The sequence below is a fragment of the Natronobacterium haloterrestre genome, assembly GCF_900112205.1.
In the GTDB taxonomy this organism is placed as follows: Archaea; Halobacteriota; Halobacteria; order Halobacteriales; family Natrialbaceae; genus Natronobacterium; species Natronobacterium haloterrestre.
On the sequence record NZ_FOKW01000010.1, the window covers coordinates 1 to 111,506 of the forward strand.

Annotated in this window: 111 protein-coding genes, 1 tRNA gene and 1 pseudogene (1 of these 113 running past the window's edge); 51 read left to right on the top strand and 62 right to left on the bottom strand. The window is 65.4% G+C overall.

Going from position 1 to position 111,506, the window contains the following annotated elements:
- Window positions 1-72 precede the first annotated feature (72 nt).
- The 9 genes from BM113_RS17315 to BM113_RS17355 form a co-directional block, all read right to left on the bottom strand.
- Window positions 73-1,458: a S8 family serine peptidase gene (locus BM113_RS17315; protein ID WP_245758095.1), complete on the bottom strand. Its 1,386-nt coding sequence runs from the start codon at window positions 1,456-1,458 to the stop codon at window positions 73-75.
- 138 nt (window positions 1,459-1,596) lie between these two features.
- Entirely contained in the window at window positions 1,597-2,250 is a 654-nt protein-coding gene (gene leuD, locus BM113_RS17320) for a 3-isopropylmalate dehydratase small subunit (RefSeq protein WP_089789290.1), read from the bottom strand.
- Complete coding sequence (leuC, locus tag BM113_RS17325) at window positions 2,250-3,674, bottom strand: 3-isopropylmalate dehydratase large subunit (RefSeq protein ID WP_089789291.1); 1,425 nt, start codon at window positions 3,672-3,674, stop codon at window positions 2,250-2,252. Before leuC ends, leuD begins: the two co-directional genes overlap by 1 nt.
- The gene (locus BM113_RS17330; RefSeq protein ID WP_089789292.1) at window positions 3,671-4,021 is read right to left on the bottom strand and encodes a DUF7989 family protein; all 351 of its coding nucleotides are present in this window, start codon (window positions 4,019-4,021) and stop codon (window positions 3,671-3,673) included. Before BM113_RS17330 ends, leuC begins: the two co-directional genes overlap by 4 nt.
- Window positions 4,022-4,066: 45 nt before the next feature.
- Entirely contained in the window at window positions 4,067-5,137 is a 1,071-nt protein-coding gene (gene ilvC, locus BM113_RS17335) for a ketol-acid reductoisomerase (RefSeq protein WP_089789293.1), read from the bottom strand.
- A gap of 1 nt (window position 5,138) precedes the next feature.
- Window positions 5,139-5,804: an acetolactate synthase small subunit gene (gene ilvN, locus BM113_RS17340; protein WP_089789294.1), complete on the bottom strand. Its 666-nt coding sequence runs from the start codon at window positions 5,802-5,804 to the stop codon at window positions 5,139-5,141.
- Window positions 5,801-7,600: a biosynthetic-type acetolactate synthase large subunit gene (gene ilvB / locus BM113_RS17345; RefSeq protein ID WP_089789295.1), complete on the bottom strand. Its 1,800-nt coding sequence runs from the start codon at window positions 7,598-7,600 to the stop codon at window positions 5,801-5,803. Before ilvB ends, ilvN begins: the two co-directional genes overlap by 4 nt.
- 422 nt (window positions 7,601-8,022) lie before the next feature.
- A complete protein-coding gene (locus tag BM113_RS17350) occupies window positions 8,023-9,285 on the bottom strand; it encodes a LeuA family protein (RefSeq protein WP_177209211.1) in 1,263 nt (420 codons plus the stop codon).
- Window positions 9,286-9,609: 324 nt separating this feature from the next.
- Window positions 9,610-10,203 carry a winged helix-turn-helix transcriptional regulator gene (locus BM113_RS17355; protein ID WP_089789296.1) on the bottom strand — a complete coding sequence of 198 codons (594 nt, stop codon included), beginning with the start codon at window positions 10,201-10,203 and terminating at the stop codon, window positions 9,610-9,612.
- Between the two features lie 141 nt (window positions 10,204-10,344).
- On the opposite strand from BM113_RS17355, the gene BM113_RS17360 reads away from it, so the two are divergent.
- The gene (locus BM113_RS17360) at window positions 10,345-10,800 is read left to right on the top strand and encodes a ferritin-like domain-containing protein (protein ID WP_089789297.1); all 456 of its coding nucleotides are present in this window, start codon (window positions 10,345-10,347) and stop codon (window positions 10,798-10,800) included.
- 69 nt (window positions 10,801-10,869) lie between these two features.
- A complete protein-coding gene (locus BM113_RS17365) occupies window positions 10,870-11,160 on the top strand; it encodes a DUF5779 family protein (protein WP_089789298.1) in 291 nt (96 codons plus the stop codon).
- 19 nt (window positions 11,161-11,179) lie between these two features.
- Here the strand turns inward: BM113_RS17365 and BM113_RS17370 are convergent, their stop codons facing one another.
- Together BM113_RS17370 and BM113_RS17375 are read right to left on the bottom strand one after the other, a co-directional pair.
- Window positions 11,180-11,677: a YciE/YciF ferroxidase family protein gene (locus BM113_RS17370; protein ID WP_089789299.1), complete on the bottom strand. Its 498-nt coding sequence runs from the start codon at window positions 11,675-11,677 to the stop codon at window positions 11,180-11,182.
- Between the two features lie 94 nt (window positions 11,678-11,771).
- Window positions 11,772-12,470 carry a VOC family protein gene (locus tag BM113_RS17375; protein WP_089789300.1) on the bottom strand — a complete coding sequence of 233 codons (699 nt, stop codon included), beginning with the start codon at window positions 12,468-12,470 and terminating at the stop codon, window positions 11,772-11,774.
- Between the two features lie 131 nt (window positions 12,471-12,601).
- Here BM113_RS17375 and BM113_RS17380 point away from each other — a divergent pair, with 131 nt between their 5' ends.
- The gene (locus tag BM113_RS17380) at window positions 12,602-13,291 is read left to right on the top strand and encodes a hypothetical protein (protein ID WP_089789301.1); all 690 of its coding nucleotides are present in this window, start codon (window positions 12,602-12,604) and stop codon (window positions 13,289-13,291) included.
- 67 nt (window positions 13,292-13,358) lie between these two features.
- Window positions 13,359-13,787 carry a JAB/MPN domain protein-containing protein gene (locus tag BM113_RS17385; RefSeq protein ID WP_089789302.1) on the top strand — a complete coding sequence of 143 codons (429 nt, stop codon included), beginning with the start codon at window positions 13,359-13,361 and terminating at the stop codon, window positions 13,785-13,787.
- Window positions 13,788-13,828: 41 nt separating this feature from the next.
- Here the strand turns inward: BM113_RS17385 and fdhF are convergent, their stop codons facing one another.
- Window positions 13,829-15,949, bottom strand: a complete 2,121-nt coding sequence (gene fdhF / locus BM113_RS17390) for a formate dehydrogenase subunit alpha (protein WP_089789303.1) — start codon at window positions 15,947-15,949, stop codon at window positions 13,829-13,831.
- A gap of 192 nt (window positions 15,950-16,141) precedes the next feature.
- Between fdhF and BM113_RS17395 the strand changes: the two genes are divergently transcribed.
- Window positions 16,142-16,735, top strand: a complete 594-nt coding sequence (locus BM113_RS17395; protein WP_089789304.1) for a hypothetical protein — start codon at window positions 16,142-16,144, stop codon at window positions 16,733-16,735.
- Between the two features lie 424 nt (window positions 16,736-17,159).
- Here the strand turns inward: BM113_RS17395 and BM113_RS17405 are convergent, their stop codons facing one another.
- Window positions 17,160-17,369 (bottom strand): ribbon-helix-helix domain-containing protein, encoded by a 210-nt coding sequence (locus BM113_RS17405; protein ID WP_007143200.1) that lies wholly within the window; start codon window positions 17,367-17,369, stop codon window positions 17,160-17,162.
- Between the two features lie 133 nt (window positions 17,370-17,502).
- On the opposite strand from BM113_RS17405, the gene BM113_RS17410 reads away from it, so the two are divergent.
- Window positions 17,503-17,832, top strand: coding sequence for a DUF5789 family protein (locus BM113_RS17410; protein ID WP_089789306.1), 330 nt, complete (start codon window positions 17,503-17,505; stop codon window positions 17,830-17,832).
- A 1-nt stretch (window position 17,833) separates the two neighbouring features.
- On the opposite strand, the gene aglJ is transcribed toward BM113_RS17410, so the two are convergent.
- Window positions 17,834-18,934 (bottom strand): S-layer glycoprotein N-glycosyltransferase AglJ, encoded by a 1,101-nt coding sequence (aglJ, locus tag BM113_RS17415; RefSeq protein ID WP_089789307.1) that lies wholly within the window; start codon window positions 18,932-18,934, stop codon window positions 17,834-17,836.
- Window positions 18,935-19,039: 105 nt separating this feature from the next.
- Here aglJ and BM113_RS17420 point away from each other — a divergent pair, with 105 nt between their 5' ends.
- Both BM113_RS17420 and BM113_RS17425 read left to right on the top strand, forming a co-directional pair.
- Entirely contained in the window at window positions 19,040-19,255 is a 216-nt protein-coding gene (locus BM113_RS17420; protein ID WP_089789308.1) for an antitoxin VapB family protein, read from the top strand.
- Between the two features lie 141 nt (window positions 19,256-19,396).
- A complete protein-coding gene (locus BM113_RS17425) occupies window positions 19,397-19,621 on the top strand; it encodes an antitoxin VapB family protein (protein WP_089789414.1) in 225 nt (74 codons plus the stop codon).
- Between the two features lie 16 nt (window positions 19,622-19,637).
- On the opposite strand, the gene aglM is transcribed toward BM113_RS17425, so the two are convergent.
- A complete protein-coding gene (gene aglM / locus BM113_RS17430) occupies window positions 19,638-20,939 on the bottom strand; it encodes a UDP-glucose 6-dehydrogenase AglM (protein ID WP_089789309.1) in 1,302 nt (433 codons plus the stop codon).
- Window positions 20,936-21,686: pseudogene (locus BM113_RS17435) on the bottom strand (sugar phosphate nucleotidyltransferase); the annotation flags it as partial. The gene aglM and the pseudogene BM113_RS17435, both read right to left, overlap by 4 nt.
- 165 nt (window positions 21,687-21,851) lie before the next feature.
- Here BM113_RS17435 and BM113_RS22415 point away from each other — a divergent pair.
- Window positions 21,852-22,856 carry a hypothetical protein gene (locus BM113_RS22415; RefSeq protein WP_177209205.1) on the top strand — a complete coding sequence of 335 codons (1,005 nt, stop codon included), beginning with the start codon at window positions 21,852-21,854 and terminating at the stop codon, window positions 22,854-22,856.
- A gap of 134 nt (window positions 22,857-22,990) precedes the next feature.
- Window positions 22,991-24,454 (top strand): sulfatase-like hydrolase/transferase, encoded by a 1,464-nt coding sequence (locus BM113_RS17445; protein WP_089789311.1) that lies wholly within the window; start codon window positions 22,991-22,993, stop codon window positions 24,452-24,454.
- Between the two features lie 150 nt (window positions 24,455-24,604).
- On the opposite strand, the gene BM113_RS17450 is transcribed toward BM113_RS17445, so the two are convergent.
- Window positions 24,605-26,095, bottom strand: coding sequence for a sulfatase family protein (locus BM113_RS17450; protein ID WP_089789312.1), 1,491 nt, complete (start codon window positions 26,093-26,095; stop codon window positions 24,605-24,607).
- 380 nt (window positions 26,096-26,475) lie between these two features.
- Here BM113_RS17450 and BM113_RS17455 point away from each other — a divergent pair, with 380 nt between their 5' ends.
- Complete coding sequence (locus tag BM113_RS17455) at window positions 26,476-27,483, top strand: glycosyltransferase family 61 protein (protein ID WP_143095856.1); 1,008 nt, start codon at window positions 26,476-26,478, stop codon at window positions 27,481-27,483.
- A gap of 23 nt (window positions 27,484-27,506) precedes the next feature.
- Here the strand turns inward: BM113_RS17455 and BM113_RS17460 are convergent, their stop codons facing one another.
- Window positions 27,507-28,274, bottom strand: a complete 768-nt coding sequence (locus BM113_RS17460; protein ID WP_238593381.1) for a hypothetical protein — start codon at window positions 28,272-28,274, stop codon at window positions 27,507-27,509.
- A gap of 180 nt (window positions 28,275-28,454) precedes the next feature.
- On the opposite strand from BM113_RS17460, the gene BM113_RS17465 reads away from it, so the two are divergent.
- Window positions 28,455-29,900 carry a lipopolysaccharide biosynthesis protein gene (locus tag BM113_RS17465; protein WP_007143209.1) on the top strand — a complete coding sequence of 482 codons (1,446 nt, stop codon included), beginning with the start codon at window positions 28,455-28,457 and terminating at the stop codon, window positions 29,898-29,900.
- Window position 29,901: 1 nt separating this feature from the next.
- Here BM113_RS17465 and BM113_RS17470 read toward each other — a convergent pair whose 3' ends face one another.
- Window positions 29,902-30,885 carry a glycosyltransferase gene (locus tag BM113_RS17470; protein WP_089789313.1) on the bottom strand — a complete coding sequence of 328 codons (984 nt, stop codon included), beginning with the start codon at window positions 30,883-30,885 and terminating at the stop codon, window positions 29,902-29,904.
- A gap of 43 nt (window positions 30,886-30,928) precedes the next feature.
- Window positions 30,929-31,960, bottom strand: coding sequence for a glucosyl-dolichyl phosphate glucuronosyltransferase (aglG, locus tag BM113_RS17475; RefSeq protein WP_089789314.1), 1,032 nt, complete (start codon window positions 31,958-31,960; stop codon window positions 30,929-30,931).
- 149 nt (window positions 31,961-32,109) lie between these two features.
- Between aglG and BM113_RS17480 the strand changes: the two genes are divergently transcribed.
- Together BM113_RS17480 and BM113_RS22905 are read left to right on the top strand one after the other, a co-directional pair.
- Window positions 32,110-35,007 (top strand): oligosaccharyl transferase, archaeosortase A system-associated, encoded by a 2,898-nt coding sequence (locus BM113_RS17480; RefSeq protein WP_089789315.1) that lies wholly within the window; start codon window positions 32,110-32,112, stop codon window positions 35,005-35,007.
- Window positions 35,008-35,513: 506 nt separating this feature from the next.
- Complete coding sequence (locus BM113_RS22905) at window positions 35,514-35,648, top strand: DUF7503 family protein (RefSeq protein ID WP_007143213.1); 135 nt, start codon at window positions 35,514-35,516, stop codon at window positions 35,646-35,648.
- A 13-nt stretch (window positions 35,649-35,661) separates the two neighbouring features.
- On the opposite strand, the gene BM113_RS17485 is transcribed toward BM113_RS22905, so the two are convergent.
- The 5 genes from BM113_RS17485 to glpA form a co-directional block, all read right to left on the bottom strand.
- Window positions 35,662-37,794 (bottom strand): hypothetical protein, encoded by a 2,133-nt coding sequence (locus BM113_RS17485; protein ID WP_089789316.1) that lies wholly within the window; start codon window positions 37,792-37,794, stop codon window positions 35,662-35,664.
- Between the two features lie 117 nt (window positions 37,795-37,911).
- Window positions 37,912-39,150, bottom strand: coding sequence for an AAA family ATPase (locus BM113_RS17490; protein ID WP_089789317.1), 1,239 nt, complete (start codon window positions 39,148-39,150; stop codon window positions 37,912-37,914).
- Window positions 39,147-40,595, bottom strand: coding sequence for an anaerobic glycerol-3-phosphate dehydrogenase subunit C (locus BM113_RS17495; protein ID WP_089789318.1), 1,449 nt, complete (start codon window positions 40,593-40,595; stop codon window positions 39,147-39,149). The genes BM113_RS17490 and BM113_RS17495 overlap by 4 nt, the downstream gene beginning before the upstream one ends.
- Entirely contained in the window at window positions 40,592-41,932 is a 1,341-nt protein-coding gene (gene glpB / locus BM113_RS17500) for a glycerol-3-phosphate dehydrogenase subunit GlpB (protein ID WP_089789319.1), read from the bottom strand. Before glpB ends, BM113_RS17495 begins: the two co-directional genes overlap by 4 nt.
- A 1-nt stretch (window position 41,933) precedes the next feature.
- A complete protein-coding gene (gene glpA, locus BM113_RS17505; RefSeq protein ID WP_089789320.1) occupies window positions 41,934-43,682 on the bottom strand; it encodes an anaerobic glycerol-3-phosphate dehydrogenase subunit GlpA in 1,749 nt (582 codons plus the stop codon).
- A 277-nt stretch (window positions 43,683-43,959) separates the two neighbouring features.
- Between glpA and glpK the strand changes: the two genes are divergently transcribed.
- The 6 genes from glpK (at window position 43,960) to BM113_RS17535 (ending at window position 48,352) form a co-directional block, all read left to right on the top strand.
- Window positions 43,960-45,501 carry a glycerol kinase GlpK gene (glpK, locus tag BM113_RS17510; RefSeq protein ID WP_089789321.1) on the top strand — a complete coding sequence of 514 codons (1,542 nt, stop codon included), beginning with the start codon at window positions 43,960-43,962 and terminating at the stop codon, window positions 45,499-45,501.
- A 2-nt stretch (window positions 45,502-45,503) separates the two neighbouring features.
- Window positions 45,504-46,625 carry a DUF7973 family transport facilitator gene (locus tag BM113_RS17515; RefSeq protein WP_089789322.1) on the top strand — a complete coding sequence of 374 codons (1,122 nt, stop codon included), beginning with the start codon at window positions 45,504-45,506 and terminating at the stop codon, window positions 46,623-46,625.
- A gap of 113 nt (window positions 46,626-46,738) precedes the next feature.
- Window positions 46,739-46,924, top strand: coding sequence for a hypothetical protein (locus BM113_RS17520; protein WP_010546577.1), 186 nt, complete (start codon window positions 46,739-46,741; stop codon window positions 46,922-46,924).
- Between the two features lie 146 nt (window positions 46,925-47,070).
- Window positions 47,071-47,586 carry a universal stress protein gene (locus BM113_RS17525; RefSeq protein WP_089789323.1) on the top strand — a complete coding sequence of 172 codons (516 nt, stop codon included), beginning with the start codon at window positions 47,071-47,073 and terminating at the stop codon, window positions 47,584-47,586.
- 120 nt (window positions 47,587-47,706) lie between these two features.
- The gene (locus BM113_RS17530) at window positions 47,707-48,105 is read left to right on the top strand and encodes a hypothetical protein (RefSeq protein WP_089789324.1); all 399 of its coding nucleotides are present in this window, start codon (window positions 47,707-47,709) and stop codon (window positions 48,103-48,105) included.
- A 46-nt stretch (window positions 48,106-48,151) separates the two neighbouring features.
- Complete coding sequence (locus BM113_RS17535; protein WP_089789325.1) at window positions 48,152-48,352, top strand: hypothetical protein; 201 nt, start codon at window positions 48,152-48,154, stop codon at window positions 48,350-48,352.
- 303 nt (window positions 48,353-48,655) lie between these two features.
- Here the strand turns inward: BM113_RS17535 and BM113_RS17540 are convergent, their stop codons facing one another.
- From BM113_RS17540 to BM113_RS17560, 5 genes are read right to left on the bottom strand one after another with little or no spacing between them, the layout of a single operon-like run.
- Entirely contained in the window at window positions 48,656-49,387 is a 732-nt protein-coding gene (locus tag BM113_RS17540; protein WP_089789326.1) for a glycerophosphodiester phosphodiesterase, read from the bottom strand.
- Window positions 49,388-49,422: 35 nt separating this feature from the next.
- Window positions 49,423-50,613 (bottom strand): ABC transporter ATP-binding protein, encoded by a 1,191-nt coding sequence (locus BM113_RS17545; RefSeq protein WP_089789327.1) that lies wholly within the window; start codon window positions 50,611-50,613, stop codon window positions 49,423-49,425.
- A gap of 2 nt (window positions 50,614-50,615) precedes the next feature.
- Entirely contained in the window at window positions 50,616-51,536 is a 921-nt protein-coding gene (locus tag BM113_RS17550) for a carbohydrate ABC transporter permease (RefSeq protein ID WP_089789328.1), read from the bottom strand.
- 2 nt (window positions 51,537-51,538) lie between these two features.
- Window positions 51,539-52,573, bottom strand: a complete 1,035-nt coding sequence (locus BM113_RS17555) for a carbohydrate ABC transporter permease (RefSeq protein WP_089789329.1) — start codon at window positions 52,571-52,573, stop codon at window positions 51,539-51,541.
- Between the two features lie 2 nt (window positions 52,574-52,575).
- Entirely contained in the window at window positions 52,576-53,781 is a 1,206-nt protein-coding gene (locus BM113_RS17560; protein ID WP_394327725.1) for an ABC transporter substrate-binding protein, read from the bottom strand.
- Window positions 53,782-54,141: 360 nt separating this feature from the next.
- Between BM113_RS17560 and BM113_RS17565 the strand changes: the two genes are divergently transcribed.
- The 6 genes from BM113_RS17565 (at window position 54,142) to ribB (ending at window position 58,852) form a co-directional block, all read left to right on the top strand.
- On the top strand, window positions 54,142-54,822 hold the full coding sequence (locus BM113_RS17565) for an HAD-IIB family hydrolase (RefSeq protein WP_089789331.1): 681 nt from the start codon (window positions 54,142-54,144) through the stop codon (window positions 54,820-54,822).
- 52 nt (window positions 54,823-54,874) lie between these two features.
- Window positions 54,875-55,156, top strand: a complete 282-nt coding sequence (locus tag BM113_RS17570; RefSeq protein ID WP_089789332.1) for a hypothetical protein — start codon at window positions 54,875-54,877, stop codon at window positions 55,154-55,156.
- Window positions 55,157-55,252: 96 nt separating this feature from the next.
- Window positions 55,253-56,317 carry a 4-demethylwyosine synthase TYW1 gene (gene twy1, locus BM113_RS17575; protein WP_089789333.1) on the top strand — a complete coding sequence of 355 codons (1,065 nt, stop codon included), beginning with the start codon at window positions 55,253-55,255 and terminating at the stop codon, window positions 56,315-56,317.
- Window positions 56,318-56,515: 198 nt separating this feature from the next.
- A complete protein-coding gene (locus BM113_RS17580; protein ID WP_089789334.1) occupies window positions 56,516-57,304 on the top strand; it encodes a histidine kinase in 789 nt (262 codons plus the stop codon).
- A 142-nt stretch (window positions 57,305-57,446) separates the two neighbouring features.
- Window positions 57,447-58,154, top strand: a complete 708-nt coding sequence (locus BM113_RS17585) for a DUF120 domain-containing protein (protein WP_089789335.1) — start codon at window positions 57,447-57,449, stop codon at window positions 58,152-58,154.
- Window positions 58,151-58,852: a 3,4-dihydroxy-2-butanone-4-phosphate synthase gene (ribB, locus tag BM113_RS17590; RefSeq protein ID WP_089789336.1), complete on the top strand. Its 702-nt coding sequence runs from the start codon at window positions 58,151-58,153 to the stop codon at window positions 58,850-58,852. The genes BM113_RS17585 and ribB overlap by 4 nt, the downstream gene beginning before the upstream one ends.
- An 18-nt stretch (window positions 58,853-58,870) precedes the next feature.
- Here ribB and BM113_RS17595 read toward each other — a convergent pair whose 3' ends face one another.
- On the bottom strand, window positions 58,871-59,245 hold the full coding sequence (locus tag BM113_RS17595) for a DUF7471 family protein (RefSeq protein WP_089789337.1): 375 nt from the start codon (window positions 59,243-59,245) through the stop codon (window positions 58,871-58,873).
- A 221-nt stretch (window positions 59,246-59,466) separates the two neighbouring features.
- A complete protein-coding gene (locus BM113_RS17600; protein ID WP_089789338.1) occupies window positions 59,467-60,900 on the bottom strand; it encodes an aldehyde dehydrogenase family protein in 1,434 nt (477 codons plus the stop codon).
- A 369-nt stretch (window positions 60,901-61,269) separates the two neighbouring features.
- On the opposite strand from BM113_RS17600, the gene BM113_RS17605 reads away from it, so the two are divergent.
- The 3 genes from BM113_RS17605 to BM113_RS22420 all read left to right on the top strand — a co-directional run bounded on the left by BM113_RS17605 (window position 61,270) and on the right by BM113_RS22420 (window position 63,129).
- Window positions 61,270-61,797: a winged helix-turn-helix transcriptional regulator gene (locus BM113_RS17605; RefSeq protein WP_089789339.1), complete on the top strand. Its 528-nt coding sequence runs from the start codon at window positions 61,270-61,272 to the stop codon at window positions 61,795-61,797.
- 176 nt (window positions 61,798-61,973) lie between these two features.
- Window positions 61,974-62,903, top strand: a complete 930-nt coding sequence (locus BM113_RS17610) for a branched-chain amino acid transaminase (protein WP_089789340.1) — start codon at window positions 61,974-61,976, stop codon at window positions 62,901-62,903.
- Window positions 62,904-62,964: 61 nt separating this feature from the next.
- The gene (locus tag BM113_RS22420; protein WP_177209206.1) at window positions 62,965-63,129 is read left to right on the top strand and encodes a hypothetical protein; all 165 of its coding nucleotides are present in this window, start codon (window positions 62,965-62,967) and stop codon (window positions 63,127-63,129) included.
- A 13-nt stretch (window positions 63,130-63,142) separates the two neighbouring features.
- On the opposite strand, the gene BM113_RS17615 is transcribed toward BM113_RS22420, so the two are convergent.
- The 3 genes from BM113_RS17615 to BM113_RS17625 form a co-directional block, all read right to left on the bottom strand.
- Window positions 63,143-64,441 carry a DUF418 domain-containing protein gene (locus BM113_RS17615; protein WP_089789341.1) on the bottom strand — a complete coding sequence of 433 codons (1,299 nt, stop codon included), beginning with the start codon at window positions 64,439-64,441 and terminating at the stop codon, window positions 63,143-63,145.
- 70 nt (window positions 64,442-64,511) lie between these two features.
- Window positions 64,512-65,189: a DUF502 domain-containing protein gene (locus BM113_RS17620; protein ID WP_089789342.1), complete on the bottom strand. Its 678-nt coding sequence runs from the start codon at window positions 65,187-65,189 to the stop codon at window positions 64,512-64,514.
- A 45-nt stretch (window positions 65,190-65,234) separates the two neighbouring features.
- Window positions 65,235-66,071: a proline dehydrogenase family protein gene (locus BM113_RS17625; RefSeq protein ID WP_089789343.1), complete on the bottom strand. Its 837-nt coding sequence runs from the start codon at window positions 66,069-66,071 to the stop codon at window positions 65,235-65,237.
- Between the two features lie 220 nt (window positions 66,072-66,291).
- Between BM113_RS17625 and BM113_RS17630 the strand changes: the two genes are divergently transcribed.
- The gene (locus BM113_RS17630; protein ID WP_089789344.1) at window positions 66,292-67,272 is read left to right on the top strand and encodes a D-2-hydroxyacid dehydrogenase; all 981 of its coding nucleotides are present in this window, start codon (window positions 66,292-66,294) and stop codon (window positions 67,270-67,272) included.
- 67 nt (window positions 67,273-67,339) lie between these two features.
- Window positions 67,340-67,885: a CDP-2,3-bis-(O-geranylgeranyl)-sn-glycerol synthase gene (locus BM113_RS17635; protein WP_089789345.1), complete on the top strand. Its 546-nt coding sequence runs from the start codon at window positions 67,340-67,342 to the stop codon at window positions 67,883-67,885.
- A 45-nt stretch (window positions 67,886-67,930) separates the two neighbouring features.
- On the opposite strand, the gene BM113_RS17640 is transcribed toward BM113_RS17635, so the two are convergent.
- Window positions 67,931-68,890: an alpha/beta hydrolase gene (locus tag BM113_RS17640; RefSeq protein ID WP_089789346.1), complete on the bottom strand. Its 960-nt coding sequence runs from the start codon at window positions 68,888-68,890 to the stop codon at window positions 67,931-67,933.
- A 103-nt stretch (window positions 68,891-68,993) separates the two neighbouring features.
- On the opposite strand from BM113_RS17640, the gene pyrE reads away from it, so the two are divergent.
- Window positions 68,994-69,539: an orotate phosphoribosyltransferase gene (pyrE, locus tag BM113_RS17645; RefSeq protein WP_089789347.1), complete on the top strand. Its 546-nt coding sequence runs from the start codon at window positions 68,994-68,996 to the stop codon at window positions 69,537-69,539.
- Window positions 69,540-69,552: 13 nt separating this feature from the next.
- Here pyrE and BM113_RS17650 read toward each other — a convergent pair whose 3' ends face one another.
- Window positions 69,553-69,891 carry a DUF7322 domain-containing protein gene (locus BM113_RS17650; RefSeq protein ID WP_089789348.1) on the bottom strand — a complete coding sequence of 113 codons (339 nt, stop codon included), beginning with the start codon at window positions 69,889-69,891 and terminating at the stop codon, window positions 69,553-69,555.
- A 263-nt stretch (window positions 69,892-70,154) separates the two neighbouring features.
- On the opposite strand from BM113_RS17650, the gene thrS reads away from it, so the two are divergent.
- Window positions 70,155-72,119 carry a threonine--tRNA ligase gene (thrS, locus tag BM113_RS17655; protein WP_089789349.1) on the top strand — a complete coding sequence of 655 codons (1,965 nt, stop codon included), beginning with the start codon at window positions 70,155-70,157 and terminating at the stop codon, window positions 72,117-72,119.
- A gap of 99 nt (window positions 72,120-72,218) precedes the next feature.
- Window positions 72,219-72,929, top strand: coding sequence for a phosphoribosyltransferase family protein (locus BM113_RS17660; RefSeq protein WP_089789350.1), 711 nt, complete (start codon window positions 72,219-72,221; stop codon window positions 72,927-72,929).
- 72 nt (window positions 72,930-73,001) lie between these two features.
- Here the strand turns inward: BM113_RS17660 and BM113_RS17665 are convergent, their stop codons facing one another.
- From BM113_RS17665 to BM113_RS17695, 6 genes are all read right to left on the bottom strand, one after another.
- Window positions 73,002-73,454, bottom strand: a complete 453-nt coding sequence (locus BM113_RS17665) for an arsenate-mycothiol transferase ArsC (protein ID WP_089789351.1) — start codon at window positions 73,452-73,454, stop codon at window positions 73,002-73,004.
- Between the two features lie 136 nt (window positions 73,455-73,590).
- Window positions 73,591-74,025 (bottom strand): universal stress protein, encoded by a 435-nt coding sequence (locus BM113_RS17670; protein ID WP_089789352.1) that lies wholly within the window; start codon window positions 74,023-74,025, stop codon window positions 73,591-73,593.
- A 101-nt stretch (window positions 74,026-74,126) separates the two neighbouring features.
- Window positions 74,127-74,717 (bottom strand): 50S ribosomal protein L15e, encoded by a 591-nt coding sequence (locus BM113_RS17675; RefSeq protein ID WP_089789353.1) that lies wholly within the window; start codon window positions 74,715-74,717, stop codon window positions 74,127-74,129.
- Between the two features lie 488 nt (window positions 74,718-75,205).
- Window positions 75,206-75,691 carry a DUF302 domain-containing protein gene (locus BM113_RS17685; protein ID WP_089789415.1) on the bottom strand — a complete coding sequence of 162 codons (486 nt, stop codon included), beginning with the start codon at window positions 75,689-75,691 and terminating at the stop codon, window positions 75,206-75,208.
- 102 nt (window positions 75,692-75,793) lie between these two features.
- Complete coding sequence (locus BM113_RS17690) at window positions 75,794-76,708, bottom strand: serine/threonine-protein kinase RIO2 (RefSeq protein ID WP_089789354.1); 915 nt, start codon at window positions 76,706-76,708, stop codon at window positions 75,794-75,796.
- An 87-nt stretch (window positions 76,709-76,795) separates the two neighbouring features.
- Window positions 76,796-78,022, bottom strand: a complete 1,227-nt coding sequence (locus BM113_RS17695; protein WP_177209207.1) for a tyrosine-type recombinase/integrase — start codon at window positions 78,020-78,022, stop codon at window positions 76,796-76,798.
- A gap of 2,091 nt (window positions 78,023-80,113) precedes the next feature.
- Here BM113_RS17695 and BM113_RS17710 point away from each other — a divergent pair.
- Window positions 80,114-80,971, top strand: a complete 858-nt coding sequence (locus BM113_RS17710) for a lipoate--protein ligase family protein (RefSeq protein WP_177209208.1) — start codon at window positions 80,114-80,116, stop codon at window positions 80,969-80,971.
- A gap of 17 nt (window positions 80,972-80,988) precedes the next feature.
- Here BM113_RS17710 and BM113_RS17715 read toward each other — a convergent pair whose 3' ends face one another.
- On the bottom strand, window positions 80,989-82,149 hold the full coding sequence (locus BM113_RS17715; protein ID WP_089789359.1) for a S1C family serine protease: 1,161 nt from the start codon (window positions 82,147-82,149) through the stop codon (window positions 80,989-80,991).
- Window positions 82,150-82,318: 169 nt separating this feature from the next.
- On the opposite strand from BM113_RS17715, the gene BM113_RS17720 reads away from it, so the two are divergent.
- A complete protein-coding gene (locus BM113_RS17720; protein WP_089789360.1) occupies window positions 82,319-83,191 on the top strand; it encodes a deoxyribonuclease IV in 873 nt (290 codons plus the stop codon).
- Between the two features lie 15 nt (window positions 83,192-83,206).
- Here BM113_RS17720 and BM113_RS17725 read toward each other — a convergent pair whose 3' ends face one another.
- Entirely contained in the window at window positions 83,207-84,097 is an 891-nt protein-coding gene (locus tag BM113_RS17725; protein ID WP_245758097.1) for a class I SAM-dependent methyltransferase, read from the bottom strand.
- 50 nt (window positions 84,098-84,147) lie between these two features.
- Between BM113_RS17725 and BM113_RS17730 the strand changes: the two genes are divergently transcribed.
- The gene (locus BM113_RS17730) at window positions 84,148-84,948 is read left to right on the top strand and encodes a class I SAM-dependent methyltransferase (RefSeq protein ID WP_089789361.1); all 801 of its coding nucleotides are present in this window, start codon (window positions 84,148-84,150) and stop codon (window positions 84,946-84,948) included.
- Here BM113_RS17730 and BM113_RS17735 read toward each other — a convergent pair.
- Together BM113_RS17735 and BM113_RS17740 are read right to left on the bottom strand one after the other, a co-directional pair.
- Window positions 84,945-85,214: an MFS transporter gene (locus BM113_RS17735; protein ID WP_089789362.1), complete on the bottom strand. Its 270-nt coding sequence runs from the start codon at window positions 85,212-85,214 to the stop codon at window positions 84,945-84,947. The two genes, BM113_RS17730 and BM113_RS17735, sit on opposite strands and share 4 nt — an antisense overlap.
- Before the next feature lie 85 nt (window positions 85,215-85,299).
- Window positions 85,300-85,947 (bottom strand): helix-turn-helix domain-containing protein, encoded by a 648-nt coding sequence (locus BM113_RS17740; RefSeq protein WP_089789363.1) that lies wholly within the window; start codon window positions 85,945-85,947, stop codon window positions 85,300-85,302.
- A 124-nt stretch (window positions 85,948-86,071) separates the two neighbouring features.
- Here BM113_RS17740 and BM113_RS17745 point away from each other — a divergent pair, with 124 nt between their 5' ends.
- The gene (locus BM113_RS17745) at window positions 86,072-86,518 is read left to right on the top strand and encodes a DUF7344 domain-containing protein (RefSeq protein ID WP_089789364.1); all 447 of its coding nucleotides are present in this window, start codon (window positions 86,072-86,074) and stop codon (window positions 86,516-86,518) included.
- An 8-nt stretch (window positions 86,519-86,526) separates the two neighbouring features.
- On the opposite strand, the gene BM113_RS17750 is transcribed toward BM113_RS17745, so the two are convergent.
- Complete coding sequence (locus tag BM113_RS17750) at window positions 86,527-87,228, bottom strand: DUF7095 family protein (protein ID WP_089789365.1); 702 nt, start codon at window positions 87,226-87,228, stop codon at window positions 86,527-86,529.
- A gap of 92 nt (window positions 87,229-87,320) precedes the next feature.
- A complete protein-coding gene (locus BM113_RS17755; RefSeq protein ID WP_089789366.1) occupies window positions 87,321-87,794 on the bottom strand; it encodes a DUF4442 domain-containing protein in 474 nt (157 codons plus the stop codon).
- A gap of 137 nt (window positions 87,795-87,931) precedes the next feature.
- Between BM113_RS17755 and BM113_RS17760 the strand changes: the two genes are divergently transcribed.
- On the top strand, window positions 87,932-88,651 hold the full coding sequence (locus BM113_RS17760) for an alpha/beta fold hydrolase (RefSeq protein ID WP_089789367.1): 720 nt from the start codon (window positions 87,932-87,934) through the stop codon (window positions 88,649-88,651).
- Between the two features lie 58 nt (window positions 88,652-88,709).
- Entirely contained in the window at window positions 88,710-89,669 is a 960-nt protein-coding gene (gene ncsA, locus BM113_RS17765; RefSeq protein WP_089789417.1) for a tRNA 2-thiolation protein NcsA, read from the top strand.
- A gap of 89 nt (window positions 89,670-89,758) precedes the next feature.
- Here ncsA and BM113_RS17770 read toward each other — a convergent pair whose 3' ends face one another.
- From BM113_RS17770 to BM113_RS17785, 4 genes are all read right to left on the bottom strand, one after another.
- On the bottom strand, window positions 89,759-90,571 hold the full coding sequence (locus BM113_RS17770; RefSeq protein ID WP_089789368.1) for a nucleotidyltransferase family protein: 813 nt from the start codon (window positions 90,569-90,571) through the stop codon (window positions 89,759-89,761).
- Window positions 90,572-90,680: 109 nt separating this feature from the next.
- Window positions 90,681-91,949 carry a cell division protein FtsZ gene (gene ftsZ / locus BM113_RS17775; RefSeq protein ID WP_089789369.1) on the bottom strand — a complete coding sequence of 423 codons (1,269 nt, stop codon included), beginning with the start codon at window positions 91,947-91,949 and terminating at the stop codon, window positions 90,681-90,683.
- A 2-nt stretch (window positions 91,950-91,951) separates the two neighbouring features.
- A complete protein-coding gene (locus BM113_RS17780) occupies window positions 91,952-92,131 on the bottom strand; it encodes a ribbon-helix-helix domain-containing protein (protein ID WP_007143276.1) in 180 nt (59 codons plus the stop codon).
- Window positions 92,132-92,339: 208 nt separating this feature from the next.
- On the bottom strand, window positions 92,340-93,071 hold the full coding sequence (locus BM113_RS17785; RefSeq protein ID WP_089789370.1) for a zinc ribbon domain-containing protein: 732 nt from the start codon (window positions 93,069-93,071) through the stop codon (window positions 92,340-92,342).
- Between the two features lie 126 nt (window positions 93,072-93,197).
- Here BM113_RS17785 and BM113_RS17790 point away from each other — a divergent pair.
- Window positions 93,198-93,271 (top strand) — tRNA-Tyr (locus BM113_RS17790).
- A gap of 261 nt (window positions 93,272-93,532) precedes the next feature.
- Here the strand turns inward: BM113_RS17790 and BM113_RS17795 are convergent.
- The 3 genes from BM113_RS17795 to tenA form a co-directional block, all read right to left on the bottom strand.
- On the bottom strand, window positions 93,533-93,898 hold the full coding sequence (locus BM113_RS17795; RefSeq protein WP_089789371.1) for a hypothetical protein: 366 nt from the start codon (window positions 93,896-93,898) through the stop codon (window positions 93,533-93,535).
- 96 nt (window positions 93,899-93,994) lie between these two features.
- Window positions 93,995-94,795: a TenA family protein gene (locus tag BM113_RS17800; protein ID WP_089789372.1), complete on the bottom strand. Its 801-nt coding sequence runs from the start codon at window positions 94,793-94,795 to the stop codon at window positions 93,995-93,997.
- Window positions 94,792-95,457: a thiaminase II gene (gene tenA / locus BM113_RS17805; RefSeq protein WP_089789373.1), complete on the bottom strand. Its 666-nt coding sequence runs from the start codon at window positions 95,455-95,457 to the stop codon at window positions 94,792-94,794. The genes BM113_RS17800 and tenA overlap by 4 nt, the downstream gene beginning before the upstream one ends.
- A 118-nt stretch (window positions 95,458-95,575) precedes the next feature.
- Here tenA and BM113_RS17810 point away from each other — a divergent pair, with 118 nt between their 5' ends.
- Together BM113_RS17810 and BM113_RS17815 are read left to right on the top strand one after the other, a co-directional pair.
- Window positions 95,576-96,394 (top strand): ZIP family metal transporter, encoded by an 819-nt coding sequence (locus tag BM113_RS17810; RefSeq protein ID WP_089789374.1) that lies wholly within the window; start codon window positions 95,576-95,578, stop codon window positions 96,392-96,394.
- A gap of 78 nt (window positions 96,395-96,472) precedes the next feature.
- Window positions 96,473-97,243 (top strand): HpcH/HpaI aldolase family protein, encoded by a 771-nt coding sequence (locus BM113_RS17815; protein ID WP_089789375.1) that lies wholly within the window; start codon window positions 96,473-96,475, stop codon window positions 97,241-97,243.
- On the opposite strand, the gene BM113_RS17820 is transcribed toward BM113_RS17815, so the two are convergent.
- The 3 genes from BM113_RS17820 to BM113_RS17830 form a co-directional block, all read right to left on the bottom strand.
- The gene (locus BM113_RS17820) at window positions 97,244-98,533 is read right to left on the bottom strand and encodes a S8 family peptidase (protein WP_089789376.1); all 1,290 of its coding nucleotides are present in this window, start codon (window positions 98,531-98,533) and stop codon (window positions 97,244-97,246) included.
- A gap of 188 nt (window positions 98,534-98,721) precedes the next feature.
- Entirely contained in the window at window positions 98,722-100,398 is a 1,677-nt protein-coding gene (locus BM113_RS17825) for a tRNA uridine(34) 5-carboxymethylaminomethyl modification radical SAM/GNAT enzyme Elp3 (RefSeq protein ID WP_089789377.1), read from the bottom strand.
- A 106-nt stretch (window positions 100,399-100,504) separates the two neighbouring features.
- Window positions 100,505-101,062 carry a DUF411 domain-containing protein gene (locus BM113_RS17830; protein WP_089789378.1) on the bottom strand — a complete coding sequence of 186 codons (558 nt, stop codon included), beginning with the start codon at window positions 101,060-101,062 and terminating at the stop codon, window positions 100,505-100,507.
- Window positions 101,063-101,209: 147 nt separating this feature from the next.
- On the opposite strand from BM113_RS17830, the gene mbhE reads away from it, so the two are divergent.
- From mbhE to mnhG, 7 genes are all read left to right on the top strand, one after another.
- The gene (gene mbhE, locus BM113_RS17835) at window positions 101,210-103,612 is read left to right on the top strand and encodes a hydrogen gas-evolving membrane-bound hydrogenase subunit E (protein WP_089789379.1); all 2,403 of its coding nucleotides are present in this window, start codon (window positions 101,210-101,212) and stop codon (window positions 103,610-103,612) included.
- Window positions 103,613-103,739: 127 nt separating this feature from the next.
- Complete coding sequence (locus tag BM113_RS17840) at window positions 103,740-104,204, top strand: MnhB domain-containing protein (RefSeq protein ID WP_089789380.1); 465 nt, start codon at window positions 103,740-103,742, stop codon at window positions 104,202-104,204.
- Window positions 104,201-104,563, top strand: a complete 363-nt coding sequence (locus BM113_RS17845; RefSeq protein WP_089789381.1) for a sodium:proton antiporter — start codon at window positions 104,201-104,203, stop codon at window positions 104,561-104,563. The genes BM113_RS17840 and BM113_RS17845 overlap by 4 nt, the downstream gene beginning before the upstream one ends.
- Window positions 104,560-106,260 (top strand): complex I subunit 5 family protein, encoded by a 1,701-nt coding sequence (locus BM113_RS17850; protein ID WP_089789382.1) that lies wholly within the window; start codon window positions 104,560-104,562, stop codon window positions 106,258-106,260. The genes BM113_RS17845 and BM113_RS17850 overlap by 4 nt, the downstream gene beginning before the upstream one ends.
- Window positions 106,257-106,859 carry a Na+/H+ antiporter subunit E gene (locus BM113_RS17855; RefSeq protein ID WP_089789383.1) on the top strand — a complete coding sequence of 201 codons (603 nt, stop codon included), beginning with the start codon at window positions 106,257-106,259 and terminating at the stop codon, window positions 106,857-106,859. Before BM113_RS17850 ends, BM113_RS17855 begins: the two co-directional genes overlap by 4 nt.
- Window positions 106,852-107,145, top strand: a complete 294-nt coding sequence (locus tag BM113_RS17860) for an MrpF/PhaF family protein (protein WP_089789384.1) — start codon at window positions 106,852-106,854, stop codon at window positions 107,143-107,145. Before BM113_RS17855 ends, BM113_RS17860 begins: the two co-directional genes overlap by 8 nt.
- A complete protein-coding gene (gene mnhG / locus BM113_RS17865; protein ID WP_089789385.1) occupies window positions 107,142-107,570 on the top strand; it encodes a monovalent cation/H(+) antiporter subunit G in 429 nt (142 codons plus the stop codon). Before BM113_RS17860 ends, mnhG begins: the two co-directional genes overlap by 4 nt.
- A 49-nt stretch (window positions 107,571-107,619) precedes the next feature.
- On the opposite strand, the gene BM113_RS17870 is transcribed toward mnhG, so the two are convergent.
- From BM113_RS17870 to BM113_RS17880, 3 genes are all read right to left on the bottom strand, one after another.
- Window positions 107,620-108,150 carry an SHOCT domain-containing protein gene (locus tag BM113_RS17870; protein WP_089789386.1) on the bottom strand — a complete coding sequence of 177 codons (531 nt, stop codon included), beginning with the start codon at window positions 108,148-108,150 and terminating at the stop codon, window positions 107,620-107,622.
- A 130-nt stretch (window positions 108,151-108,280) separates the two neighbouring features.
- A complete protein-coding gene (locus BM113_RS17875; protein WP_089789387.1) occupies window positions 108,281-110,494 on the bottom strand; it encodes a DHH family phosphoesterase in 2,214 nt (737 codons plus the stop codon).
- An 81-nt stretch (window positions 110,495-110,575) separates the two neighbouring features.
- Window positions 110,576-110,839 carry a hypothetical protein gene (locus tag BM113_RS17880; protein ID WP_089789388.1) on the bottom strand — a complete coding sequence of 88 codons (264 nt, stop codon included), beginning with the start codon at window positions 110,837-110,839 and terminating at the stop codon, window positions 110,576-110,578.
- A gap of 407 nt (window positions 110,840-111,246) precedes the next feature.
- Between BM113_RS17880 and BM113_RS17885 the strand changes: the two genes are divergently transcribed.
- On the top strand, window positions 111,247-111,506 hold the 5' portion of the coding sequence (locus tag BM113_RS17885; protein WP_089789389.1) for a metal-dependent hydrolase. 454 nt of this gene lie beyond the right edge of the window; the window shows 260 of its 714 coding nt (coding positions 1-260); it begins with the start codon at window positions 111,247-111,249; its stop codon lies beyond the right edge, outside the window.

Genomic DNA, 111,506 nt, shown 5'->3' on the forward strand with positions numbered 1-111,506 from the left:
AGTTCCGTGAAATTGTCCTCATGTTCGCCATCATCAACATAGAAAAGCTCTGTGAGCCTCTCTAACTACCATTCAGAAGCTATTCAACAAAGCAGTTTCGTCCGGTTCGTCGTCCGGTTTCCGGGCGGTCCCCTCGAGCACGGCCTCGAGTTCCGCGGGCGCGAGGTGGTCGTCGGTCGCGGACTGGATCAGTGCGACCGTGCCCGCGACGTGGGGTGCAGCCTTGCTGGTTCCGCTGCGGGAATCGTACTCGCCGCCGGGGGCCGTGCTCTCGATCCCGACGCCGGGCGCGACGACGTCCGGGACGACGTAGGAGTCGGGCCACCGCGGTGGCGCGTGATACCCCCAGGCGTCGTCGGTGTCGATCTCCTCGCCCGCCGAAAAGCCGGCGACACGGTCGGGGGTCGCGCTCGCCCCGACGGCGATCGAGTCGTAGACGTTCGCCGGCGAAATCGACGTCCCGTCGCCGCCGTTTCCGGCACCCGCGACGACGACCGTTCCCGCGTCGTTGGCGTTCTCGACGGCCCGGATCACGCTCGGACGGTACTCCGACCAGCCGAAGCTCATGGTCACGACGTCGGCGTCCTCCTCGATGGCCCACTCGATCCCGGCGAGAACCGTCGACTCTTTGCCGACACAGCGTTCCTCGCAGTCGGTGATGACAGCGCCGTGGAGCAGTTCGACGTCGGGGGCGACACCCAGGTTGGTGCCGCTCCCGTTCCCCGCGCCGACGATACCCGTGACGTGAGTCCCGTGACCGTCGTAATCGACGGGTTCCGCGGATGGGTCCTCGGCGAAGTCCTTCCAGCCGTCGATCTCGAGGTCCGGGTGGTCGGCGTCGACCCCCGAGTCGAGGACGGCGACCGTCGCGCCCTCGCCGCGAGTGTCGAACTCGTCCCAGAGCCGCGGGACCCGCATGTCGTCGAGGCCGTCCGCGTACGCGTCCCCGTCGGTCGTTACGGTCTCCGCGCCGCCGTCGCTCGAGTCGGCGTTCGGACGCACGGCCGTGGCGACCGCGTCATCGGTCCGGACGGCGGTCACGTTCTCGAGCGCCGCCACGTCCTCGAGGGAGGTCCGGTCCGTGTCGACGGTCGCGACCGCGACGTTCGCGATCCAGAACCCATGCTCGAGGTCGACCCCGTCGGTCGCGGCTGCGTACCTCTCGAGCGAGGCCTGCGTCGCCGTCGCGTGGGCCTTCCGTGCCGCGACGACGTCGCCGTCGGTACCGACGGGATCGAACGGTTCGAATGCGACGACGACTCGCACCGTTCCGTCGGCATCCTCCAGGGCGGGATCGATCGGCGCAACTGGATCCTCGGCGGACGCGACCGGGGACCCCGACCCGGCGTCGACCGCCGCTCCGGGGCCGACGGCGGCCGCAAGGAGGAAGACGAGTAGGAGGACGATCGTCGTCGGCCGTCGTCCGGCCGCGCGCGGACCGGTCGGCACGCGTGACATTATCCGACTCGAGACAGTCGGGCTGGTTAAGCGTGACTGTCGATCCCGGTCGGTGACGTTTCAGGAAATTGACTGCCGCTCGCAACCGTCGGAACCGCTCGAAAACTCGAGGCGACGACGCTGGCGTCGGATCCGGGCCTACTCGGCTTCCGGGATCGCCGCGTCCTCGACGTACGGCAGTTCAGCGGCCGTCTCGCGAACCGCGTTCGCGTTGGATTTCATCAGCGCGGTCGTGTCCCAGACGCCCTCGACGAGCGCCTTGCGCTGAGCGTCGTCGACGGTGACATCGACGGTTCGCTCACCGAAGGTGACCGTCTCGGCTTCGACGTCGATCTCGATCTCGCCGTCCGGGTTCTCGTCGACCCACGCCTGGAGTTCCTCGATCGTCTCGGCGTCCGCCGTGACCGTCGGGATGCCGAGCGCGAGGCAGTTGCCCGCGAAGATCTCGGCGAAGCTCTCGCCGATCAGGGCGTCGATCCCCCAGCGCATCAGCGCCTGGGGCGCGTGCTCGCGCGAGGAGCCACAGCCGAAGTTGCTGTTGACCACCATCACCGAGGAGTCCTGGAACCGGTCCTCGTTCATCGGGTGGTCCTTGGGGTCGTCGTTCTCGTCGAACCGCTGGTCGAAGAAGGCGAACTCGCCGAGGCCGTCGAAGGTGACGACCTTCATGAACCGCGCGGGGATGATCTGGTCCGTGTCGATGTCGTTGCCACGGATCGGGACGCCCGACCCCGAGACGTAGTCGACTGCGGGAATCTCGACCTCGTCGCCGCCGTCGGTTTCGTGGCTCATTATGCAGTCACCTCCGTCTCCGGCAGTTCGCGAACGTCCGTCACTTCGCCCTCGAGCGCCGCCGCGGCGACCATCCGCGGGTTCATCAGGACGGTGCGGCCGTCTTTCGACCCCTGGCGGCCGACGAAGTTCCGGTTCGAGGAGGAGGCACAGGCCTCGTCGCCCTCGAGCTGGTCCTCGTTCATGCCGAGACACATCGAGCAGCCGGCGTTGCGCCACTCGAAGCCGGCCGCTTCGAAGACGTCCTTGAGCCCTTCCTCCTCGGCGGCCCGCTGGACGCGCTGGCTGCCGGGGACGACCATCGCGCGGACGTCGTCGGCGACCTCCCGTCCCTCGACGACCCGCGCCGCGCGGCGCAGGTCCGGCAGCCGGGCGTTCGTACACGACCCTAAGAAGGCGACGTCGACGGGATAGCCCGCCATCGTCTCGCCGGGTTCGACGCGCATGTGTTCCTGGGCGCGTCGGGCGGTGTCCTGTTTGTCCGCGGGCAGGTCCTCCGGGGACGGAATCTCCTCGGTGATGCCGATGCCCTGGCCGGGCGTGGTTCCCCAGGTGACGACCGGCTCGAGGTCGTCCGCGTCGATGTGGACGACGTCGTCGTACTCGGCGTCGCCGTCGCTCGCGATCGACTCCCAGTAGGGTTTGAGTTCGTCGAACTTCTCCGGGTTCTCCTGGAAGTAGTCGGTCTCCTCGAGCCACTCGTAGGTGGTCTCGTCGGGGTTGACGTAGCCCGCGCGGGCCCCACCCTCGATGGACATGTTGCAGATCGACATCCGCCCTTCCATGCCCAGCGACTCGATCGCGGAGCCGGCGTACTCGTAGACGTAGCCGACGCCGCCCTCGGTGCCCAGGCGACGGATGATCTCGAGGATGACGTCTTTCGCCTCGACGCCCTCGCCGAGTTCGCCGTCGACCTGGATCTTCCGGACCTTCTGTTTCTCCATGGCGACGGTGCCCGTCGCGAGCACGTCCCGGATCTGGCTGGTGCCGATCCCGAACGCGAGCGCGCCGAACGCGCCGTGGGTCGAGGTGTGGGAGTCGCCACAGACGATCGTCTTGCCCGGCTGGGTGAGCCCCTGCTCCGGGCCGATGACGTGGACGATCCCCTGATCGCCCGAGTTCGGGTCCGAGAACTCGATGCCCGCCTCGCGGACGTTCGCCTCGAGTTCGGCCATCATCTCCTCGGCCGCGTCCTCCTCGTAGGGTCGGGACTGGTCGGCCGTCGGGACGATGTGGTCGACCGTCGCGTGGGTCAGTTCCGGATAGGCGACCTCGAGGTCGCGCTCCCGCAGCATGCCGAAGGCCTGAGGGCTGGTCACCTCGTGGATGAGGTGGAGGCCGACGAACAGCTGGTCCTGTCCGGTCGGCAGCGTCGTGACCTTGTGCCGGTCCCAGACCTTGTCGTACAGGGTCCCCTCGCTCATTCCTCGGCCTCTACGTCGGGATACTCGTACTCGTGCTCGTGCTCGTGCTCGTGTTCGCCGCCGCGCTCGAAGACGTCGTTGGCGTCGTCGGCGTCGTGTGGCGGTGTGTGTTCGACGTCTTTCATCGTCTTCGACGTCGGTTCGGCGTCAGTCCGCTTGCCGTTCCCGTTCGGGTCAGTGGCGGCGGGTTCGCCGCCGTCCGTCGCGACGATCGGCCCGCGACTGAACAGGTGGCCGGTGGTCTCGCCGGTGTAGGGGTTGGTGTGGCTGACGCCCGCCATGGTGTCGTTCGTGTTCCGGTCTCGGTTCCGCGTCGCGTTCGATCGGTCGGAGTCGTGTTCGCTCATTGTCGGTGTCTGGTGTGGTGTCGTGGTTGCGCGTCGATACCGTGCTCAGTCGTCTGCCCGGACCTTCTGCTCCTCTTCGTCCTCCGAGTCCTCGGTCTCCGCTTCGGCCTCGGCTTCCTCCCACGCGAACAGTTCGCGCAGGCGCTCGCCGACTTCCTCGATCTCGTGGCTCTTCTCGGCTTCGCGGAGCTGGTTGTAGCTCGGGCGGCCCGCCTGGTTCTCGAGCACCCACTCGCGGGTGAACTCGCCGTTCTGGACCTCCTCGAGGACTTCCTCCATGTTCTCGCGGACGGCCTCGTCGACGACGTCGTCGCCGCGGGTCAGCCCGCCGTACTCGGCCGTGTCGGAGACGGAGTCCCACATCGCGCCGAGCCCGCCTTCGTACATGAGATCGACGATGAGTTTCATCTCGTTCATACACTCGAAGTAGGCCATCTCGGGGCTGTAGCCGGCGTCGACCAGCGTCTCGTACCCCGTCTTGATCAGCGAGGCGATGCCGCCACAGAGGACGGCCTGCTCGCCGAACAGGTCGGTCTCGGTCTCCTCGCGGAACGTCGTCTCGACGACGCCCGCGCGGGTACAGCCGATCGCCTTCCCGTAGGCGAGGGCCCGTTCGTGGGCGTCGCCAGTCGTGTCCTGGTAGACCGCCAGCAGGCCGGGCGTCCCCTCGTCGTTCTCGTAGTTCCGGCGGACGAGGTGACCCGGGCTCTTGGGCGCGATCATCGTCACGTCGACGTCCTCGGGCGGGGTGATCTGGTTGTAGTGGATGTTCAGCCCGTGTGCGAACTGCAGCGTGTCGCCCGCCTCGAGGTTCGGCGCGATGGCGTTCTCGTAGACGGCCGGCTGGACCGTGTCGGGCACGAGCACGGAGACGTAGGTCGCTTGCGCGACGGCCTCCGCCGGGGTCGTCACCTCGAGGCCGTCGGCCTCGGCCGCCGACCGCGACGAGGAGTCCTCGCGCAGGCCGACGACCACGTCCACGCCGCTGTCGTCTAAGTTGAGGGCGTGGGCGTGGCCCTGGCTGCCGTAGCCCAGCACGGCAACGGTGTCGTCTTCGAGCGTCGATACGTCCGCGTCGTCGTCGTAGTAGATCTCGGTAGTGAACTCGTCAGTCATGTTAATCGTCGTCCGCAGTGTATTTCGTCTGCTTCGCTTCTTCGGCGGCCGAGACGCTCGCCTCCGCGGGCGTCGGCCCGGTCGTTTCGTCCGTGCCGCGGGCCAGCGCGGTCGTCCCGGTGCGATCGACCTCCCGGATGCCGAACTGGCCGAACGTCTCGATCGCGGCCTCGATCTTCTGGCGCGAGCCCGTGACCTCGTAGGTCGCCGTCTCCGGGCTCGAGTCGACGGCCGTGGCGTCGTACATGTCGGCGACGGCCGCCACCTGCGCCGGGTCCTCGGCGTCGACTTTCACCAGCGCCAGCTCCCGCTGCATGGCGTCGGGCTCGAGTTCCCGCACCGAGGCGACGGGCACCAGCTTCCGCAGCTGTTTCTTGATCTGGTCGATCCCCGGGTCGGGTTCCTCGACGACGAGGGTGATCCGCGCGCGGTCCTCGTCGGTCGTCGGGCCGACGGTCAGGCTCTCGATGTTGAACTGCCGTCTCGAGAACAGGCCCGAGACCTCCGCCAGGACGCCAGGCTCGTGTTTGACCAGCGCGGAGATGACGGTTCGGCGGGGTTCGTGGGTCACCTCGACTTCGGGGTCGATGCGGATGCCCTGCTCGTTGCGCCGGCCGGCCGGCGTCGGTCGCTCCTCGGGGGCCGGGCCGTCCAGTCCGCCGCTCATAGTTGATCCTCCGTCAGGGCGAACTGGCCGTTGTCGCCGCCGCTTGGCACCATCGGATAGACGTTCGCCTCGGGGTCGATGTGGACGTCGATCACCGAGGGGCCGTCGTAGGCGACGGCCTCGGCGATGGTGTCTGCGACCTCGTCGTAGTCGTCGATCCGGAACCCGCGTGCGCCGAAGGCCTCGGCGAGCTTGTCGAACTCCGGCATCCAGTTGTAGTCCGAGGCGGCGTGACGGCCCTCGAAGAAGGCGTCCTGCCACTGCCGGACCATGCCGATGTACTCGTTGTTGAGCACGGCGACCGTGATATCGAGGTCCTCGCGGACCGCGACGGACAGCCCCTGCATCGTCATCAGGAAGGAGCCGTCGCCGTCGACGCAGACGACCTCCTGGTCGTCGTCGGCCGCCAGGCGCGCGCCGATCGCCGCCGGCAGACCGTAGCCCATCGTCCCCAGGCCGTGGCTCGAGACCCACGTCCGGGGCTCGGTGAACGTCCAGTACTGGCAGGCCCACATCTGGTGTTGGCCGACGCCGGTGGTGACGATCGCGCTGTCGCCCGTGGCCTCGTCTAACGCCTCGACGACGAACTCCGGCCGGACCGGCTCGTCCTCGGGCGCGTCGTAGGCCATCGAGTAGTCGGACTTCCACTGCTGGCACTGGGCGCGCCACTTCGTCGCCTCGGGCGAGGACTCGACGGCCTCGGCCAGCTGGGAGACGACGGTGTCGGCGTCCCCGATCAGCGGGTAGTCCGCGTGGATGTTCTTCGAGATTTCGGCGGGGTCGATGTCGACGTGGATGACCTCCGCGTCGGGCGCGAAGGTCTCGATGCCGCCGGTCAGGCGGTCGTCGAACCGGGTGCCGACGGCGAGCAGCGTGTCACAGTGGGTGATCGCCATGTTGGCGTAGCCGGTGCCGTGCATACCCGCCATCTCCATCGATAGCTCGTGATCTTCGGGGAACGACCCCAGGCCGGGCATCGTCGTGATGACCGGGATCTCGTGCTCGATCGCGAACTCCCGGCAGGTCTCGCTGGCCTCGCCCTTGATGACGCCCCCGCCCAGCAGCATCGCGGGTCGGTCGGCGTTCTCGAGGCGCTCGGCCGCCTCCGCGACGATCTCCGGGTCGGCCCGCTCCTGGAACTCGTAGGTGTCCGGCGTTTCGGGTTCGCCGGGCTCGGTCTCGGTGTCGGCGTTCGTGACGTCCTTCGGCAGGTCGACCAGCGTCGGGCCGGGCCGTCCCTCGTTCGCGAGGGCGAAGGCCTCGCCGACGTCGTCGCCGACCCGGTCGGGGTCGGCCGCGAAGGTGTTCTCCTTCGTGATCGGCGTCGTGACGCCGGTGGTGTCGGTCTCCTGGAAGGCGTCGTTGCCGACGAACTCCGTCGGCACCTGGCCGGTCAGCGCGATCAGCGGATCCGAGTCCATGTCGGCGTCCGCGATGCCCGTGACCAGGTTCGTCGCGCCCGGGCCCGACGTGGCCAGGCAGACGCCCGGCTCGCCCGAGACGATGCCGTAGGCGTCGGCCGCGTGGGCCGCGCCCTGCTCGTGGGCCATCGTCACGTGCCTGATGTCGGAATCGTACAGGGCGTCGTAGACGGGCATGATCGCCCCGCCCTGGACGCCGAAGGCGTACTCGACGCCCGCGTTCTCGAGGGCGCGGACGACTGCCTGTGCGCCGGACGTAACCGGCTCCGGCGTCGGTTCCTCCGATCCCGACCGCGCGTCGGGTTCTTGCTCGTTCTGTGCGTCTTCCTCAGTGTGTTCCTCCGGTGGCGAAACCGTTGCAGCGCGTTCGCTCATCGGAACTCACCCGCCGTGGGCTGGCGATCCGTATCGTACTCCGCGGACGACGGCGACGACGATGACGCGCGCCGCGCGGTCCGTGCTGTGTGTGGCTGGTTCATCTGCGTGGAAACTGGTCGCTCGAAAATCGATGCGACGGCGAAACCGGAATCGTGGGTGCGGAGTAATAGAGGGGCTAGTACGCCCCTACAATACGAATACGGATCGCGGCGAACGCGCTGCTGTCGCCCCGGGTGCGAGCCGACAGGGATGCGCGTCCCGTCATTACTGATCCGATAGGCACCTCGAGGGTCATAACTGTTGCGAGCGGGGCAACGCTCGCGGCGGCCGGTCGGGTGTGTCCGCGTCCCTGCTCGCGTCCGCGTCCGCGACAGCCGTCGCTCGCGATCCGTGGAAACCGGGGTGGACGCCGTCATCGCTCAGGCGCGCACCTCCTCCTGCTCGCGTTCGCTCTCGTCGTCGGTACGCCGCGGGACGTCGGCCTCCTCGGCGAACCGCTCCAGGTCGCCGACGGTGACCCGGCGCTTCTCCGCGCCGTAGTCCTTGACGCGACGGGTGACCGCCCGTACCTCCTCGTCGGAGGGGGCGAACCCGCGGTCCTCGAGACGCTCGCGTACCGAGTGGGTGCCGGTGTGTTTGCCCATGACCAGCCGGCGTTCCGCGCCGACCATCTCGGGGGTCATCACGCCGGGCTCGAAGGTGTCGGAGTTCTCGATGACGCCGGCGGCGTGGATGCCGCTCTCGTGAGAGAAGGCGTTGTCGCCGACGATCGGCTTGTTGCCGGGCGTGTCCATGCCGCTCTTCTCGGCGACGACCTCCGAGAGCTCCGTGATGCGGGTCGTGTCGATCCCCGTGTCGGTCTGGTAGAGGGACTCGACGGACATCACGAACTCCTCGTAGGCGGCGTTGCCGGCCCGCTCGCCGATGGAGTTGACCGACACCTGGGCCTGGTCGGCCCCCGCTTCGATCCCCGCCAGCGCGTTCGCGGTGGCCAGGCCGAAGTCGTCGTGGGTGTGGACGTCGATCCGGGCGTCGGTGTGCTCGCCGACCTTCGCGATCAGCTCGCGGAACCGACCCGGCGTGGCGACGCCACAGGTGTCGGGGACGTTGATCCAGTCGACGCCGACCTCGGAGACCGCTTCGACGACGTCGATCAGGAAATCCTCGTCAGTTCGCGTCGCGTCCATCGGCGAGAACATGCAGGTAGCCCCCGCCTCTTTGACGCGTTCGACCGATTCGACTGCGCGTTCCCGGACCTCCGCTCGCGTGGCGTGCATCGAATCCTCGATCTGGACGTCGCTGGTGGACACGAACGTGTGCACCATCTCGACGCCCGAATCGAGCGCCGCTTCGACGTCCTTGTCGACGACGCGGGCTAACCCGCAGGTCGTCGTCGACGTCGACGACGCGATGTCACGGACGGCCTCGAACTCGGCGTCGGAGTTGACGGGGAATCCCGCTTCGATGACGTGGGTCCCCATCTCGTCCAGGATCGAGGCAATCCCTCGCTTGTCCTCGTACGAGAAGGAAGTGCCGGGCGACTGTTCACCATCCCGCAGGGTGGTGTCGAAGACACGTGCTGACTCTATTTCGTCAGTGGAATCTAACGTGCCCTGGAAGAACTCGACCCCCCTGACTGGTGTCAGAGGACGGCTCGTCTTGTGAAGACATTGTAGTCGAATCCCAGGCGGGAGGACCTATATAAATCTGGTGCCGAGATCGAAACCACCTGATGTGTTACCACAGGACATGGTTCACGAGTGTCGAAAAATCGCAAGCAACCAACGGCCTAATATTCTTAATACGGAATGGTATCATATGGTCGCCGTCGGCCGAGGTTCGCCAACACCGGTAACTATTACCCCGTAATCGGGGGCGTTCCGGGGGCGCTCCCGCTGGCGCGCGCCCGCCGGTTGACGGACGGTCACCGCTGACGACACTGGGTCAGGAAATCTGGCTATTCGTCCACCAGGTACGGATATCGTTTCCGATCGTCCACCGATCCGTCACTCGAGGGCGTCCTGATGGGTTTCGTAGCGGCTGACGTACCGATCCTCACAGGAGGGACAGCAGAACGTCTTGACCTCGCCGCCGACCGTCGCCGTCACCCCGTCGCCGGTGACTTCCTTGCCACAGACGACGCACTCGAGGGCGAACCCGGCGGCAGAGACGCCGACCAGCCGGTCCGACCGCGAGAGCAGCGTCACGTCGTAGCCGGCGAGCTCCGAGAGGTCGAGTTCGGTCTCGAGCCACGAGCGGACCCCCTCGGCGGGCAGGGTCGCGTGGACGAGCACGCGGCCGTCCATCCCCTCGTAGATCCCCTCGACGCCCTCGAGGTCGGCCGCCCCGCCGTAGACGTCGGCGACGGCCGCCGGCGCGGGCTCGAGTTCGATCAGGGCGGCCGTCTCGCCGCGGAGCTTCTCGCGGTCGACGTCGATCGTGAACCCCTCGATGATCCCCTGTTCCTCGAGCCGGGAGATGCGGTCGGAAACCGCCGGCGGGGTCAGCCCGACGTGGTCGGCGATCTCCTTGTACGGCCGGCGGGCGTCTTCGCTGAGGAGTTCGAGGATTTCGATGTCGGTCTCGTCGAGGTCGCGCATGCCCCGACGTTCGAACGGGAGCGAAAAGAGTGTGCCGTCGCCGCCGGTTCGACGCGCCCGTCTCGAGAGTCGGCGCGAGGGAAGCGGGCGGCCGTCGCGCGTATGGGTACTTTACCCCCGGTCGTGGTACGTGCCCCCGCGATGACGACCGACGAAATCACCGACCTGCTGACCGAAGCGTACCTCGACGAACTCGAGACCGTGATGAACTACCTCTCGAACGCCATCGTCCTCGACGGCATCCACGCCGAGGAGGTCAAGGCGAGCCTCGAGGAGGACATCCAGGAGGAACTCGACCACGCCCGGATGATCGGCGAGCGACTGAAGCAACTCGACGAGTCGCCACCGGGGTCGGAGTCGTTCGACGCCCAGCAGTCGAACCTTCAGCCGCCCGCGGACACGACCGACGTCCGGTCGGTCATCGACGGCGTGCTCGAGGCCGAGGAGGACGCCATCGAGACCTACCGGTCGCTGGCGGCGGCTGCCGACGACGCCAACGACCCCGTGACGGAGGACGTGGCGGTGACGCTGCTGGCGGACGAGGAGGCCCATCGGACGGAGTTCCGCGGGTTCCGCAAGGAGTTCCCGATGGACTAAGGACTGACTGCCAACCCAGGGAGTTCCTCGAGAGGAACGTTTTTCTCGTCGCGCTCCGACGGGAGCCACATGAGCGACTTCGACCTCGATCTGCGGGCGGTCGAGGAACACATCGACGAGGAGCTCGATCTCGAGGGAAGCATCGTGCTCGGCGTCCTGGACGGGTCGACGCCGGCGGAGCAGTGGATCGAAGGCGTCTCGAACGGCAACGTCCTGGTCCTCAATGTCGAGGGCGAGGTCAACGAACTCGCGTCCGGATTCGCCCGGGACGTGAAGGAGGCCGGCGGGAACCTGGTGCACTTCCGCGGGTTCCTGATCGTGACACCGCCGGGTGTGGACGTGAACACCGACCGGCTGTAGTGTAGGACGCGACGCGATCTCACTGCGATACCGACAACTCGCCGTAGTCGAACGCCTCGCCCATCTCCGAGAGGGTGTCGAGTTCGTCCTGTTCTTCCCGGAGCGTCTCCTCCAAGGTGTCGGCCGCGTCGTCCATGCCCAGTTGATCGGCCATCGGGATCAGATTCCCGTAGGTGGCGACCTCGTAGTGTTCGGCTTTCTGGCCCGCGGCGATGTTGAACCGGTCGATCGCCTCGTCGCTCGGGTCCTTGCTCATGAACTCCTCGTGAGCCTCGATCATCCCCTCGACGACCGGGTCCTCCTCCGGTTCGGCCTCCGCGTCGAGCCGCTCGAACACCCCCTCGATCCGGTCGACGTGGATCTCGGTCTTCTCGCGGTGTTCCGCGAAGCCCGATTTGAGTTCCTCGTTCGAGGAGGTCTCCTCGAGTTCCTCGAGGGCCTCGAGGAGGCGCTGTTCGGTGTGGTAGGCGTGTTTCAGTCCGGACACAAAGAGGTCTTCGGTGGTATCGATCGTCATGGGTGACCGTCTGAGCGTGCGCCGTTATGATCGATAAGTCGTCGGCCTGCAGGTGAGCGGACGCGAGCCCTCGCGGGGAGACCGGTAGCCGCCGCTACGGATCCGTCGCGAACGTCAACACGTGCCCGTCCGGATCCCGGAGAACGACCCGTTCGTCGCCGACCTCGTCGACTCGCCCCACCCGGTCGGCGACGGCCTCGAGCGCTGCGGTCGGTTCGCTCGTCTCGAACCCCAGATCGACGTGGACGCCCCCGCGGGCATCGGCGAGCCCGAGGTGGGGTTCCCACAGCTCCAGGGCCATCGGGCCGTCCATCCGGACCCGCGTGCGGTCGTCCCCCGCGTCGACGGTCTCGAACCCCAGTTGGGTGTAAAACGCCTCCGCGCGCTCGAGGTCCTCGACCTCGAGGACGACCTCGAAGAGGCCGTCGATCCCCGGCCCCGCGACGTCGCGCTGGCCGAGTTCGACGCAGTTGCCGTCCGGGTCGTACAGGTACAGCGACTTCGCGGGCCCGAACTGGGCCTCCTCGAGGTCGTAGCCCCGTTCCTCGAGGCGGTCCCACCAGTCGTCGTACTCGTCGGCGGGGATCGAGAGCGCGAAGTGGGTGTGGAGGCCCCCGCGGGGGACGCCGTTCGGCCGGCGAAGCACGAGGTCGGTGTCGCCGGCGGCGAGGGCGAGTTCCGACGGCTCGTCGCGGTCCGCGCGAACCGACATCTCGAGGGTCTCCGCGTAGAACGCCCGTGCGGGCTCGAGGTACTTGACCTCGAGCGCGAGCCAGGCCAGCCGGGTGAGCATGTGTCCACCTACTCGAGGACGGGTGAAAGAACCGTCGCCGACGCCTCCAACCGACCGCGAGCGGTCGAACCGTCCCGTTCGCCGCTTCTCCCCCGTTTATGGTGTCGACGACCCTAGAGAAACGCACGACAATGAGTTTCCGCATCGACGAACGCGCCACGGACTTCCGCGAGATCGACCGGTTCGACCACGGCGTCGGCTGGATCGCTCACCCCGAGGAACGCATGCAACGCGCCAGTCACGCCCTCGAGGTCGACGGCGAGGTCTGGTTGATCGACCCCGTCGACGCCGACGGTCTCGACGACCTGCTCGCGGAGTTCGGCGAGGTCGCCGGCGTCGTCGTCCTGCTGGATCGCCACAAGCGCGACGCCGCGGCGATCGCCGACCGCCACGGCGTCCCGGTCTACCTCCCAGCGTTCTTCGAGGGCGTCGCCGAGGAACTCCCGCGAGAGACGCCGATCGCCCGGTTCGACGACGAACTCGCGGACACCGGTATCGAGGCGCTCACGGTGGTCGACAGCCGGTTCTGGCAAGAGGCCGCACTCTACGACCGCGAGACCGGCACGCTCGTCGTCCCCGAGTCCGTCGGGGCTGCCGACTACTTCCGGGTCCGGGGCGAACGGCTCGGCGTCCACCCGATGCGGCGGGCGGTGCCGCCCCGCGACACGCTCGGCGGACTCCGCCCGGAGCGGGTCCTCGTCGCCCACGGCCCGGGCGTGCTCTCCGGAGCGACCGGCACCCTCGCCGACGCGCTCGAGGGCTCGCGTCGCCGCGCACCGCTGCTGTACGCGAAGACGGCGCGGTCGTTGCTCCCGTTCTAGAGGATAGCGGAGAGCGGGTGCACTCGCGGGGAATACATCTAACTACTCGCCCGACATAGGAAGGGGCGTGGTCTACATCACGCGGGCACTCGTCGACGTCCTTCTCGATCTGGCCAGCGACGCCGATCCCGACCGCGTGACGACCGGCACCTCGGTCACTCCCGCCCGCGAACTCGAGGGGCCGGAAGCCGACGCCGTCGCCCCGGAGACGCCCGTGTTCACGGACTTCTTCCTCCCCGATCCGGGCAACGCCGTCAACGCCGTCTTCGGCGTCGACCTCTCGACGCCCGCCCGGCAAGCGCAGGGCCAGTTCGTCTCGCACCCGTTGCGGGAACTCGAGGTGACCCGACGCGACGACCTCGCGGAAGTGATCTTCGTGGCCGTCCCGCCCTGGACCGACGCCGACGACTCGTTCGCGGCGTTCGATCGTGCGGGGGACCGACAGCCCCTCGAGATCATCGACGCGCAGCCACCGGAGCAGTCGTTTCCGGCCTGAGCCGTCGGCGATGCGTTCCTGACAGGGGTTCGAGAGGGGGGTCAGTCGTCGGCTGACGGCTCGAGCGTCACCGCGATTTCCGCGGCCGCAGCCTTGTACTCAGGAATCTTCGCTCGCTCGTCGAGCACGTCGTTCGTGAGCCGATTGGCCGAAGCGGCCGCGAAGTGTGGCGTCGTCCAGACGACGCCCTCCTTGATGTCCTCGGTGACCCGCGCCTCGACCGTGATCTCGCCCCGCCGGGACTCGAGGACGACCTCGTTGCCGTCCTCGATCCCGTACCGCTCCGCGTCCGCGGGGTGGACGTCGACGAAGTTCCGTGGCGTCTGGCGGTTCAGCGTCGGCGAGCGGGTGCTCATCGTCCCGGTGTTGTAGTGTTCCTCGAGGCGTGCGGTCGTGAGGATCAGCGGGTACTCGTCGTCCGGCGTTTCGGCCGGTGGCTGGTGGCTGACCCCTTCGATCCGCCCGCGTCCGCTCTCGGTGTCGAACTCCTCCTCGTAGAGGTAGGGGTCGCCCTCGTCGCCGGGCTGGTAACAGGGCCAGTGCAGCCCCTCCTCGCCCAGCCGATCGTAGCTCATCCCGTGGTAGATGGGACACACCCGGCGGAGTTCCTCGAAGACCTCCTCGGGGCCGTCGAACTCGAACTCGTCGGCGTCGAAGAGCCGAGACCCGACCGCCGAGAGGATCTCGAGGTCGTGTTTCGTGTTCTCGTGGACTTTCCCGACGCCGCGCATCCGCTGGACACGCCGGTCGGTGTTCGTGACGGTCCCGCCGCGTTCGGCCCACGTCGTCGCCGGCAGGAGCACGTCGGCGTACTGGGCGGTCTCGGTCGGGAAGATGTCCTGGACGACGACGAACTCGAGGTCCTGGATGCGTTCGGCGACCCGGTTGGCGTCGGGCTCGCTCATCACGGGGTTCTCGCCCATGACGTACAGCCCCTTGACCGACTCGCCGAACTCGTGGGAGATCTCGACGTTCGTGAGGCCCGGCTCGGCGGGGATCTCGAACCCCCACTCGTCCTCGACTGCCTCGCGGGCCGCGTCGTCGTCGACGAGCTGGTAACCCGGAAGGACGTTCGGCATCGCGCCGACGTCACAGGTCCCCTGGACGTTATTCTGCCCGCGCAGTGGGTTGACGCCGGTTCCGGGCCGGCCAACGTTGCCCGTGATCAGCGCCAGGTTGATCTCGTTTTGTACGTTGTCGACGCCGCACGCGTGCTGGCTCATCCCCATCCCCGTGAAGATGGCCGCGTTATCCGCCGTCGCGTACTTCTCGGCGGCCAGTTCGATCTCCTCGAGCGGGACGCCACACTCCTCGGCGGCGGCCTCCTCGTCGAAGTCCGCGAGCGTCTCTTTCAGATGGTCGAACCCCTCGGTACGCTCGGCGACGAACTCCTCGTCGATCCAGCCCTCCTCGGGCTGGTCCTCGTGGTGCTCGAGGATCGTCTTGAGGACGATGTTCAGCAGCGGGATGTCGGTGCCGGGGTTCAACTGGAGATGCTGATGGCGCTCCGTCTCGCCGATCCCGAACGAGCGCGTCGTCTTGTTCGCGTGGGGATCGACCTGGATGACGGTCGCGCCGTCGAGCACCGCCTGCCGGAAGTACTGGCTGTTCGCGATCGGATGTTGTTCGCCGGGATTCGCCCCCTGGATCCAGAACAGGTCACACTCCTCGCGGAGGTCCCGCATGCTGTTGGTCATCGCCCCCGCGCCGAGGCTCGTCCGCAGCGCCCAGACGGTCGAGGCGTGACACATCCGCGTACAGTTGTCGACGTTGTTCGTCCCGTACCGGCGTGCGAGCTTCTGGAGGAGGTAGTTCTCCTCGTTCATCGTCTTCGAGGAGCCGAAAAAGCCCACGGCGTCGGGGCCGTACTCCTCGCGGATCCGCTCGAGTTCGTCGACGACGTACGCGTAGGCCTCCTCCCAGGTGGCCTCGCGGAACTCGCCGTCCTCCTTGATCTGCGGGTCGGTGAGCCGATCTTCGTGGTCGACGACCTCCGTCGCCGCGCCGCCCTTGATGCAGACGCGACCCTCGTTGACGGGCGCGTCGCCCCACGGCATGAACTGCACGTCCGCCGGCTCCTCGCCCCCCGAGAGCTGGATGCCACAGCCGACGCCGCAGTACGGACAGATCGTCTTGACCGGGTCTGATTGATCGCTTGACATAGTGTGGTCTCCTCGGTCGCCGCGCGTCGCGGGCGATCGACACGTTGTCTATCACCCTCCACCGGAATGAGTCTTGCTGACACACGACTTCGATCCCGTCCGGTCGCCGGCGGCCGTTCCCCCGTCCCCATCGCCGATACCCCATATGGCACGGGGAAACGTATACCACGATAGTCGACCAACGGCCGATCGATGGCGCTTACCCGGTCCGCCCTCGAGGCCGCCGTCGCCGACTACCGCGAGGAAGAACCCTTCTATCCGGTCGAGCGCGAGGGAATCGAGACACTTCCCAGCGCGTTCCGGACCGGCGAGTTCGGCTGGCGGGACGCCGCGTGGGTCGTTCGCTGGTACTACCGGCGGTCGCTCGGCGCGATCCCGAACGCCGAGCGGCGCCGGCACGAGGACGCTTTCGAACGGAACGCGTTCGACGACGTTCGCGACGCGATCGTCGCCGCCGCGACCGCGATCGATCGGGACGATCGCTCATCCGCCATCGCAGAACCGGTCGACCGACTGACCGCGCTCGAGGGCGTCGACGTTCCGGTCGCCTCGGCGTTCCTGTTTTTCGGTGCGCCGGTGTGCTGCATCGTCGTCGGCGAACGCGAGTGGGAGACATTGCGAACGCACGGCCACCTCGAGCGCCCCTACCCGGAGTCGCCGTCGCTCGCGGACTACCGGACGTATCTCGACCGCTGTCGGTCACTGGCCGAGCGCTTCGATCGTGACATGTGGTGGCTGTACCGGGGGCTCTGGCGACTCGGGCAGGGCGATGGGGACGGAACGTAGCCGAGAAATCCGGTTTCGAGACGGAACCGCACGTCGAGGGCCGACGACGGGTCACCGCGGTCCCAGTTCCGGTTCCGGCCCCGGCGCCGGGGCCGGTACCGGCACTGGCGTCGGCACTGCAGTCGGGAACCCGCCGTCGATGATTCGGTCGACGATTCCTCCACGATGCCGGTCTTCGCTGTTCTCCTCGTCGTCACCCGACGGGGACGGGAAGTCCGGGATGTGTGGCACGAACCTTCGACCTCCAGGCGGAGCTACGCCCTCGAGCGGAATAAAATCCGTGTCGGCTCCTGAGTGCTGGCAACGCCGTCGACCGTTCGTGACCGGTTACGCCACCGAACGGCCGACGGTCGGCGGCGGTCGCACTGCCCCCTTCGTCATGAGCGGGGGATCCGAACGTTCGAAGTGGGTCCCCGGAAACGGCTCACTCGAGGTACCCCAGCCCACGGAGCTGTTCGGCGATCTCCTCGAACTCCGCCTCCGTGAGTTCGCCCTCTTTCTGGTGCTGGATGACGATGCTGCGCAGCAGGAAGCGAACGAGGTCGCTCGTGCTCTGGAAGCTCGTCCCCTCGATCGTGTCCTCGACGCGGTCGGCGAGTTCCTTCGGGATCGAAACCGTGGTGTATTCGGTCATACTGGATGGTCCGTCGCGGTCACCAAAGACGTGTCGACGACCGTGCACGACCCCAAACCGGTGACCCCCGGACGGCCGCCGCCGCTCGAGCGCCTTCGTAGCGGTTTTTATAGCGGCCTGTCAAATGGAGGCTATGGGAGTCCGGCCACCATCGAACGGAGACGACGACGAACCCGAGAGCGTCGAGTTCGGCATCGCCGCAGTCGACGCCCGCCTGAAGGACGCTGATCTCTCGTTTCCAGCCACCAGGGACGACGTCGCCGCCGAACTCGGCACCGCACGCATCCCCTACGACGTCCACGGCAACGACGTCTCGCTGGGCGAAATGTTAGCGGAAGTCGACTCGGAGGAGTTTCGCTCGCGCCAGCAACTGCTGAACGAACTGCACGAACCGTTCGAGGAATACCGTCGGCAGAACTCCGGCGGCGTCTTTCAGCAGATGCGCTCGATGCTTCCGTTCTGAGTTATCCGCGGCCGCCGTCGGCTTCGGTCTCCGTCTCGATCTCGGCGTCGGGTCGACCCTCTTCCGACTCGCGGTCCTGCCGACCACCGCTCTCGGCTGCCGTCGACTTTTTCGTGATCCGCTCGAGGCGACGGCGCTGTTCGCGGTGTAAGGTGACGAGCAGGTCCGAGAGCACGCCGAACATGAGCAACTGGACGCCAAGCAGGATGCCTGCCGCGGAGACGAGCGCCAGGATTTCGTGGCCGATCCCGTACTGCACCCACTCCCAGACGACGTAGGCCGCGATGAGCGCGCCAGTAACGATACCCGTGACCCCGAGGCTGCCGAAATAAAAGAGCGGGTTGTTGGTCTTGGCCAGCGAGTACAGCGCCAGGATGATCGTTCCGCCGTCTTTCACGGGGTGAAGGTTCGTCTCGGAGTCCTCCGGTCGGGCACTGTAGCTGATCGGGACGACCGTCGTGTCGACACCGTGTTTCACACACTCGACGGCGAGTTCGGTCTCGATCGTAAAGCCGTCAGAATCGAGCGAGAGGCGTTCGAAGGAGTCGACCGTAAACGCCCGGTAGCCCGAGAGGATGTCCTCGTAGTCGGCTCCGTGGATGAACCGGAACGAGCGATTGATCAGCCGGTTCCCGACGCCGTTCAGGGCCTTCATCGCGTCGTCGTCCATATCTGCGAACCGGTTACCGATCACGTGCTCGTAGCCGCGGGACAGCGGCTCGAGCATCCGCTCGGCGTCCGCGGGGTCGTACGTGCCGTCACCGTCGAGCATCAGGACGTAAGGGACGTCGATGTACTCGACGGCCTCGCGGACGGCCTGGCCCTTCCCGTCGCCTGACTGGACGAGTACCTGTGCGCCGCGGTCGCGGGCGATCTCCTGGGTGTCGTCCTCGGAGCCGCCGTCGACGACGACGACGTTCCCGTAGCCCTCCTCGTGGAAGCCGTCGATCACGTCGCCGATCGTCGCCGCCTCGTCGAGGGTCGGAATGAGGACGCACACCTCGTCGGACGCGATCTCGCGCGTCGTCCCGGTATCGCTCATGGCGATGACCTCCCCACCGCCGTCGCGATCCGCGTGCGCGAGCGTCCCGTCATTCTCCATCGGCAGTCACTCTCTCGTCGGGGCGCAAAAGGTTACTGAAAGCTGTCGTGGGGTCGAACGACGGCTTCCGAACTATGACGACGCTATCCGTGCAGCCACATACACATGAGGACGAAGACGATCAGCAACCGAGAGGCTGTCTACGAGCGCCTGTGTGCACGGAAGCGGGACGATGAGAGTTTCATCGACCTTCTTGATCAGCTGCTCGACGCGTCCGACTCTGGCTGGAGGGCGAGTACGGAGCGCTTTCGAGGACGACGTAGCGGGAGTCGAGGAGATCATCGCTCGGGTACGGGCCGAATCCGGCAGGGGACAGGTTGATCGGCAACGCGACGGGCTCGAGGCGTTCGGCGATCTGACCGACGAGGAAACGGACGACGGGTAAGCTGCTGGATGCGACGCTTTGATACATCAAGACGTCGCTCGACGACATTTTTGTGTATGAGAGCAGACATCTACCACGTGAGCAAGAACATCGTTATCTCGGACGACGTTTACCGGAGACTAAAACGGGAGCAGGGGGACCAGAGTTTCAGTGACGTCATTCGAGACCACCTTGAGGAAGGACGACGGCTCGCCGACGTTACGGGTGAGGGAGTTCTCGACCAGGAAACGCACAGCACCGTCGAGGCCGACGTTCGGGAACTGAGTCGTAGAACGCGCTCGAGGTTCGACGACGAGCGATGAAACGCTGTGATTGTCGTTACCAGGTCAGCCCCTCGTACACCTCGAGGGCATCCCGATCGACGTCGATCCGTCGCCCGTCGACGAGCACCCGCCGGGCCATCCCGTCGAACTCGCCATCGAGGTCGTCGAACTCCGGCCAGTCGGTGGCGACGACGGCCCCGTCGGCCCCCTCGAGGGCAGCCTCCGCGGAGTCGGCGAACTCGAGGTCGGTGTCGGGGTACTTCTCGCGGACGTTCTCCGTGGCGACGGGATCGTAGGCGACGATCGACGCGCCTCGGTTCTCGAGGTGCTCGAGGACGTCCAGCGCGCGGGACTTCCGAACGTCGTCCGTGCCCGGCTTGAACGAGAGTCCGAGGACGGCGATGCGGGCTCCCTCGAGGTCGACGTGATCGGCCAGCAGGGAGACGAGTCGACGCGGCTGCTCGTCGTTGACCGCGACGACGGCGTCCAGCAGTTCGGGTTCGTACCCCTGCTCGCGAGCGCCCGCCCGGAGCGCGGCGACGTCCTTCGGGAAGCAGGACCCGCCCCAGCCAAGCCCCGAGCGCATGAACCGCTCCGAGATGCGATCGTCGAGGCCGACCGCCTCGAGTACCTCGTAGGCGTCCGCGCCGTACTCCTTGGCGATGTTCCCGAGTTCGTTGACCAGCGAGACCTTCGACGCGAGGAAGGCATTGTTCGCGTACTTGATGAGCTCCGCCTCGCGGACGTCGGTCTCGACGAGGTGAGTGCCCTCGTTCGCGAGAATTGGGGCGTAGAGGTCGCGGAGGGTGGTCGCTGCGGCGTCGGTTCTGGTTCCGAGGACGACCTTGTCCGGCTCGAGGAAGTCACCCACCGCGGTTCCCATGCGGAGGAACTCGGGGTTCATCGCGACCTCGATCCCCTCGCCGATCGGGGTGCCCGATTCGTCGGCGAGGATCGGTGCGACGACCTCCTCCGTAGTGCCGGGGAGGACCGTACTCTTGACCACGACGAGGTGATCGTCGTCCTTCTCGGCCAGCGCCTCGCCGAGCATCTCCGCGCCGGCCCGCATCGGGGCGAGTTCGAGGCTGCCGTCCTCGCTCTGGGGCGTGGGCAGACAGAGCAGCGTGACGTCCGTCTCGCGTGCTTCGGCGTAGTCCGTCGTCGCGCGAAGCGAGTCGCCCGCGTGTTCGGCGATGCGGGGCTCGAGGCCCGACTCGTGGATCGGGGCCTCCCCCGCGTTGATCGTTTCGACGATTTCTTCGTCGATCTCGACGTTGACGACGTCGTGGCCGAGGTCGGCGAGGCAGGCGGCGACCGTGGTGCCGACGTACCCGCTGCCGACGATGGAGACGTTCATACGGGATGCGAGGACCGGTCGGCGTTAGTCGTTTTTGGTTGGTACCCACCGTTTCGCCGTAGGTCAAACCTGTCTGGGTTGGCGGTCTCGAGTTCTCCTCGCTCTCCCCTTTCTGTTTGCTTCTCGAGTCGTTTTCTTCGATCTCGATCTTCGGGGTAGCTGATGTCGATCCGTTAGCCACCTCCGGATCGCGTCGATTGTCCGACTGGACTGAATCAGCGGGTCAATTGCATCTGGGAGTTCGTACTCGCCGTGGGCGCTGGGTTTGCCAGGCGACTGGCATGGAATACCGCTGGCGCGAATGTGTAGAAGCCAGTCATCTCGAGGGCGAAAGTCGGGCTGTCCGGTTTCTGCCTTACTGCGAGGATTTTGCCGTATTCGTTGGTGAGGACGCCGTACCGTAACGCTTCCTCGTGCGGGACTTCTTCGACGAGGAACGCGGCGTCAGCACGCTCTTTTCGGTGGGGTTTGTCACGTCACGCAAATCGCCCGGACGACTTATCCCTCGAATCAGCATGCAGTCGTCCACGTCGGGTTCGGCCTGCAGAACCACCTGGGCGAGCTCGAGTTGTTCGCACTGGCGAACATACGTGATCGGGACGTCCTCGCCCTCGTCGTCGTATCACTCGATGATCCGTTCCTTCCGATACGCGACGGTGGAAGCAGAGGCACCGATCTCGAGCATGTTGCTGGAGACGTTCCCGATGACAGGTGGCCGTCGACCTCGAGGAGTACTTTGGGTTTGTTTCGGTGGGGGCAGAGTGGGTATCATGGTAAATACGGCGAAACTGGGAAATCACATGCTTTCGAGATATAATCCTACCAATACATATCAAATACGGGAGGTAGCCGCCAGCCAGTATCTCGTAATAATGCCAATACTTTATCCCGTTCAAATCGTATTGGTGCCGTATGGGACTAGTTAAAAAAGGAATACATACCTATCGAGAAAACGGCCTTCTAAATACGGTAGAAAAATCGACATCATTTATTCGATCACATCCCCACTACTTACACCACGCCATCACAAACTTGGCGTTTCGGTTGCGGTACGGCGAAGGAACGGATGTTATGGCAAAAGACTGGGACAATCTATTACTGTTGGACGCATGTCGATATGATATATTTTCCGATGAAAATAATATTGACGGAGATCTTCAGTCGGTTATTTCTCATGGCTCCTCAAGCCTTGAATTTATTGAGGAGAACTTCGCGAATGAGGATCTCCACGACACGGTGTATGTAACTGCTAATACGTATTACGATGTCCTTGATGATGATGTTTTCCACGCCGTAATAACCTGCTTTGATCACTGGGATGAGGAATTGATGACTGTCCCTCCCGGTGGTGTCGTGGAAACAGCGCTCAAGGCTCACGAGCAATATCCCCAAAAGCGTTTGATCATACACTTCATGCAGCCACACGCTCCGTACATCGGTGAAAAGGGGCGAGAATTGCGGGAACGATTGAGCCGTCAAATAAACATAACAGGAATGACACTAGAGCGGGCTCAAAAAGACTCCCGTACAGAGACAGAGAACTCGCCCCGGACTGTCCAAACGATAGAAGCCCCTACAGTCGACGGGTTGGATGTTTCTGATACTGAAATAAGAGAGGCATACACAGAAAACCTAAATGTGGTTCTGTCCCACGTGAAAGAATTATTACCCCAACTAACTGGAAAGACAGTGATTAGTGCGGACCATGGAGAGTTACTAGGAGAACGTGTGTTTCCCCTGTATCGGAAACGATATGAACACCCGACTTATCTCCACGTTCCGGAACTATGTATTGTTCCTTGGTTAGTGATAGAGGGGGACGAAAGAAAATATGTCAATCCAGAACCCCCTGAACGATATGATTCGATGCGGCAGGAAGAGCTGGATGAAAAATTGGAAGCCCTTGGATACAGATAGCACATCCTTATCATGTGATGTTTGGAAGGCCATCTTGGGTCTATGTGATCAACCTGGATTCGGACTAACGACTATAGCAACGCCTCCATCAGTCGTTTCTCAAGGTTTTTGTTCCTCAGCGAAAAAAGCATGATATGAGTGATTTGCCGAACGTTCTCTTGGTGATTTTAGATAGCGCTCGAGCCAAGAACATGGGGGTGTACGGTTATGACCGTGAGACGACTCCGTTTTTGGACGGATTTGCGGAAGCGGCGACTCTCTATCAGCAACCACGTTCCCCGAGCATTCACAGCATCGCGAGCCACGTGAGTATGTTTACTGGATATCACGTAGAGGAACATCGGGCGATACACCACGATTCGCAAATTGATTTAGAGGAGACCATCTGGAGAGAATTAAGCGGCGACCACGATTACAGTACCGGACTGTTCACACCGAATCGCATAATCTCGCATGCGTCTAACTTAGCGGAGGCGTTCGAGTTCACCGAGATAGCTGACGTTCAGACTTCGCATAAGCGTCGTAAAAAACTCTTCCAGGACGCGTACGGACCACGGGACACCAAAGCCCATCTTTCGGTTTTTGGTAATTTTCAGCGGAGTTTAAAAAATGACCAACCACTTCGATCTCTTTGTAACTGCGGGTGGGAAGGATTTCGCAAACTGGAAACAAAAGTAAAACGGATAGACGACAACAAAACGATTTCTGGTGACCGGTTTATCGAGCGTTTCTTGGAGTGGGAAAAGGACCAGTCCGGACAATGGGCTGCCTGTTTGAATCTTATGGACACTCACAGTCCATACCTTCCCGACCCGCAATATAATCGCTGGGGGGACAAGTCAACGCTCAAGATGCAGAACGGAAAGACGATCCCGAGTGGTGATCTGTTAACAGGGGTTCGTAGTTGGGATGAATTGCGGGCATTGGAAGCGTTGTACGATGGATCTATCTTTCAGGTTGACCAACAATTAAAAACACTTTTCAACCAATTATCAGAAGATGATGAACTGGAGAACACGCTCGTGATTGTAACGAGCGACCACGGTGAGGGTTTTGGTGAAAGAAGCAGACTTACTCCCGAAATCAAGATCCCGGGCCATAATTGGGGGATCCATGAGGTCCTTACTCATGTTCCGCTTATTGTTAAATATCCTGGTCAGAAGGACGGAAAATCCGTCTCTGAAACGGCATCACTCACGAATATTCCGGACGTGATTCGGGCCGTACTGTCTTCTTCGAGTGAGAAAGATCAATTCACAAAGGACGACCTTGTTCTGTCATCAACATATAGAATGTTAGATAAAAATACGAATAAGTTCCCAACAATTGATAATATAAATAATTTCACTGGTCCCTGGCGAGCAGTTTATGAAAATAATAAAAATGGTGTAAAAAAGTATGCTCAGCATAAAGGCCAATCGGTCACGGTATCTATTGAGTCTCCATTTGAACAGGAAGTCGTTGAAGAACATACGCCAAGACCAGTCAACGAAATATATGATGCCTTGCACCCTGCGGGAATAGGTGAGGACAATGATTCAGTTGGACTCACCGACGAACTAGAAGATCACTTGAAGGATTTGGGGTATATTCGATAATCGATGTCGAAAATCTCTTGCTATATGTGGAGCAAGTTCTCGATTCCGTTCTTTACGTTTGCTTCTTGTTAGAGTGGTGTTATTTCCGAAAATATACTCTTGAATCGTAATTCTCGTTAATAATAGGCACTTAACGGCTAATCAATCCAATTATCGATAACCAAGAGACTCGAGACGGTCGAGCACCTCTTCTTCGTCGTCGTATTCGACACTTCTATTATCTGAGGCGTTGGGGTCGTTTTCGGAGTGAGTGTACCGCGAGAGCAGTTCTTCCAGTTGTGCCCGGAGTTTGGCCGCCTGTTCGGACCGGTCCTCGACGAGATTCTCCGTCTCGTTTGGATCCGTGGTCAAATCGTACAATTGCTCGGCTGCACCATGAGGACGCTCACAGTATCGACACGCTGGATCACCGACTGCGCGCAGATACTTCCAATTCTGGGTTCTGATACCGCGGAATCGCTGTGTGTTCGCCTCTTCAAGCAAAATTGCTTCCCGGGAGTCCCACGTATCGTCACTATCTGATCCCTCAAGGAGAGGGAGAAGCGATCGACCATCTGCGTCGAATTCAGTTGGAGATCCCTTACTGTCGTCTAATACATCGAGTACGGTCGGTGCGATATCCGTAATATTGACAAGTTCGGAGACGCGATCGACCGCATCGAACGGTGGACGAACGATCAGCGGGACGCGAACCGTCGCCTCGTAGAGGCCGTGGTGCTCGAAATAAATGTCGTGCTCGCCCAGCGACTCGCCGTGGTCGGCTACTATGAGGACCAGCGTTTCCTCAAGCATCCCCCGATCGCGGAGAACGGAGAGAAGTGAGTCGATTTTCCGGTCGGCTTCGGTGGCCGCCGCGTCATACTGGGCTCGCGCGAGCGCTGTACCGATACCAACCTCGTGGCCTCGCCACTGGTCGTTGTTCTGATTGACTACGCCACCGGGTTGCAGACTGTTATAGGTGATCGATCCCGTCGGAAACCGTTCGGCAATCTCAGTTAGCGGCGTATTCTCGTATTCGAATCGTTCCAAGTATCGCTCGACGAGGTTTTCGTCGACGTCATACGGTGTATGCGTATCCATCAGGTGGACCAGTGAATAAAACCGGTCTGCGTCTTCGAGAAACGAATCGAACGCTTCGACGATTTCGTTTTCGTCGTCGCTTCCAGTTCGATCAGTGAGACTGTTATATACGCCGGAAATAACGTCTCCGATCGATGGATGGACCGAATAAAGGATGTCACTAACCGCCTTTTCCAAGGACTTGAGCCGCCAGTGAGCAGAAGTCAACTCCGGATAGCGATCGAAACCGCGACGGTGCCACCGTCCGAGTGGTCGCCCGAACGCACCGGTCGCGAATCCACGTTTATTAAGGACTGACGGTAGCGTCGATGTGTCTTCAACACGCTTTTTTTCCATCTCGCTCACATGGGATCCGTGGTTGAGTACGCCATGTGTTCGCGGATACTGACCCGTCTGAAGTGATGTTAAGGCCGGGTCGGTCGCATTCGTCGTACTGTAAGCATTCTCGAAGATTGTTCCGTCAGCAGCGAGTTCGTCAATAGTCGGTGTGACCGATCGCCCGCCGTAACTCCCGACGCGGTCGACGCGAAGCGCATCAACGACGACGACGAGGATATTCATTGTTCGACCTTACTCGAGCAACGGATTAAAATACCACGTCTCGTACCGGTATCACGATCGTGCGTTCTGCGGGTCCTTGTTGTCTGGCCGTCAGCTACTTTCATTACTGGCTTCAATATCCATCGAAAACTCTCCGTATGGTCCTCACTCGAGTACAGCAGAAAATTCGGGATCTCGGTCCTCTCGATCTGGTTCGCCGCGGATTCGATACTGCCGTCGCACCCAGACTCCTCCTTGCAAAACTGGCACTGGATACGCGAGTCCGATACCTCGATCGAGTGGCGCTCCGTCGTTCGGCTGGTGCTGATCGTCTATCCTTTGGACGTGCTGAGTCGGTCACTGTTCCATCACTTCCGGACGCGCCGGAGGATCTCAACCGAATGAGCGGCACCTACCGGTTCGATCGACCATTCGTCTGTCAACTATCGACCGCGCGGCTCCTTGGAGCCGATGCTCTCGTCGCCGCGCCAAACGGCGCGCTACTACTCGAAACATCTCTGGGTCGACGTGACCAACTCGAGCGATCGTTGCTTGCCGAACCCGAGCTCCTGGCGCGAACAATACGTGATCCGACGGCCCCGGGAGTCGCTCGCGCGGATGACGACCGGTTAGCAAACGTCTGCTCGTTCGTCGACGGCTGTCTCGGGGGCTATTCGCACTGGATCTTGAAAGGATTACCGCGCCTCGAAGGCGTTGCCAAGTGGGAACGTCAGACAGGACGCCGTGCAACGATTCTTCTCTCGGGGAATCCGCCCAGTTGGGTTCTCGAATCTCTCGAGTATTTTGGATATGGCAAGCAAGTCGCAATGTGGCAGGGCAATCGGGCGACGGTCGATGGCCTGATCGTTCCATCCATTCGCTCTCCAGAACAACCGCGGTCAGCGTACGTACACCGGTTCACCTACGATCTCGGGTACAAAATACCAGCCCCATCTGCCTGTCGTTGGCTCCGTTCTGTGGCCCGAGACGTACAAGCAGTGACGGACGAACAGTTATCGACGAGCAGGAGACGGCGGATCTATATCTCCAGAAGCGACGCCGATCGCCGAAGAGTGACCAATGAAACGAAACTCGTGGAGTCGCTATCCGAGCTCGGCTTCGAGTCGTACTCCTTGACGGATCTCTCCTTTGCTGAGCAGGTTCGACTCTTCTTCGAAGCGGAGGCTGTCGTTGCTCCCCATGGTGCCGGGTTAGCGAACCTCGTTTTTGCGGACGATTGTTCCGTACTTGAACTGTTTGGGGAGAAAATAAAGCCGACGTATCGAATGCTCTCGGCGGCGCTCGATCTCGACTACGAGTTCCTTCGCTGCGATCCAATGAGATCTGATCTCCGAGCCGATCCGACATCCGTTCGCCGATGTGTTGAGCACCAACTGGGAGAACACTGAATTCTTTGTCATTTCCGATCACTTCATGGATAAGATTGCGAAATGATATCCTGAAAATCGGGATGGACAGTCGCATCGATTTCATGAGCCCCATTAGCGATCTTCTCACGCTTTCGCTGCCATTTTCGGTGGCGTACGACGACCCGAACGGGAATCGCGTCGAGGTCAAGTATTTTTGCAATGGAGAACCGATGGTTTCCTCCCCCACAAAAGATTAGCTCACCATCTCGTCCGATACTCACACAGATTTGATCGAGCGACGTTTCGATCCGGGTATCGGCTCCGTCGTAGTTTTGGGATGGATCGTAACCGTGTTCTTTGATACTCTTGTAGAGTTGATCGATACGCTCGTATCGACGCTCGAGGTCTGAGATCGAATAGCAACCATCTGCTTCACCCTCCGTTTCGATCCGACGGCACAACTCGTCGTGGATGTCGGTTTCCTCCCATTCTTTCTCATGGCAAAACCGTTGTTCGACGGACCGATACTTGAGCGAGCGTTCGTACGGCTGGGTTTGTCGGTCCCAGTTGCCCCCCCTGATGGCTCCCGATGCGAGGTATTTGTCAATTTCACGATTTGCCATTGTGATGTTATTCGGATCGATCTCGATTAACTCGAACGGGTCCGCGAGAGCGTTGTATCCTTTAAGACACCGATAATAGGTATGGCGAGCAAAAATGAGCGAGCGAACGAGCGCAGGATGATGCGTCAGATATGCCCGCGTCGACGATATCAGTCCGTATAGTCCTCCAGCGTCGAACACTGACCGTGCTCTCGCGACGAGTGACATTATGCGGGGGTACGAACGAGTGCCGTAAATACGACTTGCTCTTCGTGTCACTTAGCCATGGAAACGTAGCCTGACGGGAATAAACCTCGCTTCACCGTATCACACCTCGAATGGGGCGGTTCGAAACAGACAGCGAAGGAAGTTTATCACCGGACGATTACGGAGTATACAACGTCTTTCATGAGGATCGGACAGACTTCATTCCTCCAGTTCATCGCCGAGATTTCTGCCTCAGCGATCGGTTTTTTCGCGACGATTTATTTCGCTCGCGTCCTCGGCGCGGAAGTTCTCGGTTACTATTCGGTTGCGCTTGCGGTCGTGACGTGGCTTGCCGTCGCCGGTCGAATCGGAATCAGCAACGCGGTCATCAAGCGGATGAGTGAAGGAGACGAACCGTTCGCATACTTCTGGGCGGGCGTCATGCTTGTCGGTTCGATTTTTCTCGTCATCGCGACCGGGGTATTCGTCTTCGGCGAACAGATTGACGCCTATGTCGGGGCGGAGGTCCACCTGCTCATCGTAGTGATGGTCTTTGGATTGTTGTGTAACAGTCTCGGAAACGCCGCATTACAGGGCCGTTATCTCGTCCACATCTATGCAGTCCTCAAGCCCCTCAAGATCGCTGGTCGGGCGGTTGTTCAGACCACGCTCGTGTTCGTCGGTTTTGGACTCACCGGCCTCTTAATCGGCTACACGAGCGGATGGGTGCTGGCCGCCGGTATCGCCTTCGTGGTTCTGACTCCCCATTTTAGGCGACCATCACGGCGACATTTCCGTCGGCTTATCGAGTTCGCGAAATACTCCTGGCTTGGTCGCGTGCAAGGGAAGACGTTCAGTGAAGCCGATATTCTCATCCTTGGGGCACTTGTCTCGAGCGGATTAGTCGGTGTCTATTCGATCGCGTGGGCACTCTGTTCATTCTTCCTTATCTTTACGCAGGCAATTAGTTCGGCGATGTTTCCCGAGATCAGCAAACTGGATGCGAAAGGGAAACGAGACAGCGTTGCGTCACTGACCAACGATGCAGTCGCTTTCGCAGGTTTCGTGTTGATTCCCGGAATAGTTGGTGGAGTACTCGTCGGTGATAGAGTCCTCGCCATCTACGGCGGGGAGTTCGTACGGGGAGAGACGGTCTTGCCAATTCTCCTCGTGGGCGCTCTGCTCTATTCGTATCTTGAACAATTCTTGAATACGCTCAGCGGGATCGATAGACCCGACATCACGTTTCGTGTCAACGGACTATTCGTTGGGGCTAATATCATCGCGAACGTTGCGCTGGTCTCTGTATTCGGATGGGTCGGTGCTGCGTTCGGAACCGCACTTTCGGCGGGTGTGAGTCTTACCGCCGCTTACGTTATGGTTCGAACACAGATCGACTTCGAGCCACCGCTCGGCGAAATCTCCCGGCAAGTGGCTGCTGCTATCGTAATGGCTGTCGCCGTATATCCACTCACTCAATTGGCCGGGCCGACCTCGGAGAGTGCCCGCGCCGCAATCGTTACCGTCGGGATCGTCGGGATAGGAGCTACAATCTACGTAATGAGTTTGCTGGCGATGTCACCGCGGTTTCGCAACGTCGTCCGGAATAACGTCCCGATCGACCTCCCAGTGCTTGTCGAACCGTAGTTCAACCGGCGACCTCGGATTCGTCAGCGGACAGTACTGACTCGTAAATATCGAGGATTCGATCCCCGATACGATCCCAGCTGACCTCTCGGACTGCGTCACGACCGTTCGATCGTCTTCCCGACTCGAGAACGGCTACGAGTTCGTCGACCAGTTCGTCTTCAGTTGTTCCGACGCCTGAAGGAGAGACGTCGCGAAGCCGTGTCCGGACATCGCCGACGTCGGTCGAAACCACTGGCAGGTTGCACGCCATCGCCTCTTTGACCGTGTTCGGCGACCCTTCGTGTCTCGAAGTCAGTAGAAGGGCGTCAGCAGCGTTCATGAAGATGGGAACGCGTTCGTGAGGGACTCCGGAGATGGTCTGTAGTTCGATTTCGTCATCAGTGGCTTCCAACCGATCCCGAGTCCGCTCGGTAACGCGTTTCGCCAGCGGGTAGTTTTTCCGCTCGTAGTCCGGTGAATACGGGAAGAGGACGTGTTTCCGGTCCGGGTCCCAACCGACCCGTTCACAGGCCTCGCGACGATCCATCGGTTCGAACCGCTCGAGGTCGATCCCGCTGGGGAGGATGTGGGCGTCTCGTCCGAGCATGTCTCGCATTTCCTCGCTTCGGACAGTTATTGCGTCGCAACGCCAGGCGCAAGCTTTCGTGACCGCACCGTCGAACCCGACGACATCCGACCCCCACAACGTGAGGACGACGGGAAGACGAAACTGGGTGATCGCGTATGGGGCGGTGAGTCCGTAGTTCGCGTGGATCAGATCGTAGTTGCCGGACCGAAGCTCCTGGCGAACTTTCGGAAGGAACTGGAGATACTCCGCGACGCCTCGACCGCTTCCCATATCGCCGTCGATCTGATCGGCACCGGGGACGACGAGGACAGTCGTATCGACGCCTTTCCGCTCGAGAGTGTCGATCTGCTGGGTGAAGAAGACCTCTTCGGACGTGACGAGATGTAACGCCTGGATGTTGGAAGTAGTGGTCATCGATCGAGATCGAGATCGAGAGTGAAACGCGATTGGGTCCCAGTCACACGTTCGCTGGTTCGCCTACGAGGGAGTCGTTCGACTGGGCCAACCCGTACAGATACCCGAACCCGACCGCAGCCGTAAAGACGAAGATCGCCGCGAGCTGCTTCGCCTTCGCCGACGACGGCTCCTCGGCGAGTCCTCGTAATCGATCGGGGACGAACTCGAGGAGCAACTGCCCCAGATATTCGTTCTTATCGCCTTTCGCTTCGGGTAACAGCAGGTCCATAATTCGCTTCGAGTACCCTTGCCAGAACGACCGACCGACAAGCCAGCGGAAGTCGCCGCGGTAGTCGAACAGCTTGTGGTGGACCACGGCGTCCGTGTTGTAGATCACGCCCTTGCCGTACTTGTTGGCGATCCGGATGCAGACCGGCGCTTCGTGGGCCTGGATGTGACGGTCGCCCTTTCGGCCGGTGTTCTCGTCGTAGCCGCCGACGTTCAGGAAGACGTCCCGCCGGTAGGAGATGTTCGACCCGTAGGTGTTGCGCAGTTCCTCCATGTGCTCGCCGAACCCGCGTTCGTCACAGCCGACGAGCCAGTAGAACTCCTCGGGGAAGAAGTCCGGTTTCTCGGTGACCCAGTCGGGGGCGACGTGTCCTCCCACGGCGATCGCGTCCGTCTCCTCGTAGACTCGAGCGAGTTCGGCTACCCAATCGGTCTCGGCGACGGCGTCGTCGTCGATGAAAGCGACGACGTCGCCGGTCGCGAGTTCGGCACCTCGAGTACGGCTGTAGGAAATTCCCTGATTTTCGTCGTTGCAGTGTACCACGACGTCCTCGAGGTTGCCGTAATCCGCTCGGACGCGGTCGAACACTGCCTCGTTGCCGTCGACGACGAGGACGATCTCGAGGGGTTCGTACGTCTGATCGAGCACGCTGTCGACGCACTCCGAGAAGACGTCGTAGCGTTCCATCGCGTAGGTGCAGATGACGACGGAGACCGAGAGGGGACCAGGGCCGGGGTCGGAGTCCGAGTCGGAGTCCGAGTCGGAAGCGGAGTCGAAGTCGGATCCGGTACCGATGCCAGTCATTGGCGCGTCATTTCCGTGAGCGGAGAATAAGCTTTTTCGTTCGCGTAGCGGCCCTGACGTCCCGCCTCGAGATATCGGTGACGGCGCTCGAACGGAATACCGCAGGGAGATGACAAGGCTTATTCTTGACTTGGGTCTGGTGCAACCTAATGAGTACCGACACCGAACACCTCGAGGAGGGAACGGAAACCTCCGTCCTCGACAGGTGGGAAGACTGGTACCACGTCCCCGTTATCGGCGCCCTGATGGCGTTCATGATCTGGGTTCGGACCCGGCCACTGGACGCGTTTACCATGGAAGACGGTCTCCCCGCACTCGGTGGGATCGACTCCTGGTATCACTGGCGTACTGTCCGGTGGACGGCGGAGAACTATCCTAACACGATGCCCTACGAGGTCTGGACGAGTTTCCCGTCCGGACGGTACGTCGGGCAGTTCGGCACGCTGTTCGACCAACTGATCGTCACTGCGGCGATGATCGTCGGTCTCGGCGATCCGTCCCCGGAGACGCTGTACACAGTGTCCCTCCTTGCAGTCCCCGTGATGGCCGCCCTCGTCGCGATTCCCGTCTTCTACATGGGTCGCCGCCTCGGCGGCACGATGGGTGGTATCGTGGCAGTTATCGTGCTCGCGCTTGCGCGCGGTCAGTTCCTCTCGAGAACGACGGCGGGCCAACTCCAGCACCACGTCGCCGAGGTACTGTTCATGGCGATCGCCGTGTTGGCGATGATGGTCGCGCTGCGGGTTGCCGAGCGCGAACAGCCGATCTACGAACTCGTCGTCGACCGAGACTGGGAGACGCTTCGCAAGCCGACGATCTACAGCGCTCTGGCGGGCATCGCTCTTTCGCTATACGTCTGGGTGTGGCCGCCGGCGGTCGTTCTGATCGGTATCTTCGCGATCTTCTTTACGGTGCAGCTCTGTCTCGACTACGTCCGCGGGATCTCCCCGGACCACGTCGCGTTCGTCGGTGCGGTGAGTCTCGGCGTGACTGCGCTGCTCACGGCCCTGCTGATCGAAGATCCGGGAACGAGCGTGACGAGCTTCAGTTACATCCAGCCGTTCAGTGCCGTGCTCGTCGCGGCCGGCTGTGTGTTTATGGCCTGGTTCGCGCGCCAGTGGAACGGCTACGACGTCGACCGGCGGTACTACCCCGCTGCGATCGCCGGTCTGATCGGGGCTTCGTCGCTCGTGCTGTGGCTCGTGCTTCCCGATCTCTTCGGAACGATCGTCGACAACGCGACACGGCGCGTCCTCCCGTTCGGCGGGGCCGCCACGGACCTCACGATTCAGGAGGCCCAGCCGCCGGCCGACTACACCGAGCACGTCTTCGGTGAGTTCGGAACGGCCTTCTACACGATGCTCGCCGGGCTCGCTCTCCTGACCCTTCGTCCGTACCTCGGTCGAGAGTGGCGGTCCGAGTACACGCTCGTCGTGGTCTGGTCGCTGTTCCTGATCAGTATGTCCGCGACCCAGATCAGGTTCGCGTACTACCTCGCGTTGCCTGTCGCGGTCGTCAACGCGGTGTTCATCGCGGATATCGTCCGACTGTTCGATCTGGATCTCCAGTCGGGGATCGACTCCCTCAGAGAAATCGAGACGTATCAGGTCATCGCCGTCCTGCTCGTCGTCATGCTGCTCTTTGCGCCCCTGTTGCCTCCCGTTGCCGCCGATACTGACACGGCCTGGAACCGGTCGGACAACACCGGGCCCCATCCCGATTCGATCATCTGGGAGGACTCGAACCAGTGGCTAAACGAGAACACGCCGGAGCCCGGAAACTGGGGCGAGCACGAACGCGCCGACGAACTCGAGCTCTACGGGACGTACGAACAGCCGGACGACGGCGACTTCGACTATCCGGACGGCACCTACGGCGTCATGTCGTGGTGGGACTACGGCCACCTGATAACCGTACAGGGCGAACGGATCCCCCACTCGAACCCGTTCCAGTCCGGAGCGACCTCGTCCTCGGCGTTCCTGACCGCCGAGTCGGAGGAGCGGTCGGAACTGATCCTCGATGCGATCGCTGCCGGCGAGTCACCGGAGGACGAGAGCATCGCGGAACTCGAGTCGATGACCGAAGGCGAAGCACTCGACGAGGAGATCCGCTACGTGATGATCGACGACCAGATGGTCGGCGGGAAGTTCGCCGCCATCTCCACGTGGAGCGGACCGGACTACCAGTACTACACGACGCCGACCGACCTCGAGCCGGGCGAACGCATCGAACGGGACGAACTCGAGGATCGTTTCGACGACGTTCCGTACGATAACACGACGGCTGCTACGTTGTACTTCGACGACGCGAGCGGGATGGAGCACTACCGGCTGGTTCACGAGAACGACATCTACACGTCCCAGTTCGTCAGCTACGCCGTGATCGATCAACAGACCGACGAGGTCGTGATGGACGACGACGGGAACCCACAGGTGTTCATCAACCAGCGGATCGACTCGGCCCAGCAGCAACTCCAGCAGATCGATCTGCACCCGCAACTCGACTACGAGATCTTCGATCAGCGTCAGGGATCGGCGGTAAAGACCTACGAACGGGTCGACGGTGCGACGATCACGGGAAGCATCGACGCCAACGCCAACGGGATCGACACCGAGAACGCGACGGTCGCCGCGTCGATCGAACTCGAGTCACCCGGTCAGCGCGACTCGTTCACGTACGTCCAGGACGGAGAGCTCGCGTCGGACGGGAGCTTCGAACTCACCGTCCCGTACGCGACGAACGACGAACTCGGCGTCGAGGACGGCTACACGAACAGCAGCGTCGAAGCGCTCGGCGAGTACAACGTCACCGTCGACGCATCCGACGGCAACGAACTCGAGTTCTACCAGGGACAGACGTCCGTCCCCGAGACCGCGGTCGTAAACGGTGGCACGGTCGACGTCGACCTCGAGGAAGTCGACCTCGAATCGCCGCCGGAAGAAGAGGGTGAAGACGAGGAAGGGAGTGAGGACGAGGAGGGTAGCGATACCGATGCCGACGGCGAAGACGCCGAGTCCGCTGACGACGAAACCGATACCGACTCGTAGGCCTGGATAGGGGAACCGAACTGCGCGGTCACGACTCGCTCGGCGATTTCGGATGTTTCGGGTGATTTTCTCGCTGCTTAGCGTAGTCGACGTGCCCCGGTAGCGATCACACAGCGGGTGGCGATCGGCTGGAATAGAACTCCCTGTCGTATTCTCTGCCGAGCTAGGCCACTGCTGAACTATTGGAACGCCCGAATCGATTCCCGCACCGATCACAGTAGCCGTGGTTCACATTCACTTCGTTAGTTTCGCACCGGACGGCAGTCCTTCGAGTGGAGTGTATTGACTTTCGGCGGCTACTATAGTGTGCCCTCGTCGAACACTCGCCTGCCCGTACACTCTCCGATCCTGAAACTCGTGGGACGTTAACGTGGCCTGTCCCGTTATTCTTCCGGGTAGCGGGCCTGAAGAAATTAAATACCCGGCTATAGCTAATGGTTTTTACTCTATGCTATCCGGAACTATAAGATAATTTGATTTCCTATGGCAACAACCAATGGAATGCAATGTCCGACGCAGACGGCATGTCCGACTACCTCGCACAGCACCCCCGAATGATCGGCGTCCTGTTCACGCTGTTCGTTCTCCTGAGTCAGGTTGGAGCAGCGGCTGCCTCGAGCGCGTCCGAGGTCGGGCCGTAAAACGAGCGCTGTTTTAATCCAGTGGCGTCGATCCGATCCCGTGGTACCAGCGCAGTTCTCCGTCGAGTCGCACGGGCGGTTCGTTCCAGGTGAAGTACTCCCGAAGGACGTCAGGTTCGACCTCGGTAAAAACGGTGTGTGACGGGCCGAGATGACGGTCCGCCACCGTCGGCAGCGTCGATTCCGTCGTCGTTCCGAGTTTGTACTCCTTGGTCGAGTAAGACTGGAGCGCGAATCCGAAGCCCGCCTCGCGGTGCTCGAGTTCGATCAGCACCGGTGCGCCGCCGTCGGACTGGGCAATGTCGGTCGACCCGTCACCGATGATGAGGTACTGGTCGCCCAGCGAGGCGTTCTCGCGGGCGATGTCGACCGCTCCCCGGAGCGGGAACCCCTGGTTGAGCAGGCGGGCCATCGTCTCGCCGGCCTCGACGGCCAGTTCGTTCGCAACGTCGCTGTAGGTGCTGACGCCGCCGTAGGCGCCGCGACGAGTCAGCGCCAGCCCCTGTTCGTAGGAGCGACAGGCGTTCAGGAAGAAGACGCTGACGTCGACGGACTCGAGGTCGCGGACGTCGAGTTCGCCGTCGGAGCACCGCAGGCCGTCCGGGGTCGCGTGCCCGACGTAGTGGAAGAAGTCGTATCCCCCTTCCGTCAGCAACGCGGCCAGTCGATCGGTGCTGACGCCGAACTCCGAGTCGACGTCGAACGGCACCCGTTCGTGACTGCCGTAGGTGTCGTCGAGCAGGTCGTGCTCCTCGAGCATCCGGGCGTCGTTACAGACGAGCAGGATGTCGATCGACTCCTTGCGCGCGTCCCGGTTCAACTGGTTACGGTAGGCTTCGACGGTCGCCTTCGAGGCGCCCCGCGGGATGGCGTCGCCGAACCAGGCGTGCTCGACGGATTCGGTCGTGACGTCGGGTTCGACGAGCGTGGGGCCGTCAGGGTCGGGGCCGGGGTCGGGATCGGAATTGGGTGACGGCGCGCGGCCGAGTTCGGTTTCGCCCCCGCTCGCGGCGCGGACGAGTTGCGAATCCGGCCCGCCCGCCGTTGCCGTCGACGGGGCATCGACCTCGGGCTCGGATCGATCGATCACGCGAGCGGTCCGGATCACGCCGAGTTCGTTGATGAGAAACGGGACCAGTTCGACGGTGTCGGCCTCCGCCGGGACGTGAGCCGTCAGCGGCCACCGCGGGACGTGGGGTTCGATCCGATCGTAGGGCACCTCCAGGTACCGCTCGATCCGCTCGGCCAGGGGGGCGTCGTAGATCGTCCCGAAGTCGAACGGCAGATCGCCCTCGAGGACGGTCCGTTCGTGCAGGTCGTACTGGAAGAGTCCCTCGGTCCGCGTGAGACAATCGAGGAAGAAAAACTGCTTGAGGAGGCGCGCGACCCCGTCCTCGAACGCCCTCCCGGTCTGCAGCGGGTGCTCGACGCCGTCGGTCGCGAGCGCAGGCGCGTCGCCGGTCCGGAGATCCGCACCGAGGAAGAAGGCCAGCGGTGCCGCCGAAAACAGCGCCGAGCGGGTCGGCGGCAGCGTCAGCGTCACCTCGGTGTCGGGGCGCTCGTCGTCGATCTCGGCCGGAATATCGAGTTCGTCGCCGAGTTCGATCAACGGCGGATGCCCGCGCAGCGTGGGCCACGTCCGCTCGGGCGAGGTGGTCTTCAGGGCGGATGAGGTGGCCGAGACGGCCGTCAACATCGACTCGAGGTCCGGCGGCGTCGTGATCGTGCCGGCGGGCCGGTCGTGCAGCGACCGCGCGCCGATGGCGACCGTCGTCTCCGCGTCGAGTCCGATCCGAAGCGACGTCACTCGTCGCTCGATGACCCCGCCGGCGTCGACCCGGAAGTACAGTTTTATCGGGCCGCTCATACCGACGAACTGGGTCCGTTCATCGAGGGTCACCGTCTCGCCGATTTCGGGACTATCGCTCGTCACACCCTGCTCGTCGTGGATTTTCACAGCGTAGGGCTGTTCGAAGACGATCTCGTCCGTCTCGATCGTACACTTCGTGTCGACGGGAAACGGGAATCCAGTCGGCGGCTCTGCGGACGGCGCCGTCGCGTCCGTCCGGAGCCGGAGCCGGCGCTGTTCGATCGAATCGTACACCTCGATTCCCGGCGGGTCCGCTGTTGCGTCGAACTCGATCATACGATTGCCCCGTCGTCGCTGGAGGGATCATTCGGTTGCACTACCAAAAAGGGTTCTTCACCGGACCGCCGTCACGGACCGGTCCGTTCACCCGGTCGACTCGCCGTCGGTCGGCCGTTACGATCCGGCCGTGTCGGTCGAGCCGCGGGGTTCCGTCGACCCGTCCGTATCGTCCGTCCCCGGCGACCCCTCGAGCGACGCGTCGGTGAGTTCCCGGAACGCCGTCGCGGGCACCAGGGGGGCGACCGCGCTCGGGTTCCGGCCGCTGCCGTCGGACTCGAGGTGGATCCGCTCGAGCACGCCGCGTTCGGCGAGTTCGTAGAGGAACCGTTTGACAGTCCCCGTCGTCAGCGACGAGCGGGCGGCGATCTCGCCCGCGAGGTCGCCGATCGGGGTCCCCGCCGTCGACCGCCTCTCGTCGAGCGCCACGAGGTGGGCGAGCACCCGCTGGCGGTTCTCCGAGAGCGCCAGCGCCCGATCGAGGTGGACGCCGTCGGGGGGGACGTCCGCTCGGCCTCGATCGACGTGGCGGTCGGCGATCCGGTCCGCGTCGTCGGCCTCCGCGGCGACCGCGGCGACGAAAAGCGCCGCGAGCGCGTCGTGTGCGTTGCCGTCGGCCCACTCGGCGAGGTCGCGGACGGACTCGTGATCGATGCCGCCGGCAGCAAGCCCCGTCGACGCGCGGTCGGTGATGACGTCGACGAGTTCGTGGCTCCGGTAGGCCGGCAGCGAGACGGTCGCGCCGTCCCAGCCGTCGGGAACCTGCCGCCCGACGGGAACTGCCGTGACGCGGTCGGCGACCCCGGCCGACTCCAGGAGGTCGCGGACGCGTCCGTACGTGAGCGTCTCGGGTTCGTCGTGGTGGTCGATCGCGACCACCGCACGCCGCCCGCCTCGAAGCCGGCGCTCGACGCGCTCCTGGAGGTCGTCGGTCCCGATCCCGCTTTCCGGGACCGGTTCCCGAGAGAGCACCGAGAGAACGGCCCGGTAGAAGGCGAACTCGCTGTCGACGCGCCGGCCGTCGACGTGGACGAACCAGGTGACGTGCTCGGACGGACTCGCCCGCGTCGTCGTCCCGAACGAGCGGTCGACGTCGCCGAGGCGGTCGTTCAATGCCCCGAACAGGGCGACGACCAGCGCCGAGGTGCCCGATCCCTGCGGGCCGACGACCGCCACCGGCGGCGGCAGTTGGCCGTCGAACACCGGCTCGAGGACGTCGAGCAACTGCTCTAATGCGGGTCCACGACCGACGGGTTCGCTGCGGTGGACGGTCGGGCTGAGATGGTCCCGATCGACGACCAGTTGTCGATCACCGCGGGCGCTGCGCCGGCGGTCGATCCGGTCCCGGAGGTTCATCTGTCAGGTCGTGCACCTCCGCCGTCGCTCCCGGCGCCCACCAGCGCCGCCTCGAGCACCTCGAGCGTGTGGGTGATCTCGTAGCCCGTTCCGTGCCCCATCTGCATCGAGCAGGTCGGACACTCCGTGAGTCCGGCTTCCGCGTCCGCGGCTTCCATGTGTTCGAACATCTCCTCGCCGATCTTCATGGAAGTATCGTAATGTTCCTCCTTCCAGCCGTAGGTACCGGAGATGCCCGAACAGGAGTCGCCGACGTCGTGGACCTCGACGCCGTCGATCGGCGCGAGCACCTCGCGGGTCTGGCCGGCCAGGCCCTGGTTGCGCGCGTGACAGGGGGCGTGGTAGGCGAAGTCCTCCATGCCCGCTACGCCCTCGACGCTCGCCCCTTCGAGTTCGCCCGTCAGGTCCTCGTGGACCTGCAGGTACTCGACGGCGTCCCAGGTGTTCGCGGCCACGTCGTCGACGCCCTCGAGGTCGAACAGTTCGGGGTACTCCTGGCGCAGCGACATCGAACAGGAGCTACAGGAGGCGACGACGTCGGCCCCCTCCTCGATGGCGGTCGCGAGTTCGTCGACGTTGGTCTCGGCGGCCCGACGCGCGTCCTCGAGCATGCCGTTGGCGAACATCGGCGTCCCCGAACAGCGCTGCTCGGGGACCATGACCTCGTAGCCGAAGTGTTCGTACACCCGGACGAGGGCCTTCGCGACCTCGGGGGTGTTGTAGTTGGCGTAGCAGCCGTGGAAGTAGGCGATCCGTTTCTCTGCCCCGTCCTCGCCACGTTCCGCCCGTGCCTCCTTCGCGCGCTGTCTCGAGGTCTCGGCTCCCCCGCGCTTGGCCCACCACGCGCGGAACGTCTCAGTGGCGAATTCGGGGAACTCGCGTTCGCTCGTGATCCCGAACAGTTTCTCGCCGAGCCAGCGGACGGGCCCGAGTCCCATCACGAAGTTCGACGTGCGGGGGAACATGGCCGCGAGCGGGGCGAGCCGCCGGTAGTTCGCGAGGGTCCGGTTGCGCCAGTATTCCACCGAGAGCTTGCTCATCCCCTTCTGGACGTACTCCCCGCGGGCCGTGTTGTGCATCTGGGAGAGGGGAACGTCGGAGGGACAGGCCCCGTCACAGCGCATGCAGTTCGAGCATTTCATCACCGTCTCGTCGATGTCGTGGTCCTCCTGGCGCTTGAGCCGCCACTGCTCGGGCCCCTGGAACTTCGGGCCGGGGAACTCGTCGTCGACCTCGGCGACGGGACAGCTCGTGTCGCAGGTCGAGCACTTGTAACAGTCGTCGGCCCCCGGCCGGAGGTCCATGTCCTCGCTCTCGGGGAAGACCTGCACGGGGTCGAAGTCGTCGTCCGGGCCGGCGGTTTCGACGTCGCCCGCGCGCTCGAGTTCGGTTTCGTCTCCCGCGTCGATTCCACGCTCGTCGATCGGTCGGTCCGCGTCGCTCATTGGGGTGTCACCTCGTCGTTGGTCGCCAGTCGTGCGTCCGTCGCCCGCGCGGCCGCGTGTCGGCCCGCGACGTACCCCGTCGCGATCGACACGCCGGCACCGGATTTCTCGGCCGCGTAGTCGTAGCCGCCCAGTACCGCGCCGGCCGCCCGCAGGTTCTGGAACTCCGCGTTCCCGCTGCCGTCGCGGGGCCGCAACTCCCCGTCGGGGACGACCCCGAACCGCGCGAACGGGTGCTCGCCGAAGGCGTCCTCGCTGAACCAGTCGTAGCGATCCGTCGCGTGCGGGACGTGGCAGTCGAAGATCGGTTCGATTACCCGTTCGCGGTTCGACTCGACGCCCTTGCCCACCAGCCCGCCCGTCGCGAGGACGTACTGGTCGGCCCGGTGGGGGATCTCGGCCCCGTTGCGGTCGACGACGACGCGGTCGATCCGCCCGTCGTCGCGCTCGTAATCGACCACCGGGACGCCCGAGCGGACCTCCACGCCGGCGGTCTCGAGCGCGGCGTACAGCCGGTCCTCGAGGCGCAGGCCGGGAAGGCTCGGCGGCCCCATCGGCACCTCGAAGACGTCGACGCCCAGGTGGGCCTCGAGGGCGGCCCGCACCTCGTCCGGGCCTTCGTCGCCCAGAACGGCGGGGAAGCCGACCCGCTTCTCGCCCTCGAGGTGGGCCTCGACCGCCGCGGCGAGGGCCTCGCGGGCGCCCGTCTCGGCCCCGGTTGCGGTCGACACCGTCTCGTCCCGATCCAGCAGGTGCGCGTACCGGGTCACCTTCGCGTCGTCCCGGACGATCCCGGGGAACGACAGCGTCACGCCACGGGCCTGGAAGGGAACGCCCGCGGCCTCGAGGTGGGCTGCCGCGAGGGGGCCCTCGAACGTCGGCAGCGTCTCGAAGCCGACGAGCAGGGCGTCCCGTCGGTCGCTCGCCAGCCCCGCCGCGGACGATCTCGGGTAGCGGGCGGTCGGCTTGATCGACCCGCCGTGGGTCGGCACCAGGGCGTTGTCGTCGGTGTGGGCCCCGAGGTAGGCGTCGCCGACGATTCCGTCGAAGAAGGCGAGTGCCTCGCGGACGGCCTCGACGCCGACGGTGCGGTAGGGGTGAGTCTCCGGGAGGTCCGGAATCGCGGCGAAGGGGTCGACGAGCGGGCCTTCGGACGCGCCGTCCGCGTCGTCGCTCGGCAGATACCCCAGCACGTCGATCAGCCCGCTGGCGTTCCGGAGCGTGCTCTCCTTGTGGGTCACCAGCCGGACGTCCGCGCCCTCGTCGGCGGCCGACAGCGCCGCGGTCGCCCCGGCGATGCCGCCGCCGATCACGAGCACGTCGTCTTCGATCGCCATCTTACCGATCCTCCCCGCCGTCCGCGCGGCGGTCCAGGGGAGTTCGATCGGTCGCGTCGGCGTCCGCGTCGGGTCCCGCGTCAGGGCCCGCGTCGAAGGCCCCGTACTCGAGGTCCCCGTCCCGACCCGCCGGGTCCGAATCGCGGTTCAGCGTCGTCGCGTGCAACGCGTAGGAGAGCATCGCCTGCGAGAGCTGTTCGCCCCACAGCGCGTGGCGCTGGCCCTTCCAGCGCTCCTGGTAGAGTTCGTCCAGCGCGTCCCTGACCGTCGGCTCGTCGTACTCGGGGTGGAGTTCGTGGGCCATCTCCTGGGTGCAGAACCCGCCCTGGCAGTTGCCCATCGACGCCCGCGTGCGGATGCGGACGGCGTTTAAGTCCGAGCCGGACTGCTCGATCGCGTCCTGCATCTCCGCACGGGTGACCCCCTCACAGGCGCAGATCACCGGGTTCGGCTCGTCGGTCTCGAGCACTTCCCGCGAGCGACTGCCCAGCCGTTGCTTGCTGCGGCGGGCGATCGGCGACCGCAGGCCGAAGTCGTCCATCGCGTTCTCGAGGTCGGCGAGGTTTTCGCTGCCGGGCAGCGCCTCGTCGGCGGTGCGACAGCGGGCGTCGACGCCCAACTCGGCGCAGACGTGGTCGGCGATCTCCTCGGCCATCGCGCGGTAGGTCGTGAACTTGCCGCCGACGATGCTCGCGATGCCGGCGACGCCGTCGCGCTCGTCGTGATCGAGCAGGAAGAAGTCCCGCGTGATGTCCGTCGGGTCCTGGGTGCCGGTCCCCGGGGGCTCGTAGAGGGGCCGGACGCCCCAGAACGAGCGGATCGTCCGGGCCTCCTCGAGGATGGGGACCAGTTCCGCGAGCGTGTCGATCATCTGGTCGACCTCCCACTGTTCCTCGGGGTAATCGTCCGGATCCTCGACCTCCTCGTCCGTGGTGCCGAGGATCGCCGTCGTCTCGTGGGGGACGACGATGTCCGCGTCGCCCTTGGGCCGGCAGCGGTTGACGACGGTGTCGACCTGCCGGACGTTCATGATGGTCATCACGCCCTTCGAGGGCCGGACCTCGATCTCCAAGTCGGCCATCGCACCGATCTGGCCGGCCCACGCGCCGGTCGCGTTGACGACGTAGTCGGCGGTGATCTCCTCGGTCGTGCCGGGCGCGCGGTGGGTCCGCTTCCCGGGGCCGGAATCGTGGCGCACCTCGACCCCGTAGACGTCGTCGCCCTCGCGCAACAGGTCGATTACTTCCGCGTGTGTCTCGATGCGCGCGCCGTGGCGCTCGGCGTCGACGGCGTTGGCCACGCAGAGCCGGAAGGGGTCGACCGCGCCGTCGGGCACCTCGATCGCGCGCTCGACGTCCTTCGCGAGGTAGGGTTCGACCTCGCGGGCCTCCCGTCCGGAGAGGACCCGCGCCGGAATGTCGCAGTCGCGACAGCCCTCGAGTTTCTTCCGGAAGTAGTCGTCCGAGTCCTCGGGCCGTTTGACGAACAGCCCGCCGGTCTCCTCGACGCAGTGACCGGCGATCTCGCGCAGGACGCGGTTCTCCTCGATACACTCCCGCGCGCTCGCCCGGTCGGAGACCGCGTACCGGCCCCCGCTGTGGAGCAGACCGTGCATCCGGCCCGTCGTCCCCTCCGTCAGATTGCCCCGTTCGACGAGGGTGACCTCGAGGCCGCGCATCGCCAGGTCCCGGGCGATGCCACAACCCGTCGAGCCGCCCCCGAGAACGAGGACCTCGGTGTCCCGTGCCATTCCTTCGATGGAAGCTAGACCGCCTGGACCTTTACTTTATCGACGGTAGGCTATCGATATCAGAAAATCAGTCGATACGACGGACTTTCGGTCAGACGGCGATATCAGGAATTCGGACCTTCAGAACGGCTGGATACTACGTCCGTTCGACCGTCTGTTTCGACCCGGCTACAACTCCCCGTGGTAGTAGTAAGGTTTATGATGATCGTTGTAGATGTTTACTACCAGCCCGCGACCATCGATAAACATGGGGCGCGACATGGCAAGGTGACCACCAATGGCAGCACGCACATACGTCGGCGCGGTCGATCAGGGAACGACTGGGACTCGGTTCATCGTGTTCGATCACGAGGGGCAAGTCGTCTCGAACGCGTACGAGACCCACGAACAGATATACCCGGAACCCGGCTGGGTCGAGCACGACCCGATGGAGATCTGGGAGAACACCAAATCCGTAATTACGCAAGCACTGGGGCAGGCCGGAATCTCGCCCGACCAACTCGAGGCGATCGGCGTCACGAACCAGCGGGAGACGACGGTCCTCTGGGACGCCGACTCCGGCCGGCCGGTCCACAACGCGATCGTCTGGCAGGACCGACGCACCACCGAACGGGTCGAGGAACTCGAGGAGGACGGCAAGACCGATGAGATCCGCGCGAAGACGGGCCTCGAGCCCGACGCGTACTTCTCGGCGACGAAGGCCGAGTGGCTCCTCGAGGAGGGCGACCCGATCAAGATGGAACGCTCGCGTCCGGCCGACGTGCGCGACCGGGCCGAACGCGGCGAGGTCCTGTTCGGCACGATCGACACCTGGCTGATCTACAACCTCACGGGCCAACACATCACCGAGGTCACGAACGCATCGCGGACGATGCTGTACAACATCCACGACCTCGAGTGGGACGACGACCTCCTCGCGGAGTTTTCGGTCCCGCGGGAGATGCTCCCCGAGGTCCGGCCCTCGAGCGACGACGCCACCTACGGCTCGACCGACCCCGACGGATTCCTCGAGGCCGAGGTCCCCGTCGCGGGGGCGCTGGGTGACCAGCAGGCGGCCCTGTTCGGTCAGACCTGTTTCGACGCCGGAAACGCGAAGAACACCTACGGCACCGGCTCGTTCTTCCTGATGAACACCGGTAACGAGGCGGTCGAGAGCGATCACGGCCTGCTGACGACGATCGGCTTCCAGCGCTCGGGGGAGGACGTCCAGTACGCCCTCGAGGGAGCGATCTTCGTCACCGGGGCCGCGGTCGAGTGGCTCGAGGACGTCGACCTGATCGACGATCCCTCCGAGACAGCCGAACTGGCCCGCAGCGTCGACTCGACCGACGGGGTCTACGTCGTCCCCGCGTTCACGGGGCTTGGCGCGCCCCACTGGGATCAGCGCGCCCGCGGCACCATCGTCGGGATGACCCGCGGGACGCGAAAGGAACACATCGTGCGAGCGACGCTCGAGTCGATCGCCTACCAGACCCGCGACGTCGCCGAGGCGATGGAGGCCGACTCCGGCATCGAGATGACCTCACTGAAGGTCGACGGCGGCGCGGTCAAGAACAACTACCTCTGTCAGCTCCAGTCGGACATCATCGGCTCCGAGATCGTCCGGCCGGTCGTCGACGAGACGACGGCGCTGGGCTCGGCCTACGCCGCGGGGCTGGCCGTCGGCTACTGGGACGACGTGGACGAACTCCGCGACAACTGGCAGGTCGACCGCGAGTTCGAACCGGAGATGGACCCCGAGGTGGCAGACAGCCGTTACGACCGGTGGAACGACGCGATCGAGCGCTCCCTCGACTGGGCGCGGGAAGGCGGTGACTGAGGATGGCCGTCGAACTCGCTTCCGACGCGGTCCTGCTCGCGGACGTGCCGCTCCAGGTCGGCTACGAACCGGGCTCGATCGGTGACGTCATCGAGGCCCTCAGCGCGCCGGAAATCTGGCTCGGCGCCGCCGCGGGCGGTGCCTTCGGGGCGGCGCTGGGCGCGCTGCCGGCGTTCATCTTCACCGGCTTCCTCGTCCTCGCCGGCGTCTTCGGCGGGGACGCGGCCGCTGGCGTCGGCGTCGGCCTCGGGTTCGGGCCCGTCTTCGGCCCGCACATCTCTTTCGCCGCGGGCGCGGCTGCCGCCGCGTACGCCGCGAAGAAGGGAATCCTGCAGTCCGGATTCGACTACCACAACGGGAAGGACATCACGTACGCGCTCGGGAGCCGACCCGATATCCTGGCCGTCGGCGCGGCGTTCGGGCTGTTCGGGGTCGCCCTCGAGCAGACGTTGCGGCACCTCGCGGTGCCGACGGACCCGATCGCGTTCACGGTCGTCGCCAGCGCCCTCCTGCACCGGGTGGTGTTCGGCTACAGCGTGATCGGCGTGGTCAGCAGCAAGGCCGACGGCTACTTCGACATGAGCCCGTTCGAGCGCGAGGACCGCCGGGAACCCGGACAGGCCATCGCCGACGGCGGCATGGCAGTCGAGGAGCGGCTGGCAGTCGAGCCGTGGCTGCCGAACATGTACCAGTGGTCCCACGTGGCCACGATCGGACTCTTCGCCGGCCTCGCGTCCGCGTACGCGACGCTCCAGACGGGAAGTCCGTTCATCGGCTTCGGGTTCAGCGCCGCGACGCTGCTGTTCCTGAACCTCGGCGTCGAGAAGATCCCGGTGACTCACCACATGACCCTGCCCGCGGGGACGGTATACCTCGCGGCGATCGCTCCCGGCGGGGCGGTCCTCGCCGGCATGAGTCCCGGCGCGGCGGTCGCCATCGCCGGCGTTTTCGGACTGCTGGGGGCGCTCATCGGCGAGGCCTTCCAGCGGATCTTCTACGCCCACGGCGACACGCACGTGGACCCGCCGGCGGCGTCGATCTTCATCACACACTCGCTGATCTGCCTGCTGGTGGTGCTGGGAATCTTCCAGACTGCGGTCTGGGTGCCCGGCTTCGCCGGCTGATCGGCCGGGGTTCCGCCAGCAAACCGACCCGCGGTTCGTTTTTTATCGACGCGCGTGAGTGTCCGGCGCACGCTCGAAACAGCGTTATGTGCCCGCTCGCCGTGTGCGATAGCATGACAGACACGCTTCACTGTCCGGACTGTGAGACGGAGATCGAATCGGCCGACAACCTCGAGACGAGTTCCGACGTCCCCGAAGTCGAGGTCGAGGAGGACGGCTCGTTCTCCCTCTTCGAGAACCGCGACCTCTTCCTCTGTAAGTCGTGCAAGCGACCGCTGGGCGTCGGTCGGTCGAAGTAGATGGACGTCGACAGGTCCCGCGATCGACCCCCCTCGAGCGCGACGGCGCTGCGTTTACGCCCGTAACGAGCCGTCGAACCGCCGACGAACCCCGTTCGGGCCAACAGCTAAGTCGATCCTGGTGGTAGCTCCGGGTAGATCACTAAATGTCAGAATACGAAACTATACTCGTTCCGACCGACGGCAGCGACGGGGCGGGGGCCGCGCTCGAGGCCGCCCGTGACCTGGCGGAGACACACGAGGCGACCGTCCACGTCCTGTACGTGGTCGATACGTCCCATCCCGCACTCGGGATCGGCGGCGATCCGAACACCGAGAGCAGTCCCGGCATGGTGGGCGATCCCCAGGGGGCCGATACCCCGATGAGCGGCGAGCGCGAACTGTCCCGGGAGATCCGACAGGAGGCGCGAGAGTACGGCAAGGAGGCCATCGACGATGCCACGGATCGATTGCGGGACGTCGACACGGAGGCTGCAGTCGACAGCGGCGAACCGGTCGAGACGATCCTCCAGTACGCCGACGAGCACGACGCGGACCTCGTGGTGATGGGAACGCACGGACGGACCGGCCTCGAGCGCTATCTGATCGGGAGCGTGGCCGAGAAGATGCTCCGGATGGCCGACGTCCCAGTCCTGGCGGTGCCGGACGGGAGCGCGGGCTGAGCGGGTCCGTCGGCGGACACGGACAGGCCGGTGCCGCTCGGGGCTACGAGCGATCCGTTCGACCCTGCCAGACCCGCCAGAGGGGGTGGCTTTATTCGAGTTCGGCCACTCTCCCCCGATATGTCCGATCGGCAGGTCGACGAGTCGGTGATCAGGGCCGACCGGTTGAGCAAGGTGATCGCCCTGTTCGCCGCCATCGGGACGTTCCTGGTCGCCGCGCGGGTGACGGGCGACGTCCAGTTCAACATGATCGTCGCGGCGTTCGTCGGGATCGGCGTCCGCATCTACGTCCCTTACCACGCCAGTATCACGACCGGCGACCCCGACCACGAGCCGATCCAGGCCTACGAGGGAACCGGCAACTACCACCAGGGCGCGGTCGGAGCCGCCGTTACGATCGCCGCGCTCGCCGCGCTCGTCGCCATGGCACTCGAGCCGGACTCCACGCGGTCGCTCGTCGCGGGCGCCGGCGTCGGGGGAGTCTCGTTTTTCGCGCTTCGCTCTCTCCTCCCCTCGTGACGGCCCCACCGATACACCGATGTGACTTCGCCGAGTCGGCGTAGCTATGCTCGAGCGGTTCGGAATCGAACGGCGGGATCGCCGCAACCTCGTGATCGTCGTGGCAATCGTGGCGCTGCTCGTCGCCGTGCAGGTCGAGGGGACGATCCTCGTGCGAGTCGTCGCCGGGCTGATCGTCGGCGCGGTGAGCGGCGTCGTCTTCCTGATCGTGACGGCGGTCATCAACGTCTTCAAGCCGGAGTATTAGTACCGACTCTCGCCCGTCTACGGGTCGGATCGGGAGGCAGGTCGTCCGTCGCCGTGCTCGACGCGATGAGCGGGAACCGACGGTAACACGGACCCCACACTCCCCTCGTCGAGTTCCGTCCACTGGCGAGGACCGAGGAGGACGTCTACGTGGCGCTCGAGGGTGCGACGTCGTCGTCCCCGAACGGTCCGACGGATCGGTCCCCGACCGCTGGGATGTTCGGGGCCGTCGGTGGCTGGTGCCGCGATCGACGGAGGCACGGGTGCCCTGGTGACGAGACGCGCTGTTGTGACGGTGACGACGTTACAGCCCCGGCAACGACACGTCCGAAAAGACGCCGTCGACGCCGGTAAGCGCCAACCGCGCAGCCTCGAGACCCCAATCGACCGTCCAGGCGTTCACGGCGAACCCCCGCTCGTGTGCGCGGTCGACGATATCCGTCTCGTAGCACAGTCCCGCCGACGGGTGGACGGCGACACACTCGAGGTTAGCGGCCGTCTCGAGCCCGCGATCGGGGTCCTCATCGAAGATGTACGCGAGGGACACGCCGTCGGCCAGCGACTGTACCTGCCACAGCGCGGTCGGATCGAACGACGAGACCAGCACCGCGCCGTCGAAGTCCTCGAGGAGCCCCAGCAGATCCGGGGCGAGTCCGCGCTCCTTCAGTTCGATATTTAGCCGTGTGTCGGGCGGGACCGCTTCGAGAACCTCGGCAAGACGCGGAATGCGAGCGTCTGACGGACCGATCGACACATTCTGCAGCGTCTCCCAGTCCACCCGTCCAACGCTTCCGGCCACCGCGCCGCCGGTGAGCCGCTCGAGCGTCTCGTCGTGGACACAGACGAGTTCGCCCGAACCGCAGCGACGCACGTCGACCTCGATCCCGTCGGCGAGCGAGGCGGCGTAGCGGACGGCCTCGAGGGTGTTCTCGGGTCGCTCGGCGGCGAAACCCCGGTGTGCGATGACGTCGACCGATCGGATACGGGTGGCAATGGCGACCACCAGCGAGGCGCTGCAGACGACACCGCCGGCCATTATCCGCCGCCGCGACAGGTGCGATCGGAGCACCGTTACGGCTCGGGGGTCGCCGCGCGACGCTCGCGGTCGGTGTCGGAGTGGTAGATCGCCTCACCAGTCTCGAGATCGAACAGGTGGAGCCGATCGGCGTCGAGGGTGAGCGTGACGGCGTCGCCCGCGGCGCGACCGGTTCGGGGCGCGGTCTGGACTTTGAACTCGTCGTCGCCCGCGCGACAGTAACACAGCAGCGTATCCCCGAGCGGTTCGGTCACCTGCACCGTCGCTTCGATCGGTCCGGTGGTCCGCTCGGAGTCGCCGCGTCCCGTCCGCCGCCGATCCGGAACACTACCGGTCGGCGACGTCCCGCGATCCGCGATCGAAGCGTCCTCCGGCCGGAAGCCGAGAACTGCCCTGCCGCCGTCCAGAGCCTCGGTTTCTGGCGCATTCGGGACTTCGATCGTAAACGCCTCGTGACGGACGATCGGATCGGACGACCCCGCCTCGAGAGTCACCTCGAGCATGTTCATCGCGGGGTCGCCGATGAACTCGGCGACGAATCGGTTCGACGGGTAGTCGTAGAGTTCCTGGGGCGTATCGACCTGCTGGATGCGCCCGTCGTTCATGACGACGACCCGATCGCCAAGCGTCATCGCCTCGGTCTGATCGTGGGTGACGTAGACCGTCGTCGTCCCCAGTTCCTCGTGGAGTCGGGACAGTTCGGTCCGCATCTGGACGCGCAACTTCGCGTCGAGATTGCTGAGTGGTTCGTCCATCAGGAACACGGCCGGATCGCGGACGATGGCGCGGCCGAGCGCGACCCGCTGTTGTTCCCCGCCGGACAGCGCCGAGGGCTTCCGATCGAGCAGGTCGTCGATGCCGAGCGTTGCGGCCGCTTGCGCCACTCGCCGGTCGATCTCCGCGCTCGAGAAGTCGGTCGCCGATCGCATCCCGAAGGTCATGTTCCGCTCGGCGGTCATGTGCGGGTACAGCGCGTAGTTCTGGAACACCATCGCGATATCGCGCTCGTGGGGTTCCTGCGCGGTTACGTCCTCGTCGCCGATGCGGACGGTTCCCGCGGTCGGCGACTCGAGGCCGGCGATACACCGCAGCGTCGTCGACTTGCCACAGCCCGAGGGACCGACGACGACGAGGAACTCCCCGTCTCGTGCCTCGAGGTCGATCCCGTCGACGGCGGTGACGTCGTCGAAGCGTTTCGTCAGGTCCGTGAGTTCGATCGATGCCATGATTATTCCACCCCGAACGTCTCGAGCAGCGGTTTCCGGAAGATGATCAGGACGGCAAGCGGCGGAACCAGCGTGACGATCGAGCCGGCCATCATCAGCGGCCAGGCGATGTCGCCGGACTCGACGACCCCTTGCAGGAGGCGGATACCGACCTGCGCGACCTGCATCGACTGGTCGTCGACGATCAGCAGCGGCCAGAGGTACTGGTTCCACGAGTAGATGAACATGATCACGGAAACGCCGGCGATCATGCCCTTCGACATCGGGATCAGCACGAACGCGAGGAACCGCAGGGGGCCGACGCCGTCGAGCTTCGCCGACTCGACGAGCGAGGCCGGAATCGACAGGAAGTGCTGGCGCAGCAGGAAGACGGTCGTCGCGCTCGCGAGGTAGGGAATCGTCAGCGCCGCGAAGGAGTTCGCCCAGCCGAGATCGGCCGCAAGCTGGAACAGCGGGACGATCCGGACCGGCACCGGCAGCATTAGCGTCAGCAGGACGACCCCGAAGACGGCGTTCTTGAACGGGAACCGGTAGTAGACGATCGCCAGCGCCGCCAGCAGCGAGACCGCAAGTTTGCCGATCACGACGATAACCGACATGAGCAGCGAGTTCAGCATGTACTGGCCCATGTCGTACCGGAACAGCACGTCGTGGTAGTTCTGGGCTGCCGTCTCGAGCGACAGCTCCGAGACGCTGGTGAACGTCGCCCGCGTGCCGAAGCTGATCAGCGCCGCGATCACCAGGGGCAACGCCATCAGGGAGACCGCGAGCAGCAGGCCGGCGTGGGCTCGCAGCGTCGCGCCGTCGAGCGCGGGCAGTCCGCGCTCGAGGTCGATCGGGAACCGTCGGGACTCGCCGCCGGTGGACGCGTTCGCGCTCGTGCTCGCGTTCGCGTTCGCGTTCGTATTCGAGTGTCGTGACATGGTTAGGCTCCGTAGTGCACGCGTTCGTCCGAGAAGCGAAGCTGTACGTACATCAGGACACTCACGACGGCGAACAGGACGACCGACTGGGCCGACGCGAGGCCGTGGTTGTTGAACTCGAAAGCGTTGCGGTAGAGGTCGAAGATCATGATGTTGGTCGCACCACCGGGGCCGCCCTGGGTCATCAGGTCGATGAACGCGAACGTCCCGAAGAACGCGTAGATCGTGTTCATCACGACCAGAAAGAGCAGAGTCGGCGAAATCAGCGGTACGTAGATCCTGACCAGCCGGCTCCAGCGCCCGATCCCGTCGAGTTCGGCGGCCTCCTTGAGCGTTGCCGGCACGTTGTTCAGCGCCGCGACGGTGAAGATGACGTTGTAGCCGAGTTGCTTCCAGATCGCCGCGATCGCGACCACGAAGAACGCCTGCCGGCCGTTGCTGAACCAGTCGACCTCGAGTCCGGTAGCCCCCTCGATCACCGCCGTCAGCGTCCCGATCGACGGGTGGATCAGGAACAGGAAGACGATGCCGGCCACCGCGGGCGGCAACGCGTAGGGCCAGATCGCGGCGATCAGGTACCCCGACTGGCCCCAGTCGACCTCGTACAGCAGGAACGAGACGATCAGCGAAATCGTCATCACGCCGACGACGACTGTCGCCGCGAACGCGATGGTGATCGCGACGCTCTCGTGGTACGCCGACGAAGACAGCAGAGTCTCGTAATTTCCGAGGCCGACCCACGTCCGCTCGCCGCCGAAAAACAGCGTCTGGTGGAAGCTCAGTTCCAGCGCCTCGAGCGCCGGGTAGTAGAGGAACACCGCCGAGACGAGCAGCGTCGGGGCCAGCAGGAGGTACGCGACGGAGATACCCCGGAGCTCGCCCAACAGCGACCGGCCGTCCTCGCGGGCGTTCTCGACGGCGCCGCGAACGCCGTGCTCGCGCAGGTACGCGATCGTTCCGCGAAGCCCTCGCTCGCGCAGGAACCGACCGACGCCGAGGGAGCCGCCGTAGATTTCTCTCGTGTCTCGCGTCCCCATCGTTACGAACCGCGGGCCTCGACGTAGCGCTCCATCTCTGCCTCGATTCCCCCCTTCATGGTCGCGAGTCCGTCCTCGAGGTCGGTCCGTTCCTCGAATATTTCGACGGAACCCTCTTGCAGTTGGACGGCCACCTGCCGTGCGGGCCCGACGAGCATGCGCTTGGTGGCGGTCGTTTGCTCGCTGGCAAGCAGTTGGTCGAAGGCCGTTCCGTGGTGGGGGCTCTCCTCGAACCAGCCGTCTTCCTCGAGTTGGTCGACGGCCTCACCCCGAACCGGGTAGTAGCCGGTCTCTTTGTGCCAGGTGATCTGGTTCTCGGGCTGGCTCATGAACTCGAGGAACTGGCCGACCTCCTCGGCACGCTGGTCGGACATGTCCTCGGGCACCCACAGCGACGCGCCGCCGATGACGACGCCCTCGCGGCCGTCGATGGCTGGGTAGAAACCGGTGCCGAGTTCGAAGCCCTGTTCCTCGCTCTGGGCGATAGCGCCGGCGACGGAGGCCGTCGAGGTGAGCAACATGCCGACGTTCTGGCCGTAGAAGAGGTCGGTCGCCTCGCCCCAGGCTTCCATGCCGGGATTCGTGTAGAGGTCGTCCTGGGCCATGTCGCGCCACCACGACCAGAGCCGTTCGCCGACGGCGGTTTCGGTGTGAACGGTGGTCGGATCGTCCGCCCAGCCGTTTTCGTTGTCGACAAGCGTCTGGCCGGCCAGCGAGTACCAGTGTTCGATGAACCAGACGTGGTTGGGCCAGGTGATACCGTACTCGGCCGCGCCAGAGTCGACTATTTCGCGAGAGTACTCCGTGACTTCCGCGAGCGTCTCGGGCGGCGACTCGGGATCGAGGCCGGCCTCCGCGAAGACGTCCTTGTTGTAGTAGAGGATCGCGTTCGAGTTGTTGAACGGGAGTGAGTGGAGTTCACCGTCGACCGTGAAGAAGTCAGTCACGGGGTCGAGGAAGTCCGCAACCGGGTAGTCGTCAGGAAGGATGCCCTCGACCGACTGAAACGCGTCGGTGTCGAGGATCTGCTTGGCGTGGAGGCTGTCGATCTGGACGACCTCCGGCATCGTGCCGGCCTCGATCGCCGCAAACGACTGATTCAGGGTGTCCTCGTAGCTCCCCTGATAGACCATCTCGACGTCGATACCGGTCTCTTCGTGGAACTGATCGCCCAGTTGCGCCATCGTCTCGCCGTTGTCGCCGCCCATCGCGTGCCAGACGGTGATCGCATCTTCGTCCGGCTCGGACTCGAGTTCGGCGTCTGTCTCTTCCTTGCCGAGGACGCCGTCAAGGCAGCCGGCGGTTGCAGCGCCGGCGGTAAGTGCCACGGCACCGCGTCGAAGCACCGATCTTCGTGAGTTTCGGGTCACGCGTGTTCGGTTCGACAGCGCGGTAATGAACATTACTAGGAGCTAACTATATCACCGCCGACCAGAACGTGTCGATGTGAGTGATGTTCATGTTTTCTGTGGTGATTGTAGACATACTCAGTCGTCCGGAGAGTGCGATGCGGTCGACCACCGCTTCCTCGAGTAACCGTTTAGGCGACAGGTCCCTCACGTGGGGGTATGACCGCCGATCCGCCGCTGGTACTCGACATCGACGGGACGCTCACCCGCCCCGAAGGCTGGGGCATCGACCCGCGCGTCTTCGATCCGATCAGGGAGTGGGACGCCCCGGTCGTCCTCGCGACCGGGAAGGCGTTCCCCTACCCCGTCGCCCTCTGTCACTTCGTCGGGATTCCGGAACTCGTCGTCGCCGAGAACGGCGGCGTCGTCTACACCGGCGACGACGTCTTCTTCACCGCCGACCGGGCGGCCGCGCGGGCCGTCGTCGAGGAGTACCGCGCGGCCGGCTACGACCCCGGATGGGGCGAGGAGGACACGGTCAACCGCTGGCGCGAGACCGAGATCGCCGTCAACCTCGAGCAGCCCGTCGGCCCGCTGCGGGAGATCGCCGCCGACTACGGCCTCGAGGTGATCGACACCGGCTACGCCTACCACGTGAAAGACGCCGAGCCGAACAAGGGCGACGGGATCGAGCGGATCGCCGACACCGTCGGGTTCGACCTCGGGGCGGCGGTCGCGGTCGGGGACTCGATCAACGACGTCTCGACGTTCGAGGCGGTCGGTCGGGGGTTCGCGGTGGCGAACGCCGACGAAGCCGCGAAGGGAGCCGCCGACGAGGTGCTCGAGGAGACCCACGCCGACGGGACGCTGGCAGTGCTCGAGCGCGTCCGGTCTGAGTAACGAGGCCGAGCGAACCGTAGCACGCTTTTGTCCGCGTCGCGTACGGAGAGTCATGGTGTCCGACACCCTCGTCGGCGTCCTCGGGTTCGCGGTAGTCGTCGGGCTCTTCGTATGGGCCTACCGGGACGCGACCCGCGTCGACGTCTCGAGGCCCCTGCTGTGGGCCGTCGCGGTCGCGGGGGCGTTCGCCGTCGGCGTCTGCCTGTACCTGTTCACCGACGCGCCGATGACGGGTGTCATCATGACTTCGAACACCGGTCTCGTGCTGTACGGGTTCGAACGCGAGGTGACGGTCGAGGACGACGACCCGGCCGAACCGGGACAGTTGCCCTGATACCTGCACCCTGACTCGAGTCCTCTCGCGGCGTCACTGCGATCGACGGCCCACACCACACGGCTTTTGTTCGGGCCTCTCCAACCGAGGAGCAACATGAGCGACTCCGCCGACAGCCCCGAGTCCGCCGGCGCGACCGATCCGGGGACCGACGCCCCCGCCGGCGACGACCCCGACGCCGACGGCGGGACCCCGGCCCAGGTCTCGAGTCCGGACTATCACAACGAGAACCACACGGCGGCCCAGACCTGCGGCTGGACGGCAAACGCCATGCGCGGGGAGGGGAAGTGCTACAAGAACATCTGGTACGGGATCGAGTCCCACCGCTGCATCCAGATGACGCCGGTCGTCAAGTGCAACGAACGCTGCGTCTTCTGCTGGCGGGATCACCAAGGTCACGCCTACGAACTGGACGACGTCGAGTGGGACGACCCCGAGGCCGTCGTCGACGCCTCGCTCGAACTCCAGAAGAAGCTGCTGTCGGGCTTCGGCGGCAACGACGAGGTTCCCCGCGAGCGATTCGAAGAAGCGATGGAACCCCGCCACGTCGCCATCTCGCTCGACGGCGAACCGACCCTCTATCCCTACCTGCCGGAACTCATCGACGCGTTCCACGACCGGGACATCACCACTTTCCTCGTCTCGAACGGGACCAATCCCGACGTGCTCCGGGAGTGTGACCCGACGCAACTGTACGTCAGCGTCGACGCCCCCGAACGCCACACCTTCGACGAGGTCGTCAAGGCCGTCGAGGACGACGCCTGGGAGCGCCTGCTCGAGACGATGGACGTCCTCGCGGAGAAAGACGAGACCCGCACCGTGTTGCGGACGACGCTGATCAAGGGCGAGAACATGCACCACCCGGACTGGTACGCGGGCTTCTACGGCCAGGCCGACCCGGATTTCGTCGAGTTGAAGGCGTACATGCACGTCGGCCACTCGCGGGGCCGACTCGACCGCTCGTCGATGCCCGACCACGAGGAGGTCGCCGAGTTCGCCCGCTCGGTCGGGGAGTACATGCCCGGGTTCACCGAGGTCAAGGAGGTGCCGCCCTCGCGGGTCGCGTTGCTCTCGAAGACCAGCGACACCTGGGTCCCCAAGCTGAAGAAAGACAGCGAGTTCTGGGAGCGGGATCCGGTGTCCGGAACTGCCGGCGACTGATACGGATCCCTGTACCGATGTTCCGGCGCAATCGTGACCCCGGCGGCGGTTGCTCGGAACTGACGGACAGGAAACCGTCTGAGTCCCTTTCGGACTCCGCTCGGGTCGTCCGGCTGTCTGTCCGCCGTTCCCGAAATCGATCCGAACCAGTCAATCGGCGAGTATTTTTAAGACGGGATCGTTCGTAGTCCTAACCTAGTGACTCTTCGATCGTTCATCGAGTCGGCGGGCTCCCCGGATCACGCCATCGCCATCGTCGGCGACGGGTCGGCCGATCCGCTTACGGGCATGCTCGCCGAGACGTTCGACGAGAGCGCTATCGCCGTCGAACCGGGGAGCGAGTCGGACCTCCTCGATCCCGAGACGATCGACGACACGGACGCCGACGTCGCCGTCCTCCTCGAGGACGGGTCGCCGGTCGCGGCCTCGCCGATGCCGGAGCTGTACGAGTCGATCCTCGCGATCAACTCCGACCTGTTCGTCACCGGCGCGCGCGGCCTCGAGGAGGTCGAACTCCCCGACCTGCTCGCGAACCTCGACGAGACGCGGCTCCGGCTTCGGGGGTATCCGCTGGCGCACAAGGAGAAGCTCCTGCTGATCGTCATCTCGCGGTACGTCGAGCGACAGGCCTGGGCCGCCGCTGGCGGCACGCTGCGGTCGTCGTTCCAGACGCTCGCCCGACTCAACGACGAGGTCGGGACGCGCAAGGTGTACGAACGACTCGAGGACGCGCCGGTCGAGGTCCACGTCTACGGGGTGGCGGACGGCAGGCGGCCGGACCTCGACGTGGCGGTCCACACGGGAGAGGATCCGGAGTATCGGAAGGGCTGGTTCGTCGTTCACCGGCCGGCGGATCCGACCGCGCCCGACGCGACACCGGCCGCGCTCGTCTGTTACGAGGCAGAACCACGGATCTGGGACGGATTCTGGACCTTCGACCGCGAACGGGTGGCCGCGATCGACGACTACGTCGCGACGGAGCTCTGAGCTACCCCTGCCGACACCGGTGGGTTTTTGCTTCGCTCGACGAACCATCCAGGAGGAAGTAAACTCCCGTGAACAGCATCACGGTTTCGTGATGCATACCACATTCGATACGCTTTTGAGTGGGTGGCCCAAAATCTCGAGTATGTCAACGATATCGGAGTCCGCCGTCGGCCCCGACGAAATCGCCGTGCTGAAACTCCTCGCGCTCGAGGGCGGACTCGCAGGCGACGTCAAGATCTCCTGTTCCCAGCTTGCGGATCGCCTGGATGCGTCGAACCAGACCGCCTCCCGGAGACTCCAGCGCCTCGAGTCGGGCGACCTCCTCGAACGCGACACCGTCAGCGACGGCCAGTGGGTCGCGATCACCGACGAGGGTGAGCGTGCGCTTCGCGCCGAATACGAGGACTACCGCCGGGTGTTCGAGGCCGACTCGGAGGTCGACCTCGAGGGGACGATCACGAGCGGCATGGGCGAAGGTCGCCATTACATCTCGCTGTCGGGCTACCAGCGCCAGTTCGAGGACCGGCTGGGGTACGAGCCGTTCCCCGGAACGCTGAACGTCGAGCTACGTGACGACAGCGTCCGGCGTCGCAGCGCCGTCTCCTCGCTCGAGCCGGTCCCCATCGACGGCTGGGAGGACGAGGACCGGACCTACGGCCCCGCGGTCTGCTATCCCGCGACGATCGAAACTGCCGACGGCGAGAGCTACGAGGGGGCACACACCATCGCGCCCGAACGCACCCACCACGACGAGGATCAACTCGAGGTCATCGCACCCGACAAGCTTCGGGACGAACTCGGCCTCGAGGACGGGGATCACGTCACGGTCTCGGTGGGTGATCGCCGATGACCGGCACCGACCGCCACGCGGGTTCCAGCGGGTCGAACCCGCAGACATCGACGACCGACACCGTCGATCGCGCACTCGAGTCGCTCGATGCCGGTGACCCCGTGCTGGTCCACGACGCGGCCGACCGCGAGGGCGAGACGGACCTGATCTACCACGCCGACGCCGTCTCCCCCGAGGCGGTCGCGCGCCTGCGAAACGATGCCGGCGGTCTGGTCTGTGTCGCGCTCGGCCACGAGGTCGCGGAATCCTTCGAGTTGCCGTTCTACACCGAGGAGGTCGACCACCCCGCGACCGGGAGCCACGACCTCGGCTACGACGAGCGGTCGTCGTTCTCGCTGACGGTCAACCACCGCGACACCTACACCGGGATCACGGACAACGACCGCTCGCGGACGATCCGGGCGCTGGGGTCGGCCGCCGCAACGCCGGAGGAGACGGCCTTCGCCGACGAGTTCCGTGTCCCCGGCCACGTCCACCTGCTGAAGGCCGCGCCGGACCTGCTCGAGCAACGCGAGGGCCACACCGAACTCGGCGTCGCGCTCGCCGAGGCGGCCGACCTCCCGCCGGCCGTCGTGGTCTGTGAGATGCTGGACGACGAAACCGGGGAGGCCCTCTCCTCCGTCGACGCCCGGGCCTACGCCGAGCGCCACGGCTTCACCTATCTCGAGGGCCGGGACATCCTCGAGCGGTTGGGCTGAGATCGGCGGTCGGTAGCGTCAGTCGTCGGCTTCGATTCGATCGGCCGACTGTCTGTCGGCGTTTTCTTCCGTTTCGGAGCCGGATCCGCTCCGATATACCGCATACAGCACCAACACCGCGATCGAGAAGTCGAAGCCGTGCTCGACGAGGTGGTGGATCGTCATCGGTACGAGCCCGAATACCGTTCCGAGACCGACGAGCGATCGGACCACGAGCAGCCCGAGGACGACGGTAATGAGCAGGTACCGGGTCGATCGCCGGCGGGAGTAGGCGACGACGCCACAACAGAAGAGGACCGTCGTCCCGACGGCTGCCAGCACGATGACCCCGAGTAACACGGGTGCGAGCTGGGGGTCCAGCCATCCGATCTCGAGCGGGTTCGTGTGGGCCATTGCCGCTACCGTACATCGGGGGGAGAGTTACGTATGTGCTTCGGTCGGGCCACTGTCTCGAGGTGGAGATGCCACCGCTGGCGAGACCGTTCGGGTGGAGAAACCGGCCGGGTAGCTCGTCGTCGACTGCCCGGGATGCCGAAACGAGTCGCTTCACGACGCGAGGTGATTGGGTCGCAACCGACGACGACTGCTACGAGAACGGCGCCGTTGTGGAGCCGTCACTCCGAGAGGTTTATCGAGAGCGCTTTGGTCTGCAGATACGAATCGAGCGCTTCTAACCCCTTCTCTCGACCGATACCACTCTTTTTCATCCCGCCGAACGGCGTCTCTTCGGAACCGCCGAACCACTCGTTCACGTAGATGCTTCCTGCTTCGATATCGCGGGCGACCCCGAGAGCCCGGTTGATGTCTCGGGAAAAGACGCCGCCAGTGAGGCCGAACTCGACGTCGTTTGCGATCTCGATCGCCTCGTCACGGTCCGAAAACGGGATTACCGTCAGAACCGGGCCGAAGATCTCCTCCTGGGCGATTCGCATCTCCGGATCGACGTCGGAGAACACCGTCGGCCGAACGAAATACCCGTCGTCGTCTCCCGGCTCCCCGCCGGTCTCGAGCGTCGCTCCCTCGCTCACACCGATGTCGATGTAGTCGAGGACGGTTTCGTACTGCTCGGCGTTATTGAGCGGCCCCATTCCGGGATCTTCCGGCCCGTGTCCGAGAGAGTGGGATTCCGCTCGATCGACGATTCGGTCGACGAATTCGTCGTAGACCGACTCGTGAACGATCGCGCGGTCCGCGGCGGAACACACCTGGCCTGCGTTCGTGAAAATCCCGACTGCGATCCAGAACACGGCGTCGTCGAGGTCGGCGTCCGGAAGCACGACAGCCGGGTTCTTGCCGCCCAGCTCGAGCGTCACCGGCGTGATGTGTTCCGCTGCGGACTCCATGACGGCCCGCCCGGTCGGGACGCTACCCGTGAAGGTGAGCACGTCGACCCCCTCGTGTGACGACAGCGCAGCACCGGGTTCCGTGCCGCCGGTGACCACGTTTACGACGCCGTCGGGAACACCGGCGTCGCGACAGAGTTCCGCGAGGTGTAACGCGGAAAGCGGCGTCGTCGGGGCCGGCTTGAGAACGGCCGTGTTCCCCGCAACCAGCGCCGGCGCGAGTCCGCGGGCAGTCAGGTTGAGCGGAAAGTTCCAGGGAACGATCTGCCCGCTGACACCGTACGGTTCCCGAACCGTGAACGTGAACTGCTCGTCCTCGAGCGGAATGCTTTTGCCCTCGATCTTATCGGCCGCTCCGGCATAGTACTCGAAGAACCGTGCCGCACCGTCGACGTCGTGGTGGGCCTGTGTCAACGGTTTCCCCTGGTCCCGGCTCTCGAGGCGGGCGAGTTCGTCTGCGTGGTCCCGAATCTCGTCCGCGATCCGGCGAACGATCCGTGCCCGCTCGGCGGGGGCTTTCGATCGCCAGGAGTCGGCGGCGTCCCGTGCGGCCGATACCGCGCGGTCGATGTCCGTGGCGGTCCCCGCAGGGACTCCTGCCAGCGACTCGCCCGTCGCGGGATCGGTCGTAGTGATCGATTCGTCGGTCGAGGCCTCGACCGATTCACCGTCGATAAACAGTCGATAGCGTTCGTGTATTGCCATGGGTGCTCAACAGCGGACACGCATTGCGGGCCCTCACCGGGCGGTCACGCTGTATCGCTGTCAACAAGGGGGTGCCGTATAACAGTACGTGTTCCTAACCCGACTTGTAAACCCCGAGTAGTTACATTATGGGGTCGACGTAGCACGTTTGAACCCAGATGTGGTTGTCGTATCGAGACAGTGTGGACCCGGTCGACCGCGACGGTCGGGGACTAGTCACGGCGATCGATTCCTCGTCCGTCCGAGAACGGACTTCGCCGGTCGCCACTTATAGATGGGTCATATGGCCCGTTCCCAGCCGCCGGGAACGAGCAAAAGCCGTTATCAGCGTTCCTCGGCTATCGGTACGTACCCACGGGTGCGATTCCAATGACCGACACGCGACGACAGATCAGAACGCAAGTGCACGCAAACGCCGGCATCCACTTCAACGAACTCGTCAGGGAGTCCGAGTTCGCGCCGGGACAGATCCAGTACCACGTCCGACGGCTGATCGACCGGGGCGACCTCGTCCGCGAGCAGTTCTACGGTCGCACTCACTACTACCCACCGGAGTACGACGAGTGGGAACGCGCCGCGCTGGCGCTGTTTCGCCGCGAGACGACCCGCGAGATCGTCGTCTACTTGATCGAAAACGAACCCGCAGCCCCGAGTGCGGTCGCCGCGGACGTCGGGATCGCCCGGAGCACGCTCGAGTACCACCTCGACCGACTCGTCGATCACGAGATCGTCACGAAACGCTACGACGACAGCAACCGTGTCACGCTGGCGCTGGCCAACCCCGAGCGGACGGGCCGGTTGCTGACCGAGGTGGAGCCGACGGTGCCGGACCGGCTGATCGACCGGTTCACCCGGCTCGTCGACGAGTTGCTCGAGGGCCCGTCGACGGTCGAGTAGGCGAGGTCCCAGGGCACGAATCGCATCCCGTACCTGTTTTCCCGTTTCTCGTTCTCCCGTTTTCGCCTTTCGTCCCGACTCCTTCGAGTCCTCGAGGCGTCGGCCGGAATCCCCGCCGCCACTCGTCTTGGGAAAATCGCGAACACTTAGTACGGTGGCTTTCAACACACACCACCATGGGATTCGACGAGATGGACGTCGACACGATCTGGATGGACGGGGAGTTCGTCGACTGGGACGACGCGCAGGTCCACGTGCTCACCCACGGACTCCACTACGGCAGCGGCATCTTCGAGGGTGCACGCTGTTACGACACCGCCGAGGGGCCGGCCGTCTTCCGCTGGGAGGAACACCTCGAGCGGTTCTTCCAGTCGGCCAAGCCATACGAGATGGACATCGGCTTCACGAAGGAGGAACTCACCGAGGCAACGCTCGAACTCATTCGCCGCCAAGATCTGGCCTCCTGTTACATCCGACCGATCGCTTTCTACGGCTACGAGTCGCTCGGCGTCAGCCCGGGCGACTGTCCGACGAAGACCGCCATCGCCGTCTGGCCCTGGGGCACCTACCTCGGCGAGGATGCCCTCGAGAACGGGATCGACGTGATGGTCTCCTCCTGGCGGAAACACGCCTCGAGCCAGATCCCGACCAACGCCAAGACGACGGGGCTGTACGTCAACAGCATGCTCGCGGGCGAGGAGGCCCGCCGGAACGGCTACGCGGAGGCGATCGTTCTCAACAAGGAAGGCGACGTCGCCGAAGGTCCCGGCGAGAACATTTTCCTGGTTCGTGACGGCGAGATCTACACGCCCGGGCTCTCGGAGTCGATCCTCGACGGCATCACCCGCGACACCGTCATCGAGATCGCGGAGGACCTGGGGTATACCGTCCACGACGACGTCTCGATCTCGCGTGGCGAACTCAACACGGCCGACGAACTGTTCTTCACCGGGTCGGCGGCCGAGGTCACCCCAATCCGGAAGGTCGACAACGTCGTCGTCGGCGACGGCTCGCGCGGCCCCGTGACCGAGGAGATCCAGTCGCGGTTCTTCGAGGTCGTCGAGCGCGAGACCGACGCCTACGACGAGTGGTTCCAGTACGTCTGAGTTGGGCGTTTCCGTCTTCTCGAGCGGTATCCTTATCCTGTCAACCCGGCAATCGTAGCGTATGGAGATTCCAGTCGATCGTCTCGGCGTCCTCGGTATCCTCGGCGTCGTCGGAGTCTGGACGAACGAGCCCGCCCTCTACGCGCTGTTCGCGCTGTTCGTGTTGTTCGCGAGCGACCGGACCATCACGCTCCCGGTCGGTGACCGGGAGGGGCTCTCGGAGTGATCGAGTCCCGCCGTCACTCGAGTCGCAGCGGCTGTCGCTCCCCGTAGGTGAGTGTCCGCCAGACCCACTCGACGGGTCCGAACCGGAACCGGTTCAGCCAGACGACCGACAGCGGTATCTGGATCGCCCAGATCGCCACGACGACGCCCAGCAACTCGAGCCTGCTCAACTGGGCGAACAGCCCCAGCCCGTGGCCGTAGAAGATCGTCGTCGCGAGGACGGTCTGGAGCAGGTAGTTCGAGAACGCAGTCCGGCCGACGGCCGACAGCGCCGTGGTCGCGACCCCGTCTGCCGCGGCTCGACAGAGCAGCATGATCCCCGACACGTACGCCAGTGCCAGCAGCACCGACCCCCAGTAGTTGAACTGATGGGCGAACAGGAGCACCCGTACGGTGTCCCAGCCGATCAGCCCACGGTAGCCGACGCCGGCGAGGATCAGCGCCAGTCCGAGGGTGCCGCCACCGACGAACAGCCGCCGGTAGAACCGCGTGCTCCGCTGGTTCGAGAGGACGCCCCACTTGTAGAGGGCCATCCCGACGATCATCAGGCCGCTGTAGATCCACAGCGACTCGAAGAGGAACCCGTCCGTCTGCAACGAGACGGCGGTCGGAACCCGGTGGTCCATCTGCTCGAGCCAGCCGCCGCGGTAGGCGGCGATCTCCTCGTCGACAGTGCCCTCGGCCCCGAACCCGGCGAGCATTCCCTGTTCGATCTCGGCCTGTGTCGCCGGATCCGCCGTCACGTACGCGGCGCCGCTCGCCAGGTACAGCAGCGACGGGATCGAGAACAGGACCAATCCGAGGAGGAGCAGCCGCGTCGGCCGCCAGTTGCGCACGAACACGACCAGCAGGCCACACACCGCGTACGCGACGAGGACGTCGCCGTACCACAGCAAGTAGGCGTGGCCGAGCCCGATCGCGAGCAGCCAGAAAACCCGACGGAAGTGCAGCCGACGCGCCGGCTGGCCCTTCCGCTCTTTCGACTCGGTAAAGAGGACGACGCCGGCCCCGAAGAGGAGGGTAAACAGCGTGACGAACTTCCGCTCGAAGAAAACGTGACTGACGAACCAGGCCGCGTAGTTCCCGCCGGAGAGATCGCCGTAGAGCGTTGGGTTGACAGTTCCGATAACCGGCAGGGCAAAGAGCCAGATGTTGACCGCGAGGATGCCCAGCAGGGCGAACCCCCTGAGGACGTCGAGACTCAGGATGCGGTCGTCGGGGTCGGTCGGTCCGCGGTCCCCGGTTCGGTCCTCGTCATCGGCCTTCGGAGGGGCGCTACTCGAGTTCGTGGTGGGTGGATCGGCGGCAGACATGTCGGTCCGATGACTACACTCGTTAGAGGACGAATATATAGGTTACCGAACCGATCGAGGACGTCGGGAGCTAATCGTCGTCGTCAGTTCCCTTCGCCGTTCGCTCGTCGACGACGTCGATCGGGACGCCGGCGTCCATGCCGCGTCGGTCCGCGTCGCCGAATCCTGCGCTCAGCACGCGCGTCAGCGCGTCCTCGACGTCCTCGTCGAGTTCGGTGAACCGGTCGGGGTGGACTTCGACGACAAAGCCCGTCGTGATGTTCGGCGAGGTCGGCAGGAACAGGATGTGTCTGCCGTCCTCGGTCGTCTTCCCGGTCTTGAACGCGGTCATGCGGAGGCCGTCCCATACCTCGAGTTTGACCGGTTTCTGGAGCGATTCCTGTTCCCCGAGTGCCGTTTCGGCGGCCATCTTGGACGCGTTGTAGATCACCCGCATGACGGGGACCCGGTTGACGACGTTGTCGACGAGGCGTTCGACGAGGCCGCCGATGGTCGTCCGCATGAGATAGCCGACCGAGAAGGTGAGGATCGTCACGACGGTCAGTACGACGAGCACCCGGAGCAACTGGGCGAGTTCCTCGCGGGTCTGCTGGCTCTCGATGAGTGGATAGAGCGAATCGGCCTCGAGAATGAGGCCGGGCGTAACCCCGGCCACGAGTCCGTAGAGCCAGTAGATGACGTAGAGGGTCACGAGGATCGGGCCGAGAACGATCAACCCGCTCGCGAAGTCCCGCTTCCACGAAGCCATGTAGGAGTCCTCTCACCAGGGGATAAAGAGCCCTTTCCTTTGCTTTCAACTCCCGAAGACGGCCCGGAGCGCGAACCGGATGTTCCCCTTCCGTTCCATCATGCGCCGGTAGAAGTACGACAGCCACCGGCCGCCGTAGGGGACGTACTGGTAGACGTCGTACTCCTCGGCGAGGTCGAACTGGGCGTCGGTCCGGACCCCCATGAGCATCTGAATCTCGAAGTCCGTGCCGTGTTCCTCGTGGAGGTCGATCGCGTGCTCGATGATCGCCGGATCGTGGCTGCCGACCCCGATGCCGCCGTCGAAGTGTTCGAACGCGTACTCGAGCAGGGCCTTCATTTCCCGGTCGACGCGTTCGGCGTCGGTGTAGGCGACGTCCGCGGGTTCGTCGTAGGCCCCCTTGACGAACCGGACCTTGCCGGGGACGTCGGCGAGTCGTTCGACGTCCTCGCGGGTGCGCTCGAGGTTGGCCTGGACGCAGACGCCGACGCCGCCGTCGTGTTCGCGGGCGAGGTCCTCGTAAGCGTCCAGCGTTGCGTCGGTCGTCGTGTGATCCTCCATGTCGATCCAGACGAAGACGCCGTGGTCCCGGGCGGCGTCGACGATCGACTCGAATTCCTCGCGGAAGACGTCTTCCCCGATGTCGAGACCCAGTTGGGATGGTTTGACCGAGATGCAGGCATCGAGGTCCGAACGGGCGATGTCGGCGACGAGCGAGCGATACTCCGCCGCGTCCGACCGGACCGGCGGGCGTTCGTCGTAGTGTTCGCCCAGCAGGTTGACGATCGCTCCGACGTCTCGCCCGTTGATCGACCGGACGTGGTCGAGCGCCTCCGCGGCGGACTCCCCGGCGACGAACCGGCTTGCGATCGGCGGGATCATACCGGATACGTCGGTCGCCAGTTATATGGAATTTGGTATAGCGGCGTCGTGCGTCGACGGACGGACCCGCGTGTTCACGGCCTGCTCCGCGCTCGAGTGACGGCGGTCGTGACTGTCGCTGGCGGGGACAGGTGGGGCGGTTTCGGGCGTGCTCGACCGTAGGGGAACCGGCCGGACGCGACCGGTAAGCCAAAGCCTCGTCAGGCGACACCGCCACTACATGGACAGCGATCCGGACGTCGTCGTCCTCCGCGAGGGGACCGAGGGACTGTCGATGGACGCCTACGCCGAACGGCTGCGTGAACGATTGCCCGGCAGCGACGTCGCGCTCGCGCGGACGCCCCGCGAGGAGCGCGAACTCGTCGCCGAGGCCCCCGTCGTCACCGGGATCGGGATCGACGAGGACCTGCTCGAGGCCGCCGGCGAACTCGAACTGTTCGCCGCCACCTCGGCGGGGACCGAGCACCTCCCCAAGGACGCGCTTGCGGCCCGCGGTGTCACCGTCACCAACGCGGGCGGGATCCACGCGCCGGGACTCGCCGAACAGGCGCTCGGCAATATGCTGGTCTTCGCCCGCCGGCTCCACGAGGGCTGGCGACGCAAACGAAACGGCGAGTGGCGACACTTCCAGTCGGGTGAGTTCACCGGCAGCACCGTCACGATCCTCGGCCTGGGCTCGATCGGCCAGGCGCTCGTCCAGCGCCTCGAGGGATTCGAAGTCGAGACGATCGGGGTCCGCTACACCCCCGAGAAGGGCGGCCCGACCGACGAGGTCGTCGGCTTCGACGAGGACGCGATCCACGACGCCTTCGCCCGCAGCGAGTACGTCGTCGTCGCCTGTCCGCTGACCGACACCACCCGCGGGCTGATCGGCGAGGCCGAACTCGCGACGCTGCCACCCGAGGCCGTCCTCGTCAACGTCGCCCGCGGGGGGATCGTCGACACCGACGCCCTGGTCGCGGCCCTACAGAAGAACAAGATCCGCGGGGCCGCGCTCGACGTCACCGACCCCGAGCCGCTGCCCAACGATCACCCGCTGTGGGACCTCGAGAACTGTCTCATCACGCCCCACACGGGCGGCCACACGCCGAAACACTGGGACCGGATGGCCGACATCGTCGCGTACAACGTCGACGCGCTGGAGGCGGGCGACGGAATCGAGGAGTTCCGGAACGTCGTCGTCGCACCCGACTCGGGGTAAAGGGTCGTACCCGGACCTCGAACCCGAATCACCGCAGATTAAGACCCGCCGGTTCGTCCCGGCGGATGTGACACTACTCGAGACTGTCGTTATCGCGTTCTGGGCGATGTTGCCCGCCTACGTACCGAACAACGCTGCCGTTCTCGCCGGCGGCGGCCGTCCCATCGACGGCGGACGAACGTGGGGCGACGAGCGCGTCCTCGGCGACGGGAAGACCTGGCGCGGCACCGCGGCGGGGATCACGGCCGGCCTGGCGCTCGCGGCCGTCCTGACGCTGCTTGCCGACGACGTCGGCGCGGCGCTCGGGTTCGCGGTGCCGGCGTTCGAACCGCTCGCCGCGCTGGGGCTGGCCGCCGGGGCGATGCTCGGCGACATCCTCGCTTCGTTCCTCAAGCGCCGTACGGGTCGCGAGCGCGGGGCGATGTTCCCCGGGTTCGACCAGCTGGACTTCGTCGTCGTCTCGCTGCCGCTGACGGCGCTTCTGGCGACCGAGTGGTTCCTCGAGTGGTTCACCTGGGACGTGATCCTCGTGATCGTGGTCCTCACGCCCGTGTTGCACGTGACGACGAACGTAGTCGCCTACAAGTTCGGTCTGAAAGACGAGCCCTGGTAGTCCGGTCCCCGAACCGCGGTCTTCTCCTCTTCCTCGTTTTCCCGACTACTCGAGTGCGTCCCGGAGATCCGCCACGGCGTCGTCGTAGGCCTCGTGGGCGCGCTCGAGGTCGATCGGGCCGCCGACCATCGAGAAGAACCCGTGGACGACGTCGTCGTAGTGGTGGTGTGCGACCGGGACGCCCGCCTCCTCGAGGCGGTCGGCGTAGGCCCCGCCGTCGTCACGCAGGGGGTCGAACCCCGCGGTGACGACCGTCGCGGGCGGCAGGTCCGACAGGTCGTGGGCGCGACGGGGTAGCGCGTAGACGTTCCCCCGGTCGACCTCGTCGGCGAAGTACTGCTGGCCGAACCAGTCGACCTCGTCGGCGGTCAGGAAGTACCCCTCGGCGTTTTCCTCGTAGGCCGCGGTTGCAGTGACGTCGCCCGTGCTCGGGTAGATCAGCAACTGATAGGCCGGCTCGGGACCGCCGTGGTCGCGCGCGAAAAGCGCCGTCGCGGCCGCGAGGTTCCCGCCCGCGCTGTCGCCCGCGAGGACGATCCGGTCCGGGTCGGCCTCGAGGTCGGGCGCGGCCTCGGTTGCCCACTCGAGGGCGGCGTAGCAGTCCCGTAGCGCCGCGGGGAAGGGGTGTTCGGGCGCGAGCCGGTAGTCGACGCTGACGACGGGGTAACCCGACTCGGCGGCGAGTTTCCGGCAGGTCACGTCGTGGGTCTCGAGGCCCCCGATCACCCAGCCGCCGCCGTGGAGGTAGAGGACGAGCGGTTCGTCCGCGGGCGCTGCTCGCGGCTCGTAGTACCGGATCGGCAGGTCGCCGTCCGGGCCGTCGATGGTCCGGTCCTCGACGGCCTCGAGGCCGATCTCCGCCCCGGCTCCGACCTGGAGCTGTTCGAACAGTTCGCGAGCCTCCGCGGGCGGGACCTCCTCGAAGTCGGGGACGTCGACCGACTCGTACATGCGGAGAAACGACTGCACGTCCGGGTGGGGTTCGTCGGCGCGCGGGAGTGTCATCGAACGAATGGTTCCGCCGCCGGCGCAAAAAGGTAGGGTTGCCGGCAGCGGCGGTCGGGCCGTTCCACACCGCTTATTTCGGTGGCGCGCGCCCCTTCGAGCGATGACGACCCAGGACACCCAGGACACTCAGGACCTCATCGACGCGCTCCGGAACGCCGACGCCGTCCAGTTCGGCGAGTTCGAACTCTCCCACGGCGGCACGAGCGAGTACTACGTCGACAAGTACCTCTTCGAGACGGACCCGACCTGTCTCGAGGCCATCGCCGGGGCCTTCGCCGACCGCGTCGGCGACGACGACAAACTCGCCGGCGTCGCGCTGGGTGCGGTTCCGCTCGCGGCGGCGACGAGCGTCGCGGCCGACGTCCCCTACGTCATCGCGCGCAAGCAGCGCAAGGAGTACGGCACCGGAAACCTGATCGAGGGTCGACTCGAGGAGGGCGAGGAGGTCGTCGTCCTCGAGGACATCGTGACGACGGGGACGAGTCTGGTCGAGGCCATCGAGGCGCTGCGCGAGGCCGGTGCGACGGTAAACCGCGCGCTCGTCGTCGTCGACCGGGAGGAGGGCGGCCGCGAGAACGTCGAGGACGCCGACGTCGAGATGGAGTCGCTGGTGACCGCGAGCGAGTTGCTGGCCGATCGGGACTGATCGCCGCCAGCGGTCACTGCCGGGCCCTGTACCGGCGGTAGACGGCCACCGAGAGCACGAGCGCCAGAACCCCGCCAGCGGTCAGCGTTCCGCCGACGATCCACTGGCCCCGGAAGCCGATCAGCATCGGGCCGAGGGCCACGGCGAACACCCCGGCGTGGACGAGGACCCCGACGGTGACGAACGCGAGCAGGGTCGCCCGATCGATCGACGACATCGCCGCCTCGAGGTCGTCGTCGGCGCCCGGGTCTTCGTTTCCGGACCCGTCGAACGGATCCTCGAGCGGGTCGCCGGCGAAGGGGTCCTCGAAGGGGTCTTCGAACGGATCGTCGTCCGATGGGTCCAGGGGCACGGTGGAGTTTCTCGCCCGGTGGAGAAATCCGTTGGGCCAACAGGCCCGGGCCGTCGCGACCGCGTCCCATCACAACGCTTTTATCCCGCTCGAGACTACGCGTAGCCACGATGGTAGGTGTCCGCTTTACAGGGGCTTTCGCCCGCTTCTAACCACTCACACCTACCGCTCGCTGTGTTTGCGATCGCGACCGCACACAGCGCGGCGGCGAGCGCGGACGCCCGACCGAACTTCTCACCGAAGTTCCCAACCTAGCTACAGCAATGTCAGAACCAGAACCAGAAGCAAACTCACAGGAACGAATCGCAGTAGTACTGCCCGACGGCTCCGAACTCGAGGTCGACGCCGACGCAACCGTCGAGGACTGCGCCTACGAGATCGGCCCCGGTCTCGGCAGCGACACCGTCGCCGGCAAACTCGACGGCGACCTCGTCGCCAAGGAGGAACCCGTCTACGACAGTGCGGAACTCGAGATCATCACCGACGACGGCGGCGAGGAGTACCTCCGCGTGATGCGCCACTCCGCCTCGCACTGTCTCGCCCAGGCCGTCGAGCGGCTGTACGACGCCGAGGAGGTCAAACTCGCGATCGGTCCGCCGACGGACGAGGGCTTCTACTACGACTTCGACAACCTGGACGTCGACGAGGACGACCTCGAGGAGATCGAGGCCGAGATGGAGGAGATCGTCGAGGCCGACTACGAGATCGAACGCGAGGACGTCTCGATCGAGGAAGCCGAAGAGCGCCTCGAGGACGAACCCTACAAACTCGAACTGCTCTCCGAGTTCGCCGACGAGAACGACCAGGTCTCGTTCTACAGGCAAGGGGAGTGGGAGGACCTCTGTGCCGGTCCGCACGTCGACTCGACGGGCGAGATCGGCGCGGTGAAACTGCTCGAGATCGCTGGCGCGTACTGGCGCGGCGACGAGGAAAACGAGATGCAGACCCGCATCTACGGCACCGCGTTCGAGGACGAGAGCGACTTAGAGGAGTTCCTCGAGCGGAAACGCGAGGCCGAGAAACGGGATCACCGGCGGATCGGCAACGACATGAACCTCTTCTCGATCCAGGACGTCACCGGACCCGGCCTCCCGCTGTATCACCCGCCGGGCAAGACCGTCCTCAAGGAACTCGAGGACTTCGTCGAGGATCTCAACCAGGACGCCGGCTACGACTACGTCGAAACGCCTCACGTCTTCAAGACGGACCTCTGGCACCGCTCGGGCCACTACGAGAACTACGCCGACGACATGTTCATCTTCGACGTCGGCGACGACGAGTTCGGTCTGAAGCCGATGAACTGTCCGGGCCACGCCGCCATCTTCCAGGACCAGTCCTGGAGCTACCGCGACCTCCCGATCCGGTACGCCGAGAACGGGAAGGTGTATCGGAAAGAACAGCGCGGCGAACTATCGGGGCTCTCCCGGGTCTGGGCCTTCACCATCGACGACGGCCACCTGTTCGTCCGCCCCGACCAGATCGAACAGGAGGTCGAGGAGATCATGGGGATGATCACGGACGTTCTCGAGACGTTCGACCTCGAGTACGAGATGGCGCTGGCCACCCGCCCCGAGAAGTCCGTCGGGAGCGACGAGATCTGGGAGAGAGCGGAGGATCAGCTCCGGAGCGTCCTCGAGGACCACGGCCACGAGTACGAGATCGAGGAGGGCGACGGGGCCTTCTACGGCCCGAAGATCGACTTCGCGTTCGAGGACGCCATCGGCCGCTCGTGGGACGGCCCGACGGTCCAACTGGACTTCAACATGCCCGAGCGGTTCGACCTCTCCTACGTGGGCGAGGACAACGAGGAACACCGCCCCGTGATGATCCACCGCGCGCTGTATGGCAGCTACGAGCGGTTCTTCATGATGCTCATCGAGCACTTCGAAGGGAAGTTCCCGCTCTGGCTCGCGCCCGAACAGGTCCGCGTGCTACCGATCTCCGACGAGAACCTCGAGTACGCCCGCGAGATCGCGGCGGAGTTCGACGACTTCCGCGTCGAGGTCGACGACCGCGACTCCACCTTGGAGCGCAAGATCCGCGCGGCTCACGACGATCGGGTCCCCTACCAGATCATCGTCGGCGACAACGAGGAGGAGGCCGGCAACATCTCGGTGCGCGACCGCTTCGAGGACCAGGAGTACGACGTCGAGATCGAGGCGTTCAAGGAGCATCTCGAGGACGAACGCGACGAGCAGCGGCCCCAGCCCGACTTCCTGCAGGACTGACGACGGGATCGAGCCGGCCCGGTTTCGAACCACGTTCGTGGATACCAAACCACGTCCGGTGATCGAAATACCCATAGTTGCGGAATCGTGCATACCTATATGAACCGCGCCGAGAAGGCCGCCCTCCAGTTGCGGGCGGTCGACGTGTTGCGAATGCTCAAAGAGACCCGGACGTACGAGGAACTCGCCGAGACGACGGGGCTCCCCGCGGGCGACCTCAACCGCTACGTCAACGGCCACGTCCTCCCGGGCACGGATCGTGCCCGCGAGGTGGTCGAGGAACTCGGCCGCGAGGCATTGGCCGGCGAACTCGACGCCCGCATCCGGGTCGACGACGAGGGGTACGTCGACAACTCCGAGACCGTCTTCGACCAGTCCTTCCTCGATCTAGTCGCGCCGGTCGTCGCCAACGGCTTCGATTTCGGCCGCCCCGACGTCGTGCTCACCGCGGCGACCGACGGAATCACGCTCGCCGCTTCGCTGGCCAGTTACTACGGGACTCGCTGTGCCTACGCGAAGAAGAGCAAGGAGACCGCCGTCGAGGAGTTCATCGAGGCCCGCGAACGGCTCCAGTCGGGGATCGAACTCACTTACTACCTCCCAGCGGGAGCCATCGACGCCGGTGAATCCGTCCTCGTCGTCGACGACCTCATCCGCTCGGGGGAGACGCAGGAACTCCTGCTCGATATCGTCGACGCCGCCGACGCCGAGGTCGCCGGCGTGTTCGCGCTCATCGCCGCCGGCGACGACGGAATCGAACGCGCCCGTGAACAGACCGACGCGCCGGTCGGCTCGCTGACGAGCGTCTGAACCCACGATCGACGTTTCGACACCCGTCTTCTCCCCGATCGAACCGTCCCGTTTCGACCGTCTCAGCAGCAGTCACCCCTCGCGTTCGGCTTCGACCGTCCCGTCCGACTCGAGTTCGTCGAACAGCGCCGACACTCGCTCGCGTACCTCCTCGCGGATCTCCCGGACGCGCTCGAGGTCTTCTTCACCTGGGTCCGGGAGGTCCCAGTCCCGAACGTCCACCCCGGCGTCGAGTTCCAGCGTCGAACACCCCATCGTTGCGACGCGATCGCAGGTCTCGAGCGTCTCGGTCGAGACCTCCTGTGGCGTGCGGTCCGAGAGATCGAACCCCTCTTCGGCCATCGCCTCCGCGACTACCTCGTGTACGTCGTCGACCGGGTGGGTTCCGCCGGTGACGATCTCGAGGTCCTCGAGGCCGCGATCCGCCTTCTCGCGCTCGGCGTAAGCAGTTGCCATCTGGCTTCGTCCCGCGTTCCGGACGCAAACGAAGGCGATTCGACGGCCGGAGTTCGGTTCGGAATCCATGCGGAAGAGGACGGCGGGCGCTTACCTAACGGTTCGTATGTGTGTTCCTGTGGGATACGTTCGCACGGGTATCGCACGGGTATCGAGTTCGGACGGAAAGTAGTTCGAGGCCCGAAGAAACGACCGAAAACGGTAGTTACCGGACGATCGTCACCGGCACCGGCGAGCGACGGGCGACCGTCTCCGCGACGCTCCCGAGCAGGATCCGACTCGCACCCGTCCGGCCGTGGCTCCCGACCACGATGTGGTCGACGTCGTGGGCCCCGGCGTAGTCGACGATCGACTGGGAGACGCCGCCGACGACCTGGTCGGTTTCGATCTCCCGGCCGTACTCCTCGGCCTCCCGGCGGGCCTGCTCGAGGATGTTGTCGGCCTGGGTCTCGTGGTGTTTGCGGATCTCGTCGTAGTTGGCCATGGCACCGCCCTCGATCCCGGTCGCCGCGTAGAAGTCGCCGGGGTCGAGGACGTGGATCGCGGTGATGTCGGCGTCGGGATACTCCGTGCAGGCGAACTCGAGTGCCTGAGTCGACCGTTCCGATTCGTCGACGGGGACGAGAACGTGATCCGTCATATCCGGGCGTACGCGACGTTCCCGCTTAAGTATGGGTGTAGCTACCGGTCGGCGGGAATTCCGATAAAAAACGCGATATCAGCGACGCCGGTGAGCCGACGTTACTTCGCTCGACCCTGACCGCCCGTGTTGGACGGTCGGACCTTCTCGGCGCCCTTGCCACGGTTGTTGAGGCCGCGGTTGTCCTTGCCCGCGTTGGTCAGCCCGCGGAAGGCGCGGTTCCGGTGGGCGTCGTCGCAGATCCAGTTGAGGTCGTCGTCGTTCTCGATCGCCGGGTGGTTCGGATCCACGAGGATCACTTCGAACCACTTCTGGGAGCCGTCTTCGCCGACCCAGTAGCTGTTGAGCACCCGCAGGTTGGGGTACTTCCGGGAGACGCGCTCCTCGCCGATGCGCTGGATGTTCTTCCGGCGACCGATGCGGTTGACGCCCTGGCGCTTCGACCGGCGACCGGCCGTAAAGCGCTGCTTTCGGGCGGTACCCTTGCGGACCGAGACCCGAGCGACGACGATGCCCTGCTTGGCCTTGTAGCCGAGTTCGCGGGCCTTGTCGAGTCGCGTCGGGCGTTCGATCCGCTCGATCGCGCCCTGGTCGCGCCATTCCTGTTTTCGCTGCCACTGCAGTTCCCCGAGCTTGCCCTCGTCGGGGTCCTTCCAGGCTTCCTTGATGTGAGAGTAGAAGCTTTTTGCCATGGTTATCACCCGCGGGCGTTTCCTGGTTCAATCCCGAACGGGGATCACATCCCGACCTGTGGCGGCGTCGATGCCGAACAGGTGCCCGCTGGCGCCCGCGACCCAGCGAGTCGTCGAAACGTACCCAGCGGCGGTGTATAAGCGCTTCGAACCGCCCTGACCCTGTCTCGCCCTCTCGAGCGGCCGGCGAGCGCCTCCGGGTCGAGCCGTCTCGGTTCCCTCCATCGACCCACTACTCGAGTCTCGGTCCGAGCGCACGGCGTTCGTTCTCGATCCGGTGATTCAATCGGGATACGAAGCCGAAAACCACTGTTTCGGTCCCCGATCGGAGCAGACTCCAACCGCGAATTTAGTATAGCTACATATAGTTTATAGTGTCGATTGACGCTCCCCGAATACGGACCACTGCTGGAGAGTATCGCACGGAGTGGACGTCTCTCCGCCGAAATCCCGCCGAGCGAGAGATCAGGTCCGAAGAAATCGGTCGGCTAACAGTCGGCTGCCTGGTCCGCGTGGGCCTCGATATTGGTCCAGACCTCCTCCATGAGTTCGCCCGTCTTGGCGACGAGTTCGTCGACCTCGCCATCGGCGTCCGCGGGCGCACACCCGAGGTCACGGATCGCCTTCGTCGCCGAGACGTGATAGACGTGTACCTCGTCGTCGGCGTCGGTCTCGTAAACCGCGGTCGTACAGGGGAGCATACCGGCCAGGGACTGGTCGATCGCGATCGCGTCGCGGGCGATCTCCGGATGACACATCACGAGCAGGGCCGTCCGTTCCACCTCCTCGCCGAGCATTCCCTCGATCATCCGGTCCAGATGCGTCACCTGCACCGTCTCGAAATCGGCCAGTTCGTGTTCCAGCTGGACGAACGGCACCGCGTCCTCGAAGTCCATCTCCAGCGTGGTGTGCAGGGCCTCTTCCGCGGTCGGTGCAGGCAGGCGATTCGCCCCGGAGTCCGTCGCGTCGCTCATGAGGTATCGTCCGCTCCGGGGATGCAAAAACGTGCGGGCGTCGGGGGTCTCCCCGTCGAGTCGGCGCCCTGCCTCGATCACGACGGACCCGAACGACGGTCGTTACGCGAACTCCTCGACGGTCTCGAACGCCCCTGAGGCGATCGCGTCGGCGACCTCGTCGCTCGAGAGGTCCTCGGCGCTCGGCACCTCCTGGGGGTACTTCCGGCGGAAGTAGCCGATCGCGTTGTCGACGTCGCGGGCGAGGAACTCGTCGGCGTTCTCGTGGTCCGTCGGGACGGCCTGGGGCCAGTCGAAGACCGTCACGCCCGATTCGTCGACGAAGACGTTGTACTCGCTCATGTCCGCGTGAACGTAGCCGCCCTCGTAGGCACGTGCGATCTCGGAAAGGAGCAGATCGAGGACGTCTAACACCTGCTCTGACTCGAGTTTCGTCCGTGAGAGCTCGACGCCGTCCATCTTCTCCATGACGATGGCGTGGCGGTTCTGGTCGATCGGCCGCGGGACCGAGACGTCGGGGTACAGCTCCTCTAGGATCTCGTACTCGCGTTCGGCAGCCTTCCGGGCGGTGTACATCCAGGAGACGTGTTCCTTGTCCGACGCGTAATCGCGCTCCTTGTGGACCTCCCGGAAGTTCGTATAGCCCTCGCGGTGATACTTCAGCGCCAGCGGTTTGTAGGAGCGAACCTCGTAGACGTCGCTTTCCTTGCCAACGCCCAGCGGCGAGCCGAACTCGCCGATCGTATCGCGCTGGACCAGCGCTCGCAGCGCCAGGGCGTCGTACCCCTCGAACTGGAGGGTATAGCCCTCGTACTGGATCGTTTTCTTCTCGACGAGCCCGCGCTTGAGACAGCGCTCGAGCCGGTACTCGACCTCTTCGTCCGTCATATCGGCGAATTTCGGGAGCTTCTCCCGTTGCACCCACTCGGAGAACCGCATCCCCTGTTCGACCCCCGAAAGGAGATAGAAGTCGGCTTCCTCGAGTTCGGGGAGAAGCTCGGCGACGTTCCGCACCATGGCTCGGAGTAGCCGTCCGGTACGTAAAAACGTCGTGACCCACGGAGGGTCTCGAGCGACCCCCCGACCTCGCTCCCGAGACGGCGATCATCCCTCGAAAACCTCCGCCAGTTGCTCTCGCATGAATTCCCGGCGGTACTGGCGGCGTTCCTCCTCCGAGAGGTAGTTCTTCATGACGACCGAGGAGTCGGAACTCCCCTGTTCGGCGGCGATCACGTCCAGGTTCTCCCGGAGGTTCTTCATCGCCTGGTTGTAGGTGGTGTACCAGAACCGCCGTCCCATCTTCGAGGTCGGCAAGTCACCCTGTACGCGGACGCCGGCGTCCTCGGCGAGTCGCTGGAACCGTGCCTGGACCGTCTCGCCCGTGATGTGGCCGCTCGCGGAGCGACTCGAGGGGAACAGGTATCCCGACCACCCGGAGTCTTCGTCGAGTCTATCGATCCGGGCGGCTAGCTTCGACGTGCCGTAGATCAACGCGACGGTTCCCGGCCCGTTCTTTCGCTCGTCCCCGAACGCGATGTGGGGGTCTTCGCCCTCGAGGACCAGTTGCGAGGTGTGTAACGCGGCGACCTCGTTTCGGCGCAACCCCCAGGCACAGAGCGCGAGGACGACCAGTTCCTCGCTCTGGGAGTCGGCCGCGTCGTACAGCCGACCGACCTGCCGGCCCGTGAGGGCGGCGTTGTCCGGCTCCTCGCGGGACCAGTTGTACTCCTCGTCGATGCGTTCGACGGGGTTGAACGCGGCCTTGGCCCGCCGTTCGAGGTGCTCGTAGAACTGGCTCACGTCGCTGAGATACCGGAGTTTCGAGGCGTCGGTCCCCAGTTCGTAGTTGAGTTCGTCGAAGACGACCAGCGCACGCCGGATCTCGTCGCTCTCGTTGGACGCGTCGGCGGCCCGGTCGACGAGGTCCGCCTCCCCGTGGACCTCCCGGTAGATCCGGGCGTAGGTCGCGAGCCGGGACTGTTTGGTCTGGACCGTCGACGTCGCGAGTTGTCGCCGTCGCTCGAGCGTTTCCAGGTACGACTCGAGTTCGGCGATGGTGGTTTCGTCGTCGATCCCCCACCGGTAGGACGCCGACGATCCGGGTTCCTCGTAGCCGACGGTCGCGAGGAAGTCCGTCAGCGACATGTCGTGGTGCTCCCGCAGGGCGTAGGCGATCCCGGAGTAACCGGCGTCGGCGACCTGACGATAGGAGGGCCGCTCCGTGAGGTCGACCCCGGAACGCTCGAGGTCGGGTTCGATCTCCTCGGTCCAGAACGACTGGAGCTCTTCCAGGGACATCCGCGACCAGCGGATCGTTTGGCCGCCGCTCATCGGTGCCCCTCGCTGACGGGGGTCTCGAGAAGTTTGCTGGTCGGTGCTCGCTCTCTCGTGAGGGTGGCCCGATCCGCCGTGAATCCCGGCCGCCGGACCGAGAATGAATGCCCGTTTTCACCGGTTCGACCCCAGGGGTCGTGTTCGTATTCGGCGTCTCCTGAGGACGGTCCGTCGACACCGGCTGACTCACTGGTCGTCATCTCCTACCGCCACGTACCGATGACAGTCACGTAAAACTACTGCTTAATCGGTTGTCGTGTAGTGGACAAACGACTCAAGTAACAGTTCTGGGCTGAGGGCGAAATACGTCCAATGGGGCCTGTAAGCCCCAATTTCTGGAGTATTGGGGGTTGGTGATACTGAGTCGAGTGACGGGTCGGCGGGCTATCCTTCGTCACTTGCAGTCAGTGGTGCCGGTCGTCACGGGTGGTCGAGAACGCGAGCGACAGAGGTACTCCGGCAGCGATCCAATTTGCTGGGAACCGAACGGTCGCCACCACCGATATCGGCACCGGCACGCGGGTTACCCGAGGTCGGTCGGGAATCGCCTCGAGCAAGCGCGGTGTCCGCGAGGCCCGGGAACGCGTGGACAATCGATGAGGTGCCGACGGAAAGGGAGACTACAGTCGCCCCCTAACGGCAGGGGTCGGACGTGCTGGTACGAACTGTGCTAACGCGTGGTATCGGCCGGAACGCTTCGAGAAACGGCTCGAGATCGTTGCGGACCGATACCTCGGGGGAGGTTCGGAGACGTCGAAGCCACTGGCGGATCGGCAACGGCTCGTTGCGAAAGCGTGCGTAGGTCGGTCCACGAAGTGGTCGTCGAGACCGGCCGGTCGACGGTGGATAGGCCGGGAATCGTCGCTTTCCGTCGGACGTCCGCCCGGGTCGTCGGAGTAGCCAAAGCACGGTTTCGTCTCGAGCGACTACTCGAACCGGTAGCGCCGTCCATCGGTACGGCCGAACGGAGACGCGGTCGAGATAGACCGCTCGAGATTCCGTCCATCGTCGACGATCCTCACGTCGTCGGAGTGGTCCAGGGACTTTCGGTGCTTGTTCGTCGATCACAGGAGCCTCCGATCGGCCGAATCACTCCCAAAGAGGATCGCACAGACTGGAGTACCCGCCGCAAGGTGGGGAACGTTGCCTCCGGGGAACCGCCATTGCCGAAATCCCCTGGGGGAATCCCACTCCTGGGCTGGGAGGAGCTCAAGGTGCCGCTCGAGGCTGGACCGATGCTCGCCCCGAGACGAGAGCGTCCCGGGAGACCGTGGTACACGACCGGTGGATAGTCCGGGGAACGGGTCCTGGGATTGGGGGACTCCGTTTGCTCCGTGAAGGGTCCGGCGCTTGCTTTCGACGATCCTTCTCGAGTCCCTTGGCTATCTCCCTCTCGAGTGCTGTGTTTCGAGCGTCCGTCGGGAACTCGCTTCGACGGTCAGGAAACGCATAAACTGATTAGTGCTATATCTTTTCGTGACCCTCGTTGAGCACTCGTTTTGCGAGGAAACTACCCGGAGAGTACTTCCGGAGCGGAATTACTCCAGACCAGTATCAACCGACCGCGTGCGGGGACCGAGCGCCGTATACGCAACCGTTGGCGTGTTCGGCGTGCGGACGACTGGGAAGCCACGAAGTCGTTCATTCCGCCATGCACTCGTCCCACCGACACTCTTCGACGGGCATCGTCAACTCGAACACCGTCCGCGATCGCCCACCCGGAGCCTCCACGACCACTGCGACGTCGTCCCCCGGGGACGCAGATCGAACGCTGACACTATTCGCATTCCCATCGTCCGTGATCGGGAATTCAACCTCGCCGGTCCCGTCGCCCGTCGCCCAGATCACCTCCTTTTCGCCGTTCACGAGCACACTCCCGTCAAGAACCGTCACCGTTGTGAACTGACGAACTGTACGAAAGGGAGTCAACTCCTCGAGAACCGGGACGTCGGATCGACCGGTCACACGACGTGAACACGGAGAACTCCCGAGGGCGGAGTCCAGCCGCCTTCGACCGTCCGCAGATTGGAGTTACGGGGCCGGGACCCCATCGGAATCGATTTCCACGTTGCTCGCATGAGGTCGACCATGACGGAACTCGCCGAACGCGAGTGGCGACTGATACGGGACGACCCTCGAGACGGGGCCACCCAGATGGCGCTCGAGGAGATCGCCGCCGAGCGCGCCCTCGAGGACGACGTCCGGACGGTCCGGGTCTACTCCTGGGAGCCGAGTACGCTCTCGCTCGGCTACCGCCAGGACGCCGCCTCGATCGACTGGGAGTACTGCGAGCGCGAGGGGATCGACGTCACCCGGCGACAGACCGGCGGCGGCGGCATCTACCACGACCGGTACGCCGACATCTCCTATACGATCGTCGCGCCCGCGGACGAGGTGCCCGGCGACCTGATGGACTGTTACGCGCTGTTTTGCGAACCGATCCTCGAGGCGTTCGACCGGATGGGCGTCGATGCGGACTTCGCGGGGGCCGAACAGGAGTCGATCTACTATCCGTCGTGCTATCTGCGGGACATCAACCCGGCTCACGACGTCGTCGCGCCGGCAAGCGCGGAAGGCGAGACGGGCGAGGCGGGCAAGATCAGCGGCAATGCCCAGTACCGCCAGCGCGACGTCGTCATCCAGCACGGATCGTTGAGCTACGACCTCGAGCCCGAACGCCACGTCGGCGTCTTCGACCCCGAAGACGCGATCGAGCCGGAGACCTTCCTCGACCGCGTCACGAGCATCAGCGAGCAGGCCGGGATCGACCGGGAGGAGGCGGTCGAGGTCCTCGGGGACGCGCTGGCCGACTGGTGTAACGCCCACGAGGGCGAGTGGCGCGCGGACGAACTCGAGCGAGCGGCCGACCTCGCGGCGCGCAAGTACGGGAGCGACGCGTGGGTTCGTGACCGCGAGGCCCTCGAGGCGGACGGCGGGGAACGGTAGCGTCCCCGCAGCCAGCGTTAGAGCGTCGGCTCGCGAACGCCGATGCGCTCGAGTTCGAACGGCTTCGCCGCGAGCGTGACGTCGATCTCCTCCCGGTCTCCGTCCCGGAGCACCTCGAGCCCCACGGTGTCGTCGGGGCGGGTCTCGTGAAAGAGGACGTTCCGGAGGTCGTCGAGGTCGCTCACGTCGACATCGTCGACGCCCACGACGGCGTCTCCGCCGATCGGAACGCCGGTCTCGCGGTCTATCGCGGTGCTGCCCTGCAGGTGCTCGTCGGCGGGGAACCCGTCGACGGTCCGTTCGACGTAGACGCCGTCGGCCCGTTCGTCGAAGCCGTTGAGCCGCGAGACGGTCGGCGAGAGCGTGATTCCCTGGATGCCGAGATAGGGATACCTGAAGGCGCCGAACTCCTCGATCTCGGGGACGATCCGTTCGATCATCGACGCGGCGACGGCGAAGTTGACGCTTTCGGCGAGCAACGGGGGCGTGCCCGCGAAGTTGACGCCGACGACGTCGCCAGCGCAGTCGACGAGCGGCCCGCCGCTGTTGCCCGGGTTGATCGCCGCGTCGGTCTGGATCGTGCTGGGGACGGTGTAGGCGAACTGTTCGAACTGGACCGTCGTCGACCGGCCGACGCCGCTTACGGTCCCAGTCGTGATGGTTTCCTCGAGGCCGAGCGGCGCGCCGAAGGCGGCCACTCGATCGCCCGGATCCGGCGGCTCCTCGGCGAGCGATAGCGCCTCGACGTTTTCCGGGACGTCCTCGACTCGGAGGATGGCGAGATCGCTGAACGGGTCGAAGCCGAGCGGCGCGTCGACGGCGCGCCAGTCGCCGCCGCTGAACCGGACGTCGGCGCCGACCCCAAGGAAGACGACGTGCCAGTTGGTCAGGACGGTAGCGCCGCCGTTCTCGCGGTCGTACACCCAGCCGGATCCCTGGACGATTTCGGCCTCCTCTCGGTCGAAGACCCGAACCGTGACGACCGAGTCGATGACGTCCTCGAAGACCCGCCCGTAGTCGCAGCCAGCAGCGGATCCGTCGTCCTCGTCCGACTGCTCCTGGATTCCTGTCTCTCGATTCCCGCCGACGACCCCGGAATCCGACCCGACCGCGACGAGGCCCGCCAGCCCCTCGAGGGCGGTCCGTCTGGTGATCGTACTCGCCGGTGTTCCCGACATACGTTACCACACCTCGATCGAACTACGGACGAGAGGTTGTTAAAATCGGAGGGCGACTCGCGCGGGTCGGCATGGACGGGCCGAAGGCGGGCGGGCGTGTACGGGCGTTCGAGGGGAGCGATCCGCCGGCTTCGAAGTACCTTTCATCGCTCGGTACTGATACCGGGCCATGAAAGTCGGAGCACACGTCTCGATCTCCGGGTCGCGCGTCTCTTCGGACGACGAAACGCCGCCGTACGACGACATCCGCAACGCGGTCCACCGCCAGCGGGCCTTCGGCGGCAACTGCGGACAGATCTTTACCACCTCGCCGCAGGTCTGGGCACAGCCCGATATCGGCGAGGAGGCCGCCGACGGGTTCCGCGAGGAGAGCGACGAGTTGCTCGAGGGGCCGTGGGTGATCCACTCCTCGTACCTGGTCAACCTCTGTACGCCGAAGGAGGATCTCCGCCGGAAGTCGAAAGAGAGCATGCAGGCGGAACTCGACGCCGCCGACAAACTCGGTATCCCCTACGTGAACGTCCACCTGGGCGCACACACGGGCGCGGGCGTCGAGGGCGGACTCGACAACGCCGCGGGCGTCATCGACGACCTCGACGTGCCGGAGGGCGTCCAGATCCTCATCGAGTCCGACGCCGGGAGCGGCACGAAACTCGGCGGCGAGTTCGAACACCTCGCGGGGATCATCGACCGTACCGAGACCGACATCGGGATCTGTATCGACACGGCCCACACGCTCGTCGCGGGTAACGACCTGACGACGCCCGAGGCAGTCGACGAGACCGTCGGGCGGTTCGACGACGAGGTCGGACTGGAGTACCTCGAGTACATCCACCTCAACGACTCGAAACACGACGTCGGCACGCACAAGGACGAACACGCCCACATCGGCGAGGGCTACATCGGCGAGGACGGCATGCGGGCGATCGTCAACCACCCCGACCTTCGTGACCTCCCGTTCGCGCTCGAGACGCCGACCGAGGACGGCCGCGGCTTCGCCTGGAACATCGAGAAGGTCAAAGAACTGCGCGACGACGCCTGATCGACTCGGCGGACACTAGACCGGTCGAGCGCGGACACAGAGGGTATCGGGCCGGGTCATCGCCTGCTCGTACCGGTCCGGCTGGTGGGCTTCGTACTCCTCCTGCGGTCGTGCCTCCCGGAACTCGGAGACGGCGAACCCGCTTTCGGCGAGGGCGTTGACGACCTCTCCCACGGGGCGGTAGTAGGACTCGATGCGGGCGTCGGTCGATCCCCACTCGACGACGTACCCCTCCGTTTCGTAGTAACTCTCGAGGTCCGCCCGGTGGTTCAGGTAGCGCCGGAGCGGATGGACGGTGCTGAATACCAGTATTCCGTCGGGCCGCAGCACCCGTTCAAATTCCGAGAAGACCGGCCGCCACTCCTCGACGTGATCGAGGACGAGGTTGCTGAAGACGAGGTCGACGCTCCCGTCTGCCGCGAACTCGAGTCGCTCCGTCAGGTCTCCCCGATGGAACGTCACCTCGTCTCCACAGCGTTCCCGGGCGGCCTCGAGGGCCTCGGTGCTCGCGTCGACCCCGACGACCGACGCGCCGCGTTCGGCGAACCACGCCGCGTAGTGGCCGACGCCACAGCCCGCGTCGAGGACCGTTCGACCGTCGACGTCCGGCAGCAGCGGTCGGACGGCGGGCCAGACGTAGTGTCGCTGGTAGTGGCTGTCCGCCCACGGACTCTCCCACTGCTCGAGTCCGTCGGCGTTGGCCGCGAGTTGCTCGTATCCCGCCTCCGTGATCCTGCCGTCCGCGTCGTCGGTCATTCCGAGCGAACTACGTCGTCGCAACGACGGATCGACCCATATAGTTTCTGTGTAGGGCTGGAGTTCCGGCTGTTCGCGGCGCGGCGACACGTCGCGTTCGTGCTCGTGCTCGTGCTCGTGCTCGCACTCGAGGGCCGCGACGACCGGCACGAAGGCGAAGAACCGACCCGTTTTTACTCGAGACCGTCCAACGACACCGTGTGCGCGAGTTCTCGGAAGACTACCTCCGGCGGACCCGCCGGGGGATGTGGGACGACTCCCGCGAGGCCCTCGAGTCGCTCGAACTCGAGTCCCGCGACCGGATCCTCGACGTCGGCTGTGGCACCGGCGAGTTGAGCCGCGTGCTCGACGCCGAGTGCCCGGGCGACGCCGAGGTGATCGGTTGTGACGCCGATCCGGCCCTGCTCGAGGTCGCCGGCGAGCGGGTTCCCGCCGTCGCCGGCGACGCCTACCAGTTGCCGTTCCCCGACGACGCCTTCGACCTGGTGGTCTGTCAGGCACTGTTGATCAACCTGCCCGAGCCCGCGGCGGCGATCACGGAGTTTTCGCGGGTCTCCGCGGACCTCGTCGCGGCCGTCGAACCCGACAACGCCGCCGTCTCGATCGACTCGAGCGTCGACGCCGAGGGCGCCCTCGAGCGGCGGGCCCGTCGGGCCTACCTGGACGGCGTCGAGACCGACGTCACGCTCGGGGCCGACGCCCGCGACGCCTTCGAGGCCGCCGGACTCGAGGTCCTCGAGACCCGTCGCTACGACCACGTTCGGCGGGTTGAACCGCCATACGACGAGGGGGCGGTCGTCGCCGCGCGGCGGAAGGCGACGGGAGCCGGGTTGGCCGACGACCGGAAGACGATGCTCTCCGGGGGACTGACCGAACGCGAGTACGACCAACTCCGGAGCGAGTGGCGCCGGATGGGCCGAAACGTCGTCGCCCAGATGGAGGCCCGCGAGTACGAACGCGAGGAGACCGTTCCGTTCTTCGTCACCGTCGGCCGCATCTAGTCCGCCGAGCCGCTTCGGCCGGGTTCATCGTCGTCGCCGTTATCGGTATCGTCGCCGCTACCATCCTCCGCGTCCTTCCCGAGCAGGGAGACGTAGATCCCGATCAGGCCGGCGGTGACGACGATCAGGCCCGTCACGAGATCCAGGGAGCCGGCGAGTGCGAGCGCCGATCCGGTCATCACCAGCGCGACGTTCGCGAGCAGCGCGATCCGGGGCGAACGGAGTCGCTCGAGGATGGCCGCAGTGGATATCGTCAGCAGTGGCATACCGACACGCATCGACGGCGGGACCAAAGTTCTTCGTATCCGTCGGCACGGGAGTCGCGAGCCACCTCCCGTTCGAACGGCCGATCTAGTCCGAGTCGGCCAGCAGCGTGTTTTCGATCAGCGTCGACGCGCCGCGGCGAAACCGTTCCGAGGCGGCGTTCGACGAGATCCCCAGTTCTTCGCCGAGTTCCGCGAGCGTACACGCACGCGGAACGTCCAGATAGCCGGTCTCGACGGCTGCCTCGAGCAGTTCGCGCTGGCGCTCCGTCGTGCCGTACTCGGAGCGAGTGGTCCCCTCGCGTCGCTCGTACAGTCGCTCGAGTTCGATCTCGATGTCCCGTCGCGCACAGAACGTCCGGAACTCCTCGAGCGCGTCGTACTCCGGGAAAGAGACCCGGAAACTCCATCCGTCCCGGTTTGCGGTCACCCGTTCCAGGACGATCCCCCGATCGACGACGATCGGGTAGACGCTCGAGCGGTGACCCGATTCCGTTAGCTCGATCCGGTAGAGACGCCGCCGGTCCAGCGACGTCATCCGGGACGTCCCCGTCACGGTCGGATCGTTCTCGAGCCGCGTCTCGAGTGATTCGAAGTCGTCCGTCTCGATCCAGACGAGCATCTGGTGGGAGCCGTCCTCCGTGAGATCGGACTGGACCCACTCGAGGTCGGCCGGCGACTCTGCTAGCGTCTCCTGCAGGATCGGATAATCGATCACGAAGGTGGCGAGCAACACGGTAACTCCCTGTCGGCAGTACGACAGGTGAACCTACGCATCTTGTGGCCGCAGTCGCCGAGGGGATATAAATGCGTGAATATCGAGGCCGTCGTGCTATTCGTTTGACTCTTCACCATTCGATATGGGGTATCCAAACGATACGGGTGGGTCGGACACGATCGGTCGACGGCTGGACTTGCTCGCGGATCGTCGCCGACGGGAGCTCTGCCGGTACCTGCACACGACCGACCGATCGGAGTTTACCCCCTCTGAACTGGCCGAGCAGCTCGCGCCGGAGGAGGACGTGGGGAGCGGTGGGGTCGAAGGGAACGAGCGGAACGAACGGAACGAACGGAACGGAGGGGAGCCACACCCGGACGGCATCGCGACCCTCGAGCGGAACCTGCGACACGTTCACCTGCCGAAATTCGACGACGCAGGCGTCATCGAATACGACCCTAGGGCGGGACGACTCGTCACGAACGACCGCCGGGTCGCATCCCTGTTCGACGTCCTCGAGACCGTGACCGAACGCGTCGAGGACGCGGCTTCCGACGCCGGATCCGACGCCGGGACCGCGGCCGAGTGAGGGCGCGACTACACTACGTCGCCCCGCACCGTCACGCCCTCCTGATTCTCGCGCCAGGCGTGGAGTTCCTGGGCCGCTTCGGTCGCCTCGTCTTCCTCCATACCGAGCATCTCGAGGGCCGCGGACAGCGTCGGGAGCGCGAGTTCGCTCTCCCGGAGTTTGCGGAACGCCTCGTCGCTGCGGACGCCGTCGGCCCAGAGACAGACGCCGCGGGGATCGAGCAGTTGGGTGTAGTCGTCCCGCAGTTGTGCACCGCGCAGGCGCTGGGTGACGTTGTCCTCGAAGGAGGCGTTGCAGACCTCGAGGTGGATCGGGTCGGACTCGTCGTCCTCGAGCAGGTGGGCGGCCAGGCACCGCTCGGGGGCGGCGTGGCCGGCCGCGTTGGCCCGGAGGTACTCGGGGTACTCCTCGGCCCAGTCGGCCCGGACGGACTTGCCGACGCCCTCGATTCCGTGGGAGGTTCGGAAGCGTGTTTCGGGGTCTTCTTCGTCGCCGTCTGCCCCCGCGGTTCCCGCCGGTCCCGGGCTGTCGTCCCGCATCAGGATGTCCTTGGTCAGGTAGACGTCCAGTCGCTCTACCGGATCGAGCCCCAGCGCGACGTCCCCGAAGGCCCACACCTCCCGGACCGGAACCGGCATACGGTCGCGTTCGACGGTGTCGACCAGCTCCTCGAGCCGGTCGACCGCCTCTGCGCGGTCGAATCCATTCATTGCCGGGAGTGGGGTCTCGAGGCGCAAAACGGTTTCTTCGTTCGGAACTCGCCGACTCGTGGGCGGCGTCACTCGGCGAGCGGGGCAACGGCTCAGACCGCTTTCTCCCGATCCGTCGTCACGTAAACGGTCTTTCGCACCGTCGCGTGGACCGTCCCCTCGTCGTCGACGAGGTCGACGGTGAAGTGGCGGTCGATCGCGTCGGTCCCGTCGGCCGCCAGTTCCGCCCGGATCGCGTCGATCTCCTCGTCGGTGAGCCGGAAGGTCGCGTACAGCGTGTCCCTGCCGGGCTTCTTGAACCGGATCTCGGCCTCCTTGTCCCAGACGACGTAACCGTCGCCGAGCGTCTTCAGCACCATCATCATGTAGAAGGGGTCGACCGCGGCGTACATGCTGCCGCCGAAGGTCGTCCCCACGTAGTTCCGCGTCCGCCAGGAGTGAGGGAGTTCGATCCGAATCTCCTGCCAGTCGGGCGCGATGTACGTGACGCGGCCTCCGGTCCCCCGGTAGGCGGGAAAGAGGTTGAATCCGAGCCGATAGAGCCGCGAACGCAGCGCATCGAGCATGCCCCGAGTCGCGCTCGGACAGTGAAAACGGTTACCAAACGCCGGGTCCGTGGTCGGTCGTTTGCCGTCCTCGGTCCGGGCGTGTCACTACCTGTCAAGAGAGCAGGTTTTTGTCGGTTCCCGTCGAACATCGGCGTATGAGACACCGCGTCTTCAACGAGGACGGCGACGAGGAACTCGTCTTCGTCATGGGCTGGGGGAACCGCTGGACCCACGAGAACGTCGGCTGGCTCATCGACCACCTCACCGACGCCGGCTACCGGGTCCACGCCTTCGAACTCCCGACGAACGTCGCGGACTTCAAGGCCGACTGGCTCGAGCCGATCGCCGAGTACGTCCTCGATATAGACGAGTACCAGTTGCTCGCCCACAGCGCGGGCGCGCTCGTCGCCCAGGCGCTCGACGGCGCGGACAACCACGTCTACCTGAGCCCCTGGTGGGGGTACGGCGACGACTACCCCGACCTCCTCCTCGAGGCCGTCTCGCAACTCCCGACGGCGTTCCCGTTCCTCCCGGTCGCCGAGATGGGGCGGGAGGCACTGGGAAAGCGTGCGACCGACCACCAGCTCTCGACGCTCCCCCGATGGGTCTCCCCCGCGTTCGTCCGCGAGACTCGCCACGCCCAGGAGGACCTGCTGACGATCGACCACGACGCGGTCGTCTTCTGTTCGCTCCGGGACCCCGTCATCGACCTGGCGCCGATCGGCGAGCGGGTCCCCGCCGAGCACGTCGTCCTCTACGATGGCGGGCACGAACTGTTCTCCTCGATGACCCGCGAGCGGTACGTCGACCTCCTGCTCGAGGCGCTCGAGGAGGGCGCGCCGGCCGTCGAGGACCGGCCACGGGTGCCCGCCTGATTCCGCCGCTGGAACCCAGACGAAACCGTGATGGGTGCCCGTCGACAACGACCCGGTGATGGATTGTAACCGGTGTGACGAGGAGGCGGTCATGCACGCCGCCTACTCGGGACAGCACCTCTGTGCGGATCACTTCCGCGAGTCGGTCGAGAAGCGGGTACGCCGTCGGATCCGCCGCGACGACCTCGTCCCGCAGGACGCGACTCCCGAGGACCCGGAGACGTGGGTGATCGGGCTCTCCGGCGGCAAGGACAGCGTCGTTCTCACGAAAATTCTCCACGACACGTTCGCCGAGGACCCCCGCATCGAACTCGTCGGGCTGACGATCCACGAGGGGATCGAGGGCTACCGCGACAAGTCGGTCGACGCCTGCGTCGATCTCTCCGCGGACCTCGACATCCGTCACGAACTCGTCTCCTACGCCGAGGAGTTCGGCATCGAGATGGACGACGTCGTCGAGGACGACCCCGAGAACATGGCCGCCTGCGCCTACTGCGGCGTCTTCCGGCGGGACGTCCTCTCCCGGTACGCCGACGACCTCGAGGCCGATCTCCTGTTGACGGGCCACAACCTGGACGACGAGGCCCAGACCGCCCTGATGAACTTCCTCGAGGGCGACGTCGAACAGATCGCCAAACACTTCGACGCGAGCCTCGGGCCCCTCTCCGAGCGCGAGGACCAGGAGGAGTTCGTCCCGCGGGCGAAGCCGCTGCGGGACGTCCCCGAGAAGGAGGTCGCCCTCTACGCTCACCTCGAGGACCTCCCTGCACACATCACCGAGTGTCCCCACTCGAGCGAGGCCTACCGGGCCGAGATCCAGCAACTCCTGTACGACCTCGAGGAGAACCATCCCGGAACGCGACACTCGATCCTCTCGGGGTACGAGGAACTGGCAGGCATCGCTGCCGAGCGCTACGGCGGGGACGACGGCGCGGACCTCCGGGAGTGTTCCGAGTGCGGGTCGACGACGACCCGCGAGGTCTGCCGGAAGTGCTCGCTGCTCGAGTCGCTGGCCTGACCGCATCCGAGTTCGTCTACCCGATCTTCCCTTCGTCTTCCCGGTGCGACAGCGTGTGCGCCGTGTCATACACAGACCCTTCCGACGTCCTACTCGCCCCCTAATCGCCGTCGCGCCGCCTCGAGGTCGGCCGGCGTGTTGACGTTCAGGTGCCACCCCTCGAGTTCGATGCCGACGTACCGCCGTCGGTCGACCAGCGACTCGAGTGCGTCGGCGAGTTCGTACTCGTCGCCGTCGCTGTCGGCCCGGGTGACGGCGAGACACGCCGAAAGCAGCGCCGCGGTGTCGTGGGTCTGGACGCCCGCGGCGACGGAGGCCGCGTCATCGCTCCCCGCCGAACCGCCGACCGACGCATCGATCGAGCGCACGGTGCCGTCGCTCGTGAGGTCGCAGTAAGCCGTCGCCTCGGCTTCGTTCCTCGAGACGCGATCGAGCAGAAGGACGCCGTCGACGCCCGACTCGCGGTGGCGGTCGACGAGCCTCGAGAGATCGCAGTCGTCGGCGAAGACGTTGTCGCCGTTGACGAGGACGACGTCTTCGGGAACGGACGGCGGAAGCGAAGTCGCGTCGGGGTCGCTCCCCCACCCGGCTCCCATCGGGGGCAGCGTCGCGTCGTACCCGTCGACGATCGCCCGGCGAACCGCGTGGGCGAGACCCTGCCGTTCGTGTTGCACCGCGTACGTGATCGGCACGCCTGCGATCGACTCGCCGACGCGATCGACGATCGCCTCGCGTCGGTATCCCACCACCAGGACGAACCGGTCGACGCCAGCGTCGACGAGTCGCCGAAGCGACCGCTCGAGGATCGGCTCGCCGCCCACCTCGAGCAGCGGCTTCGGCGTCTCGTCCGTATACGGCCGTAAACGAGTTCCGCGACCGGCTGCGAAGACGAACGCGTGCATTCTCGAGTCCGAGTGAAAGACCGGTCTCCGCGGTTACGAACGTTCGGATCGAACTCGCTTCGAGAATCGGAACACGGATCGAACGCAGAAAGCGCCGACCGCGATTTGGTTACCGGATCACGTCGACGCCGTTTTGCTGTTCGATCTCCTCGCGACCACCGTCGCTCTGGGCACCGAAGCCGGTCTTCGAACTCGAGCGGGATCGGGATCGGGAGCGAGAGCCGGAGCCGGACCGCGAACTCGAGCCCGCGGAACCGCCGGTCGAGCCGACTTCTTCGACGTTGTTGCTGGCGTCGAAGTCGGCCTCGTCGAGCCCTTCGATGCTCGCACGGGACTTGTCGGCCTGTTTCTGGGTCGTGGGACCCAGAACCTGCGCCGACTGGACGCCGGTCATGATCGCCATCACGCGGACCTTACCCTTGTAGTCCTCCTGGATGCGCGCGCCCCAGATGACGTTCGCCGAGGCCTCGAGGCGCTCGGTGATGTTGTCGGCGATACCCTCGGCCTCCTTCAGCGTGAGGTCGGGGCCGCCCGTGATGTGAACCAGTCCACCGGACGCGCCGCGGTAGTCGACGTCCAGCAGCGGGTGGTTCATCGCGTCCTTGACGACCTCGTCCGTCTTGTTCTTGTCCTGGGTCTCGCCGACCAGCATGACGGCGACGCCGCCCTGGTTCATGATCGTGGACATGTCGGCGTAGTCCAGGTTGATCAGGGACGGCTGGGTGATCGTCTCCGAGATGCCCTTGACGGTCTCGGCGATGATCTGGTCCATCACCGAGAACGCCTTCCCGATCGGCAGGTTCGGGACGTAGTCGAGCAGCCGGTTGTTGTCCAGGACGATGATCGAGTCGGCCTGTTCGCGAAGCTTCTCCAGGCCCTCCTCTGCCTTTACCGTGCGGGCACGCTCGACGTTGAACGGCGTCGAGACCATCCCCACGACGATCGCGCCCTGTTCCTTGGCGATCTCCGACACGACGGGAGCGGCACCCGTCCCGGTACCGCCACCCATGCCGGCGGTGACGAACACGAGGTCCGCATCCCCCAGCACTTCCTTGATCGTTCCCTGGGCCATCTCGGTGGCGCGCTCGCCCATCGACGGGTCGCCCCCGGCGCCGAGCCCGTTTGTCAGGGACTTGCCGACGAGGATCTTCGTGTCGGCCTCGATCATCTTCAGGTGCTGTTTGTCCGTGTTGATCGCGACCGTGTCCGCACCGTCGACGCCGATGTTGTACAGCCGGTTGATGGTGTTGTTGCCCGCACCGCCGCAGCCGACGATGACGATCCGCGGATCGCCGAACTCGTCGTCGTCGAGATCGACGTCCATATCGCGGGCCTCCTGTTCGGCGTTGTCGAGGGCGTCCTGAACGATATCCTGCATCGTTACACCTTCGCCCAGTTGCGTTTGCGGGCTTGATCGGTCTGCCCGTCGTACTCCTCGTTAATCATTTCGCGCACGGCCGACCGGATCGCCTCGCTCCGGTTCGGGAACTCTCCCGAGTCGACCAGTTGCTCGACCTCTTCGATCTGCTGTTTCGGAATTCGCAGTGTCACACGCTCCATGGTTGTATTCCCCGTTGAGGTAAGACGGCGGCGCGACCCTGTCTGACGCGCGTGTCTTACACCGGAAACGCCCGCGAGCGGGCGAATTTCTCCGTTTCGTGTCCGCTGTAAGACGACCGTCTTACGCGAATAAAGCGATAACTGCCCAACGTAATAAAAGTTCCGGCGATCCGAACGGTCAGTGTCTTACGACTGTTCGGATGTATGACTAGCCGGACTCGAGGACGTCCGCGGACGGCGTCCGACGGCCACAGCTCGGGCAGAACGCCCAGTCCGATCGGAGTTCGTCGCCGCAGTCGCAGAACAGCCGGCGGGACGCTTTCTCCCCGCAATTGGGACAGTAAACGTGGTCGTCGTCGACGGATTCTCCACACTGTCCACAGGTCGTGCCGGCGTCGTCCCGACTACGGTTCGGGTCGCGACCGTGCGTTCGGTTCTCGTCGCCGTCCCGGCCCGGATTCGGTTCCGATTCCGGTTCTGGAACCGGATCGGCCCGATCCTCGGACGAGCCGACCTCCGCACGGACGCCATCCCCATCCCCCTCGAGCGAGATGGTGACGTTGACGTCGCGAGCGTTCGGTTCCGGCGCCGGAGCCCTCGAGCGGTGCGGCGTGGCGCGTTCTCCGTCCCAACCGCTGGGGCGAACACCAAACTGCGGGCCCCGACCGTGTGGGACCGGCTCGCGGTCCCGTTCCCCGGGCGGTGTAAGACGCTCGAACCGCTCGGCCAGAACCTCGTCTACGCGCTCGCGCACGAGGTCGTCTATCGCCGCCGCGGCGGGTTCCGCGCTCTCCGAGGCGTCCGAGACGTCCGAGTCACTCGAGTCACTGGAGTCGAGGTACGACCGGAGCGCCTCCCGCATCGCTTCGCTCTTGGAGAGTTCGAGGTCCTCGAGCTCGTCGACGAGCTCGTCCTCGGCGCGGAACGTGATCTTGCTCATTCCCGTATGGTACCATGTTGACACTCCCCCTATATCAATCATGCTGATAGTCGGCCGGATGGCGGGCCGGCGGTCGATTCGAATGATAACCCTTATATTGTCCTCGGCGGTTACGTGTGAGTGCGACCGCCCTTAGCTCAGACTGGTAGAGCAGTCGACTGTAGATCGACTTGTCCCCCGTTCAAATCGGGGAGGGCGGACTTCCTTCCTCGTCGAACTGTGGCTGAATCGGAAAGCGACTTCTGAGTACCGCTTAGCAGTTCTACTGCCGGAATTGGGTTTCAGAAGTCGGACTCGTTTCAACCGTTTCGTGTCGAACAGACGCTCGGCGGCAGTGCTCGAGCACGACGCGTCTTACACGTTTCCGACGAAACTGCGTGTCCGGTTCTCTCCAGCACGGATCGATATAGTACATTCACTTCGAGAGCGAGAGGAGCAGGTCCCGATCCTCGAGAACCCGATTACCACGTTTCGACGACGTACGGCCCGTCGACCACCTCGAGCCGATCGACGGCGCGGGCGCGACCGCTATCGGTCTCGCGAGCAGCGGAGAGGCGTTCTCGAACGCGACTCCCGAATCCTTCCTCTTTTTCCTCCCCGAGCGATTCGTCGAGGTGGAGCGTCAGCCGACAGTCGACGACGACTGCCAATCCTTCGTCGCCGGCGTCGACCTCACCCAGTTCGAGCACGTCGGCGAAGCGAACGATATCGATCGACTCGAGCGCGTCCGCCGCGCCGACGGCCAGTTCGTCGCCGCGGTCGACGGGGACGTCGACGCACAGTGTTCCTTCGACGTGGAGTTCGGTGACGGTGTCGCGGCCGGACATGGACGACCGCACGCGCACGGGGGCCTTGAGTTGAGGTGGGGGATCGGCGTCGCAGGTCCGACCTTCCGTCGAGTCGCCGATCGGATCTCGGACGCGTTATCCGCTCGGCGATGCGTCCGCGTTTTCCGCAGCGCCGTGTTCGTACGCTTCGTCGAAGAACGCGACCTCGAGGGCGACGGTCCGACGGAACAGTCGCTCGACGCGACGCTGTCGGCGCGGCGAGAGGCTGGGGCCGACAGCGTCGAGTTCGCCCCGGAGCCAGTCGACGAACTCTCGGAACCCCTCGACGGCGTGGAGGTCGATCCACTCGGCGTAGTAGAACGGCAGATCGGCTCCCGCGCTCGGCGGCTCACTTTCGGGGTCGCCGTAGGTCGTGGCGACGGTCGTCGCCCACTCCTCGTAGATCCACTCGGCGGGGACGAGCACCGCGAGCGTCTCCGCGTAGCCGCCCTCGCGGGCCGCACGGCCGAGCAGGTCGACGAAGGCGGCCGTCGTCTCGGTACGCTCGGGGTCGGTCCACTCCAAGTCGGGAACCTCGAGCGCGTCGAACGACCGCCGGAAGTAGTCGTCCTCGTCGTCCGTGATCGTGTCGAGGAACTCGATCAGTGGCCGTTTCGATGCCATGTCGGGAGCCTGTCCGACGGCGTGGCCGAACGCCCCGACGAGTTCGTCGACGAACGCGTAGTCCTGGACGAGGTAGGCAGCGTAGGCGTCCTCGGAGAGGGTCCCCGCGCCGAGTTCGTCGGTGAACGGATGCTCGACGGCGGCGGACCAGGTCGGTTCCGCACGGTCGCACAGCCAGTCGGTGAACCGCGGGTCGTCGGTATCGGCGTGGGTAGCGTACTCCTCGTACGCGCTGGGGACGTCCGTCTTCTCGGCCGTTTCGTCCGTCGTCACAGCTCCCACCCCTCGAGCGTGTAGGCCATCTCCCAGAACCGGTACTCGAGTTTGGCGCTTGCGAGAAACGCCTCCCGCATCGCGTCGTGCTCGCCGGGGAACCGCGCTCCACAGTCGTCGACGAACTCGCGGCACCACGCCGTCGCCTCGCGGAACTCCTCGCTCGTATACATCTCGATGAAGGGGGCGTACGGGTTCCCCTCGAGGTCGTCGGCGAGGTCGGTCATGTGTTCGGCGACGTCGAGATACCCCTGCATACAGGGATAGAGCGCGGCGGCGATCTCCGCGAGCGAGCCCTCGTAGGCCGTCCGCACGAGGAAGTTCGTGTAGGCGACACAGGTCGGAGCTTTCTCGACGGACTCGAGTTCCTCGCGGCTGATCCCGTAGTCGGCGGCGAACTCGCGGTGCAGATCCATCTCGTGATCCAGCACCTCGTGGGCGACGCCCAGCAGGTGGGTCATCGTCTCCTCGTCGCGGGCTTTCGTCCCCGCGATCGAGAACAGCCGCGCGTAGTCGAGCAAGTACCGGTAGTCCTGTTTCACCCAGTGTTCGAACGCCGCCTCGTCGAGGGTGCCGGCGGCGAGTTCTCGGACGAACGGGTGATCCTTCTGTGCCTTCCAGACGTGTTCGCCCTCCTCGAGGAGTCGATCACTAAACGCCATCTGTACTCGCACGGACGGCCCGCTCCGTATTATAACTGGATGGTATAAGCCCATTTTAGAAACGAGCCAGCGTAGCGTCGAAAGTGGCGTTTTTGTTCGCTCGCGATAACAGTTCACCGTGTCGACTTCCGAAATCGCGGTCGTCGTCGGCGTCGCGCTGCTTGCAGGGTGTGCCACGGGAATCGGCGCGATTCCCACGCTGTACGCGGAACGCGTGAGTCACCGCGTCTACGACAGCGCGGTCGGCTTCGCCGCCGGGATCATGATCGGCGCGGCGGTGTTCGCCCTGATCGTCCCTGGCCTCGAGTACGGGTCGCCGATAGAGATCGTCGTCGGACTCGCGCTGGGAACCCTTTTCCTGCTCGTCGTCAACGCGTGGCTCCCGCATCTGCATCTCGACGATCCCGACGAGCCGAATCAGCCGCTCGAGGGGACGGGACTGCTCCGGACCGACGGCGTGAACGGGCAACGGCTCGCGGTAGAGGACGATATGCGGCGGGCACTGCTCGTGGGGAGCGCGGTCACGATCCACAACGTCCCCGAGGGACTGGCCGTCGGCATCGCCTTCGGGAGCGGCGAGGCCGGACTGGGGTTCGCCATCGCGACCGCGATCGCGGTCCAGAACGTCCCCGACGGGTTCGCGATGGCCGTTCCGGCCTCCCGTGCGGGCATCTCCGACGCGAAGACGCTCCTCTACACGACCCTCTCGGGCGGCGTCCCGGAACCGATCGCCGCGGCCATCGGGTTCTCGCTGGTCGCGATCGTCACCGGGCTCTTCCCCGTCGCGGCCGGCTTTGCCGCGGGTGCGATGATCGCCGTCGTCTTCCGCGAGTTGATCCCTTCGAGCCACGGGCACGGCTACGCCGACACGGCGACGGCGACGTTCGTCGCCGGTTTCGCGGTAATGCTCGTGGTGGATACGGTGCTCGCGGTCTGAGTGTTCAGTGGCGGACGATCGGTTCGCAGCCGGGGCCGTCGCGGTGGCTTTTTCCCGGAGATCGGGCAACGCTCGAGCATGACCGTCGTCACTGACCTCCGGGACCGCGAGCCGATCGTCGGTACCTGGCTCACGCTGTCCGATCCCGCCGTCGCCGAGGCCAGCGCCCGCCTCGAGTTCGACATCGCCGTGATCGACCGCGAGCACACCGCGCTCTCGCTCGAGACGGTGACCGAGATGGCCCGCGCGATAGACGCCGCCGGAACCGACACCGAGGCGCTCGTCCGGGTCTCCGAGAACGATCCGACCGAAATCAAGCGCGTCCTCGACGCGGGCGTCGCCGGCGTGATGGCACCGATGATCGATACCGCCGAGCAAGCCCGGGAACTCGTCGCCGCGACGCGATACCCGCCCGAGGGCGTCCGCGGCGTCGGCATCGCTCGGGGGACGGGCTACGGCGACACGTTGTCGGACGCGGTCGCGAACGCGAACGACGAGGTCGCCACCATCGCCCAGATCGAGACCCGCGACGGCCTCGCAAACGTCGAGGAAATCGCGGCGGTCGACGGCCTCGACGCGCTGTTCGTCGGCCCCGCCGATCTGTCGGCCGCGCTCGGGAACTTCGGGGAGTTCGAGGACGAGGCGTTCCGCGAGGCCGTCGACCGCGTCCTCGAGGCCGGCCACGCGGTCGACAAACCCGTGGCGACGATCGCGCTCGAGCAAGCGGACGTACAGCGGTGGCTCGAGCGCGGGTTCGACGCCGTGGTAGCCGGGGTCGACGTCGACTACGTGCTCTCCGGGGGTCGAGACGCGAAGAACGCGTTCGAGGAGGCGGTCGAACCGCGGTAGCTACTCGAGGTCTTCGACCGTGTTCGCCGCGTTGATCCGTCCAGCGCCGAGTTCCGCGTCGCTCTGGCCGTCGGCGTACTCCGCACCCGCCTTGATCGCGGTTTCGACCTGTTGAGCGGTCGTTTCGGGCTCGAGTTCACGTACGAGCGCGGCGAGTCCGGCGACCTGCGGCGCGGCCATCGACGTGCCGGCGAAGTAGGCGTACTGGGTCCCGTACACGTCTTCGGGGACGGACGAGAGTACGAGGTTCGTCGGGTACGGCCACTCGGTGTCCTCGGCCAGGGTCTTTTCGAGCGTCTCGTACCCGCCGCCGGGTGCGCCAACGTCGACCTGTCCAGTACCGTAGTTCGAGTAGAAGACCAGTTCGTCGTTCGGTCCGGTCGCGCTGATACTCATCGTCCCCGGGATGCCGTTGGGCGTCGAGAAGTGACCGCCCTGGAGGTCGTACGCGTCGTTACCGGCGCTGGCGCTGATCACCGTCCCCTGGGCGACGGCGTTCTGGTAGACCGGCGTCAGCACGCCGCGGTAGCCGCCCGCGTTGTACTGGGGCGGTAGCGGCGGCGTCCCGAGGCTCATGTTCGCCACGTCAGCGTCGATCGCCGCGGCGTATGCGACCGCGTTCAGGATGTCTTCGGTCGTCGTCGTCAGCACGGGGTCCTCGTCCGGATCCTCGGGTTCGACGAAGTAGAACACCTGCAGGGAGACGAGGTCGGCGTCCGGTGCCGTGCCGATGATCCCTCCTCCAGTTCCTGCAGCGATTCCGGCGACGTGGGTTCCGTGGCCGTGGGGGTCGCCCTCGTGTTCGAGCACCTCTCCCTGCATGAACTTCGCGCTCCTGTCGGTGTCGACGTTCCCGAGGTCCGGGTGCCCGTCGTCGATCCCGGTGTCGATGACTGCGATCGTCTGCCCTTCGCCGGTCGCGTACTCGTGGGCCGGCAGGACGTCCGTGACCTGCTTGTCCCACTGGAGGTCGTAGAACTCCGGCCGATCCGTCTCGACTTCGGTCTCGACGAGTTCGGGTTCCTCGAGTTCGATTCTGGCGTTCGGAACCGCCTGTGTGACCCCCTCGATCTCCTCGAGGTCGGCGGCGTCCGTCGCTCCGCGTACCGAATAGAGTCGACCGTCGACGATCTCGGTTTTGATTTCGTACCCCGATCCCTCCAGCCGGCTCCGGACGTCGCTCTCGCTTGCGACGAGGTGTAACCCGTCGTCCGTCGCCGAAACCGTGCTCATCGCCCCCAGTGCTAGCGTTCCCGCAGCGGCCTGTCGGATGAACGTTCTTCGTTCCATCATATGTGACATTCTGCGTGATGGTATACCATCACGCAATACCGATTAGCCAACAATCCATTATTTAATAATTACGGAACAGTCTCGCGAGTCTAACGGTGGCAACTCGAGGAAAGAAATCGCCCGACCGGACGCTGGCGGCGCTCGTCGATGAGGTCGTGAGAAACGGCCGACCGGCTCGAAACCACTCAGAGTCGCTTGCTCACGTACGGCCCGTCCTGGTGGTAGCCCAACTTCTCGCGGTAGTACTCGCGGGCGCCGATGCCCGAGATGACGCTCAACTTGTCGTAGCCGGCGTCGGCGGCGATCTCCTCGGCTCGCTCCATCAGGCGCCGGCCGTACCCCTTGTGCTGGTGCTGGCCGGAGCCGGGTTCGCCGTCGTCCACCGCGACCTCGCTCCCGTACACGTGGAGTTCCCGGACGAGCGCGGCGTTCTCGAGTTCCGGGCGGACCGGATCCGACGGGAACCGGAGCCGACAGAAACCGATCAGGAGGTCCTGATCGAAGTCCTCGAAGGAGATGAAGTGTTCCGTGCCGCCACAGGAGTCGTAGGTCATCACGTCGAGTTCCACGTCTTCGGGCTCCTCGTCGTTCATTCCGGCCTCGCGACAGCGGATACAGTCACAGGACCAGCCGTGGTCTTCCATCCGCTGTCGGGCGAGTTGCCGGAGGTTCGACTTCCAGACGCCCGCGTCGATGAAGTCCGCGGGGATGTCCCGCTGGACGCGCTGGAGCCGGGTGTACCGGGGGATCATGTCCTTGATCTCGGCGATCAGCTCCGCGGCCTCCTCGTTGCCCAGCGGTTCGAACTCGCCTTTGTGCCACCAGTCGTAGGTCGCCGTGCCCCGGACGATCAGCGTCGGATAGATCTTCAGGTAGTCGGGCTTCCACTGCTCCTCCTCGAACAGCCGGCGGAAGTCCTCGAGACACATCTCCTTGGACATCCCGGGCTGGCCGGGCATCATGTGGAAGCCGACCTTGAACGCGGCGTCGCGCAGCCGCCAGTTGGCCTCGATGGAGGCCTGAACGCCGTGTCCGCGGTGCATCTCGCGGTTGATCCGCTCGTAGGTGGTCTGGACGCCGACCTCGACTTTCGTCCCGCCCAGATCGAGCATCCGGTCGATCTGTTCCGGATCGCACCAGTCGGGCTTGGTCTCGAACGTGGTGCCGATGTTGCGGACGTCCGCGGTCTCGTTTTCCGCGATCACGTCCTCGAGGTATTTGAACTCGTACTCCTCGGGGTCCTGCGCGAAGCTTTCGCCCTCGGCGGGTTCGGGTTCCTTGTCGACGTCGTAGTCGTTCATCGCCTCGAGGGCGCGCTTGACGAACCACTCCTGGTAGTCGTGGCTGCGGGCGGTCATCGTCCCGCCCATCAGGATCAGTTCGACCTTGTCGACGGGGTGGCCGATCTCGCGCAGTTGCTCGAGTCGCAGGGTGACCTGCCCGTAGGGGTCGTAATCGTTCTGGACCCCGCGGGCGGCCGCCGGCTCCTCGCCGGTGTAGCTCTGCGAGGAGGAGAATTCGGAGTCGGGTCCGCCGGGACAGTACAGACACTTCCCGTGGGGACACCGTTCGGGGGAGGTCATGATCGCGACCGGGGAGACGCCCGAGGCGGTGCGGACGGGTTTGCGCTGGAGCACCGCCTCGAGGTCCTCGCGGTGCTCTTTGGGCGCGTAGTCGAGCAGCTCGGAGTTTTTCGGCACCTTGGGTGCCGAGTGTTCCGAGCAGGCCTCGAGTTTGGCTTTCTCGACCTCGTCGCGCTCGATCTCGCCCGCGAGGATCCGGTCGACTAACGTCTCACAGACCTGCTGAAACGCTTCGGTTTCCGTCGGGTCGGTGTCGGATTCGGGCGTCTCGGTGCTCACTACAGGATTCTGGTCGCCCGCGGCGAATAAGCGTGTCGGACGCGCTGCGTACGCCCATCGTCCGACGGTCGTATGAACCGTGGTGACGGCGAGACTCCGGTCGGCCTCAGACGGCGACGAACTCGGACAACTCGCCGGAGTCGGACTCCGCGTCCTCGAACGCGTAGACCGCCAGCGACTCGTCGTCCGGCGGCCCCATGCCCGGCGCGTGCCGTGGCATACCGGGAATCGCGATCCCGGCGACGGCCGGCTCCGCCGCGAACAGCGCCTCGATCGCCTGGAGCGGGACGTGTCCCTCCACGAGGTAGTCGCCGAACTCGACGGTGTGACAGCTCCGGGCCTCCGCGGGGACCGAGAGGTCGGTCTTGACCGCTCCGAGTTCGTCGGTCGTCTCGACGTGGACGTCGAACCCGTTGTCCTCGAGGTAGGCGGCGTACCTGGAGCAACAGCCACAGGAGGGGTCGTGGTGCTGGACGACCTCGTCGACCGGGACCGATCCGTCCCACGACCAGTCGTCGCCGACCGGAGCGGCCGAGACGGGTCCGGGTTCGTCGTCGTCACTGTCGCCGTTACCGTTTCCGCCGCCGATACAGCCGCTCGCCCCGACGAGCGCGGCCGCCGCGCCGAGCGAGCACAGCCGACGACGCGTCAGTGAGCCGTCCATGGACGGACGTAGCGACCGGCGACACATAACCGTTCCCGGACCGCTCGCTCGAGCGACGTCGATCGGGGGACGGCGGCGGGCCAGCGACGCGCGGCTTGAAAGCTCTCCTACAAGAGTTAAATCACGCCCGTGTGTAGGAAAAAAGACGTGACACCGGAGTCGTCGATCGTCCTCGCGGCCGTCGTGTTGCCGTTCCTAGTCGCGGGGCTGACGCCCCTGTTGTACCGAGCTCTCGGCGAACGCGTCGGGTACGCGGGCGCCGCGGTCGCGGCCCTCTGTTTCGGTCTGCTGGCCACGCAGTACGGAACCGAGGGGGTCGTCGAAGTCGCCTGGATCCCGTCGCTCGAGATCGCCTTGCAGTTCTACGTCGACGGCTGGGGACTGCTGTTCGCCTCGCTGGCGTCCGGCATCGGGACGCTGATCTTCCTCTACTCCCCGTCGTACATGCACGGCGAGACGGGCCTGGCCCGGTTCTACACCGCGTTGCTCGCTTTCATGGGATCGATCGTCGGCGTCGCCCTGGCGGCGAACCTGATCGCGATCTTCGTCTTCTGGGAACTCACCAGCCTCTGTTCGTTCGTGCTGATCGGCCACCACACCGGGGACGCGGACTCCCAGTACGCCGCCCGGATGGCCATGTTCGTCACCGTCGGCGGCGGCCTCTTCCTGCTGGTCGGCTTCCTCCTGCTGTCGATCGTCGCCGGGGACGTCCTGGGCCCGGCGGCCGCGTTCGACCTGACCGCGATGCTCGAGAACACGGACGCGATGGAGTCGGGGCTGCGCGAGCGGGGGTACTTCCTGCCGGTGCTGGGCCTGCTGGCTATCGGCGCGGGCACCAAGTCCGCCCAGGTGCCGGTCCACTTCTGGCTGCCGAACGCGATGGCCGCGCCGACGCCCGTCTCCGCGTTCCTCCACTCGGCGACGATGGTGAAAGTCGGCGTCTACTTCCTCGGTCGCGTCCGGCCGCTGCTGGTCGGCGTCGAGTGGCTCCTCCTGTTCGCGACGGTCGGGCTGGCGACGATGACCGTCTGTGCGCTGCTCGCGGTCGCCGCGACCGACATCAAGGAACTGCTCGCGTACTCGACGGCGAGTCACCTCGGCCTGATGGTCGCCGGGTTCGGCTTCACCTCGATCTACGGCGCCGAGACGGGCGTCTTTCACCTGCTGAACCACGCGCTGTTCAAGGCCGCGCTCTTCCTGATCGCCGGGATCGTCGCCCACGAGGCCGGCTCCCGGAAACTCTCGGAACTGGGCGGGCTCCGGCGGGACCTGCCGATCACCGCGGCGATGACCGTCGTCGTCGCGCTCTCGATGGGCGGGATTCCGCCGTTCAACGGCTTCTACTCGAAGGAGCTCCTGTTCGAGGCCGCCCTCGAGGCGAGCCACTACCACGACATCGGTGCGCTCGGCTGGATCTACCCGGCCGTCGCGGTCTTCGGGAGCATCTTCACCGTGCTGTACTCGCTGCGATTCCTCTCGCTGTTCTTCGGCGAGCGGCCCGACGAACTCGGCGAGGTACACCGGCCCGCGATCCCCCTTGTGGCGGCGCCGGCCGTCCTGACGGTGCTCGCGGCCGTCGTCAGCGTCGACCCCGAACTCGCGGTTCGGGCCGCCGTCCAGTCGGGCGTCGACGCGACCGCGGTCGATCCCCACGAGATGCACGTCGGCCTCCCGACCGAGTACTCGACGCCCGTCGGGATGAGCGCCGTCGCGATCGTCGGCGGCCTGGTCGCGTACCCCTTCTACGACCGGCTCCACGCGGGGATTCGTGCGGTCCCGCGCGGGCTCCCGCCCTCGAGCCCGTCCTGGTGGTACGGGTCGCTCGTCGACGTCCTGCCACGGGCCGGCGCGGGGCTCGCCGCGCGCGTCCACAACGGACTGTTGCGGACCTACGCGACGTGGACGCTCGCCGCCACCGCCGCGTTCGCGCTGGCCGGGTTCGCCGCGACGGGAATGATCTCGGCGACCGGACTGGGGATCGAGATCCCCATCGCGGTCGCGCTCGTACTGGTCGTCGCGGTCGCCGCGGGCCTTGCGGTCGCGCTCTCGGAGACCCACGTCGCCGGGGTGCTCACCCTCTCGATCCTGGGCTTTATGGTCGCGATCTTCTACATCCTCGCGAGCGCGCCCGACCTCGCGTTGACGCAACTTGTCGTCGAGACGCTCGTCCTGCTGATCTTCCTGCTCGTCATCGAGGAGATCCCCGAGTTCGACGAGAGCCTCGGCAGGACCGCCCGCGACGCCGTCCTCTCGGTCGCCGTCGGCGCAACCGTCTTCGTCACGGTGCTGGTCGCGACCGACTCGAGGCCCGGCGCCACCACCGACGTCGCACGGTACTACGCCACGCGGGCCGTCCCCGAGGGCGGCGGGACCAACATCGTCAACGTCACGCTCGTCGACTTCCGGGGGTTCGACACGCTCGGCGAACTGGCGGTAGTCGCGCTTGCTGCCATCTCGATCCTGACGCTGATCGTCATGCGATCCGGTCACGGAGCCGACCCGGGGACCGAATCCGGGACCGAAGCCACCGACGGAGGTGACGACGAATGAGCCGCTATCGACGCCACGCACACACGTTTACGCTCGTATCGACGCGAAGGAGACGGATCCGGACGCCGCTCGCTCGAGTCCGCGTCCCGACCATACTCGAGGGAACGAGAACGCGAGGTGAGCCCCGATGACCACGGTCATCATGCGCACGACCGCGCGCGTGATCGTTCCGATCATCCTCGTGGTCGCCGTCACGCTGTTCGTGGAGGGACACAACCTCCCCGGCGGCGGGTTCATCGGCGGCGTGCTCACGACGACGGCCTTCGCCGTCATCTATCTCGCCTTCGGGCTGGACTTCCTCGAGCGGGGCGTCCTCGGACGCGACGTCGAACCCGGCAAGGAACCCTCGCGGGACCGCGTCGTCGTTGCCTACCGCCGGCTGTTCGAGTACGGCCTCGCGATCGCCGTCCTCAGCGGCCTCGTGCCGCTGCTGTTCGATCGGCCCTTCCTCACGCAGACGTTCGTCGAACTCGAGGGGGTCCCGATCTACGACCACGTCGAACTGGCGAGCGCGGTCGCGTTCGATTTGGGGGTCTACTGCGTCGTCGTCGGCGGCCTGCTGACGATCCTCTCGGTGGTGGGAGCCGAATGACGGGCGTCATCCTCGCCGGGGTGATCGGCGCGCTGTTCGCCCTCGGGACGTTCCTGCTCCTGCGCCGGGACCTGATCCGGGTCGTCTGGGGGCTGGCGATCATCAGCCAGGCGGCAAACGTCTACCTGCTCGCGATGGGCGGGATCGCCGAGGGGACCGCCGAGACGGTCCCCGTGCTCGAGGGCCACGGCCACGAGATCCACGTGCCGATGGCCGTGGCCGATCCGCTCGTCCAGGCGCTCGTGTTGACCGCCATCGTCATCGGGTTCGGGATGACCGCGTTCGCGCTCGTACTCTCCTACCGGGTGTACGAGGAACACGGCACGCTTGACGTCTCGAAACTGGGTGATCGGGAATGATCGGCTCGGTGCCCGCGACGGCGCTTGCGGCGTCGCCGCCCGTCGCCGAATCCCAACTCGTGATCGCACCGCTTTTGATCGTCCTCGTGGCGGCCGTCGGGAGCCTGCTGTTCGGGCGCTGGACGCGCGCACGGATCGGCGTCAGCCTGCTCGGCGGCGCGGCCTACGCGGTCGCCGTCGCCGCGATCGACTGGTACATCGTCCTCGCGCCGTCGGCGCCGGGGGCCGCGACCTACCAGGTCGGTGGCTGGCCGGCTCCCTTCGGCATCACGCTCGTCGCGGACGGCCTGTCGGCGTTCATGCTGACGATGGTCGCCATCCTGGGAGTCGCGTCGCTCGTCTTCTCGACGCGTGTGCTGCCCGAAATCGACCGGCGTAGCTACTATTTCCCGCTCTTTCATTTCCTGGCGCTCGGCGTTACCGGGGCCTTTCTCACCGGCGACCTGTTCAACCTGTTCGTCTGGTTCGAGGTAATGTTGATGGCGAGTTACATCTTCGTGGCCTACTACGGCGGCCCCCAGCACACCCGCGCTGCGTTCTGGTACGTCGCGCTCAACCTGCTCGCCAGTGCGGTCTTCCTGCTCGCCGTCGGCGGGATCTACGCGACGACGGGCACGCTCAACATGGCCGACCTCTCGAGGCGGCTGGCCGACCCCGCAGCCTATGGGATCGATCCCCGCTCGGTGCTCGGCCTCTACGGGCTGCTCCTGTCGGTGTTCGCGATCAAGGCCGGACTCGTCCCCTTCCAGTTCTGGATCCCGACGGCCTACCGTGCCGCGCCGCCCCAGATCACCGCGCTGCTGGCCGGCGCGACGAAGAAGGTCGGGATCTACGCGATCATCCGGCTCTCCTTTACCGTCTTCGCGGACGCACCGGTCGCCGTCGATCTCACGGTGCCGGGGACGGGCCTCGCCGTCGCCGGGAACTCCCCGCTCCCGTTCGTCGGGGCCGTGCTGTTCGTCATGGCCGCCGCGAGCATCCTCGTGGGCGGCCTCGGCGCGGTCGGCCGGGAGTCGATCGAGGGCGTGCTCGCGTACTCGAGTATCGGCCAGGTCGGCTTCATCGCCGTCCCGGTCGCCATCGCCGCGACGACGACCAGCCCCGAGTTGCGCCAGTTCGGGATCGTCGCCGCGCTCGTGTACGCGCTCAACCACACGCTCGCGAAGGGGCTGCTCTTCCTGGCGGTCGGCGCGGTCAGGACCGCGACCGGGACGAGCAGTCTGTCCGACCTCGGCGGCCTCGCGGGGCGGTCGCCCCCGCTGGCGATCTCGTTTTTCGTCGGCGCGCTCGCGCTCGTCGGTATCCCACCGCTGTCGGGCTTTTTCGGCAAGTTCCTCGTCTTCGACGTGGCCGCCCGCGCCGAGGCCCCGTCCGTCCTCGCGCTCCTGCTTGCCGGCTCGCTTCTGACGATCGCGTACGCGACCCGGACCTGGAACCGGAGCTTCTGGGGCGCTCGCACGGCCGCCGTCGAAGAGGCGACGACCGACAGTGTCCAGCTGGCAGTTCTGGGCGTCCTCGCGGCCGCTATCATCGCGGTCGGGGTCGGCTTCGAGCCGGTCTACGAGTTCGCCGACGCCGCCGCGGAGGCCGCACTGGACGCCGACGCCTACGTCGACGCCGTCGATCCGGCCGACGCGAGCGACGTCGACCTCGAGGCTGGGGGCGAAGGCGGCGAGACCGGGGGTGAACACGAATGAAGGTCCGAACCTGGCCCGTCGCCGGCGTCGTCTTCGCCGTCCTGTGGATCTTCGTCCGCGGGATCGAACTCGAGTCGATGACGCTGTTCGGCCAGTTCCTCGAGGGGCTCGCCGTCGGGTTGCCGATCGCGTTCGTCTTCCGCCGGCTCTACGCGAAGCGGATCACCGTCTCGCGGGGACGCCGCGTGAAACCCGCCCTGCTCTACCTGCTTGCCTTCGTGTGGGAACTCCTGCGGGCGAACGTCGACATGGTCTATCGGGTGGTCGCACCCAGTATGCCGATCGAGCCCGAGGTCGTCCTCGTCCCGCTGCGGGCCGAGACCGACCTCGCGATCACGCTGCTTGCAAACAGCGTCACGCTCACGCCCGGCACCGTCGCGCTGGATTACGACGAAGACGTCAACGCCCTGTACGTCCACGCGGTCGACGGCCGCGATCCCGCGGCGATCGTCGCCCCGATCCGCCGGTGGGAGGACTACGCCCTCGAGATCTTCGACGAGGACGCCGCGCCCGAAGATCCGGCCCGGCAGTTCGTCGTCTCGGGCGGGGAAAGGGACAAACCGGAGCCGGACGAACGCGCAGGTGGGTACGATGACTGAGGCCACCGATCCGGCCGTCCTCGAGACGACGATCCGGGCCGCGATCGTCGTCGTCAGTGCCCTCTGTGTCTTCTGTAGCTACCGGGTGATCCGCGGGCCGACGGATCCGGATCGGGTGGTCGCGCTCGATGCCATCGCGACGAACGTGGTCGCGATCGCGGTGCTGTTCGCGATCCAGACCGACCGTGGACTCTTCCTCACCGTGAGCCTGGTGCTCGCGATCATCGCCTTCATCGCGACCGTGGCCGTCGCCAAGTTCGTCACGGAAGGGGAGGTGATCGAATGATCCGAGCCACCCTCGTGATCGCGCTCGTCCTCGTCGGAGTCTTCTTCCTGACGGTCGGCACGATCGGCCTGCTCCGGCTGCCGAACGTCTACAACCGGATGCACGCCACGAGCAAGCCCACGACGCTGGGGACTGCCGCGATCTTCCTCGCGGCGTTCGTCCAGTTCGGCCCCGGGGGCGAGGGACTGACGGCGCTTGTCGGTGCCGTCTTCCTGTTTCTGACCGTGCCCACCGGCGCACACATGATCGCCCGCGCGGCCGAGCGGATCGGGGTGCCGTTCCTGGGAAGCGTCACCTGGCCCGACGCCTCGCAGCTGGCACGCGAGGAGGAACCGCGAGCGGACGCGGAACGCGGTGCCGAGAGAGACGCCGAACGCCAGCCCGGAACGGGTCCCGGCCCCGATCCGGCCGCCGACGAGGACTGACGTACCGCTCGAGAACGAGGTTCTTCGACGCTTCGATACCGACTCGTGGTTACTCCGTCTCGAGTTCCCGGTCGGTTCGCTCCCGCTCGCCGTCGCGGTCGGGGTCGGGGTCGGGGTCGCGATTGTGATTGTGGTCGCGAGCCCACGCCTGCGCGTCCTCGAGCGTCTCCGTCTCCAGCAGCCGCTCGAGTTTGCGCTCGAACCCCTCGTCGGTCAACTCGCCGGCCGCATAGCGTTCCCGGAGGGTTTCCAGCGCCTCTCGAGAATCGGCTTCGAACCCGGATGTGGCGTCCCCCGACCGGGAGCGGTCGCGTTGCCGCTCGGACTCGCCCTGGCGTTCACCGCTCGTCCAGTCGTCGACCCACTCCTCCCGGTCGGATTCGTCGCCAAAGAGGATCGCAACCATCGGCACGACGACGATGTAGCCGACGAGCAAGGCGGCGAGCCACCAGCCCCGTCCCGTGAACATGGCGCCCAGCCACAGGCCGGTCACGAGCATCGATGCGATTCCCGTCGCGTTTTCGCGGAGGTCGGCCATCCGGCCGTCGTCGCGCCTGTCGGTTCCCTCGCCGAGTCCCATACCGATCGTGTCGGTACGTAAATCAATATAGCTTGTCGCCGCCGAGCGGTCGGCGGATCGCTACGGCGGGTGCTGTGTGGCGGTGGGGGAGCAGGTGGCCAGGTGGGCAGGTGGCGGAGAAGTGCGCGTCTTACGCGAGCGTCGACTCGAGTGCCTCGAGCGCAGCCTCGCGGACGGCCTCCCGTTCGCCGGGGAGGAACTCGATGTGACCGTCCTGACCGCCGACGACGCGGACGCCGGCGTCGGTCGCCGCGTCGGCGATGGCGTCGCCGAACTCGCGGACGTCGATCGAGTCGATGGGCCGGACGTGCAGTTCGTCGTCGGCCAGACCGAAGACGGCGAACGGCTCCTCGGCGTCGCGACGGCGGTACAGCGCGTCCAGCAGCAGCGTCGTCGTCGGGAAGTCGAAGCGGTGGGTAAACGCCGTCGTGTCGAGTACGGCGACGGTGACGTCACCGACCCGTTCGGTCGTCAGGTTCTCCCGTGCGGTCTCGAGTTCCGTCTCGAGTTTCGCACGGAACTGCTCGGAGACGTGGGCCGCGAGGTCGCCGTCGGCGTCCCGGCCGTCGTCGCCCGCGGCGCCGTCGCCGAACAGCAGGTCGGCGACCAGTTCGCGCTTGTCCTTGTACGACTGGTAGTAGGCCTCGAGCGCGACGGCCTCGCGGCGCTCGGAGAGGCCGGTCTCGTCGAAGCCGGCGTCGGCGGCGAGGTCGAGGTAGTCCTCGGGTGCGTCCTCCCAGTAGCTGACCGCGGGGAGGTGCTCGAGGTCGGCCCGGACGTCGTCGTTGACGTGGGCGCCGACGTTGGCGGCGAGCGCCGTCGAGGTGAGATCGGTCACGTCCGCGCCGGCCAGCGACGGCGCGACGGCGACCGAGACGGCCTCGGCGACGGCTTCGTCCGCACGGCTGTCGTCGACGACGACCGCGTTGGCGTCGTACAGCGAGAGCAGTTCGTAGCCGTCGACCGACTCCTCGGTGGAACCGGCGTCGACGAGCACGATCAGCGGGAACTGCTCGCCGTGGCGCTCGCGGGCCTCGAGCATCGAGGTGACGTCGTCGGTCGCGGCGTCCATGTCGTAGACGCGGCCGTCGAGCGGCCGGCGCTCGAAGTAGTGGTACTCGGCGTCCTCGCGGGTGTGTTTCTCGCGGATCAGCGGGAGGACGGCGCGCTCGATGGCGGCGCCGGCGACGTAGCCGTCCGCGGTCGCGCTGTGGCGGACGACGATCGGTCGGGCCTCCATGACCGCACGCCGGATCGCGGTCGCGGCGTCGCCGAGTTCGTCCTCGACGGCGGCGACGGCGTCGTGATCGGCAAGCAGGTCGATCTCGGCGGGTCGAGCCTCGCGCTCGATCGCGGTCTCGAGGCGGTCGACGACGGTCTCGCGGGCCTCGTCGGTGAGGACCTCGAGCGCCTCGGTCTCGATCTGGAGTTCGCCGTGGTGGCGTTCGACCTCGCCCTCGAGGGCGACGACGTCGCCGACTTCGACGCTCGGGTAGGCGCGGACGCCGGCCTCCTCGAAGGCGGCACACTCGACGCTCCCGTTTTCGTCGCTCAGTTCGAAGACCGTCGGGCCGCTGGTCTGTCGGACGCCGGTGATCTCGCCCTCGAGTCGGACGACGGTGCCGACCTGGCCGTCGATCGCGTCGACGGTGGTCCGCTTGAGCGCGGCGTCGGTGTCGGTGGTCGGCTCGGCGTCGGCTGCGTCGTCGGTCGCCGCGGTCGAACCGCTCGGGCTCGCCTCGGCCGCGACGGTACCGCCGGAGCCGGCGGCGACTGCGTCGGTCGTGCTCGCGCCGGAGGGGACCTCCTCGTCGCTCGGGCCGGTGTCGTCGGCCGCGGCCTGGAGTTCGCCGGCGGTGGGTTCGTCGGGTTCCGCCGCGTCGGCGGGTTCGGCTTCGGCTTCGGGTTCGGCTTCGCTCGCGTCAGCGTCCGCCTCGGCGTCGTCGCTTTCGTCGTCCTCGAACTCCTCCGGGCGCAACTCGTCGTCGCCCGTGTCGATCAACTTCCCGCGGAACTCGCGTTCGCGCTGGCGAATCGACCAGCCGAGGTCGACGTTGCCGTTGTCGCGGACGTCGAGCACCTGGACGAACACCTGGTCGCCGGGCTCCCACTCGAGGCTCTCGAGTCGTTGGTCGAGTTCGCTTCTGTGCAACAGGCCAGTGACGTGGTCGCCGACGTCGACGAAGACGCCGAAGTCGGCGTAGCCGTCGACGGTACCCCGGTAGTAGCGGCCGGGGGTGAGTTGCGAGGGGGACGTTCCGCGAAATTCGAAAACGGCGTCCTCCTCGTGACTCTCGCAGATTTCTCCGTCGACAGCTGTGCCACAGATGATACAGTTACCCATCTACTCGATTGAAGCAGTTTCGCCCTAAAACGGTTGTCGAAATGCGTTCGTCGTCTCGGCCCCGGCGGACCGACGCCGGATTCAGTCGAACACCGACGACTCTTCCTCGAGTTCCTCGATGTCGTCGGTGAGTTTCCGGACGTCCTCGGGGAACAGCGAGACCTGGATCTCGTTGCCGTCGTCGTCCTCGAAGACGAGTTTGACTCGTTTGTCGCCGAACTCCCGGGCCTCGACGTCGTCGACGTCGAACAGCTTCGCGGTCGCGGATTTGTTCTTGGGGCCGACGTTCTTGATCGATCCGTCGTTGAGCTCGACCATGAAGTCCTCGAGGGTCAGTGCGAGCATAGTCGGAGTACGGACCCGGGATAAAAAACGGCACGGCATCGACGGCGCGCCGGATCGACCGCCCGACCGATGGGACGGGAGTCCGATACACCGCCCGGAGTCGGCGACCGTCGTCGTGCCGGAACGCCGAGCAAGCGACGCGACACCCTCGGGTCGGGGTGTCCGCGCCGACGTCTCGCCCTCGCTCGGCGCTATTCGATCGCGTTCGCGACCGGACCGCACGCGTGGTGTGTCAGGGCGCCTGCGGCCGGCTATCGATGTGAGCGGCGACCTGATAAGTGTTGGTGACCGTACATTCCGGGGACGGCGCCACGACGACCGCTGACGCGGCGTCCGAGGCGTTCGCGCCGGGGGCGGGAAGCGCTCGTATACATTTAAGGTATCTTCGAACCAACAGTTCGAACGCTATGGAACTCACCTGGCACGGTCACTCGACGTGGCACGTTACGGTCGGCGACACGGACTTGCTGATCGACCCGTTCTTCGACAACCCGAAGACCGACCTCGAGCCGTCGGACGTCGAGACGCCCGACTACGTCCTGTTGACCCACGGGCACGCGGACCACATCGCCCACGCCGGCGAGTTTTCCGACGCGACGCTGGTCGCGACGCCGGAACTGGTCTCGTACTGCGAGGAGGAGTTCGGCTTCGAGGACGCCGTCGGCGG

Excerpts from the sequence above, each read along its gene's own strand:
- BM113_RS17315 (WP_245758095.1), bottom strand. The coding sequence starts at position 1,458 with ATGTCACGCGTGCCGACCGGTCCGCGCGCGGCCGGACGACGGCCGACG.
- leuD (WP_089789290.1), bottom strand. The coding sequence starts at position 2,250 with ATGAGCCACGAAACCGACGGCGGCGACGAGGTCGAGATTCCCGCAGTC.
- leuC (WP_089789291.1), bottom strand. The coding sequence starts at position 3,674 with ATGAGCGAGGGGACCCTGTACGACAAGGTCTGGGACCGGCACAAGGTC.
- BM113_RS17330 (WP_089789292.1), bottom strand. The coding sequence starts at position 4,021 with ATGAGCGAACACGACTCCGACCGATCGAACGCGACGCGGAACCGAGAC.
- ilvC (WP_089789293.1), bottom strand. The coding sequence starts at position 5,137 with ATGACTGACGAGTTCACTACCGAGATCTACTACGACGACGACGCGGAC.
- ilvN (WP_089789294.1), bottom strand. The coding sequence starts at position 5,804 with ATGAGCGGCGGACTGGACGGCCCGGCCCCCGAGGAGCGACCGACGCCG.
- ilvB (WP_089789295.1), bottom strand. The coding sequence starts at position 7,600 with ATGAGCGAACGCGCTGCAACGGTTTCGCCACCGGAGGAACACACTGAG.
- BM113_RS17355 (WP_089789296.1), bottom strand. The coding sequence starts at position 10,203 with ATGCGCGACCTCGACGAGACCGACATCGAAATCCTCGAACTCCTCAGC.
- BM113_RS17360 (WP_089789297.1), top strand. The coding sequence starts at position 10,345 with ATGACGACCGACGAAATCACCGACCTGCTGACCGAAGCGTACCTCGAC.
- BM113_RS17365 (WP_089789298.1), top strand. The coding sequence starts at position 10,870 with ATGAGCGACTTCGACCTCGATCTGCGGGCGGTCGAGGAACACATCGAC.
- BM113_RS17370 (WP_089789299.1), bottom strand. The coding sequence starts at position 11,677 with ATGACGATCGATACCACCGAAGACCTCTTTGTGTCCGGACTGAAACAC.
- BM113_RS17375 (WP_089789300.1), bottom strand. The coding sequence starts at position 12,470 with ATGCTCACCCGGCTGGCCTGGCTCGCGCTCGAGGTCAAGTACCTCGAG.
- BM113_RS17380 (WP_089789301.1), top strand. The coding sequence starts at position 12,602 with ATGAGTTTCCGCATCGACGAACGCGCCACGGACTTCCGCGAGATCGAC.
- fdhF (WP_089789303.1), bottom strand. The coding sequence starts at position 15,949 with ATGTCAAGCGATCAATCAGACCCGGTCAAGACGATCTGTCCGTACTGC.
- BM113_RS17395 (WP_089789304.1), top strand. The coding sequence starts at position 16,142 with ATGGCGCTTACCCGGTCCGCCCTCGAGGCCGCCGTCGCCGACTACCGC.
- BM113_RS17405 (WP_007143200.1), bottom strand. The coding sequence starts at position 17,369 with ATGACCGAATACACCACGGTTTCGATCCCGAAGGAACTCGCCGACCGC.
- BM113_RS17410 (WP_089789306.1), top strand. The coding sequence starts at position 17,503 with ATGGGAGTCCGGCCACCATCGAACGGAGACGACGACGAACCCGAGAGC.
- aglJ (WP_089789307.1), bottom strand. The coding sequence starts at position 18,934 with ATGGAGAATGACGGGACGCTCGCGCACGCGGATCGCGACGGCGGTGGG.
- BM113_RS17420 (WP_089789308.1), top strand. The coding sequence starts at position 19,040 with ATGAGGACGAAGACGATCAGCAACCGAGAGGCTGTCTACGAGCGCCTG.
- aglM (WP_089789309.1), bottom strand. The coding sequence starts at position 20,939 with ATGAACGTCTCCATCGTCGGCAGCGGGTACGTCGGCACCACGGTCGCC.
- BM113_RS22415 (WP_177209205.1), top strand. The coding sequence starts at position 21,852 with ATGGGACTAGTTAAAAAAGGAATACATACCTATCGAGAAAACGGCCTT.
- BM113_RS17445 (WP_089789311.1), top strand. The coding sequence starts at position 22,991 with ATGAGTGATTTGCCGAACGTTCTCTTGGTGATTTTAGATAGCGCTCGA.
- BM113_RS17450 (WP_089789312.1), bottom strand. The coding sequence starts at position 26,095 with ATGAATATCCTCGTCGTCGTCGTTGATGCGCTTCGCGTCGACCGCGTC.
- BM113_RS17455 (WP_143095856.1), top strand. The coding sequence starts at position 26,476 with ATGAGCGGCACCTACCGGTTCGATCGACCATTCGTCTGTCAACTATCG.
- BM113_RS17460 (WP_238593381.1), bottom strand. The coding sequence starts at position 28,274 with ATGTCACTCGTCGCGAGAGCACGGTCAGTGTTCGACGCTGGAGGACTA.
- BM113_RS17465 (WP_007143209.1), top strand. The coding sequence starts at position 28,455 with ATGAGGATCGGACAGACTTCATTCCTCCAGTTCATCGCCGAGATTTCT.
- BM113_RS17470 (WP_089789313.1), bottom strand. The coding sequence starts at position 30,885 with ATGACCACTACTTCCAACATCCAGGCGTTACATCTCGTCACGTCCGAA.
- aglG (WP_089789314.1), bottom strand. The coding sequence starts at position 31,960 with ATGACTGGCATCGGTACCGGATCCGACTTCGACTCCGCTTCCGACTCG.
- BM113_RS17480 (WP_089789315.1), top strand. The coding sequence starts at position 32,110 with ATGAGTACCGACACCGAACACCTCGAGGAGGGAACGGAAACCTCCGTC.
- BM113_RS22905 (WP_007143213.1), top strand. The coding sequence starts at position 35,514 with ATGTCCGACGCAGACGGCATGTCCGACTACCTCGCACAGCACCCCCGA.
- BM113_RS17485 (WP_089789316.1), bottom strand. The coding sequence starts at position 37,794 with ATGATCGAGTTCGACGCAACAGCGGACCCGCCGGGAATCGAGGTGTAC.
- BM113_RS17490 (WP_089789317.1), bottom strand. The coding sequence starts at position 39,150 with ATGAACCTCCGGGACCGGATCGACCGCCGGCGCAGCGCCCGCGGTGAT.
- BM113_RS17495 (WP_089789318.1), bottom strand. The coding sequence starts at position 40,595 with ATGAGCGACGCGGACCGACCGATCGACGAGCGTGGAATCGACGCGGGA.
- glpB (WP_089789319.1), bottom strand. The coding sequence starts at position 41,932 with ATGGCGATCGAAGACGACGTGCTCGTGATCGGCGGCGGCATCGCCGGG.
- glpA (WP_089789320.1), bottom strand. The coding sequence starts at position 43,682 with ATGGCACGGGACACCGAGGTCCTCGTTCTCGGGGGCGGCTCGACGGGT.
- glpK (WP_089789321.1), top strand. The coding sequence starts at position 43,960 with ATGGCAGCACGCACATACGTCGGCGCGGTCGATCAGGGAACGACTGGG.
- BM113_RS17515 (WP_089789322.1), top strand. The coding sequence starts at position 45,504 with ATGGCCGTCGAACTCGCTTCCGACGCGGTCCTGCTCGCGGACGTGCCG.
- BM113_RS17520 (WP_010546577.1), top strand. The coding sequence starts at position 46,739 with ATGACAGACACGCTTCACTGTCCGGACTGTGAGACGGAGATCGAATCG.
- BM113_RS17525 (WP_089789323.1), top strand. The coding sequence starts at position 47,071 with ATGTCAGAATACGAAACTATACTCGTTCCGACCGACGGCAGCGACGGG.
- BM113_RS17530 (WP_089789324.1), top strand. The coding sequence starts at position 47,707 with ATGTCCGATCGGCAGGTCGACGAGTCGGTGATCAGGGCCGACCGGTTG.
- BM113_RS17535 (WP_089789325.1), top strand. The coding sequence starts at position 48,152 with ATGCTCGAGCGGTTCGGAATCGAACGGCGGGATCGCCGCAACCTCGTG.
- BM113_RS17540 (WP_089789326.1), bottom strand. The coding sequence starts at position 49,387 with ATGGCCGGCGGTGTCGTCTGCAGCGCCTCGCTGGTGGTCGCCATTGCC.
- BM113_RS17545 (WP_089789327.1), bottom strand. The coding sequence starts at position 50,613 with ATGGCATCGATCGAACTCACGGACCTGACGAAACGCTTCGACGACGTC.
- BM113_RS17550 (WP_089789328.1), bottom strand. The coding sequence starts at position 51,536 with ATGTCACGACACTCGAATACGAACGCGAACGCGAACGCGAGCACGAGC.
- BM113_RS17555 (WP_089789329.1), bottom strand. The coding sequence starts at position 52,573 with ATGGGGACGCGAGACACGAGAGAAATCTACGGCGGCTCCCTCGGCGTC.
- BM113_RS17560 (WP_394327725.1), bottom strand. The coding sequence starts at position 53,781 with ATGGGCGGCGACAACGGCGAGACGATGGCGCAACTGGGCGATCAGTTC.
- BM113_RS17565 (WP_089789331.1), top strand. The coding sequence starts at position 54,142 with ATGACCGCCGATCCGCCGCTGGTACTCGACATCGACGGGACGCTCACC.
- BM113_RS17570 (WP_089789332.1), top strand. The coding sequence starts at position 54,875 with ATGGTGTCCGACACCCTCGTCGGCGTCCTCGGGTTCGCGGTAGTCGTC.
- twy1 (WP_089789333.1), top strand. The coding sequence starts at position 55,253 with ATGAGCGACTCCGCCGACAGCCCCGAGTCCGCCGGCGCGACCGATCCG.
- BM113_RS17585 (WP_089789335.1), top strand. The coding sequence starts at position 57,447 with ATGTCAACGATATCGGAGTCCGCCGTCGGCCCCGACGAAATCGCCGTG.
- ribB (WP_089789336.1), top strand. The coding sequence starts at position 58,151 with ATGACCGGCACCGACCGCCACGCGGGTTCCAGCGGGTCGAACCCGCAG.
- BM113_RS17595 (WP_089789337.1), bottom strand. The coding sequence starts at position 59,245 with ATGGCCCACACGAACCCGCTCGAGATCGGATGGCTGGACCCCCAGCTC.
- BM113_RS17600 (WP_089789338.1), bottom strand. The coding sequence starts at position 60,900 with ATGGCAATACACGAACGCTATCGACTGTTTATCGACGGTGAATCGGTC.
- BM113_RS17605 (WP_089789339.1), top strand. The coding sequence starts at position 61,270 with ATGACCGACACGCGACGACAGATCAGAACGCAAGTGCACGCAAACGCC.
- BM113_RS17610 (WP_089789340.1), top strand. The coding sequence starts at position 61,974 with ATGGGATTCGACGAGATGGACGTCGACACGATCTGGATGGACGGGGAG.
- BM113_RS22420 (WP_177209206.1), top strand. The coding sequence starts at position 62,965 with ATGGAGATTCCAGTCGATCGTCTCGGCGTCCTCGGTATCCTCGGCGTC.
- BM113_RS17615 (WP_089789341.1), bottom strand. The coding sequence starts at position 64,441 with ATGTCTGCCGCCGATCCACCCACCACGAACTCGAGTAGCGCCCCTCCG.
- BM113_RS17620 (WP_089789342.1), bottom strand. The coding sequence starts at position 65,189 with ATGGCTTCGTGGAAGCGGGACTTCGCGAGCGGGTTGATCGTTCTCGGC.
- BM113_RS17625 (WP_089789343.1), bottom strand. The coding sequence starts at position 66,071 with ATGATCCCGCCGATCGCAAGCCGGTTCGTCGCCGGGGAGTCCGCCGCG.
- BM113_RS17630 (WP_089789344.1), top strand. The coding sequence starts at position 66,292 with ATGGACAGCGATCCGGACGTCGTCGTCCTCCGCGAGGGGACCGAGGGA.
- BM113_RS17640 (WP_089789346.1), bottom strand. The coding sequence starts at position 68,890 with ATGACACTCCCGCGCGCCGACGAACCCCACCCGGACGTGCAGTCGTTT.
- pyrE (WP_089789347.1), top strand. The coding sequence starts at position 68,994 with ATGACGACCCAGGACACCCAGGACACTCAGGACCTCATCGACGCGCTC.
- thrS (WP_089789349.1), top strand. The coding sequence starts at position 70,155 with ATGTCAGAACCAGAACCAGAAGCAAACTCACAGGAACGAATCGCAGTA.
- BM113_RS17660 (WP_089789350.1), top strand. The coding sequence starts at position 72,219 with ATGAACCGCGCCGAGAAGGCCGCCCTCCAGTTGCGGGCGGTCGACGTG.
- BM113_RS17665 (WP_089789351.1), bottom strand. The coding sequence starts at position 73,454 with ATGGATTCCGAACCGAACTCCGGCCGTCGAATCGCCTTCGTTTGCGTC.
- BM113_RS17670 (WP_089789352.1), bottom strand. The coding sequence starts at position 74,025 with ATGACGGATCACGTTCTCGTCCCCGTCGACGAATCGGAACGGTCGACT.
- BM113_RS17675 (WP_089789353.1), bottom strand. The coding sequence starts at position 74,717 with ATGGCAAAAAGCTTCTACTCTCACATCAAGGAAGCCTGGAAGGACCCC.
- BM113_RS17685 (WP_089789415.1), bottom strand. The coding sequence starts at position 75,691 with ATGAGCGACGCGACGGACTCCGGGGCGAATCGCCTGCCTGCACCGACC.
- BM113_RS17690 (WP_089789354.1), bottom strand. The coding sequence starts at position 76,708 with ATGGTGCGGAACGTCGCCGAGCTTCTCCCCGAACTCGAGGAAGCCGAC.
- BM113_RS17695 (WP_177209207.1), bottom strand. The coding sequence starts at position 78,022 with ATGAGCGGCGGCCAAACGATCCGCTGGTCGCGGATGTCCCTGGAAGAG.
- BM113_RS17710 (WP_177209208.1), top strand. The coding sequence starts at position 80,114 with ATGACGGAACTCGCCGAACGCGAGTGGCGACTGATACGGGACGACCCT.
- BM113_RS17715 (WP_089789359.1), bottom strand. The coding sequence starts at position 82,149 with ATGTCGGGAACACCGGCGAGTACGATCACCAGACGGACCGCCCTCGAG.
- BM113_RS17720 (WP_089789360.1), top strand. The coding sequence starts at position 82,319 with ATGAAAGTCGGAGCACACGTCTCGATCTCCGGGTCGCGCGTCTCTTCG.
- BM113_RS17735 (WP_089789362.1), bottom strand. The coding sequence starts at position 85,214 with ATGCCACTGCTGACGATATCCACTGCGGCCATCCTCGAGCGACTCCGT.
- BM113_RS17745 (WP_089789364.1), top strand. The coding sequence starts at position 86,072 with ATGGGGTATCCAAACGATACGGGTGGGTCGGACACGATCGGTCGACGG.
- BM113_RS17750 (WP_089789365.1), bottom strand. The coding sequence starts at position 87,228 with ATGAATGGATTCGACCGCGCAGAGGCGGTCGACCGGCTCGAGGAGCTG.
- BM113_RS17755 (WP_089789366.1), bottom strand. The coding sequence starts at position 87,794 with ATGCTCGATGCGCTGCGTTCGCGGCTCTATCGGCTCGGATTCAACCTC.
- BM113_RS17760 (WP_089789367.1), top strand. The coding sequence starts at position 87,932 with ATGAGACACCGCGTCTTCAACGAGGACGGCGACGAGGAACTCGTCTTC.
- ncsA (WP_089789417.1), top strand. The coding sequence starts at position 88,710 with ATGGATTGTAACCGGTGTGACGAGGAGGCGGTCATGCACGCCGCCTAC.
- BM113_RS17770 (WP_089789368.1), bottom strand. The coding sequence starts at position 90,571 with ATGCACGCGTTCGTCTTCGCAGCCGGTCGCGGAACTCGTTTACGGCCG.
- ftsZ (WP_089789369.1), bottom strand. The coding sequence starts at position 91,949 with ATGCAGGATATCGTTCAGGACGCCCTCGACAACGCCGAACAGGAGGCC.
- BM113_RS17780 (WP_007143276.1), bottom strand. The coding sequence starts at position 92,131 with ATGGAGCGTGTGACACTGCGAATTCCGAAACAGCAGATCGAAGAGGTC.
- BM113_RS17785 (WP_089789370.1), bottom strand. The coding sequence starts at position 93,071 with ATGAGCAAGATCACGTTCCGCGCCGAGGACGAGCTCGTCGACGAGCTC.
- BM113_RS17795 (WP_089789371.1), bottom strand. The coding sequence starts at position 93,898 with ATGTCCGGCCGCGACACCGTCACCGAACTCCACGTCGAAGGAACACTG.
- tenA (WP_089789373.1), bottom strand. The coding sequence starts at position 95,457 with ATGGCGTTTAGTGATCGACTCCTCGAGGAGGGCGAACACGTCTGGAAG.
- BM113_RS17815 (WP_089789375.1), top strand. The coding sequence starts at position 96,473 with ATGACCGTCGTCACTGACCTCCGGGACCGCGAGCCGATCGTCGGTACC.
- BM113_RS17820 (WP_089789376.1), bottom strand. The coding sequence starts at position 98,533 with ATGGAACGAAGAACGTTCATCCGACAGGCCGCTGCGGGAACGCTAGCA.
- BM113_RS17830 (WP_089789378.1), bottom strand. The coding sequence starts at position 101,062 with ATGGACGGCTCACTGACGCGTCGTCGGCTGTGCTCGCTCGGCGCGGCG.
- BM113_RS17840 (WP_089789380.1), top strand. The coding sequence starts at position 103,740 with ATGACCACGGTCATCATGCGCACGACCGCGCGCGTGATCGTTCCGATC.
- BM113_RS17845 (WP_089789381.1), top strand. The coding sequence starts at position 104,201 with ATGACGGGCGTCATCCTCGCCGGGGTGATCGGCGCGCTGTTCGCCCTC.
- BM113_RS17850 (WP_089789382.1), top strand. The coding sequence starts at position 104,560 with ATGATCGGCTCGGTGCCCGCGACGGCGCTTGCGGCGTCGCCGCCCGTC.
- BM113_RS17855 (WP_089789383.1), top strand. The coding sequence starts at position 106,257 with ATGAAGGTCCGAACCTGGCCCGTCGCCGGCGTCGTCTTCGCCGTCCTG.
- BM113_RS17860 (WP_089789384.1), top strand. The coding sequence starts at position 106,852 with ATGACTGAGGCCACCGATCCGGCCGTCCTCGAGACGACGATCCGGGCC.
- mnhG (WP_089789385.1), top strand. The coding sequence starts at position 107,142 with ATGATCCGAGCCACCCTCGTGATCGCGCTCGTCCTCGTCGGAGTCTTC.
- BM113_RS17870 (WP_089789386.1), bottom strand. The coding sequence starts at position 108,150 with ATGGGACTCGGCGAGGGAACCGACAGGCGCGACGACGGCCGGATGGCC.
- BM113_RS17875 (WP_089789387.1), bottom strand. The coding sequence starts at position 110,494 with ATGGGTAACTGTATCATCTGTGGCACAGCTGTCGACGGAGAAATCTGC.
- BM113_RS17880 (WP_089789388.1), bottom strand. The coding sequence starts at position 110,839 with ATGCTCGCACTGACCCTCGAGGACTTCATGGTCGAGCTCAACGACGGA.